The sequence below is a fragment of the Kitasatospora sp. NPDC002551 genome (genome assembly GCF_040296005.1).
Lineage (GTDB): Bacteria > Actinomycetota > Actinomycetes > Streptomycetales > Streptomycetaceae > Kitasatospora.
Map to the genome: position 1 here is coordinate 1 of NZ_JBEOWI010000009.1, position 114,984 is coordinate 114,984.

Annotated in this window: 92 protein-coding genes and 4 pseudogenes; 53 read left to right on the forward strand and 43 right to left on the reverse strand. The window is 75.1% G+C overall.

What is annotated here, in order from left to right; translation table 11 throughout:
• Positions 1–308: 308 nt before the first annotated feature.
• The 4 genes from ABT093_RS11185 to ABT093_RS11200 all read right to left on the reverse strand — a co-directional run bounded on the left by ABT093_RS11185 (position 309) and on the right by ABT093_RS11200 (position 3,713).
• Entirely contained in the window at positions 309–1,073 is a 765-nt protein-coding gene (locus ABT093_RS11185) for an ABC transporter permease (protein WP_350562816.1), read from the reverse strand.
• Between the two features lie 30 nt (positions 1,074–1,103).
• On the reverse strand, positions 1,104–2,069 hold the full coding sequence (locus ABT093_RS11190; protein WP_350562818.1) for an ATP-binding cassette domain-containing protein: 966 nt from the start codon (positions 2,067–2,069) through the stop codon (positions 1,104–1,106).
• Positions 2,070–2,184: 115 nt separating this feature from the next.
• A complete protein-coding gene (locus ABT093_RS11195) occupies positions 2,185–3,417 on the reverse strand; it encodes a nucleotide disphospho-sugar-binding domain-containing protein (protein WP_350562820.1) in 1,233 nt (410 codons plus the stop codon).
• Positions 3,414–3,713, reverse strand: coding sequence for a hypothetical protein (locus ABT093_RS11200; protein ID WP_350562822.1), 300 nt, complete (start codon positions 3,711–3,713; stop codon positions 3,414–3,416). The genes ABT093_RS11195 and ABT093_RS11200 overlap by 4 nt, the downstream gene beginning before the upstream one ends.
• A 145-nt stretch (positions 3,714–3,858) precedes the next feature.
• On the opposite strand from ABT093_RS11200, the gene ABT093_RS11205 reads away from it, so the two are divergent.
• The 10 genes from ABT093_RS11205 to ABT093_RS11250 all read left to right on the forward strand — a co-directional run bounded on the left by ABT093_RS11205 (position 3,859) and on the right by ABT093_RS11250 (position 11,998).
• The gene (locus ABT093_RS11205) at positions 3,859–4,791 is read left to right on the forward strand and encodes a 3-oxoacyl-[acyl-carrier-protein] synthase III C-terminal domain-containing protein (RefSeq protein ID WP_350562824.1); all 933 of its coding nucleotides are present in this window, start codon (positions 3,859–3,861) and stop codon (positions 4,789–4,791) included.
• Between the two features lie 84 nt (positions 4,792–4,875).
• The gene (locus ABT093_RS11210; protein WP_350562826.1) at positions 4,876–5,166 is read left to right on the forward strand and encodes an acyl carrier protein; all 291 of its coding nucleotides are present in this window, start codon (positions 4,876–4,878) and stop codon (positions 5,164–5,166) included.
• Positions 5,167–5,169: 3 nt separating this feature from the next.
• Positions 5,170–5,982 carry a hypothetical protein gene (locus ABT093_RS11215; protein ID WP_350562828.1) on the forward strand — a complete coding sequence of 271 codons (813 nt, stop codon included), beginning with the start codon at positions 5,170–5,172 and terminating at the stop codon, positions 5,980–5,982.
• Positions 5,979–6,728 carry a 4'-phosphopantetheinyl transferase family protein gene (locus tag ABT093_RS11220; RefSeq protein ID WP_350562830.1) on the forward strand — a complete coding sequence of 250 codons (750 nt, stop codon included), beginning with the start codon at positions 5,979–5,981 and terminating at the stop codon, positions 6,726–6,728. The genes ABT093_RS11215 and ABT093_RS11220 overlap by 4 nt, the downstream gene beginning before the upstream one ends.
• 119 nt (positions 6,729–6,847) lie before the next feature.
• Positions 6,848–8,563 carry a condensation domain-containing protein gene (locus tag ABT093_RS11225; RefSeq protein WP_350562832.1) on the forward strand — a complete coding sequence of 572 codons (1,716 nt, stop codon included), beginning with the start codon at positions 6,848–6,850 and terminating at the stop codon, positions 8,561–8,563.
• A gap of 47 nt (positions 8,564–8,610) precedes the next feature.
• Positions 8,611–9,030 (forward strand): hypothetical protein, encoded by a 420-nt coding sequence (locus ABT093_RS11230; RefSeq protein ID WP_350562834.1) that lies wholly within the window; start codon positions 8,611–8,613, stop codon positions 9,028–9,030.
• Positions 9,031–9,104: 74 nt separating this feature from the next.
• Positions 9,105–9,392, forward strand: a complete 288-nt coding sequence (locus tag ABT093_RS11235) for a hypothetical protein (RefSeq protein WP_350562836.1) — start codon at positions 9,105–9,107, stop codon at positions 9,390–9,392.
• An 82-nt stretch (positions 9,393–9,474) separates the two neighbouring features.
• On the forward strand, positions 9,475–10,416 hold the full coding sequence (locus tag ABT093_RS11240) for a hypothetical protein (protein ID WP_350562838.1): 942 nt from the start codon (positions 9,475–9,477) through the stop codon (positions 10,414–10,416).
• Positions 10,417–10,439: 23 nt separating this feature from the next.
• Complete coding sequence (locus ABT093_RS11245) at positions 10,440–11,240, forward strand: SDR family NAD(P)-dependent oxidoreductase (RefSeq protein WP_350562840.1); 801 nt, start codon at positions 10,440–10,442, stop codon at positions 11,238–11,240.
• Positions 11,241–11,272: 32 nt separating this feature from the next.
• Positions 11,273–11,998: a polysaccharide deacetylase family protein gene (locus ABT093_RS11250; protein WP_350562842.1), complete on the forward strand. Its 726-nt coding sequence runs from the start codon at positions 11,273–11,275 to the stop codon at positions 11,996–11,998.
• A gap of 95 nt (positions 11,999–12,093) precedes the next feature.
• Here the strand turns inward: ABT093_RS11250 and ABT093_RS40940 are convergent.
• From ABT093_RS40940 to ABT093_RS11265, 4 genes and pseudogenes are all read right to left on the reverse strand, one after another.
• Positions 12,094–12,259 (reverse strand): annotated as a pseudogene (locus tag ABT093_RS40940) (IS256 family transposase); the annotation flags it as partial.
• Positions 12,260–12,314: 55 nt separating this feature from the next.
• Positions 12,315–13,400, reverse strand: a complete 1,086-nt coding sequence (locus tag ABT093_RS11255; RefSeq protein ID WP_350562844.1) for an MGDG synthase family glycosyltransferase — start codon at positions 13,398–13,400, stop codon at positions 12,315–12,317.
• A gap of 19 nt (positions 13,401–13,419) precedes the next feature.
• On the reverse strand, positions 13,420–14,364 hold the full coding sequence (locus ABT093_RS11260) for an NAD-dependent epimerase/dehydratase family protein (RefSeq protein WP_350562846.1): 945 nt from the start codon (positions 14,362–14,364) through the stop codon (positions 13,420–13,422).
• 67 nt (positions 14,365–14,431) lie between these two features.
• A complete protein-coding gene (locus ABT093_RS11265; protein WP_350562848.1) occupies positions 14,432–15,556 on the reverse strand; it encodes a DegT/DnrJ/EryC1/StrS family aminotransferase in 1,125 nt (374 codons plus the stop codon).
• 503 nt (positions 15,557–16,059) lie between these two features.
• Between ABT093_RS11265 and ABT093_RS11270 the strand changes: the two genes are divergently transcribed.
• From ABT093_RS11270 to ABT093_RS11280, 3 genes are all read left to right on the forward strand, one after another.
• Positions 16,060–18,300, forward strand: a complete 2,241-nt coding sequence (locus ABT093_RS11270; protein ID WP_350562850.1) for an MMPL family transporter — start codon at positions 16,060–16,062, stop codon at positions 18,298–18,300.
• A 239-nt stretch (positions 18,301–18,539) separates the two neighbouring features.
• Positions 18,540–19,733, forward strand: a complete 1,194-nt coding sequence (locus ABT093_RS11275) for a sensor histidine kinase (RefSeq protein ID WP_350562852.1) — start codon at positions 18,540–18,542, stop codon at positions 19,731–19,733.
• Positions 19,730–20,413, forward strand: a complete 684-nt coding sequence (locus tag ABT093_RS11280) for a response regulator transcription factor (RefSeq protein WP_350562854.1) — start codon at positions 19,730–19,732, stop codon at positions 20,411–20,413. Before ABT093_RS11275 ends, ABT093_RS11280 begins: the two co-directional genes overlap by 4 nt.
• A 20-nt stretch (positions 20,414–20,433) precedes the next feature.
• Here the strand turns inward: ABT093_RS11280 and ABT093_RS11285 are convergent, their stop codons facing one another.
• Both ABT093_RS11285 and ABT093_RS11290 read right to left on the reverse strand, forming a co-directional pair.
• Positions 20,434–20,859, reverse strand: a complete 426-nt coding sequence (locus tag ABT093_RS11285) for a hypothetical protein (RefSeq protein WP_350562856.1) — start codon at positions 20,857–20,859, stop codon at positions 20,434–20,436.
• Between the two features lie 111 nt (positions 20,860–20,970).
• On the reverse strand, positions 20,971–26,913 hold the full coding sequence (locus ABT093_RS11290; RefSeq protein WP_350562858.1) for an RHS repeat domain-containing protein: 5,943 nt from the start codon (positions 26,911–26,913) through the stop codon (positions 20,971–20,973).
• 725 nt (positions 26,914–27,638) lie between these two features.
• Here ABT093_RS11290 and ABT093_RS11295 point away from each other — a divergent pair.
• From ABT093_RS11295 to ABT093_RS11325, 8 genes and pseudogenes are all read left to right on the forward strand, one after another.
• A complete protein-coding gene (locus ABT093_RS11295; RefSeq protein WP_350562860.1) occupies positions 27,639–30,065 on the forward strand; it encodes a penicillin acylase family protein in 2,427 nt (808 codons plus the stop codon).
• A gap of 471 nt (positions 30,066–30,536) precedes the next feature.
• Positions 30,537–31,139: a carbonic anhydrase gene (locus ABT093_RS11300; protein WP_350562862.1), complete on the forward strand. Its 603-nt coding sequence runs from the start codon at positions 30,537–30,539 to the stop codon at positions 31,137–31,139.
• 88 nt (positions 31,140–31,227) lie between these two features.
• Complete coding sequence (locus ABT093_RS11305; protein WP_350562864.1) at positions 31,228–32,715, forward strand: SulP family inorganic anion transporter; 1,488 nt, start codon at positions 31,228–31,230, stop codon at positions 32,713–32,715.
• Positions 32,716–32,886: 171 nt separating this feature from the next.
• Positions 32,887–33,582, forward strand: a complete 696-nt coding sequence (locus ABT093_RS11310) for a hypothetical protein (RefSeq protein ID WP_350562865.1) — start codon at positions 32,887–32,889, stop codon at positions 33,580–33,582.
• Between the two features lie 30 nt (positions 33,583–33,612).
• Positions 33,613–34,620 carry an N-acetylglucosamine kinase gene (locus ABT093_RS11315; RefSeq protein WP_350562867.1) on the forward strand — a complete coding sequence of 336 codons (1,008 nt, stop codon included), beginning with the start codon at positions 33,613–33,615 and terminating at the stop codon, positions 34,618–34,620.
• Between the two features lie 282 nt (positions 34,621–34,902).
• Positions 34,903–35,559, forward strand: a pseudogene (locus tag ABT093_RS40945) (hypothetical protein); the annotation flags it as partial.
• A 51-nt stretch (positions 35,560–35,610) separates the two neighbouring features.
• Entirely contained in the window at positions 35,611–36,306 is a 696-nt protein-coding gene (locus ABT093_RS11320) for an outer membrane protein assembly factor BamB family protein (protein ID WP_350562869.1), read from the forward strand.
• 50 nt (positions 36,307–36,356) lie between these two features.
• Positions 36,357–37,175 carry a class I SAM-dependent methyltransferase gene (locus tag ABT093_RS11325; RefSeq protein WP_350562871.1) on the forward strand — a complete coding sequence of 273 codons (819 nt, stop codon included), beginning with the start codon at positions 36,357–36,359 and terminating at the stop codon, positions 37,173–37,175.
• Between the two features lie 165 nt (positions 37,176–37,340).
• Here ABT093_RS11325 and ABT093_RS11330 read toward each other — a convergent pair whose 3' ends face one another.
• Positions 37,341–38,174, reverse strand: a complete 834-nt coding sequence (locus ABT093_RS11330) for an SAM-dependent methyltransferase (RefSeq protein WP_350562873.1) — start codon at positions 38,172–38,174, stop codon at positions 37,341–37,343.
• Positions 38,175–38,467: 293 nt separating this feature from the next.
• On the opposite strand from ABT093_RS11330, the gene ABT093_RS11335 reads away from it, so the two are divergent.
• The 8 genes from ABT093_RS11335 to ABT093_RS11370 all read left to right on the forward strand — a co-directional run bounded on the left by ABT093_RS11335 (position 38,468) and on the right by ABT093_RS11370 (position 46,522).
• Complete coding sequence (locus tag ABT093_RS11335) at positions 38,468–38,854, forward strand: PRC-barrel domain-containing protein (protein ID WP_350562875.1); 387 nt, start codon at positions 38,468–38,470, stop codon at positions 38,852–38,854.
• 145 nt (positions 38,855–38,999) lie between these two features.
• A complete protein-coding gene (locus tag ABT093_RS11340; RefSeq protein ID WP_344329712.1) occupies positions 39,000–39,266 on the forward strand; it encodes a metal-sensitive transcriptional regulator in 267 nt (88 codons plus the stop codon).
• 133 nt (positions 39,267–39,399) lie between these two features.
• The gene (locus tag ABT093_RS11345; protein WP_350562877.1) at positions 39,400–40,314 is read left to right on the forward strand and encodes a phosphotransferase family protein; all 915 of its coding nucleotides are present in this window, start codon (positions 39,400–39,402) and stop codon (positions 40,312–40,314) included.
• A gap of 162 nt (positions 40,315–40,476) precedes the next feature.
• A complete protein-coding gene (locus tag ABT093_RS11350) occupies positions 40,477–41,808 on the forward strand; it encodes a cryptochrome/photolyase family protein (RefSeq protein WP_350562879.1) in 1,332 nt (443 codons plus the stop codon).
• Between the two features lie 238 nt (positions 41,809–42,046).
• Complete coding sequence (locus ABT093_RS11355; RefSeq protein WP_350562881.1) at positions 42,047–43,498, forward strand: endonuclease/exonuclease/phosphatase family protein; 1,452 nt, start codon at positions 42,047–42,049, stop codon at positions 43,496–43,498.
• Positions 43,499–43,512: 14 nt separating this feature from the next.
• Positions 43,513–45,507, forward strand: coding sequence for a phosphocholine-specific phospholipase C (locus ABT093_RS11360; RefSeq protein WP_350562883.1), 1,995 nt, complete (start codon positions 43,513–43,515; stop codon positions 45,505–45,507).
• 87 nt (positions 45,508–45,594) lie between these two features.
• Positions 45,595–46,068, forward strand: a complete 474-nt coding sequence (locus ABT093_RS11365) for a VOC family protein (protein WP_350562885.1) — start codon at positions 45,595–45,597, stop codon at positions 46,066–46,068.
• A 4-nt stretch (positions 46,069–46,072) separates the two neighbouring features.
• On the forward strand, positions 46,073–46,522 hold the full coding sequence (locus tag ABT093_RS11370) for an SRPBCC domain-containing protein (protein WP_350562887.1): 450 nt from the start codon (positions 46,073–46,075) through the stop codon (positions 46,520–46,522).
• A 924-nt stretch (positions 46,523–47,446) separates the two neighbouring features.
• Here ABT093_RS11370 and ABT093_RS40950 read toward each other — a convergent pair.
• From ABT093_RS40950 to ABT093_RS11405, 7 genes and pseudogenes are all read right to left on the reverse strand, one after another.
• A pseudogene (locus ABT093_RS40950) lies at positions 47,447–47,860 on the reverse strand (FUSC family protein); the annotation flags it as partial.
• 14 nt (positions 47,861–47,874) lie between these two features.
• On the reverse strand, positions 47,875–48,618 hold the full coding sequence (locus ABT093_RS11380) for a polyprenol monophosphomannose synthase (RefSeq protein ID WP_350562889.1): 744 nt from the start codon (positions 48,616–48,618) through the stop codon (positions 47,875–47,877).
• Between the two features lie 169 nt (positions 48,619–48,787).
• The gene (locus ABT093_RS11385; RefSeq protein WP_350562891.1) at positions 48,788–49,054 is read right to left on the reverse strand and encodes a GlsB/YeaQ/YmgE family stress response membrane protein; all 267 of its coding nucleotides are present in this window, start codon (positions 49,052–49,054) and stop codon (positions 48,788–48,790) included.
• Positions 49,055–49,196: 142 nt separating this feature from the next.
• Positions 49,197–50,387 carry an ABC transporter ATP-binding protein gene (locus ABT093_RS11390; RefSeq protein ID WP_350562893.1) on the reverse strand — a complete coding sequence of 397 codons (1,191 nt, stop codon included), beginning with the start codon at positions 50,385–50,387 and terminating at the stop codon, positions 49,197–49,199.
• Between the two features lie 9 nt (positions 50,388–50,396).
• The gene (locus ABT093_RS11395; protein ID WP_350562895.1) at positions 50,397–51,230 is read right to left on the reverse strand and encodes a carbohydrate ABC transporter permease; all 834 of its coding nucleotides are present in this window, start codon (positions 51,228–51,230) and stop codon (positions 50,397–50,399) included.
• Positions 51,227–52,153, reverse strand: coding sequence for a carbohydrate ABC transporter permease (locus ABT093_RS11400; RefSeq protein ID WP_350562897.1), 927 nt, complete (start codon positions 52,151–52,153; stop codon positions 51,227–51,229). Before ABT093_RS11400 ends, ABT093_RS11395 begins: the two co-directional genes overlap by 4 nt.
• Entirely contained in the window at positions 52,150–53,421 is a 1,272-nt protein-coding gene (locus ABT093_RS11405; protein ID WP_350562899.1) for an ABC transporter substrate-binding protein, read from the reverse strand. Before ABT093_RS11405 ends, ABT093_RS11400 begins: the two co-directional genes overlap by 4 nt.
• Positions 53,422–53,781: 360 nt before the next feature.
• Between ABT093_RS11405 and ABT093_RS11410 the strand changes: the two genes are divergently transcribed.
• The 3 genes from ABT093_RS11410 to ABT093_RS11420 all read left to right on the forward strand — a co-directional run bounded on the left by ABT093_RS11410 (position 53,782) and on the right by ABT093_RS11420 (position 58,279).
• The gene (locus ABT093_RS11410) at positions 53,782–56,817 is read left to right on the forward strand and encodes an AMP-binding protein (protein WP_350563145.1); all 3,036 of its coding nucleotides are present in this window, start codon (positions 53,782–53,784) and stop codon (positions 56,815–56,817) included.
• 123 nt (positions 56,818–56,940) lie between these two features.
• The gene (locus tag ABT093_RS11415; RefSeq protein WP_350562901.1) at positions 56,941–57,729 is read left to right on the forward strand and encodes a LysR substrate-binding domain-containing protein; all 789 of its coding nucleotides are present in this window, start codon (positions 56,941–56,943) and stop codon (positions 57,727–57,729) included.
• 103 nt (positions 57,730–57,832) lie between these two features.
• On the forward strand, positions 57,833–58,279 hold the full coding sequence (locus ABT093_RS11420; protein WP_350562903.1) for a DUF4259 domain-containing protein: 447 nt from the start codon (positions 57,833–57,835) through the stop codon (positions 58,277–58,279).
• A gap of 20 nt (positions 58,280–58,299) precedes the next feature.
• Here ABT093_RS11420 and ABT093_RS11425 read toward each other — a convergent pair whose 3' ends face one another.
• Positions 58,300–59,232: an NmrA family NAD(P)-binding protein gene (locus ABT093_RS11425; protein ID WP_350562905.1), complete on the reverse strand. Its 933-nt coding sequence runs from the start codon at positions 59,230–59,232 to the stop codon at positions 58,300–58,302.
• 110 nt (positions 59,233–59,342) lie between these two features.
• Between ABT093_RS11425 and ABT093_RS11430 the strand changes: the two genes are divergently transcribed.
• Positions 59,343–60,092 carry a TetR/AcrR family transcriptional regulator gene (locus ABT093_RS11430; RefSeq protein WP_350562907.1) on the forward strand — a complete coding sequence of 250 codons (750 nt, stop codon included), beginning with the start codon at positions 59,343–59,345 and terminating at the stop codon, positions 60,090–60,092.
• Between the two features lie 184 nt (positions 60,093–60,276).
• On the forward strand, positions 60,277–61,539 hold the full coding sequence (locus ABT093_RS11435; protein ID WP_350562909.1) for a GDSL-type esterase/lipase family protein: 1,263 nt from the start codon (positions 60,277–60,279) through the stop codon (positions 61,537–61,539).
• On the opposite strand, the gene ABT093_RS11440 is transcribed toward ABT093_RS11435, so the two are convergent.
• The 4 genes from ABT093_RS11440 to ABT093_RS11455 all read right to left on the reverse strand — a co-directional run bounded on the left by ABT093_RS11440 (position 61,473) and on the right by ABT093_RS11455 (position 65,603).
• On the reverse strand, positions 61,473–62,531 hold the full coding sequence (locus tag ABT093_RS11440; protein WP_350562911.1) for a WD40 repeat domain-containing protein: 1,059 nt from the start codon (positions 62,529–62,531) through the stop codon (positions 61,473–61,475). The two genes, ABT093_RS11435 and ABT093_RS11440, sit on opposite strands and share 67 nt — an antisense overlap.
• Positions 62,528–63,400 carry a hypothetical protein gene (locus tag ABT093_RS11445; RefSeq protein WP_350562913.1) on the reverse strand — a complete coding sequence of 291 codons (873 nt, stop codon included), beginning with the start codon at positions 63,398–63,400 and terminating at the stop codon, positions 62,528–62,530. Before ABT093_RS11445 ends, ABT093_RS11440 begins: the two co-directional genes overlap by 4 nt.
• 138 nt (positions 63,401–63,538) lie before the next feature.
• Positions 63,539–64,861 carry a serine hydrolase domain-containing protein gene (locus tag ABT093_RS11450; RefSeq protein ID WP_350562915.1) on the reverse strand — a complete coding sequence of 441 codons (1,323 nt, stop codon included), beginning with the start codon at positions 64,859–64,861 and terminating at the stop codon, positions 63,539–63,541.
• A 94-nt stretch (positions 64,862–64,955) separates the two neighbouring features.
• Positions 64,956–65,603: a TetR/AcrR family transcriptional regulator gene (locus ABT093_RS11455; RefSeq protein WP_350562917.1), complete on the reverse strand. Its 648-nt coding sequence runs from the start codon at positions 65,601–65,603 to the stop codon at positions 64,956–64,958.
• A gap of 92 nt (positions 65,604–65,695) precedes the next feature.
• On the opposite strand from ABT093_RS11455, the gene ABT093_RS11460 reads away from it, so the two are divergent.
• Positions 65,696–66,319, forward strand: coding sequence for an SRPBCC family protein (locus tag ABT093_RS11460; RefSeq protein WP_350562919.1), 624 nt, complete (start codon positions 65,696–65,698; stop codon positions 66,317–66,319).
• Here the strand turns inward: ABT093_RS11460 and ABT093_RS11465 are convergent, their stop codons facing one another.
• The 3 genes from ABT093_RS11465 to ABT093_RS11475 form a co-directional block, all read right to left on the reverse strand.
• Entirely contained in the window at positions 66,320–69,490 is a 3,171-nt protein-coding gene (locus tag ABT093_RS11465; RefSeq protein WP_350562921.1) for a non-ribosomal peptide synthetase, read from the reverse strand. It lies immediately after the preceding gene.
• Positions 69,487–75,096 carry a non-ribosomal peptide synthetase/MFS transporter gene (locus ABT093_RS11470; protein WP_350562923.1) on the reverse strand — a complete coding sequence of 1,870 codons (5,610 nt, stop codon included), beginning with the start codon at positions 75,094–75,096 and terminating at the stop codon, positions 69,487–69,489. Before ABT093_RS11470 ends, ABT093_RS11465 begins: the two co-directional genes overlap by 4 nt.
• Before the next feature lie 151 nt (positions 75,097–75,247).
• Complete coding sequence (locus ABT093_RS11475) at positions 75,248–78,403, reverse strand: non-ribosomal peptide synthetase (protein WP_350562925.1); 3,156 nt, start codon at positions 78,401–78,403, stop codon at positions 75,248–75,250.
• A 563-nt stretch (positions 78,404–78,966) separates the two neighbouring features.
• On the opposite strand from ABT093_RS11475, the gene ABT093_RS11480 reads away from it, so the two are divergent.
• From ABT093_RS11480 to ABT093_RS11500, 5 genes are all read left to right on the forward strand, one after another.
• The gene (locus ABT093_RS11480; RefSeq protein WP_350562927.1) at positions 78,967–82,089 is read left to right on the forward strand and encodes a phosphocholine-specific phospholipase C; all 3,123 of its coding nucleotides are present in this window, start codon (positions 78,967–78,969) and stop codon (positions 82,087–82,089) included.
• 230 nt (positions 82,090–82,319) lie between these two features.
• Positions 82,320–82,685, forward strand: a complete 366-nt coding sequence (locus ABT093_RS11485) for a hypothetical protein (RefSeq protein ID WP_350562929.1) — start codon at positions 82,320–82,322, stop codon at positions 82,683–82,685.
• A 124-nt stretch (positions 82,686–82,809) separates the two neighbouring features.
• On the forward strand, positions 82,810–83,202 hold the full coding sequence (locus ABT093_RS11490) for a hypothetical protein (RefSeq protein WP_350562931.1): 393 nt from the start codon (positions 82,810–82,812) through the stop codon (positions 83,200–83,202).
• A 61-nt stretch (positions 83,203–83,263) separates the two neighbouring features.
• Complete coding sequence (locus ABT093_RS11495) at positions 83,264–85,423, forward strand: MMPL family transporter (protein ID WP_350562933.1); 2,160 nt, start codon at positions 83,264–83,266, stop codon at positions 85,421–85,423.
• Positions 85,424–85,550: 127 nt separating this feature from the next.
• On the forward strand, positions 85,551–86,051 hold the full coding sequence (locus ABT093_RS11500; protein WP_350562935.1) for a MarR family winged helix-turn-helix transcriptional regulator: 501 nt from the start codon (positions 85,551–85,553) through the stop codon (positions 86,049–86,051).
• On the opposite strand, the gene ABT093_RS11505 is transcribed toward ABT093_RS11500, so the two are convergent.
• Positions 86,043–87,584: an SDR family oxidoreductase gene (locus ABT093_RS11505; protein WP_350562936.1), complete on the reverse strand. Its 1,542-nt coding sequence runs from the start codon at positions 87,582–87,584 to the stop codon at positions 86,043–86,045. The genes ABT093_RS11500 and ABT093_RS11505 overlap by 9 nt on opposite strands.
• A 258-nt stretch (positions 87,585–87,842) precedes the next feature.
• On the opposite strand from ABT093_RS11505, the gene ABT093_RS11510 reads away from it, so the two are divergent.
• The 3 genes from ABT093_RS11510 to ABT093_RS11520 all read left to right on the forward strand — a co-directional run bounded on the left by ABT093_RS11510 (position 87,843) and on the right by ABT093_RS11520 (position 90,677).
• Positions 87,843–88,760: an MBL fold metallo-hydrolase gene (locus tag ABT093_RS11510; protein WP_350562938.1), complete on the forward strand. Its 918-nt coding sequence runs from the start codon at positions 87,843–87,845 to the stop codon at positions 88,758–88,760.
• A 326-nt stretch (positions 88,761–89,086) separates the two neighbouring features.
• Positions 89,087–89,809 carry a CBS domain-containing protein gene (locus ABT093_RS11515; protein ID WP_350562941.1) on the forward strand — a complete coding sequence of 241 codons (723 nt, stop codon included), beginning with the start codon at positions 89,087–89,089 and terminating at the stop codon, positions 89,807–89,809.
• 184 nt (positions 89,810–89,993) lie between these two features.
• Complete coding sequence (locus ABT093_RS11520) at positions 89,994–90,677, forward strand: beta-glucanase (protein WP_350562943.1); 684 nt, start codon at positions 89,994–89,996, stop codon at positions 90,675–90,677.
• A gap of 67 nt (positions 90,678–90,744) precedes the next feature.
• Here ABT093_RS11520 and ABT093_RS11525 read toward each other — a convergent pair whose 3' ends face one another.
• Positions 90,745–91,110, reverse strand: a complete 366-nt coding sequence (locus tag ABT093_RS11525) for a hypothetical protein (protein ID WP_350562945.1) — start codon at positions 91,108–91,110, stop codon at positions 90,745–90,747.
• Between the two features lie 245 nt (positions 91,111–91,355).
• On the opposite strand from ABT093_RS11525, the gene ABT093_RS11530 reads away from it, so the two are divergent.
• The gene (locus ABT093_RS11530; protein WP_350562947.1) at positions 91,356–91,772 is read left to right on the forward strand and encodes an SHOCT domain-containing protein; all 417 of its coding nucleotides are present in this window, start codon (positions 91,356–91,358) and stop codon (positions 91,770–91,772) included.
• A 77-nt stretch (positions 91,773–91,849) separates the two neighbouring features.
• Here ABT093_RS11530 and ABT093_RS11535 read toward each other — a convergent pair whose 3' ends face one another.
• Positions 91,850–92,260: an organic hydroperoxide resistance protein gene (locus tag ABT093_RS11535; protein WP_350562949.1), complete on the reverse strand. Its 411-nt coding sequence runs from the start codon at positions 92,258–92,260 to the stop codon at positions 91,850–91,852.
• 133 nt (positions 92,261–92,393) lie between these two features.
• On the opposite strand from ABT093_RS11535, the gene ABT093_RS11540 reads away from it, so the two are divergent.
• Entirely contained in the window at positions 92,394–92,885 is a 492-nt protein-coding gene (locus ABT093_RS11540) for a MarR family winged helix-turn-helix transcriptional regulator (RefSeq protein ID WP_350562951.1), read from the forward strand.
• 49 nt (positions 92,886–92,934) lie between these two features.
• Here the strand turns inward: ABT093_RS11540 and ABT093_RS11545 are convergent, their stop codons facing one another.
• From ABT093_RS11545 to ABT093_RS11565, 5 genes and pseudogenes are all read right to left on the reverse strand, one after another.
• Positions 92,935–94,974: a DUF8189 domain-containing protein gene (locus ABT093_RS11545; protein WP_350562953.1), complete on the reverse strand. Its 2,040-nt coding sequence runs from the start codon at positions 94,972–94,974 to the stop codon at positions 92,935–92,937.
• A gap of 366 nt (positions 94,975–95,340) precedes the next feature.
• Positions 95,341–95,724 carry a VOC family protein gene (locus ABT093_RS11550; RefSeq protein WP_350562955.1) on the reverse strand — a complete coding sequence of 128 codons (384 nt, stop codon included), beginning with the start codon at positions 95,722–95,724 and terminating at the stop codon, positions 95,341–95,343.
• Between the two features lie 100 nt (positions 95,725–95,824).
• Complete coding sequence (locus tag ABT093_RS11555) at positions 95,825–96,931, reverse strand: methyltransferase (RefSeq protein ID WP_350563147.1); 1,107 nt, start codon at positions 96,929–96,931, stop codon at positions 95,825–95,827.
• Positions 96,932–97,308: 377 nt separating this feature from the next.
• Complete coding sequence (locus tag ABT093_RS11560) at positions 97,309–98,235, reverse strand: MBL fold metallo-hydrolase (protein ID WP_350562957.1); 927 nt, start codon at positions 98,233–98,235, stop codon at positions 97,309–97,311.
• Positions 98,236–98,338: 103 nt separating this feature from the next.
• Positions 98,339–99,268, reverse strand: a pseudogene (locus ABT093_RS11565) (fumarylacetoacetate hydrolase family protein); the annotation flags it as partial.
• A gap of 80 nt (positions 99,269–99,348) precedes the next feature.
• Here ABT093_RS11565 and ABT093_RS11570 point away from each other — a divergent pair.
• Positions 99,349–99,993, forward strand: coding sequence for a TetR/AcrR family transcriptional regulator (locus tag ABT093_RS11570; RefSeq protein ID WP_350562959.1), 645 nt, complete (start codon positions 99,349–99,351; stop codon positions 99,991–99,993).
• 32 nt (positions 99,994–100,025) lie between these two features.
• Here the strand turns inward: ABT093_RS11570 and ABT093_RS11575 are convergent, their stop codons facing one another.
• From ABT093_RS11575 to ABT093_RS11600, 6 genes are all read right to left on the reverse strand, one after another.
• Positions 100,026–101,003 (reverse strand): STM4011 family radical SAM protein, encoded by a 978-nt coding sequence (locus ABT093_RS11575; protein WP_350562961.1) that lies wholly within the window; start codon positions 101,001–101,003, stop codon positions 100,026–100,028.
• The gene (locus tag ABT093_RS11580) at positions 101,000–102,388 is read right to left on the reverse strand and encodes an STM4012 family radical SAM protein (protein WP_350562963.1); all 1,389 of its coding nucleotides are present in this window, start codon (positions 102,386–102,388) and stop codon (positions 101,000–101,002) included. The genes ABT093_RS11575 and ABT093_RS11580 overlap by 4 nt, the downstream gene beginning before the upstream one ends.
• The gene (locus ABT093_RS11585) at positions 102,385–103,227 is read right to left on the reverse strand and encodes an STM4013/SEN3800 family hydrolase (protein WP_350563149.1); all 843 of its coding nucleotides are present in this window, start codon (positions 103,225–103,227) and stop codon (positions 102,385–102,387) included. The genes ABT093_RS11580 and ABT093_RS11585 overlap by 4 nt, the downstream gene beginning before the upstream one ends.
• 77 nt (positions 103,228–103,304) lie before the next feature.
• Positions 103,305–104,510, reverse strand: a complete 1,206-nt coding sequence (locus ABT093_RS11590) for an STM4014 family protein (protein ID WP_350562965.1) — start codon at positions 104,508–104,510, stop codon at positions 103,305–103,307.
• Between the two features lie 10 nt (positions 104,511–104,520).
• A complete protein-coding gene (locus ABT093_RS11595) occupies positions 104,521–105,477 on the reverse strand; it encodes an STM4015 family protein (protein WP_502884196.1) in 957 nt (318 codons plus the stop codon).
• A gap of 69 nt (positions 105,478–105,546) precedes the next feature.
• Complete coding sequence (locus tag ABT093_RS11600) at positions 105,547–106,500, reverse strand: STM4015 family protein (RefSeq protein WP_350562967.1); 954 nt, start codon at positions 106,498–106,500, stop codon at positions 105,547–105,549.
• Between the two features lie 231 nt (positions 106,501–106,731).
• Here ABT093_RS11600 and ABT093_RS11605 point away from each other — a divergent pair, with 231 nt between their 5' ends.
• A complete protein-coding gene (locus ABT093_RS11605) occupies positions 106,732–107,058 on the forward strand; it encodes a DUF8820 family protein (protein ID WP_350562969.1) in 327 nt (108 codons plus the stop codon).
• 107 nt (positions 107,059–107,165) lie between these two features.
• A complete protein-coding gene (locus ABT093_RS11610) occupies positions 107,166–108,317 on the forward strand; it encodes a DUF6745 domain-containing protein (RefSeq protein ID WP_350562971.1) in 1,152 nt (383 codons plus the stop codon).
• A 110-nt stretch (positions 108,318–108,427) separates the two neighbouring features.
• On the opposite strand, the gene ABT093_RS11615 is transcribed toward ABT093_RS11610, so the two are convergent.
• Entirely contained in the window at positions 108,428–108,838 is a 411-nt protein-coding gene (locus ABT093_RS11615; protein ID WP_502884197.1) for a Rossmann-fold NAD(P)-binding domain-containing protein, read from the reverse strand.
• Position 108,839: 1 nt separating this feature from the next.
• On the opposite strand from ABT093_RS11615, the gene ABT093_RS11620 reads away from it, so the two are divergent.
• From ABT093_RS11620 to ABT093_RS11635, 4 genes are all read left to right on the forward strand, one after another.
• On the forward strand, positions 108,840–109,004 hold the full coding sequence (locus tag ABT093_RS11620) for a hypothetical protein (protein WP_502884198.1): 165 nt from the start codon (positions 108,840–108,842) through the stop codon (positions 109,002–109,004).
• Between the two features lie 74 nt (positions 109,005–109,078).
• Positions 109,079–109,879, forward strand: a complete 801-nt coding sequence (locus ABT093_RS11625) for a MerR family transcriptional regulator (protein WP_350562973.1) — start codon at positions 109,079–109,081, stop codon at positions 109,877–109,879.
• A gap of 50 nt (positions 109,880–109,929) precedes the next feature.
• On the forward strand, positions 109,930–111,141 hold the full coding sequence (locus ABT093_RS11630) for a glycosyltransferase (protein WP_350562975.1): 1,212 nt from the start codon (positions 109,930–109,932) through the stop codon (positions 111,139–111,141).
• Positions 111,142–111,164: 23 nt separating this feature from the next.
• Complete coding sequence (locus ABT093_RS11635; RefSeq protein ID WP_350562977.1) at positions 111,165–111,728, forward strand: YciI family protein; 564 nt, start codon at positions 111,165–111,167, stop codon at positions 111,726–111,728.
• Positions 111,729–111,807: 79 nt separating this feature from the next.
• On the opposite strand, the gene ABT093_RS11640 is transcribed toward ABT093_RS11635, so the two are convergent.
• Both ABT093_RS11640 and ABT093_RS11645 read right to left on the reverse strand, forming a co-directional pair.
• Positions 111,808–112,014: a hypothetical protein gene (locus ABT093_RS11640; protein WP_350562979.1), complete on the reverse strand. Its 207-nt coding sequence runs from the start codon at positions 112,012–112,014 to the stop codon at positions 111,808–111,810.
• A gap of 590 nt (positions 112,015–112,604) precedes the next feature.
• On the reverse strand, positions 112,605–114,101 hold the full coding sequence (locus ABT093_RS11645) for a bifunctional phosphatase PAP2/diacylglycerol kinase family protein (RefSeq protein WP_350562981.1): 1,497 nt from the start codon (positions 114,099–114,101) through the stop codon (positions 112,605–112,607).
• Between the two features lie 170 nt (positions 114,102–114,271).
• On the opposite strand from ABT093_RS11645, the gene ABT093_RS11650 reads away from it, so the two are divergent.
• Positions 114,272–114,964 carry a lysophospholipid acyltransferase family protein gene (locus tag ABT093_RS11650; protein ID WP_350562983.1) on the forward strand — a complete coding sequence of 231 codons (693 nt, stop codon included), beginning with the start codon at positions 114,272–114,274 and terminating at the stop codon, positions 114,962–114,964.
• Positions 114,965–114,984 lie beyond the last annotated feature (20 nt).

Below are 114,984 nucleotides of genomic sequence, written 5' to 3' on the forward strand. Positions count from 1 at the left end.
GCGCGGGCCCGCGCCGGCGGCCGGGCCGCCCGCCCCGCGGGCGGGGCCCCCGGGCGGGCCCCCCCCCCCCCCCCCGGGGCGCCCCCCCCCCCCCGCCGCCCGGGCGCCGCCCCCCCCCCCCCGTCCGTACCGGCCGGTGGCGCCGCCGTCAGCGGCCGTCGGCCGCCTGCGGGGCCGCCCCGGCGGCCTTGACGGGCGGCTTGGCCGCGATGGCCCTGGCCGGGGGCCTGGCGGCCACCGCCTTCGCCGGCACGACGACCAACCTCTCACCGCGCCGCCCGCGGTGACGCCGCGTCGGCCGCCCGGGCTCAGCGCACCCGGGTCGAGAACAGCCGGGCCGACCAGTACACCGCCGCCGCCGTCATCAGCACGACCACCAGCAGGCCCTGCCAGACCACGCTGTCCCCGACGTGGCCCGAGAACAGCGCGCGCATGCCCTCCACCGCCCAGTAGAAGGGGTTCCACTTGGCCATCGACTGGAGCCACATCGGCGCCAGCGCCAGCGGCAGCAGCACCCCCGAGAGCAGCGCGATCGGCTGCGCGATGGTGTTCACCACCGGCGCCATCGCCTCGTCGGCCGGGAGCACCAGGGCGATCCCGTAGGAGATCGCCGAGGTCATCATCGCGAGCAGGCCCATCAGCAGGAAGGCCAGCAGCAGGTCCAGCGGGCCGACCCGCAGGCCGAACGGCAGCGCGATGATGGTGATGATCACCGCCTGGACGAGCAGCGCCACCGTCTCGCGCAGCGCCCGGCCGAGCAGCAGGGCGAGCCGGCTGACCGGGGTGACCCGGGCCCGCTCGATGATCCCGGCCCGCAGCTCGCCGAGCAGGCTGAAGCCGGTGTACAGGCCGCCGAAGATGCACAGCACGGCCAGCAGGCCGGGCACGTAGATCTGGTAGGCCTCGGCGTAGCTGTGCGCTCCCATCGGCTCCAGCACCCGCTTGAGCAGCGGTGCGAAGAGCAGCAGGTAGAAGATCGGCTGGATCACCCCGACGGCGATCCAGATCGGTGTCCGCCACATCAGCAGCAACTGGCGCTGGAAGACCAGCCAGGTGTCGTGGGCGAGCTTCATGGGCCCCTCCTCGGGGTTCCGGAGGTGCGGTCAGGACTGCCCGATGGAGCGGCCGGTGCGGGCCAGGAAGACGTCGTCCAGGCTGGGCCGCTGCAGCTGCACGGTGCCGGTGACGACGCCGGCTCCGTCCAGGGCGCGCAGCAGGCGCGGGATTGCGGCGGCGCCGTCGTCCAGGTAGAGCCGCACGCCGTCCTCGCCGCTCAGCTCCAGGCGGTGCAGGACCGGCGGACCGGGCTGCTCGCGCAGCGCCTTGGCGGCCCGTTCGGCCTCGCCAGCGCCGAGGCCGATGAGCACGACGTCGCCGGATATCTCGCGTTTGAGGGTCTCGGGCGTGCCCTCGGCGACGATGCCGCCGTGGTCGACGATGGAGACCCGGTCGCAGAGCGCGTCGGCCTCGTCGAGGTAGTGGGTGGTGACGATGACGGTCATGCCCTCGTCGCGCAGCCGCCGGATCTCGGACCAGACGTGGCCGCGGCTGGCCGGGTCGAGGCCGACCGTGGGCTCGTCGAGGAACAGCACCTTCGGCGAGTGGATGACGCCGAGCGCGATGTCGAGCCGGCGGCGCTGGCCGCCGGAGTAGGTGCGGCACGGCCGGTCGCCGAACTCGGTGAGTTCGAACGCCCCGAGCGCGTCCTCGGCGCGGCTCAGCGCCTCGGCCTTGCTCTTGCCGTGCATCCGCGCCTGCATCACGAGTTCCTCGCGGGCGGTGACGGTGTCGGTGGTGCCGCCGCCCTGGGCGACGTAGCCGATCCTGCGGCGCACCTCGGCCGGGTCGGCGAACAGGTCGGCGCCGGCGATCCGGGCCTCGCCGCCGTCGGGGCGGATCAGGGTCGCGAGCATCCGCAGGGTCGTCGTCTTCCCGGCGCCGTTGGGGCCGAGGAAGCCGAAGATCTCACCGGGCTCGACGTCCAGGTCGATGCCTCGGACGGCGTCCACGGGGGGCTGGCCGCGTTTCTTGGAAGGGTAGGACTTTCTCAGCCCCTTGGTCTCGATCAACCAGAACTCCCGTGCGGGGATGGGTTGCCGGGGCGCCGGGAAGGCGGCGCGCGGGGCACCTGGGAAGTGGTGCTGCGGGCCACCCTAGAGTCTGCGGCGCCCCGGAAACAATGGCCTAGACCAATGGATTGGCCGATGGGACGGCCGGGCGGGCACCCGCCGCGACCAGTGCCTCCACCCGGTCGGCGGCCGTCACGGCCCCGCCGCCGGCGAGCAGTCCGGCCCCGACCCGGGCCGCCGCCGCCCGGTATCCGGGCTCCTCCAGCACGCTGCGCAGCGCCGTGCCGAGGTGATCGGGCGTCACCCGGGCGAACGGCACCCGCAGCCCGGCCCCGGCGGCCGCGACCCGCGCGGCCACGAACGGCTGGTCGTGCCGGATCGGCGCCGTCACCAGCGGCAGCCCGTGCGCCAGCGCCTCGCCGACGGTGTTCATCCCGCCGTGGCACAGCACCGCGTCCAGCGCCCCGCGCCGCATCAGCTCCAGCACCGGCGCCCGGTCCACCGCCACCGCGTCCGCGGGCAGGCCGGAGGGCGCGGGCAGCAGCTCGCCCGGCGCCGCGAACACGGCCTGCACCTTGGGCCCGCACAGCTCCAGCGCCCGCGCCGCCCGGGCCAGGAAGTCGGCGCCCAGCTCGCCGGAGAGGGTGCCCATGGTGACCAGCACCCGCCGGCGGTCCGGCCGCAGCCGCTCCCAGGGGAAGGCCGGATCGGCGGGCCGGTCCGCCAGCACCGGCCCCACCGGGGCGTACCGCGCCGGCAGCGCCCCGGCCCCGGCCGGCTCCGCGTCGGCGGGCGGCGGACCGGTGAGCGCCGGACCGGTGAAGGCGAGCACCAGCGCGGGGGAGAACCGCGGGTCGGTGTACTCCTCCTCGGGCAGCCCGGCCCGCCGCCACAGGCCCCGCAGCAGGTCGGTCATCCACTGCTCCACCAGCGGCAGGGCCCGGAACGGCCGCCCCAGCTCCATCGCGCCCGGCGCCAGGGTGCCCCAGGGCAGCCGGTGCCGGTGCGCCACCAGCGCCCCGGCCGGCGTGTGCTGGTCCACCAGCAGCGCGTCCGGGCGGTACTCGCGCACCGCCGCGTCCAGCGCCTTCACGGTGAACCGCGCGTACGGGACGATGAACCCCTCCCAGAGCGAGCGGACGGCGGCCAGCCCGTGTCCGCCCTGCGCCCGGAACGCCCGGGTGCCGGTGCCGAAGACCCGCGCGTCCGGCCCGAGCAGCGGCCGCAGTGCCGTCTCGGTGCCGGTCCAGGCCACCTCGTGGCCGCGCGCGACCAGCTCCCGGGCCAGGCCCACGGTCGGGTTGACGTGGCCGGTCAGCGGCGGCACCACCATCAGGAAGCGGCTCATCGGGCGTCCTCCGCGGGCAGCAGCCGCTCGACGTCGGCGACGGTCAGCGCCTCCAGCGCGGCCAGGTCGAGCCCGGCCCGCAGCGCGGCCAGGTCCACCGAGGGGCCGAAGGCGTGGCGCAGGCCCTCGTGCAGCGCGGCGAGTTCGGTCTCGTCGAGCAGCAGGTCCCCGTCCAGCCGGGCCCGCGGGGTCACCCGCGCGGCCCAGCCGGGTGGGGCCTGCGCCACGTCGGCCAGCAGGGACACCAGCGCCGGACGGACCGGCGGCACGGCGACGGGAGGTTCACGATCGGTCATCTGGGACTCCACCGGCTCGACGACGCGGGGCGGGAGGGCGGCGGCACGAGACGTGCGCGTTCCGTGGGTGGGATGTGCGGTCGGTGTGCCGCAACCGCCCGAGATCACTTGTGCGGACCCGTCGGGCGTGGGAATACTAGCCCGCGTGACCGCACTGGAGGCAGTGGCCGTTCACCTCCCCCAACAGACCCTGCCCATTGAGGCAGTGGGCGAGCGCATCGGCCTGACCCCACGTCAACTCCGTCTCTTCCGCCGCTTCCACGGCCTGGACCAGCTGCGACTGGATCCGGACGGGAAGCTGCCCGACCTGCTCGAATCCGCCGTCGACGCCCTTCCGGAGCTGCGCGGACGCGAACGGCACGTCCGTTTCGTCGTCCACGCGCGCAGCATGCCGGTGGCGGTGCCCTACCCGCTCAACCCGCTGCACGACCTGCTCCACCGCTACGGCCTAGGCCACGCCCAGGCCTTCACCGTCACCCACCACGCCTGCGCGGTCGGCCTGCTGGCCGTCGACCTGGCCGGCCGCCTGCTCGCCGGAGAACCCGACCGGGAGGCGCTGGCCCTGGTGCTCGCCGGGGAGAAGACCTTCACCAAGGACGCCCAGGTGGTGCCGGAGACCGGCATCTTCGCCGAGGGCGCGGCCGCCTGCCTGGTCAGCGCCGACGGCGAGCGGGACCGCGTGCTGTCCTACGCGGTGCGCCAGCGCCCCGAGTTCGACGGCCGGCTGGCCGAGGACCCGGAGCTGCTCGCCCGCTACCAGCGGGAGTACCCGGCGGTGATGGTGGAGGCGATCGAGGCCGCCCTCCAGCAGGCCGGTCTGGACCTCTCCGACCTCGCGCTGCTGCTTCCGCACAACGTCAACCAGGCCTCCTGGCGGATGATCGCGCGCCGGATCGGCTTCCCGATCGGGAAGGTGGTGCTGGACAACGTGCCTGCGGTGGGGCACAGTTTCGCAGCGGACAGCCTCATCAACCTGCACACCGCCACCACGCGGGGGCTGCTCGGCCGCGGCGAGCGCTACCTGATCGCCGCCGCAGGCATCGGAGCGACCTTCTCCGCCATGGTCGTCGAGCACTGACGATCCGTCAGCCACTCCCTTCCGGGCGCCGGTTCCCCGGCGGCCCGCCCCCACTCCACCACGCACGACGGGACGGTCCCACCCATGTCCGACCAAGTGGTCCAGACCACCGACACCGAGCTGCGCGGCCGGGTCCTGCACAGCCTCGGCGAGCTGCTGCCGCGCGTCCTCAAGCGGGACCTCCCCGAGATCCCCGAGAACGCCTGCCTCTTCGACGACCTCGGCCTCACCTCGGCCGGCACCATCGAACTGATCCTGGAGGTCGAGGAGGCCCTCGACATCCAGGTCGACGTCGAGCAGATCACCGAGGACGACCTGCGCTCGGTCACCAGCCTGGCCGAGTACGTCGCCTCGCACGTCATCGCCGAGGACTGAGCGGTGCCCGTCGCGCCGGGCCTCACCCGGGTGCTGACGCGGTACACCGACGGCCGCTCCGAGCTCTCCCTCGATCCCGACCTGCGGGTCTTCGTCTCCGACCTGGTCCGCCCCTACGGCCTGCCGCTGCGCGAGGACCTGCTGGCCGAGGGTGCCGGACACGCCTACGAGGAGCTGGCCGCCGACCTGCTCACCGAGGCGCTCGGCCCGGACGAACCGGCGGACGTGCTCGTCCAGGCCTTCGACTCGCCCGACGTCCGGCCCGGCGCGCCCACCTCGCTCGCCCTCAGCCGCTCCTGCCCGGGCGCACCCCTCGCGCTCGCGCTCTGCGACCAGGGCACCGCCGGGGCGTTCGCCGCGCTGCGCGCCGCCACCGCGTACCAGCGCACCGGCGTCGCCCACCGCGCGGTCGTCGTCCTCGCCGAGCAGACCGCGCTGCACTACGAGGCGGCCGCGCCGGTCGCCCTGCCCGAGCGGCACTGCGCGGTCGTGCTGGTCTGCGAGCTGGTTCCGGGCGAGGAGCTGACCGTCCGCCAGGGCGGCGGGGCGGACGCCGGGTCCGCCGCCGAACAGGTGCGCCGGGAGGCGAAGGACCTGGGGGAGGGGGCCGCCGTGCTCCTCTCCGCCGCCCTGGAGGTGCCCGGTCTGGACGCCGTCCGCGTCCCCGCCGGCCAGCCGTTCACCGGGCTCTGGTCCGCGCTCGCCGCGCACCTGCCGGCCTGGCGGGCCGAACGGCGGCCGGTGCTGCTCGCCGACCTCGACCCGCGGCTCGGCGTGCTCTCCACCCTGACCCTGCGCGCCGGTCCGAAGCCGTGAGCAACGGCCGCGAGGCCGGGACCGGGGCTAGGGCGGGCGAGGGCGAGGAGGCCGCCGAGGGCGTCGACCGCATCGACGTCTGGCTGATCCCCACCGACCAGCCCGAGCCGGTGGTCCGCGCCCTGCGCGCACTGCTCGACCCGGCCGAACGGGCCCGCGCCGACGGGCCGGACCCGCGCTTCGGGCGGCGGTTCACCGTCGCCCACGGCGCCGTCCGGCTGCTCGCCGGCGCCCGGCTCGGCCGCGACCCGGCCCGGCTCACCTGGCGTCGCGGGCCGCACGGCAAGCCGGAGTTCGACGGGCTCGCCGTGAACCAGTCCGCCTCCGGCACGCTCGCCGCCGTCGCCCTCGCGCGGGGGCGGCCCGTCGGCGTCGACGTCGAGGAGGTCCGCGACGCCCGCAGCGCCCTGCGCCTGGCCCGGCGCTACTTTCCCGCGGCCGAGGCGGCCCTGGTCGCCGCCGACCCGGCGCCCGCCGAGCGCTTCACCGAGCTGTGGTGCCGCCGCGAGGCCTGTGTCAAGGCGTACGGCGGCCGGCTCGTCCAGGGCTTCGGCCTGCCGCTGGCCGGTCCGGCCCCGGTGCTGCTCGCCGACCCCGGCGCCCTCGGACCGGGCCCGTGCCGGGTCGACGACGTGCCCGCCCCCCGGCCGTTCCGTGCCGCCCTGGCGGCGGTCGGCGGCCGCCCGTTCGAGGCCCGCGTCCGCACCTGGACGATGCCCGATGGCCTTGCCATGTCAGATGGTTGACGAAGCGTCAGGTCCCTTTCGGCATCCCGGATTTCTGGTCTGGACCAGTGGCTCGACGCACTGCTAGCGTCCCGACCGCATCCCCGCCGCAAACAGTCGAGCCGAAGGGCACGGACGACGTGACGTACGACGTGGCAGAGCAGGACGGGCGGATCGCCGTCCGGTACGGCGGCGCGAGCAGCGGCTCCGGCCCGCTCACCCTCGGCCAGGACAACATGATCCGCTGCATCCGGCGCGACCGGCCCGAACAGATCAACCAGGCGTCCGCCTGGCCGGTCCCCGACGGCACCACCCAGGCCCACGCCCTGGACGCGCTGCGCGCCCTGGTGGAACGCCACGAGTCGCTGCGCACCGCCTTCCCGCCCGGCGCCGCCGACGGCTTCCCCGAGCGCCAGGAGGTGCTCCCCGAAGGCGAGTTCACCGTCACCGTGATCCCCGCCGGGGGCCGGACGGACGCCGAACTCGACGCCCTGGCCGAGGAGGTCGGGCGCGCCGACGTCGCCCTGCCGATCGACCTGGCCACCGCCCCGCGGCTGCGCTTCACCTTCCTGACCGATGGACGGCTGCTGCGCCGCCTGGTCGTGACGGCCTGCCACGCGGGCGTCGACGGCGCCGCCGTCACCCTGCTCATCCAGGACTGGCTGGCCCTCGCCACCGGCCGGCCGCTGCCGCCCATCACCTCCCGCACCCCGCTCCAGGTGGCCGCCCACGAACAGAGCACCCAGGGCCGGCGCAAGACCGCGGCCGCCCTCAAGCACTGGGAGGCGATCCTCACCACCGGCCCCTCGACCGTCTTCGCCACCGACGCCCTCACCGGACCGCCGGACGGACTCGCCGCGGTGCTGGTCCGCTCGCGCACCGCCGCCGCCGACCTCGCGGCGGTCTGTCGCCGCACCACGGCCAGCCCCTCGGTCGTCCTGCTCGCCGTCTTCGCCGCCCTCACCGCGCACCGCGCCGACCGCGCCGACCTGGTGATCTCGGCGCTGTCCGCCAACCGCCAGCGCGCGGTGCTCGCCGACCACGTCGGCACCCTCGCCCAGGACGCGCTGATCGCCCTCGACACCGCGGCCGGCGACCTCGACGAGCTGATCGGCCGGACCAAGTCCGCCTCCTTCACCGGCTACTGGCACAGCACCCTGAACGCCGACAAGGTCTGGCGGCTCATCGAGGACGTCGCCGAGCGGCGCGGCGCCCGCTTCGCCCGCCAGGTCGTCGTCAACGACCTCAGCCTCGCCGTCCCCGAGGCGATGTCCGACGCCCGCCCCGCGCCCACCGCCGACCCCGAGCTGCGGTGGCTGCCCGACCAGCCGGTGCCGGTGCGGCTGATGCTCAACCTCCTGCGCACCACCGGCAGCCTGGAGTTCGCGCTGCTCGCCTGCCCCCAGGTGCTCGACCGCGCCGACACCGAGCGCTTCGCCCGCGCCGTGCCCGCCGTCCTGGCGGCCGCCGCCGACCGGCCCCTGCCGCTCGCCGGGATCGGCGCCCTCAGCGGGCTGCGCCCGGTCACCCGCAGGGGCGACTGGCACCGCGTCGGCGCCGACTGGATCGACCTCGACGCCGTCCGCGCCCTGCTCACCGACGCCCTCGGCCCCGCCGCCGCGGCCGTCGACCTCATCCGCACCGAGGGCGCCCTCGCCGCCCGCGTCGCCACCCCCGACTCCGGCCTCACCCCCGCCGCGGCCCACCGCGCGGTCATCGCCGCCCTCCGGGGCCGCGAGACCGCCATGGCCCCGCACCACTACACCCTCCACCTCCACCCGGGCGACACCCCGGGCGTCCCGCTCCCCCTTCCCGCCCTCCCCGTCCTCGCCGAGGGCTCCGGCAGGGTCGGCTGACCGCGATTGGGTACGCTCCCTCCGGGGAGAGCCGGGGGGAGCGGGGCATGCACGTCCGGGACGTGGTGAAGGCGACGATCGTGGCCGAGATCGGGACCGCGTTGATCGTCGGCCTGGTCGCCCTGGTGGCGTGGCTGGTGCTGGGGGACCACGACCGGGTCGAGGACATTCCCTGGGTGGTCTGTGCCATGGGCGCCGGTGGAGTCGCCGCCGACTACTTCCGCAAGGGCCCGCCGAACCGCCGCCGCGGGGTGCAGGCCGGCGCGGCCGTGCTCCTCGTGCTGACGGTCGCCGCCATGGCGGCGACCGACCAGTGGCTGCCGGGCGAGCGCGGGGGCGGTATGAGCGCCGCGGTCGTCCTGATGATCGCGCTCCCCGTGGCCAACGGCGTCTTCGCCGCCGTCGCCGGCCCTCCGCCCGCGCGCCGACCCGCCGCCTCCCGCCCGCCCCGTGGTGACCGAGGGTGACCGCAGTTGCCGGGAGCGTCCGCGGGCGGAAGCCTGGACGTACGGGGGCGTTCACGATTGCGGGGTGATCGATCATGGTCAGGTTCACGCCGAAGTACCAGGAGGAGGAGCACGAGGTCGAGATCTGGGACGTCGAGTTCACCGAGGAGGACTGGGCCGAGTTCCACAAGGGGCCGCGAGCGTTCCTGGAGCGCATCAGCAAGGCCGACGGGCAGGAGGTCAACCGCCTCCTCGTCGACGCGCGGCTGCTGGAGGTCGCCCCTGACGGCAGCATCTGCCACGGGCACATCACCAGGATCCACATCAAGTCCGGACCGGAGCGCTCGACGAACGCCTACAGCTGCTCCGGGCTCTGGGAGTAGCCCCCGCTGCGGGACGGCCGCACCCGGCCGACACTGGGGGTGACCCCCGGCTTCCGGGGGCGCCCCCGATGCCGGGAGGGCCATGCTGCTCGGACTCACCACCGCCCTGGTCGCCACCGTCTGCTTCGGCTTCGGCTCGGTGTTCCAGGCGGGCGGCGCGCGCGAGGCCCCGCACGCCGACCGGGTGCGGGTCGGCCTGCTGGCGGCGCTGCTGCGCTCCTGGCGGTTCCTGCTCGGCACCGGCCTGGACATCGCCGGCTTCGCACTGAGCATCGTGGCCCTGCGCACCCTGCCGCTTTTCCTGGTCCAGGCCGTCACCAACGCCAGCCTCGCCGTCACCGCGCTCGCCGCCGCCCGCCTGCTCGGCGCCCGGCTGCACCGCACCGACCTGCTCGGCATCGGTGCCGTGGTGCTCGGCCTCACCCTGCTGGCGTTCGGCTCCGGCGAGGCGGGCCGCGACCACGCGCCGCCCGCGTTCCACTGGGCGCTGCTGGCCGCGACCGTGCTGATGCTGCTGCTCACCCTCCTGCTCGCCCGCCGCACCGGCACCGCGGCGGCCGTCGGCCTCGGTCTGCTGGCGGGCGTCGGCTTCGGCGTCACCAGCCTCGCCGTCCGGGTCTTCGACTTCGCACGCCCGCTCGACGTGTTCACCGATCCGGCGGCCTACGGACTGGCCCTCGGCGGCCTCGGCGGCTACCTCGCGTACGCGCTCGCCCTGCAGCGCGGCACGGTGACGGCCGCGACCGCCGCCGGCACGGTCTCGGAGACCTTCGGCCCGGCGCTGGTCGGGGTGCTCGCGCTCGGCGACGCCGCCCGCCCCGGCTACGCCTGGTGCGCACTGGCCGGCTTCGCGGTGGCGGTCGGCGGCACCTTCGTGCTCTCCCGCTTCGGCGAGGTGGAGGCCGAACTGGGCCCCGTGGCCGGCGCCGCCGGGGTCCACCCACCGCCCCGGTCCGGCCCCACCCCGCTCGCTCGAACGGCCTTGCCGTGCGAAGGTGACTTGCCGGACAAATCGGACGGCTAGGCGCGGACAGAGCGGCAGGTGCCATGACGACGGACGACGACCATCCGCCCTCCCGCCGGGCCCGGCGGCGCCCCGCCGAGGACCCGCCGGTCGCCCTGGTGACCGGTGCCTCCTCGGGCATCGGCGCGGCCACCGCCGACACGCTCGCCTCGGCCGGCTGGCGGCTGCTGCTCTCCGGCACCGACCAGTCCCGGCTCGACGCGGTCGCCGCCCGCACCGGCGGCCGCCCGCTGCCCGCCGACCTCGCCAAGCCCGACGGCGCCCAGCGGCTCGCCGAGGCCGCCCTCGCGGCGGCCGGCCGGGTGGACGCGCTGATCGCCGGCGCCGGTCTCGGCTGGCGCGGCCCCTTCGTCCGGACCCCCGCCGACACCCTGGACCGGATGCTGGAGGTCAACCTCGCCGCCCCGCTGCGGCTCACCCGCCTGCTCCTGCCGGGCATGCTGGAGCGCCGCCGGGGCCGGATCGTCCTGCTCGGCTCGATGGCCGGCCAGGTCGGCGTCCGCGACGAGGCCGCCTACGCGGCGACCAAGGCCGGACTGACGATGTTCGCCGAGAGCCTCTGGTACGAGCTGCGCGGCACCGGCGTCGGCGTCCGGCTGATCCTGCCGGGCGCGGTCCGAACCCCGTTCTTCGCCACCCGCGGCACCGACTACCAGCGCGAACGCCCCCGTCCCGTCTCCGCGCAGGAGGTGGCCGCCATCGTCCACGGCGTGCTCACCACCGACCGCGACCGGGTCTTCGTCCCGCACTGGCTGGGCTACCCGGCCCGCCTCCACGGCGCCGCGCCGGGCCTGTTCCGGCGGATGGCGTCCCGCTTCGGGTGAGGGCAGGCCCGCTCCTCGGCACCGTGGCCGCCGTGGAACTGCTCCACCTCGCCCCGGCCGCCGTCCGCCTGCCGCCCGTCCGCCGTCACCTCGCCCGCCGCACCGCGGGCTACGGCGACCCGGGGCATGTCGCGCTCACCTTCGACGACGGACCCGACCCGCGCGGCACCCCGCCGATCCTGGACGCCCTCGACGCGCTGGGCGTCCGGGCCACCTTCTTCCTGCTCGGCAGCATGCTCGAACGCGCCCCGGACCTCGGCCGCGAACTGGTCGCCCGGGGCCACGAGGTGGCCGTCCACGGCTGGCACCACCGCCGCCAGTACCGTCCGGCCCCCACCCGTGACCTGCGCGAACTCCACCGCACCACCGAAGCCGTCACCGCCCTCACCGGCACCCGCCCGCTCTGGTACCGGCCCCCCTACGGCGTCCTCACCGCCGGCCTCGCCCTGGCCGCCCACCGCCTCCGCCTGCGCCCCGTCCTGTGGACCACCTGGGGCCGCGACTGGCTCCCCACCGCCACCGGCCCCTCCGTCTACGCCGCCGCCCGCCCCACCCTCACCGGCGGCGCCACCCTCCTCCTCCACGACTCCGACTGCACCTCGGCCCCCGACTCCTGGCGCGCCACCCTCGCCGCCCTCCCCCTCATCGCCACCCACTGCCACACCCACAACCTCACCCTCGGCCCCCTCCGCGACCACGGCATCCCCCAAGCACCCCCGCACGGGACCGAGCACCTGAGGAAACCGACGCACCCATAGACCGCAGAACCATCCCCGCCGAGCGCGGGGCCGAGACGTCGCTGGCCGTCGTAGACAGCACGGGCGTGTCAGTGACTTCGTGTAAGCCGTAGGGGCTATCGAATGCTGAGCCGGTCCTCGAAGAACAGTGAGAACTGGTTCAGTGCCTCCTTCCAGTGTGCGGCGACGTGGTTGACGTCGCGTGCTTTCGGGTTGATCTGTTCTCGGACCGCGAGGTAGAGCACCTTCAGCGCGGCCTGCTCGGAGGGGAAGTGGATGGTTGGCCAGGGTTGCCTGCCACGTCACCGGGTGTACGCGGATCGGGGCGATGACGGTCTCAGGCCAGGCCGACGCTCTCCAGGGCCGTCGTGAAGCCGGTGCGCCAGCCTTCCGGGGTGGCGCTGGGGGAGGGGGTGGGGGCGGGGCGGGTGAGGGCGGCGAGGGCGGAGCGGACGACTTCGGCGGGGCGGGCGGAGACGACGTCGGCGTGGCCGAGTTCGAGTTCGTGCTGGAGGTTGTCGCGGCCGTGGCCCTGGACGACGTCCAGGAGCAGCAGGCGGCGGCCGAGGGCGCGGGCCTCGCTGCAGGTGTCGCCGGAGCTGGTCACGACCAGGTCCGCGGCGGCCATCAGGGCGGGGACCCGGTCGGTCCAGCCGTAGGGGTGGAGTCGTGGCCGACGGGTGGCGGCACGTCGGAGGCGGTGTTCCAGTTCGGCGTTGCTGCCCGCCACCGCGAGGACATGCGGGCCGGCGTCGGCGAGTTCGGCGGCGGTCCGGGCGAGCGGGCCGAGGCCCCAGGCACCGGACATCAGCAGCACGCACCGCGCGTCCGCCGGCACACCCAGCTCCGCCCGCGCCTCGGCGCGCGGGGGCGGGCGGTAGAAAGGGGCACGCAGTGGTGCCGGGAGGACGGCCACCGGCGCGTCCGGCCGGTACCGCCGTACGCCGCACGCGGCGACCTCCGAGGTGACCAGGAACAGGTCGGTCTCCTCCTGCACCCAGAGCCGGTGCGGCGTGACGTCCGTGCACAGGACCAGGTGCCGAAAGGGCCGGGACGTGCCCCGCAGGCGGTTGACGGCCGACGTGGCCGTGGCGAACACCGACACCACCAGCTCCGGCCGCTGCCGCACGATCAGCGCCCGCAGCGCCGGCACCAGCCGCCGCCGCGCCGCCGCGTCGGCGAGCAGCGCGATCCGCGCGCCGGGGCGCAGCGCCGAGAAGTGGAAGGCGTCGTAGACGCCGGGCAGGCCGATCAACCGCCGGAACACCGCCTCCCCGGCGGTGCCGGCGCGCTGCCCGAGCAGGGCCATCGCGTCGACCGTGCCGGTCGTCCAGCCGAGGTCCTCCAGGGAGTCCGCGCAGGCCCGGGCCATCACGTCGTGGCCCTGGCCGAGCGAGCCGGAGACCAGCAGCGCGTGCGGCACGGTCGCGCCCCCTCCCGGCTCAGGCGCCCGGCCGGGGGGCGGCCTCCGCCCGGTACCAGTCCGCGTACCGCCGCACGCCCTCGGCGAAGTGGGTCCGCGGCGACCAGCCCAGCAGCCGCTTGGCCTGTGCGGCGGAGATCCGGCGCCCGGCGTAGTCGGCGGTGCGCGCCTCGATGTGCTCGATGGTGACCGGCCCGAGCAGTTCGTCGACGGTGTCGGCGATGTCCCGCACGGAGACGGCGGTGGAGCCCTCCAGGGCGAAGGTCTGGTCCTCGGCGCTGGGGGAGAGGGCCCGCACGTGGGCGTCGGCGAGGTCCTCGACGTAGACGAAGTTGCGGCTCTGCCGGCCGTCGCCCGCGATGGTGATCGGGCGTCCGGCGAGCGCGGCCTGCACGAAGCGGGCGACCACCAGCTCGTCGCGCATCCGCGGCCCGTACGGGATGCCGTACCGCAGGATGGTGAAGTGCCGTCCGTACAGCTGGCGGTAGCTGTGCACGAGCATCTCCGCGGCCAGTTTGGTGGCGACGTACAGGTGCCCGCTGTGCTCCAGCTCGATCGGCACGTGCTCGTCCAGCTCCTGCTCCTCGCCGTCCAGCGAGGCCTCGGTGAGGGCGGCGCCGTACACCCAGACCGTGCTGGCCAGCACGGTACGGCTGAGGTCGTTGCGGCGGGCCGCCTCCAGGACGGTCTCGGTGCCGTCGATGTTGGCCCGCACGGCGCCGACCGGGTCGGCGGCGACCCGTTCGACGTCGGCCTGCGCGGCCAGGTGGAAGACCACCTCGCAACCGTCCAGGGCGCCGGTGAGCGCCGGCAGGTCGAGGATGTCGATCCGGGCGTGGTCGGCGTCGGGGTTGAGGTACTTGTCGGTGGTGTCCACCGCGAGCACCTCGTGCCCGGCGGCGAGCAGCCGGTCGACGACGTGTGAGCCGATGAATCCGCATCCCCCGGTGACCGCTATCCGCACGGTGTCCTCTCCTTCGTCGACGTCGGGTTCTGCCGGCGGGGCGCCGGTGTCCGGTGGCCGCGGGGCGTCACCCCGCGAGCCGGCGGTGGACGGTGGACACCGCCTCGATCACCCGGTCGGTCTCGTCTTCCGTCATGTCGGAGTGGACCGGTAGGCAGATCTGCCGGGCGCAGACGTCCTCGGCGACCGGCAGGGCGCCGCGCCGGTAGGGGGCGAGCACCGGCTGGAGGTGCAGCGGCAGGTCGTAGACCTCGCCGGGGAGCCGCACGTCGTACTCCTCGGCGACCGCCCGCTTGAAAGCGGCCCGGTCCACCCCGCGCGGCAGCAGGGCGACGTACTTGTAGTAGTTGCCGCGGCAGCCGGCCGGCTCGGTGACCGGCTCCAGTCCGTCCAGCGCGCCGAGCGCGGCGTCGTAGCGCTGGGCGACCCGGCGCCTGGTCTCCACGAACTCCTTGAGCCGGCGCAGGTGAACGGTGCCGATGGCGGCGTTCGGCTCGCTCATCCGCCAGGACGCGCCGAGCCGCACGTGGTGGTTGGTGCTGAACGACCCCTTGCCCTGGTCGCGGTAGATGCGGGCCTCGTCGCGCAGTTCGGCGGACCCGGTGAGGATCATGCCGCCCTCGCCGCTGGTGGTGACCTTGGTCGGGTAGAAGGAGAACGCTCCCGCCACGCCGAAGCCGCCGGCCGCCCGCCCCCGGTAGCTGCTGCCGTGGGCGTGCGCGGCGTCCTCGACCAGCGGGACGCCCCGGGCGTCGCAGAGCGCGCGCAGCGCGTCCACCGCGGGGGTGATCAGTCCGCCGATGTGGACCAGCACGACGGCGGCGGTCTCGGGGGTGAGCGCGGCCTCCAGGGTGTCGGGGCCGAGCGCCAGGGTGGCCGGGTCGACGTCGGCGATCACCGGCCGGCCGCCGGCGTGCAGCACGGCGCCGGCGGTCGCGTAGAAGGTGACGGCGGGCACGACGACGTCGCGGCCGCGGACGTCGAGGGAACGCAGGACGATCTCCAGCGCGGCGGTGCCGCTGGCGACGGCGACCGCGTGCGGGGCGCCGTGCTCAGCGGCGAAGGACTGCTCGAACCGCTCGGTCCAGGGACCGAGGGTGAGCGCACCGGTGGCGAGCATCTCGCTCACCGCCTCCGCGACGGTCGCGCGGTCGTTCTCGTCGAACACGATGCGGGCGGCGGGAACGCCCATGGGCCACCTCCGGCTACGGGACGCGCTGTGGACGGGCTGCGTCCCCGGGGGGCGCGAACCACCGGGAACCGTGGTGAACCGTCGGGGGCCATCGGGAACCCGGCAGGGACCACGGGGACGCATCGGTACGGACCGGGACGAATCACCCGGGCCAGGCACATCACGCTACTTCGCCCGCCGGGACGCGGCCCGTCCGCACCTCCGCCCGGGTGACGCGCCGCCGCCGGCGGGCCGGCCGCGAGCGCCCCCGAGCCCCCGGGCCGTGATCGGGGCGGGCCCTCGGCCCCAGGTCGGAGCGCGGCGCCCGGTCTCCGACCCGAGGAGTACTCCGTCCGGGGCCGCGCTGCTGCGTCCGCACTACCCCGGAATGCCTGCACAGAGCCGACGCCGGGGAGACCCCCGCCGACGCAGGATTGGTCATGCTCCGGGCGCCCCGGCCCTCCGGCCGAACGCGCCGCCCGGCCATCCGTTCCTGCCCGCCATCCGAAGGAGTCCGCTCTCCCGTGGCCACTTTCCTCTACCGCCTGGGCCGATGGTCCTTCCTCAGGCGCCGGCTCGTGACCCTGCTCTGGGTCGCCGTGCTGGCCGCCGTCGGGGTGCTGGCCGCCAAGGCGCCGGCCGCCCCGGACGACGGCTTCGCCATGCCCGGTACCGAGGCGCAGAAGGCCTTCGACCTCATGGACGAGCGCTTCCCCGGCGCCATGTCCGACGGTGCCTCGGCCCGGCTGGTCTTCGTCGCCCCGTCCGGCCAGAAGATCACCGCCACCGAGCACCAGCAGGCGGTCGAGAAGACGGTCGCCGAGCTCGCGCACAGCGATCAGGTGGTCGGCGCGACCAGCCCGTTCAAGGCCGGCGCGGTCTCCCAGGACGGCACCACCGCCTACGCGACGGTCAACTACAGCGTCAAGCCGGGCAAGGTCAGCGAGACCGCCACCGAGACGCTGAAGGACTCCGCCCAGCACGCCCGCGACGCCGGTCTCACCGTGGACATCGGCGGCACCGCGCTGATGGAGATGGGCGAGGCGGGCGGTTCCGCCGAGGCGATCGGCATGGCGATATCCGCCGTCGTGCTGGTGATCACCTTCGGCTCGCTGCTGGCCGCCGGACTCCCGCTGCTCACCGCCCTGATCGGCGTCGGCCTCGGCATCGGGCTGATCACCGCGCTCGGCAGCACCCTGGGCCTGTCCACCACCACCAGCACCCTCGCGATGATGCTCGGCCTCGCCGTCGGCATCGACTACGCGCTGTTCATCGTCTCCCGCTACCGCGCCGAGCTCCTCGACGGCCACGAGCCGAAGGAGGCCGCCGGGCGGGCCGTCGGCACCGCCGGCTCGGCCGTGGTGTTCGCCGGACTCACCGTGATCATCGCGCTGGCCGGCCTCTCGGTGGTGGGGATCCCGATCCTCGCCAAGATGGGCATGGCCGCGGCCGGCACCGTGGTGATCGCGGTCGTGGTCGCGCTCACCTTCGTCCCCGCGCTGCTCGGCTTCCTCGGCCGCAGGGCGCTGTCCCGCAAGGACCGCAAGGCGAGCAAGGGCGGCCACGCCGCCGGCGCGGCCGGTGGCGACCGCCCCAACGGCGGCACCCGCTGGGCCCGCTTCGTGCTGCGCCGCCCGGTCGCCGTGCTGGTCCTCGGCGTGGTCGGCCTCGGCGTCCTCGCCCTGCCGGCCCTGGACCTGCGGCTCGGCCTGCCCGGCGACGAGGCCAAGCCCACCTCCACCACGCAGCGCCGCGCCTACGACCACCTCTCCGAGGGCTTCGGCCCCGGCTTCAACGGCCCGCTGACCGTGCTGGTCGACGCCAAGGGCGCGGCCGACCCCAAGGCCGCCGCCCAGAAGGTCGGCGACACCGTGAAGGCGCTGCCCGGCGTGGTCGCCGTCTCGCCCGCGGTCTTCAACCAGGCCGGGGACACCGCGATGGTCACCGCCATGCCGGCCACCGGCCCGAGCGACGCCGCGACCACCGACCTGGTCCACGCCATCCGCGACAAGGCCGACGGCCTGAAGTCCGAAACCGGCGCGACGGTCCTGGTCAGCGGCGCGACGGCGATGAACATCGACGTCTCGCAGAAGCTCAACGACGCCCTGCTGCCCTACCTCGCGGTCGTCGTCGGCCTCGCGGTGCTGCTGCTCCTGGTGGTCTTCCGCTCGATCCTCGTGCCGATCAAGGCCGCCGTCGGCTTCCTGCTCTCGGTGGTCGCCGCGCTCGGCGCCGTCGTCGCGGTCTTCCAGTGGGGCTGGCTCGCCGAGCTGATCGGCGTCGAGCAGACCGGCCCGGTGATGAGCATGATGCCGATCTTCATGATCGGTGTGGTCTTCGGCCTGGCCATGGACTACGAGGTGTTCCTGGTCACCCGGATCCGGGAGGCCTTCGTGCACGGCGAGGAGCCCGGCGAGGCCGTGGTCACCGGCTTCCGGTACAACGCCCGGGTGGTCACCGCCGCCGCGCTCATCATGATCAGCGTCTTCGCCGGCTTCATCGGCATGAGCGAGCCGATGATCAAGATGATGGGTCTCGGCCTGGCCGCCGCCGTCGCCTTCGACGCCTTCGTGGTCCGCATGGCGATCGTCCCGGCCGTGCTCGTCCTGCTCGGCCGCCGCGCCTGGTGGCTGCCGGCCAAGCTGGAGAAGATCATCCCCGACGTCGACGTCGAGGGCGCCAAGCTCCAGACCGCCGCCCCGGCCCCGGTCACCGGGGCCGACGGCCCCGAGGCCGAGTCCCCCCGCCACTCGGTCGGCGTCTGACCCACCCGCCCCTGCCGCGGTTCCCGCCCCACGGGACCGCGGCAGGGGCACGCTCGACCCGTCGGTGCGCCGACCGGTCAAAATGGTACGAACCACATCCGTACTACCGTTCAAGGAGCAGGTATGTACTGCATCTGCCGTATGTCCCGCTCCGTGCAGTACCTCCCCACCCCCCTCGCCGGATCGTCCGGGCCCGGCCGAGGGGCCCGCCAGGGCAGCCCCGGACGGGAGAAGCGAGCATGACCGACACCTGGCTGCGCCGCGTACGCCGCCGCCATCCCCGCCTGCTCGACGCACTGCTCGTGTTCGCCGTGTTCGTGGTCACCGCCGGGACGACCACCATCGACCGCCTCGGCAACCGCATCGAGCCGAACCCGGCCGCGCTGGCCCTGGCCGTCGTCTCCAGCGCCGTGCTCCTGGCCCACCGCAGTCGGCCCCACCTCGTCTTCGGGGTCACCCTCGTCTGCAGCCTGGCCCTGTGCTTCGTCGCCACCCAGCTCAACGCCGGCCTGGTCGCCCCGCTGCTCGCCGCCCTCTACCTCCTCGCGGTGCGCACCGACCGCACCACCGCGCGCGCCGCCACCGCCGTCGCGGCCGTGATGGTGACCGCCGCCACGATCATCAACGAGCCCGACACCTCCTTCAGCGTCAAGGTCGGCGTCGTCGCCTGGGTCCTGCTGCCCGGCGCCTTCGGCGACTCCGTCCGCAGCCGCCGCGCCCACCTCGCCGCCATCGAGGAACGCGCCGAACGCGCCGAGCGCACCCGCGAGGAGGAGGCCCGCCGCCGGGTCGCCGACGAACGCATCCGGATCGCCCGCGACCTGCACGACGTCGTCGCCCACCACATCGCCCTCGCCAACGCCCAGGCCGGCATCGCCGTCCACCTGCTCGACCGCCACCCCGCCCAGGCCCGCGAGATGCTCAGCCACCTCACCGCCGCCACCGGCTCCGCGCTGCGCGAGCTCAAGGCCACCGTCGGCCTGCTGCGCCGCGCCGACGACCCGCAGGCCCCGCTCGAACCGGCCCCCGGCCTCGACCGGCTGCCCGACCTCATCGGCGCCTTCGAACGGGCCGGCCTGCCCGTGCGCCTCTCGGTCGAGGGCGAGCCGCAGCCGCTCTCCCCGGGCGTGGACCTCACGGCGTACCGGATCCTCCAGGAGTCCCTGACCAACGTGGCCAAGCACGCGGCCGGTACCGCCGCCGACGTCACCCTGACGTACTCCGGCAGCCGCGTCCTGCTCAGCGTCGCCAACGACCGCCCGGCCGCCGTCGTCGCCGTGCCCGCCGCCGGAGGAGGCTTCGGCCTGATCGGCATGCGCGAGCGCGCCTCCGCCGTCGGCGGGCGGCTCACCGCCGACCGCCGGCCCGGCGGCGGCTTCCTGGTCTCCGCCGAACTGCCCCTGCGCACCGCCGCCCGAGAGGAACACCCGTGACCATCCGAGTACTGCTGGCCGACGACCAGGCGCTGCTGCGCGGGGCCTTCCGCGTCCTCATCGACGCCGAGGACGACATGGAGGTGGTCGGCGAGGCCGCCGACGGCCGCGAGGCCGTTGAGTTGGCCAAGGCCACCCGCCCGGACGTGGTGCTCATGGACATCCGGATGCCCGGCGTCGACGGGCTCTCCGCGACCGCCGCCATCTGCGGCGACCCCGAGCTCGCCGGCACCCGGGTGCTGATCCTCACCACCTTCGAGATCGACGAGTACGTCGCCCAGGCCCTGCGCGCCGGCGCCGGCGGCTTCCTCGGCAAGGACGCCGAACCGACCGAACTGCTCGCCGCCCTGCGCCGCGTCGCCGCCGGGGACCCCCTGCTGTCGGCCGCCGCCACCCGCGCCGTCATCGATCAGCTGCTCGCCCACCCCGAACCGGACCGGGGCCCCGCCGCCGCCCCCGAACGCCTCGCCGCCCTGACCGCCCGCGAGCGCGAGGTGATGGCGATGGCGGCCACCGGCCTCGGCAACGAGGAGATCGCCGCCCGGATGTTCGTCAGCCCCTTCACCATCCGCACCCACATCCACCGGGCGATGGCCAAGCTCGACGCCCGCGACCGCGCCCAACTCGTCGCCCTCGCCTACCAGACCGGCCTCGTCCCGGCCCCGCGCCCCACGACGTAGGACCCGGTGCCGGCCGTGCCTCAGCGGCGGGCGCCGCGCACGGCCCAGAGGAAGCCGCCCGCGACGACGGCCGCGGTGGCCGCCGCACAGGCCGCGACGCCCGGGTGGAGGAAGGCCCGCCGATCGTCGAGGGCGACGCCGATGACGGCGTACTGCCCGGCGCAGGCGAGGACCGCGCCGGTCAGCGGCGCCGTCCAGGGGCTCAGGGCGGCACGGTCGGGAAGGACGGCCAGCAGGGCGGCCGTCACCAGGGCGATGGCGGTGGCGAAGGCGGCGCCCACCGGGATGCCGAGCACGACGGTGCCGACGTCGTAGCCGATGACGGCGGCCACGGCGCCCCAGCCGCCTCCGCCGACCAGGCCCGCGGCGATCAGCCGTCCCCAGATCCGCAGCCGCCAGACGGTGTCCGTCGGAGCGTCCTGGCGCGGCGCGAGGGAAGCGGTCATCTGTGAAGTCTCCGGGATCTCATGGGTGTGGGGATGCCCGCCGGGTCGCCGTGCGGCGTTCCCGGCGGGCATCGCCGTCGAACGGGTGTCGTCCGCCGTGGTGGCGGAATGCTATTCCAGGTCGCTCTTGCGGCCGAAGGCGCCGGAGGCGAGGTACTCGCGGGCGCCGCGCTTGATGAGCAGGACGGTCAGGGCCTGGTTGCCGTTGGCCTCGCGGGCCGCGCGTTCACCGAGCGCCTGGCCGAACTCGTTGTTCAGCAGGTCGATCCGGTGGTCGCTCTCCTCCTCCGCCGGGTAGTAGGCCTCGTGGGCGGCCGCCCACCTGTCCGCCTTCTCCCGCCCGAGCCGCGCGGTGAGGCTGGCCTGCCACAGCACGTGGCGGTAGGCGTTCGCCCGCTCCCCGCTCAGGGCGTGCTCCTCCTCAAGGGTCTGTTCGATCGCCCACGCGCTCTCGACCTTGTAGATGCGGCACTCGGCCTTGTTCTCCTCGCAGACCGCGTCCTCCGCCTCGCTGAGGGTGAAGTCGGTCGAGCGGTCCAGTTCCTTGCGCTGCTGCTCCGTGACCGCCGGGTACCGGGCCTTCTTCCGGTCCTGCTCGGCGAGGTGGTTGGACCGCGCCCTGCGCTCGTCCTTCGACAGCCCGCCGTTCGCGTTGCTGCGCGGGGTCGGAGCCGGCGGGGAGCAGTCGTGGGTGGCGCAGTACTCGGGGGCGGGGGTGCCGCCCTCGTTGCGGGTGATGTTGAGGTAGTTGCTGCCGTATCCGGTGGGCCGGGTGCCCCTGTTGTCGCAGGTGTACTGGCCGGAGTAGCACTCGGGCAGTGCCTCGCCGGACGGGTCGCTGGTGGCCAGGGGGTTGTTGTTGGCGTAGGTGTAGGCGCCCATCTCCTGGGAGGCGGTGGTGTCCATCTTCGGGTCGACGCTGATGAACCGGCCCGTGTTGGCGTCGTACTCGCGGGCGCCGAGGTGGGTCAGGCCGGTGTCGCCGTCCCGGGTGCCGCCGAGGAAGCCCCGGTCGCCGGTCCAGCCGGAGCCGGGGGCGGTGCCGCGTTCGGCGCCGAAAAGGGTCGTCCTGCGCCGGGTGACGGCCTGGGTGGCCGCGTCGACGTGGACGGTCGCGGTGCCGTGCCGGTCGGAGAGGACGAAGGCCAGCTTGCCCGCGGTGCGCACGGCGGCGGTGGTGCCGCCGTGGGTGTAGTAGCGGGTGCCGACCGGCGTGGTGGCGCCGGGCGCGAGCTTCAGCTCGTTGCCGCCGGGCAGGTAGAGCGTGGTGCCGGTGGAGTCCTTGCGGACCAGGCGGTTGCCGTCGGCGTCGTAGACGTACGTGTTGTCCGTCCCGGTGCCGGTGAGCTTGGCCAGGCGGCCCTGCTGGTCCCACTCCAGGGTCTGGGCGGGGGCGGAGCCGATCGTGCGGCCGGTGGTGTTGCCGGTGGCGTCGTAGGAGTAGGTCTCCTTCACCGTGCCGCCGGGGCCGCTCTGGGTGACCTCGGCGAGGGCGTTGGGCTTGCCCGGGACCGGGGTGTAGGTGCGCACGGTGTCCGCCGCGCCGCCGGTGCCGTGGCGGGTCTCGCTCCTGCGGTTGCCGACGCCGTCGTAGCCGAAGCTGGTCCAGTAGGCGTCGGGGCCGCCGACCGTGCTCGCCGAGGGTGCGGCGGCGCAGTTGTCGGTCGCGGTCCAGGCCTCGGTGATCCGGCGCAGCGCGTCGGTGATGACGCACTGGGTGTCGGTGACGGCGGCGGTGTCCTGGCCGGAGCGGGTCGAGGTGCTGGTGACGTTGCCGACCGCGTCGTAGGTGTAGCGGGTGTCGTCGACGCGCTGCGGGGCCGTCTCGCGGTCGGTCACGGCGCGCAGCAGGCTGCCGGTGTGCTCGTCGTACTCGTAGGAGGCCCACAGGTGCGAGCCGAACGCGCCGTACTCGTCCCGCAGGATGCGGCCGTAGTGGTCGTACGTGCCGGCCGAGACGATCGGGTCGGCGCCGGCGTACGTGGTGGCGGGCAGTCCGGTGGTCGGGGTGTAGGAGGTGGTGACGCGTTCCTGCGGCAGTCCGCCGATCGCGGGCTGCTGGGTCCACATCGGCTGGCCGGTGTTGGCGTTGTAGGACGTCGTCCACTTGTAGGTGTCGGCGAGCGCGCCCGCGGCGGCCGGGACGGTCAGCTGGGTGTTGACCGGCTGGTACAGGCTGTTGTACGTGGTCACCGCCGAGACGTAGGCGGCGCCGTCCACGTAGCGGGTGCTGGTGGCGGGCTTGCCCTTGGCGTTGGCGACGGTGTCGTACGTCCACTCGGCCAGCGTGGTGGCGCCCTGCTTGACGGCGGTGGTGCGGCCGAGCGCGTCGTAGTCGGTGTGCAGCACGATGCCGCGGCCGTCCTTGACGTCGGTGACACGGCCGCCGGCGTCGACGGTCAGCTCGGAGGTCCCCTTGTCCGGGTCCTCGACCTTGACCTGCCGGCCGCGGGCGTCGTAGGTGTAGCGCCACTCGTTGCCGGCCGGGTCGTTCATCCGGACGACGTTGCCGCGGCTGTCGTACTGGTAGGTCACCGACTGGCCCGCGGTGCGCGCCTCGTCGGTGTACTCCTTCATCTCGACCACGTTGCCGCGCGCGTCCGCCCAGCTCGTCTTGGCCGTGCCGCCCTCGGGCGGAACGACGGTGACGGCGTCGCCGTGATAGGTGGTCGTGGTGCGCTTGGTCTCGTCGCCGAACCGCTTGCCGATGACGGCGGTCGCGCGCGCCGCGCCGTCGTACAGGGTGTCGGTGGAGGCGGGGTACTTCAGCTCCTGGCCGGTCACCAGGACGCCCTCGGCGGCGCCGTCGGCGTAGTACGAGCCGGAGTCGCGCCAGGCCAGGCCGCGGCTGTCGTAGAACTGCTCGGTGACCAGGCGCCCCGAGCGGTCCGGCGAGGTGCGCTGGGTCTGACGCGAGCGCAGCAGGCCGTCGAAGAAGGAGTAGGAGGTCTCGTAGGTGGAGTCGTGCCGCAGGGTGCGCGTGGTCACCACGATCGGGCCGTTGTTGCGCACCTGGTAGTCGAAGCCGTAGTTCGGCGAGTCCGGGTAGGTGGCGGCCGAGCGGGTGGGCAGCCACACCTTGGTGATCCGGCCGAGCGCGTCGAACTGGCTGGTGGTGACCTTGTTGTTGGCGTCGGAGATCGTCAGCGCCTGGCCCCGCAGCGGCTCGTAGCCGGTGGTGGTCGTGTGGCCGAGCGGGTTGGTGACCACGGAGGAGACCGCGACCTCCCCGGTGGCCGGGGTGTAGGCGGTCGTGGTGGTCCTGCCGTAGGCGTCGGTGGCCGTCAGCGGGCGGCCGTAGCCGTCGTGGCCGGTGCGCGAGAGCGTGTCGTAGCCGGTACCGGCCCCGTTGACCGCCCGGGTCTCGGTGACCAGGCCCTTGGTGGGCGCGGCGCCGACGGCGGTGGTGTCGTCGTAGAGGGTCTGGGTGTCGGAGACGATGTCCGCCGGCCGGTTGACCGGGGAGCCGCAGGCCGCGCCGACGACCTCCACCCGGCTCGGGCTGCTCAGGATCCACGCGCCGGTGTTGCGGGCGTACTCGGTGGTGGTGCACCGCTCGTCACCGCTCCTGGACTCGTCGCCGAGCTCGCTGAGGGAGGTGACGAGGCCGTAGCCGTCGAAGGTGCGCGACAGCGAGGTGCGGCGCTCCCCGCCGGTGACCGCGGTGCGGGTCTGCTCCTTCTGGACGCCGGTGAGGTGGGCGCCGAGCGCCGGCAGTCCGGCGCGGGCGCGGGTGGCGGTGGCGGTGGAGCTCCACGGCGTGTAGGAGGTCGCCGACACCAGGGCGCCACCGTCCCCGTTGTAGACCGCCCGCTCGCGCAGCTGGCCCGCGAACTCGGGGCGGTCCGTGACGGTCTCGCCGGCCGAGTTCCCGACCTGCGCCCCGTCGAGGCCGCGGAAGTAGCGGGTCTCGGTCAGGGTGCGGGCGTCGTAGCCGGCGCCGGTGCGGGTCTGGACCCGCCCGTAGCCCCGGCCGACCGAGAAGGTGCGCTCGTCGGCCTTGGTGAGCTCGTCCTCGTTCATCGCCCAGGCGGCGCCGTCGAGGTAGGCGTACTCGGTGACCTTGTCCGGGGTCTCGGCGAGGTTGTCGCCCTCGACGACCTTCTCGACGACGTAGCTGTTGAACCAGTCGTCCTTGACGGTGCTGCCCTCGCGGCGCTTGACCGGGTAGCAGCGGCTGGTGTTGGCGGCGCTGACGGGCGGGAGGCTCGTCACCGAGCAGCCGGGGGCCGAGTAGTAGGCGCCGATGGTGCCGCCGGTCTCGGTGGTGATCTGGGACAGCCGCAGCCGGACGAACGGGGCCAGGCCGTCACCGGTCCTGTCGACGCGGTTGGCCAGCTGCTCGCCGGCGAAGGTGACCGGGGGCAGTTCCAGCTTGCCGTTGGTCCAGCCGGTGCGGGTGATGGCGGACAGCCACATCGGGGTGGAGATGCCGTCACCGGAGGGCGGGAAGCTCTGCGTCAGGCTCCAGCTGTCGACGTTCTTGTGCGTGCCGCCGGTCAGGGCCCTGGTGGTGACGGTGACCAGTCGCTTGCGGGACCAGAAGGTCGGCGAGGCGTTGGTCCTGCAGTCCGCGCCGTCGGCGCAGTACAGGTCGAACGGGACGTCCGGCCAGTTCTTGGCGTTGGTGTCGTCGAAGGTGCCGCAGGTGGCCAGGCACCGCTCGTCGACGTCGAACTTGACGACGCCGGTCGGCTTCGCGCTGTACACGGTGTCCGAGCGCAGGCCGTACTCGACGCGGTCGAGCCAGCCGCCGCGCACGTACGGCGTCGTGGTGCCCTTGCCGGTGGTGGTGCTCCAGTTGCGGGCGTAGTTGTTGGACTCGGTGTTCCAGTAGTACGCCATCGCGTTGCCGCGCGGGTCGACCACGTAGTCCAGCTGCCAGCGCCAGGCCTGCTGGCACCAGGCGCCGGCGAACGAGGAGTTGTAGCACGGCTCGCCGGACTGGTTGCCGAACACCGGCACCGTCCACGCCGACTTCGTCTCGGCCGAGCCGGACTGGTGGCCGGGCAGGCGGTTCAGGCCGAAGAAGTACTGGGTGCCGTCGGTGGTGGTGATCTTCCAGTGCTCGCCGTCGTTGTCACCGTTGGCGGCGCCGGTCAGCTTCTCGACCTTCTCGCCCGAGTCGCTCGCCGGGTGCCAGCCCTTGCCGGCCTCGTGGACCAGCTCGGTGTGCTTGCCGCCGAGGGAGAGCACGGCGTTGTCGTTGTACCAGCACAGGTCGCCGACCTTGGCGGTGTTGGTCCCGCCGGACTGGTCGTCGTCGCACGGCTTGTAGCGCCGCTCGATGAAGCCGGGTTCGTAGGACCAGCCGTCACCCAGCCAGCCGGCCTGGTTGTTGGAGGCGCTGCTGCGGCCGTCCACGGCCTGCGAGGAGTAGCCGAGCGAGACGGCGGGCCGCAGACCGCCGGGCACCGCGGGCACCGACAGGGGGTAGGACCAGGTGAACGCGCCGGTGGAGCCCCCGCCCGACCAGGAGTCGGACGCCTGGAGCGAGGTCGCCTTGTAGTCGCCGGTGGGTCCGGCGGCGTCGGCGAGCGCCGCGAGGACCGTCGCCCCGGCGGCCGGGGCGGACGCGGCGGTGAGCGAGAAGCCCTTCGCCTCCGCCGGCCGCGCGGGCGCGTCCAGGCTCGCCGAAACGGCGGACCTGGCGGGCTCGTTCACCGACTCCAGCGGCACCGCCGTACGGCACTCCGGGCGGTCCGGGGTGGTCAGGACGCAGTCGGGAAGCCGGACCAGACGCAGCCGTGACGCCCAGTCACCGCCGTAGGCCTTCGCGAAGGCCGAGTAGTCGAGCGTGACCTTGACCTTGCCGTCCTGCGGTGTCCGGTCGGCGGACGTGAGCGAGAACAGCACGCCGTCTATTCCGGCGGCACGGGTCTGCTGCCGGTCGGCGACGGTGACCCCGATGCCCTCGGGCTGCTCCGAGGAAGGTGCCTTCGTCAGCGAATTAACGTGCTTTTCAAGCGACTTGGCCGATCCGGCCGACGGTGAAGTTTCGACGGAAATGGCGCCCGGGCCGGGCCATACCGCGTCGACGGCCTTTTCCGTCACGGTCGATGCCAGGCCGGGTCGCTTCTGCCCGCCGATCGGCACCGTCTTCACCGGTACCGGCCGGGTCTGCTGGAGGGCCGGCAGGTCGGGCCTCCCGCCGCTCCCCTCCGCGGCTGACGCTGCACCTGGCAGCGCGGATGTCAATGCCGTGGCCGCGACGGCGGTCGCCAGCCAGCGGGCAGCGAAATGCCTCACTCGTCCCCTCCGATGATTGTGAATGAGCCGACGAAGGCTAACAAGGTCGGAGGGGGATTTCTTTGCCCCACCTGCCCGAACGCCGGGCGTAATGTCCCGTGTGCGATCATTCGTCAGGATCGGCGGCAATCGACCTCATCGATCCGTCAGCGAGACGAATTGTGAGGGAAGTTGACGGTCGATCACGGGAATCGAGATCGATGAAATTGCCCCGATGAGTGCCCTGCGGCGGGTATGGAGGCCTACCGCTTTTCGGAAAAGCACTCATCGTGAAGGAAGCGGTGTGGCGGCTGTGGCCGGCCGGCTGGATCACCCTCCGGATCGCGGACGTCAACGGCGACCGTCCCGCCGGTAGGGGCGGGCGCGGGCGGTGAGCGCCCCTCCGGGAGGCGTACGCGGGTAGGCCCGACGGGCGAGGGCCGGGTCGTCCCGAGGGGCGATGACCGGGCGGCGCCCGGGGCGGCAGCGTGGGAGCCATGACGGAGAAGACGAAAGTGAGTACACGTCAGTCCAGCTCACCGTTGCGGCGATTGGCGTCGGGAACGCTCGCCCTCGGGCTGGCCGCGGGGCTGCTGACGGCGCTGGTCCCCGCCTCGGCGCAGGCCGCCGACGCCGACCTCGCGACCGGCCAGGGGGCCGACCGGGGCGGCTGGACCGCCAAGATCCGCCGGACCGAGTTCGGCGTCCCGCACGTCCTCGCCCAGGACTTCGGCGGCCTCGGCTACGGCTACGGGTACGCCTTCGCGCAGGACAACCTCTGCCAGCTCGCCGACCAGGTGGTCACCGTGCGCGGCGAGCGCTCACGCTGGTACGGGCCGGACGGCCGGTCCGTCGACCGGCTCCCGAACCTGGAGAGCGACACCTACCAGCAGGGCGTGCTGCGTTCCGGGACGGTGCGGCGGCTGCTGGCCCGGCCGGCGCCGCTCGGTCCGACCGGCGAGGTGCGGCAGCTGGTCGACGGGTACGTCGCGGGGTACAACCGCTATCTGCGGGAGACCGGCGTCGACCGGCTCCCGGACCCGTCCTGCCGGGGGAAGGAGTGGGTCGGGCCGATCACCGCCGACGACCTCTGGAACATCCTCTACGAGGCCAACACCCTGGCGGGCACGGCGAAGCACTCGGTCGCCACCGCCGTCCCGGGCGCCGGCGGCCTCCCCGATTCCGATTCCGCCTCCGCTCCCGGTGCCGGGGCCGCCGCGCGGCGTGCCCAGGAGGGCCCCGCCGACGCGCCGCCCGGACCCCCCTGGGCGCGCCGCGCGGCCGACACCCCCGACACGGGCAGCAACGCCTGGGCGATCGGCCGGGACGCCGCCCGCGACGGCAACGGCCTGCTGCTGGCCAACCCGCACCTGCAGTGGGTCGGCGCGGAGCGGTTCTACCAGGCCCAGCTGACCATCCCCGGCGTCCTGGACGTCGCCGGCGCCGGGCTCTACGGCGTCCCGTTCCTGCAGATCGGCCACACCCGGGGCCTCGCCTGGAGCCACACCACCACCTACGCCGACCACTTCGCCGCCTACCGGCTCTCGCTGGTGCCCGGCGACCCGACCGCGTACGTGGTGGACGGCAAGGTCGAGCGGATGGCCGCGGAGACCGTCCCGGTCACCGTCCGGGCCGCCGACGGCACGCTCTCCACCGTCGACCGGACGGTCTACCGCTCCCGCCACGGCTACGTCATGGCCGAGGGCTGGACCGCCGAGTACGCCTACACGCTGCGCGACACCAACGCCGAGAACCTCCGCTCCCTCAACGAGTGGGTGGCGATGGGCCGGGCCCAGAACCTCGACCAGCTGCGGCAGGCCCAGCGCACCTACCAGGGCGCCCCGTGGGTGTACACCACGGCGGTCGACTCCAGCGGGACGACCTACTTCACCGACTCCTCCGCCGTCCCGCACATCACCGACGCGCTGCGGGCGCGCTGCCTGGTGCCCAACCCCCTCACCGACGGCGTGCTCGACGGGTCGACCACCTCCTGCGACCCGGGCAGCGACCCGGACGCCCTGGTCCCCGGCGTGTTCGGCCCCGCCAACCACCCGGAGCTGACGCGCGCCGACTACGTGGCCAACGCCAACAACGGCCCCTACCTGACCAACGCGCAGGCGCCGATCACCGGGCTGCCCGCCGTCTACAACGGCGGTGCGGAGCTCGCCTCGCGGCCGCAGCTGAGCCTGCGGATGATCGCCGACCGCCGGGCCGGCACCGACGGCCTGGGCGCGCCCGGCTTCACCCTCGCCTCCCTCCAGGCGGCCATGTTCGGCAACCGCGTGCAGAGCGCCGAACTGGACCGCGACGACGCCGTCGCGCTGTGCCGGGCGCACCCGGCGATCACGGCCTCCGACGGCACGCTGGTCGACGTGCGCGCCGCGTGCGACGTGCTGGCGGCCTGGAACACCCGCGCCGACGCCGACAGCCGGGGCACCGTGCTCTGGCAGGAGTACACCGGCGCGCTGGCGCGGACCGGGACGACCGCCTGGAGGACGGTCCCGTACGACCCGGCCCAGCCGCTGACCACCCCGCGCGGCATCGCCGCCGGCGACGCCGACGCGCAGCGCGCGTTCGCCGACGCGGTGCGCGGCCTGGCGGCCCGCGGCGTGCCGGTGGACGCCCCGATCGGACGCGTCCAGCGCTGGGCGGGCATCCCGCTGCACGGCTGCTCCGGCCTGCTGGGCTGCTTCAACGTCGTCACGGCCGCGCCGGAATCGGGCGCCGGCGGCGGCACGTACCCGGCGGACCTGCTGAGCGTCCCGCACGGCTCCAGCTTCCTGATGGCCACCGAGCTGACCGACCGGGGCCCGCGCACCCGGACGCTGCTCGCCTACGGGCAGTCGGCCGACCCGACCTCGCCCCACTTCACCGACCAGACCCGCCGCTACGCCCGCAAGCAGTGGGTGACCGAGCGCTTCACCGAGGCCGAGATCCGCTCCGCCCCGGGCCTGACCGTCACCACCCTGCGCCGCTGACGCTCCGTCAATTCGGCCACCGGGCCGCCGCCGTTCCCCGAACGGCGGCGGCCCGCGTGTGTGTGCCCGTTGTGTGGGCCTGCAGGTGTGCGTAGGGGGCGTGCCGGGCTCGCGAGGGGCGCGCGTGAAGGGCCGTGCACCAACTCCCCGGTCGGCTCTTGGGTTCCTCCGGTGCGCGAATGCCAAGGCGGAAGGCCGTGTACCGGTCCCGGCAACAGGATGTTAACCAGATCGGCACATTCTGCGCCCTGGACCCGCTTTTGCCGACCCGATACCCGTGTTTTACTTCCTCTTGACGCGTCATCAGGTCACCGGGGGGATACCGAGGGTCACTGGCGCGGCCCTGTGGCCTGTCCTCCGACGGCCGCGGCCGCAGCCCCTCGCCGGGGATATCTGGTTCCGACGTGCCTGCCCGTCCACCGCCCCTCCCGGCCGTCGCCGCGAGGGTCACCGAAGGAGGCATCCACCCTCATGGAACCGCTCATCGACCGGGCCCGGGCGTTCCCGCAGCGCGCGGGCGACACCGGCCGGGAACTCACCGGACTCGCCGCCGGGCAGACCCCGCAGGCCCTGTTCATCACCTGCTCCGACTCCCGCGTGGTGCCCGCCCTGATCACCGGCGCCGACCCCGGGGACCTCTTCGAGCTCCGCACCGCGGGCAACATCGTCCCCGCCTACCGGGCCGACGGCTCCTCGGGCGAGACCGCCACCATCGAGTACGCCGTCGAGGTGCTCGGCGTCCGCGACCTGGTGGTCTGCGGGCACTCGCACTGCGGCGCCGTCGGCGCCGTGGTCCGCGACGAGGACCTCAGCGTGGTGCCCGCCGTCCGCGCCTGGCTGCGCCACGCCGACCGCGCCGTGCTGCGCGCCGACGAGGCCGACGTCTTCGACCCGACGGTCGCCGGCCCGGTGCAGCGCCACGTCCTCACCCAGCTCGACCGGCTGCGCGGCTACCCCGCCGTCGCCCGCCGGCTGCGCGAGGGGCGGATCCGGCTGCACGGCTGGTTCTACGAGATCCACACCGGACTGGTGCTCGCCCACCAGCCCGACGCCGGCCTCTTCCTCCCGCTGTGATCCCGCCGTACCGTCGCGCACCGCGCCCGCACCGTCATGCACCGCCGTCCACCGTCCACCGCACCGTCCACACTCTCCCGAGGACCCGATGACTCGTCGTCCCGCCCTTCGGCTGAGCACTCTGCGCTCCGACCTTCCCGCCTCCCTCGTCGTCTTCCTGGTCGCCCTCCCGCTCTGCGTGGGCGTCGCCGTCGCCTCCGGGGTCCCGGCCGAACTCGGCCTGGTCACCGGCATCGTTGGCGGTCTGGTGACCGGCCTGCTGCCCGGCAGCAGCCTCCAGGTGTCCGGCCCCGCCGCCGGACTGACCGTGCTGGTCTTCGCCGCCGTCCAGGAACACGGCCTCGCCACCCTCGGCGTCATCACCGCCGCCGCCGGCCTGCTGCAACTCGCGATGGGCGCCGCCCGGCTCGGCCGGCTGTTCCGGGCGATCTCCGTCTCGGTCGTCCAGGGCATGCTCGCCGGCATCGGCCTGGTGCTGATCGCCGGTCAGCTCTACGCGCTCGCCGACGCCAAGGGCCCGGCCGGCGGGCCCGCCAAACTCGCCGGGCTCCCGGGCCTGGCCGCCGACGTCGCCGGGGACGGGCAGGCGCTCGCCGCTGCCGCCATCGGCGCCGGGACGGTGGCGGTCCTGCTGTTCTGGCCCCGTCTGCCCGCCCGGATCCGGGTGGTCCCCGCGCCGCTCGCCGCCGTCGCCGCAGCGACGGCCGTCACCGCCCTGTTCGACCTGCCCGTCGCCCGTGTCGAGGTGGCCGGACTCGCCGGTGTCATCGACCTGCCCGGCACCTCCGACCTCGCGGCGCTCGGCAGCCTCGGCGTCCTCGGCACGGCCGTCGCCTTCGCGCTGATCGCCTCCGCGGAGAGCCTGTTCAGCGCGGCCGCCGTCGACCGCCTGCACGACGGCCCGCGCACCGACTACGACCGCGAACTGCTCGCCCAGGGCGTCGGCAACACCGTCTGCGGCCTGCTCGGCGCCCTGCCGATGACGGCGGTCATCGTCCGCAGCGCCGCCAACGTGCAGGCCGGTGCCCGTACCAAGGCCTCCCGGGTCCTGCACGGCCTGTGGCTGCTGCTCTTCGCGGCGCTCATCCCGGCCGCCCTCTCCGCCATCCCGCTTGCCGCCCTGGCCGGCGTCCTGGTCCACGCCGGGGCCAAGCTCGTCCCGGTCCGCACCCTGCGGCCGCTGTGGCGGGCCGACCGCGGCGAGGCGGTGATCCTGGCCGTCACGGCGATCGCCATCGTGGTGACCAACCTCCTCGAAGGGGTGCTGCTCGGGCTGCTCCTCGCGGTGCTCAAGAGCGCCTGGGACACCTCCCACCTCCAGGTCACGATCACCGACCTGCCCGACGGCGCCGTGCGGGTGACCCTCCACGGCAACGCCACGTTCCTCCGCCTGCCCCGTCTCCTGGAGACGCTCGAATCCCTGGAGGACCTGCCCGCCGACCGCCCGGTACGCCTCGACCTCTCCGGCGTGCGCCACCTCGACCACGCCTGCCGCAGTGCCCTGGAACTCTGGCAGGAGAGGCACGACCGCAACGGCTCCGCCGAACTCCTCGGCCTCCCCGCCGCGGCCGCCTGACCCCCTCCGGGCCCCGCCGGGCCGTGGCCGCGGGAAGACCGCCGGCCACGGCCCGGCCGGGCGGGTGCGGTCCTCACAGGCTGAGCCCGCCCGCTCTCCTCCCTCCTCACCCCGGCCGGCGACCACGAACAGGACTGCGTTTTTCACGCCGGACCCCCGACCATGGAGGCCATGACGTCCACACCTGCGGACCGCCTCACCGACCCCTCCGTCACCGCCCCCTCCCTCGCCGAACGGCTGGCCCACGTGCGCTGGATCGCCGGTGGCCCGGCCGCCGGCAAGAGCACGCTGACCCGGCTGCTCGCCGATCGCCACGACGCCGCCGTCCTCGACGGCGACCGCGCCGAGCACCGCTGGCTCGACCGGTGCGACCCCGGGCGTCACCCGCGGCTCGCCGCCCTGCGGAACCGGCCGCCCGGGGACCAGTGGCGCGGCCGGACCGCGCGGCAGGTGTTCCGGGCCATGCCGAGCCTGCACGGCGAGATGACCGGGTTCCTCGTCGAGGACCTCCTCGCCCTGCCCGCCGACCGCACCGTCCTGGTCGACTACTTCGGGATCCTCCCGCGCGACCTCGCGCCGCTGCTCCGCCACAGCGGGCAGGCCGTCTTCCTGCTGCCCACCCCGGCCTTCCGGAAGGAGGCCCTCACCGCCCGGTACGCGGACCCAGCCCGTGCCCGGGCCACCTGGGGCGACCGGGATCCGGAGTCCGCCCTCGCCGACCGCCTCGCCCGCGACGCGCTCTGGGACGATGAGGTGCGCCGCCAGGCCCCGCTCCACGCCGCCGCCGTCCTCACGGTCGACGGCACCACGCCCGCCGCCGACCTGGCGGAACGCGTCGCCGCGCGGTTCGGTCTGCCCCGGCGGTAGCCGGGCCCCGACACACCCTGGAGGGACACCGTGGAACGGACGGCGGGGGAGTGCTGGATCGCCGGGGCCGATGTCGGCGGGTCCGGGATCCGGGTGGCACTGGCGCCCGACCGGTGGCCGGAGGGACTCGCGGGGGCGCGGACGGCCGAGCTGGCCGCACCCGCGCGGGTGTCGGCCCCGGCCGGAGGGCTGGACGCCCGGGCGCTGCTCGACCGGCTGCTCCCCGCCCTCCAGGGCCTGGCCGCCGGGCTGCCGGACGGCGCGCGGATCGGGGCCGTCGCGGTCGGCGCCACCGGGATGGCCCTGCTCGGCCGTGACCTCGCCGCCCGTCTGCCCGGCCCGCTCGCCCGCGCCACCGGGGCCCGGCACCTGGTGCTCGCCGGGGACGCGATCACCGCCCACGTGGGTGCGCTGGGTACGGACGCCGGGGTGACCGTGGCCGGCGGGACGGGGCTGGTCGCGATCGGCTACCGCCCGGGCGCCGGCTGGCGGCGGGCCGACGGCTGGGGCCAGCTGCTCGGCGACTGCGGCAGCGGCGGGTGGCTCGGCCGGTCCGGGCTGGAGGCCGCGCTGCGCGCGTACGACGGCCGCCCCGGCGGCTCGCCCCTGCTCCTCGCCGCCGCCGAACGCCGCTACGGCCCGGTGACCGGCCTCCCGGCAGCCCTCCAGCCGCGCCCCGACCGGGCCGCCCTGCTCGCCGCCTTCGCCCCGGACGTCGCCACGGCGGCCGGGGAGGGCTGCCCGGTCGCCGCCGGTCTGCTGCGCCGCGCGGGCGAGGAGATCGCCGCCACCGCGACCGCCGCCGCGAGCTCGGCGGGCCTCCCCGCCCCGGACCTCGCCCTGACCGGCGGCCTCTTCCGTCTCACCTCCCTGCACCGCGCCGCCCTCGCGGCCCTGGCCACCCACCTCCCCACCGCCCGCCTCCGCACCCCCGACGGCCCGCCCCTCCTCGGCGCCCTCCGCCTGGCCGCCACCGCCCCCCGCCTCCCATGGCCCCTCCACCCTCCCCTCCTCGGCCTCCTCACCACCGACCCCTGAAGTGATGGCGGGCACGGACCTCGACGACGGATGACGGTGGCGCTCGCGGCTCGGACGGCCATACGGAGGGCGAGGTGGCGTTCGAACTTCGAAGGGGCGGCGCAGATGGGTGCTCCATCCGTTCCGACCTGCGGTTCCGCCGTGGGGTTGCCGGTCGGCCGGGATTCCGTGGGAAGCGCCGGGGCGGTGGAGGAGCCGGTGGATTTCCGGATACCCGGGAGCGTCGGGTAGTCCTCTGGGGGCGGTCGTCCCGCGGTGCCGGACCCGAGGGAGGTGGTGTCGATGGCGGCTTCGGGGACGAGCCGGCGTTCGAGCGTGGTCAGGAACCTGGTGGCCGGCGACGTGACCGTGCACGGCTCCGTGATCCAGGGCAAGAACGTGAACGTCACACTGGTCGCCGCTCTCCCGGGCCCCGATGCGCCGACCGGGTTCCCCGGACCGACACCGGAGTGCCGCGAGGAGCGTGACGACCCGCCGCCACCGCCGCCCGCCGGAACGGACCCGGGAGGACAGGGGGCGATCAGTGGCAGGCGCAGGGGGCGCCGACTTCCCGCGCAGGTGTGGGGGCCGGTTCCGATTGCCCCCCGACAGGTCCGGGGCGGGCAGGGGCGCAAGCGCCGGGTCGAGCAGCCGCTGTACATCGACGGCTCCCTCGTCGTGAGGGAGGGATGCGAACTCCACGTCCTCGGAGCCCGGGACGGTGGCCACCGGCGACACGTCGCGGCCGGGAACGACGCCCGGCCCTTCGTCGACGCGGGGCAGGTCCACTTCCAGGGCTTGAACGGCAGGGTCAACACGCTTGATCTGCGAGCCGACAGACTGCATCGATGGGACCCGGGATTCCACCTCTACGAGGGCAGGACGAGCCTGTCCCGTGGTTCGGCCTTCACGGTCGACCCCAACGGCGTCGTCACCTCGCTGGACCTTCGCCGGAGGCGCCGACGCTGGACCATGGCGGAGGTCGCCTGTGCCGTCGTCTCCGCACCTCGGGTGTCGGGTCATGACGTCCTCGGCCTCGGGGTGATGTCCGGCGGGGCGGAGCGAGAGCCGGACTGCGTGGCGGCGATCCACGAGGAGGACGGGACGGGGCGGTGGCTCTACCCGGCAACGGCGCCGCTGTTCCCGGTGTGGCGCGTTGCCGACCGCGCCGTCTACGCGATCGAGATGCGTCCGCCGGACGCCCGCCTCATCGCCATCGACACGGCGACCGGCGACACCCGGTGCCGTTCCGGCTGGTTCACCGGCACTCCGGCGGACCTCGTCGTCACGGACGCAGCAGCCTTCCTCCGCACCACCGACCACCACCTGTACGCGGTCGACCCGGGCGACGGTCGGGTCCTTTGGGACAGACCCGGCATCACCCGCTCGCCGACCGTGGCGAACGGGCGGGTCTTCCTGGTCGAGAACGCGCGCCGGCTCGCGGTGGTGGAACCGGCGAGCGGCGAGGACCGGTGGCCGGGCAAGCCGGGCAAGGGAGTCCTGCTCGCCGGGCCGTTCGTGACGGATCGAACGGTCTGCACCGTCGGGCACGACGGGCTGACCGCGCGGAACGCGGAGACGGGGCGGGTGATCGCACGACACGCGATGAGCCTGAACCCGGACTGTCGGGGCGTGCCGGCCCTGGTGGACGGGGTTCTCTACTTCACCAACGGCCGCCGTGAGGTGGAGGCCATCGCCCTGGGGTGAGGGCGGAAAACGGTTTGATCAAGGCCTGGGGCGTGCCTAGCGTGGCGGGTATGAACAAGACCCCGACGCCCGAGGACTGGCTCGCGGCGAACCGTGCCAACTGGGACAGCCGTGTCCCCGTTCACGTGGCCAGCGCCTTCTACGACGTGGACGGCTTCGTCGCGGGGCGGGAGCCCTTGCGGGACTTCGAGCTCGCCGAGGTCGGTGACGTGGACGGGAAGTCCCTGCTGCACCTCCAGTGCCACTTCGGGCAGGACACCCTCTCGTGGGCCCGGCACGGGGCGACCGTCACCGGGCTGGACTTCTCCGCGCCCGCGGTGGAGGCCGCCACCGAGCTGGCCGGGCGGATCGGCGCGGACGGCGCCCGCTTCGTCGTCTCCGACGTGTACGACGCCGTGACCGCGCTCGACGGGCAGCGCTTCGACGTCGTCTACACCGGCCTGGGCGCGCTGTGCTGGCTCCCGGACGTCACCCGCTGGGCGCGGACGGTGGCGGCCCTGCTCGCCCCGGGCGGCTTCCTCTACCTCGCGGAGTTCCACCCCTTCGCCGACACCCTGGCGGAGGACGGCCGCACGGTCGAGTACGACTACTTCCACAACGAGGCGACGGTCTGGGACGAGGCCAGCACCTACACCGACGGCGAGCTGTCGCCCACGGCCGCCACCGTGACCGTCGAGTGGCAGCACGGGGTCGGTGAGGTCGTGAGCGCCCTGGCGGCCGAGGGGCTGCGGATCGAGTTCCTCCACGAGCACGACTTCACCGTGTTCGCCCGCTTCCCGGTGCTGGAGCACGACCGGGTGTTCCGCTTCCCCGAGGGCCAGCCGGGCGTCCCGCTGATGTACTCCCTCCGCGCGAGCAAGCCGGCGTAGCCCCGACCGCACCGGCGCCCCGCCCTTAGCGCCCGCCCCGGCTCCCGCCGTTAGCGCCCGCCCCGCCCGTAGCGTCCGCCCCGCCCATTGCGTCCGCCCCGCCCATTGCGTCCGCCCCGCCCATTGCGTCCGCCCCGCCCATTGCGTCCGCCCCGCCCCGCCGGGTCAGGGCTTGCGGGCCACCGCTCCGTACATGCTGACGCGGTCGGCGCCCGCGGGCAGGGCGCCGTCGGGGCGCCAGAGGGGGACGGTGACGACCCCGGGGTCGAGCACCTCCAGGCCGTCGAGGAAGGCCCGCACCTGCTCCCGGGTGCGGCCGACCAGGGGAGCGGTGGCCTTGCTGTAGACGCCCGTCACCCGGTCGCGGACCTCGGAGGGGAGGAAGTCCGCGGTGCCGTGCGACAGGATCAGGTGGCTGCCGGGGGCGAGGGCGTCCAGCAGCGTGCGCACCACCTCGTAGGGGCCCTCGTCGTCCCGCACGAAGTGCAGGACGGCGGCGAGGACGAGGGCCGTCGGGCGGTCGAGGTCGAGCAGCTTCTCGGCCGCGGCGTCGGCGAGGAGCTCGGCGGGCCGGCGCAGGTCGGCCTGGATGACGGTGGTCCGGCCGACGGCGGTGCCGCCCATCAGGGCGCGGGCATGGGCGAGCACGATCGGGTCGTTGTCGACGTAGAGGACCCGGGCGCCGGGATCGACCGCCTGGGCGATCTCATGGGTATTGCCGGCCGTGGGGATGCCGGTTCCGATGTCAAGGAACTGGGTGATGCCGAGGTCGGCCACACACCGCACCGCCCGGGTGAGGAAGGCCCGGTTGGCGCGCGCGGTGGAACGGAATTCGGGGTTGGCCGCCAGGGCGCGCTCGGCGGCCTCGCGGTCGGAGGGAAAGTTGTCCTTGCCTCCCAGGTAGTAGTCGTACATCCGGGCGGGGTGCGGGACGTCCGGACGGAGGTCGGCGGGGATGCCCGGCTCGCCCTGCTCCCACATGCTCTCGTAACTCTCCACCACTGCCGCGCCTCCGCCCTGGGGACCTGATGCTCCGTCGGCGGACAGCGTAGGTGTTCGAGTGGACTCCTGTGCGTGGTTGGTCGGTTCACCCCCGGTTGTGCGAAATGGGCCCCTTGCCACCCCTTACGACGGAGCCGCACCCCACCCGGGAGGGCCGCACCCCCTCACGTTCACCCGATCGGGGGAGAACCGGCCCGGCGGGCGCTCCCCGCCCGATCGGCGCAGGATGGGAGGGTCCGGGGCACTGCCCAACCGAGGTGCCGCCGAGGGGCGGCTAGCGGGAGGTCGCCATGGCCGTCGCGGAGATCGTTCCGGCCGACATCAGGGAGTGGCGGGGTCAGGCCGTCGTGGACGAGAAGGGGCACAAGATCGGCAAGCTGGAGTCCGTCTACGTGGAGACCGCCAGCGACGAGCCGTACTTCGTGACCGTCACGGTCGGCCCGGCCGTCTCGGTCGGGCTGAACGTCAACACCCGGCTGGTCTTCGTCCCGCTGGACGGAGCCGTGCTGGGCCCGGGCTACCTCAAGGTGGCGTTCCCGAGGGCGCTGGTCAAGCAGGCGCCGTCGATCGGCGTCGACGACGTCCTGCCCGCCGAGAGCGAGCCCGAGGTGTTCGCGCACTACGGCCTCGCGTACGCCACCGGCGCGGGCGGCGAGCGCAGGCTCGCCCGGCGCTGAGCGGGGCACCCGGCCGACCGCCGGACCGGGCCGCCCCCGCCGCCGGCCACCGATCACGGGCCCTTCCGCCGCCGACCACCGGGGCTCCGATACCCCACGGGGTACACTGGAGAGCCGGTAGTCGACAGTGGAAGGCGGTCCTGAGATGCAGGTGGACGAGGAGGCCGTCGGCGCGGTCCTGAACCGGCTCCGGCGCGCCCAGGGGCAGCTGGCCGGCGTGATCGCCATGATCGAGGCCGGCCGGGACTGCAAGGACGTGGTGACTCAGCTGGCCGCCGTCTCCCGCGCCCTCGACCGGGCCGGCTTCAAGATCGTGGCGAGCGGCATGCGCCAGTGCATGGCGGGCGCCGACGCCGACACCCCGCCGATGAGCGAGGCCGAGCTGGAGAAGCTCTTCCTGGCCCTGGCCTGAGCACCCGGCCCGGAGGGCCGTTGTTGTCGCGGACCCCGTTGTCGCGGACCCCGGTGTCCCGGGAAGCTTGTCCCGGAAGCCTCCCGGACCCGTCGGCCCCGCGCCGGCACCGTCGAACGGCCAAGGAATGCTCATGCCCCTCGACCCCGACGCGACGCGCGAAGCCGTCGCGTCGAGCCTGCGCGACCTGCGGTTCCCGTGGAGCGGGGATCCGGTCGAGACCGTAGGCTGGGGCTTTTCGAACGTCGTGCTCTGGGCCGGCGCGGACGTCCTCGTCAGGGTGCCGCGCACGCCCGAGGCCAGGGACGGCAGCGAGCGCACCGCCGAGGTGCTGCGGCGGCTGCCGCCCCTGCCGCTGGCCGTCCCTGAGGTGCTCGGAACGCTCCCGGCCGGGCCGCGGCTGCCGTTCGGCGCCGTGCTGCTCAGGAGGCTGCCGGGCGCGGTCGTGGACGACGACGTCGCCCGCGCGGACCGTGCGGCGTTCACCGGCGACCTGGCCGCTTTCGTCTCGGCGCTGCACGCCCGCGGCGACGGACCGCTGCTGGGCGCCCTCGGGGCGCACGGGGCCGGAGGGGCGGTCCACCCCGACGACGCCCTCGACGCCGGGACGGCCGCGGCCACCGCGGGGCGGCTGGCCGGTCGCGAGCGGCGGGTGTTCGAACGCTGGGCCACGGCCTATCGGCGGTGGCTCGCGGGCGCCGAGACCGTGCCGGTCCACGGCGACCTCTGGCCCGGCAACCTCCTGCACGCCGGCGGGAGGCTGTCCGGCGTCCTGGACTGGGACGAGGCGAGAATCGGCCCGCGGGCGGTCGACCTGTGCGGTGTCCGGTACCTGGGCCGCGACGTCGCCGAGGAGCTGATGCGCGCCTACGCGGCCCGGAACTCCCGCGACTACGAAGTCCTGCGCGAGGAGACCGGGCTCGCCGCAGTCCGGCGTGAACTGCGGGGCGTCACCTGGTCCCTGCGCCACGACGACCCCGGGGAACTCCAGGAGTCCCTGGACAAGGTGCGGCGGTCCCTGCACGAGTTCCTGCGCCCGCCCGCCTGACCCGGCCGTCGCCCGCCCGCCTGACCCGGCCGTCGCCCGCGCGGCCACGGCGGCACCGGGCTCGCGGACCCCCGGCGGGGGCGTGCGCCACCACGGCGCGCGCCCTCGCCGCTCGCGTGGCGCACCCCGCGCCACCCCCGGCCGTGCGAGGCTCGTCCCCCCATGAGCCTCGCCATCGCCCTGCTCACCCAGGACCTCCGCCTGCACGACAACCCCGTGCTGCACGCCGCCCGCGCCGCCGCCGACGAGGTCGTCCCGCTGTTCGTCCTGGACCCCGACATCGCCGCCGCCGGCTTCGCCGCGCCCAACCGCGCCGCCTTCCTCGCCGACTGCCTCGCCGACCTGGACGCCTCGCTGCGCCCGCTCGGCGGCCGCCTCGTGCTGCGCCGCGGCCCCGCCGCCCCCGCCACCGCCCGGCTGGCCGCCGAGCTGGACGCCGCCTCGGTGCACGTCGCCGCCGGTGTGAGCGCCTTCGCCCACCGCCGTGAGCAGGCGCTGCGCGCCGCGCTCGGCGACCGCCTGCACGTCCACGACGGCTCGCTCACCGCCGTCGTCCCCGGATCGGTGACGCCCGCGGGCAAGGACCACTACGCCGTCTTCACCCCGTACTTCCGCGCCTGGTCGCAGGCGCCCCGCCGGACGATCCACCGCCCGCCGAAGACCCTGCGCACACCGGAGGGCATCGCGAGCGAGCCCCTGCCCACCGCGGAGCCGGAGTCGCCCGCGCTCCCGCCGGGCGGCGAGCGGGCGGCCCGGCGGCTCTGGCGCCGCCACGACCTGGACCGCTACGCCGAGCTGCACGACGACCTGGCCGCCGACGGCACCTCGCGCCTGTCGCCGTACCTGCACTTCGGCTGCCTCTCCGCCGCCGAGCTGACGGCCGGGGCGCTGCGGCACGGCGGCGACGGCGCCGAGGCGTTCGTCCGGCAGCTGGCCTGGCGCGACTTCCACCACCAGGTGCTCGCCGCCCGCCCGCAGGCCGCCCGGCAGGCCTACCGCGACCGGGGCGACCACTGGCTGCCCGAGGACGACGAGGAGTGCGCGGCCTGGCGCGCCGGGCGCACCGGCTTCCCGCTGGTCGACGCGGGCATGCGCCAGCTCGCCCACGAGGGCTGGATGCACAACCGGGCCCGGCTGGTCACCGCCTCCTTCCTCGCCAAGACCCTCTACCGGGACTGGCGGATCGGCGCGCGCCACTTCCTGCGGCTGCTGGTGGACGGGGACCTCGCGAACAACCAGCTCAACTGGCAGTGGGTGGCCGGCACCGGGACGGACACCCGGCCGAACCGGGTGCTCAACCCGCTGGCGCAGGCCGACCGGCTCGACCCGGACGGCGCCTACGTCCGGCGCTGGGTCCCGGAGCTGGCGCACGTTCCCGGGCGGGCGGTGCACCGCCCGTGGCTGCTGGCCGAGCGCCCGGCGGGCTACCCGGACCCGCTGGTCGACCCGGCCGCGCTCTCCGAGCGCCTGCGCGGCGCCCGCGGCCTGGACTGATCCACCGCCACACCCCACACCCCCACACCCCCCGTTCCACAGTTCCCGAACCGCCCGACATTGCGTCACGTTTCGTTCACGTCCCGGTCGCTGACCTTCGGATGAATGGGCCCGGCCCCACAGTTGTACAGCCAACTGGCAACGGGGCCGCTCCCCCCAGCTTCCGTCAGCAGCCGCGGACGGCCCCGGTCCGGCATCCCTGCGGCGGCCCGGCGCCCGAGCGGCGGACAGGACCTCCGTGGCCACCGGCAGCACCCTGACTCCCACCGCCTCGACCAGCCCCCTGGAGGGCGACCGCCTCACCTTCCACTGGACCACCGACGCCCCCGACCCGAAGAACTGGGTCGGCGTCTACGACGGCGACCGCCTGCCGGGCAACGGCAGCTCGCTGCTCTGGAAGTACACGCCGGGCACCGCGGGCGACGTCCAGCTCGACACCTCCGCGCTCACCGGCGGCCCGTACACCGCCTACCTGCTGGCCAAGGACGGCTACGGCATCCTCGCCAGGACCGAGCCCTTCACCTTCCGCCCCAAGCCCGCCGTGGTCCGCCCGCACGCCGTCGTGGACGCCCTCACCGCCACCCCGGTGGCCCCCGGCGCGGCCGTCACCGTCGAGCTCGGCGGCCTCTGGGCCCGCCCCGAGGGGAACCCGGCCGGCAGCGCCGCCTTCCGGAAGGTCTCCGGCCCGGCGTGGCTGGCGGTCGCCGCCGACGGCACCGTCACCGGCACCGCGCCGACCGGCAGGCCGCCGCGCAGCCCGGAGGTGCTGGTCGTCGGGGTCAAGGACAGCGCCGGCGCCGCCGACACCGTCACCGTGCTGCTCCCGGTCGCCGACCCGGCCGCCGCGCCGCGTCTCAAGGTGGCGAGCTGGAACCTCGCCGACGCCGGCGCCGCGTTCACCGACGCGGTCGAGAAGCAGCTGCGCGTGGTGCTCGCCCAGGGTCTGGACGTGCTGGCGCTCCAGGAGACGGCCGGCACGGCCGCCCGGACGCTGGCCGACGCGCTCGGCTGGTACGCCTACCAGAGCGAGGGCAGCGTCGGCATCCTCAGCCGCTACCCGCTGAGCGCCGTCACCGCGCCGACCACCGCCCTGCCCGCCGCCGGGGCGACCGTCCAGCTGCCCGGGGGCCGCGCCGTCCGCGTCTGGAGCGCGCACCTCGACGAGGCGGACTACGGCCCGTACGCGGCCCAGGACGGGCGGAGCGCCGCGCAGATCGCCGCCGCCGAGACCGCCTCCACCCGCCTCCGGCAGGCCGAGGCGCTGGCCGCCGCCGTCCAGGCCGACGCCGCCGCGGGGGTCCCGGTGGTGCTCGGTGGCGGGCTGTCCTCGCCCTCGCACCTGGACTGGACGCCCGCCACCGCCGCCGCGCACGGCGGCGTCGGCGCGCTCGCCTGGCCCGTCACCACGGTGCTCCAGGCCGCCGGGCTCACCGACGCCTTCCGCGAGGAGAACCGGGACCCGGTCACGGTGCCGGGCATCACCTGGTCGCCGGTGCGCAAGCAGCGCGCCACCGGCAAGGCCGAGCCGCAGGACCGCGTCGACTACGTGCTCTACCGGGGCCGGCTGAAGCTGGTCGAGGCGCACACCCTGGTCGCCGACTGGCCCGCCACCGACGCCGATCCGGCCGCCCTCGCGGCCAACCAGTGGCCGTCCGACACCGCTGCCGCGGTCGCCACCTTCCAGCTCTGAAAGGCCAGTTCGCGATGTCCGACCTTTCCCGCCGCACCTTCGTCGGCGCCACCGCGGCCGCCGGCGCCGCCGCCCTGACCGGCCTGCCGGGCACCCCGGCGCAGGCCGCCCCCGCACCGGGGCGGCTGACCGGCACCATCAAGGACGTCAAGCACGTCGTGGTGCTGATGCAGGAGAACCGCAGCTTCGACCACTATTTCGGCGCCCTCGGCGGCGTGCGCGGCTTCGGCGACAAGCAGGCGCTGCGGTTCCCCGACGGCACCGACGTGTTCCACCAGCCCGACCCGCGCCGCAGCGACGGCAACGTGATGCTGCCGTACCGGATGGACACCTCGAAGTACAACGCGCAGAACGCCGGTGGCCTGCCGCACGACTGGGCGACCGGTCACCAGGCCATCAACAACGGCGCGATGAACAAGTGGATCGCCGCCAAGGGCGAGCGCACCATGGGCTACTTCACCCGCGAGGACATCCCCTACCAGTACGCCCTCGCCGACGCCTTCACCATCTGCGACGCCTACTTCACCTCGCTCGCGGGCCCGACCGACCCCAACCGGCTCTACCTGTGGACCGGCACCGCCGGCCCCGGCCGCGACGGAACCACCGGCCCCTGGATCGACAACACCCCGGTCACCGACAACCCCGTCGCCGACTGGACGACGTACGCCGAGCGCCTCGAACAGGCCGGGGTGAGCTGGCGGGTCTACCACAACCCCAGCAAGGACGACCGCACCGGCGACTACGACGACAACGCCCTCTCGTACTTCAGACAGTTCCACGACTTCCCGAAGGACGACCCGCGTTACGTCAACGCGATGACCAGGTTCGACCCGGCGGCCTTCGACGCGCACTGCAAGGACGGCACCCTGCCGACCGTCTCCTGGCTGGTCGCCCCGTACCTGTTCTCCGAGCACCCGGAGGCCGGCCCGGCGTACGGCGCGCACTGGGTCGACCAGGCCCTGCAGTCGCTGATGTCCAACCCGGACGTGTGGCGGCACACCGTCTTCCTGGTGATGTACGACGAGAACGACGGCTACTTCGACCACGTGGTGCCGCCGACCCCCGAGCCCGGCACCCCCGAGGAGTTCACCCAGGGCCGCGCCATCGGCCTCGGCAACCGGGTGCCGCTGTGGGTCCTCTCGCCCTGGTCGCGCGGCGGCTGGGTCAACTCCCAGGTCTTCGACCACACCTCGGTGCTGCGCTTCATGGAGCGGGTCACCGGAGTCGCCGAGCCCAACATCTCCGCCTGGCGCCGCGCCGTCTGCGGCGACCTCACCAGCTGCTTCGACTTCGCGGCGCCCGACCACTCGATCCCGCGACTGCCCGACACCAACGCCCTGATGGCCATGGCCGACGCCGGGACCAGGCTCCCCGGCGTCCAACTCCCCGCCGCCGGAGCCCAGTCCATGCCCGTCCAGGAGCGCGGCGACCGTCCGCACCGCCATCTGCCCTACCAGCCCTGGGCCGAGGCCGAGGTGGACCGGCGCACCGGCCGGGTCACCTGCACGATGAGCAACGACGGCGGCGTCGCCTTCCCGTACACCGTCTACCCGAACATCGCGCGGCCCTTCGCCGGCACGCCGTTCACGGTGGCGCCGGGCGCCTCGGCGACGTACCTCTGGGAGGCCGCGGCGACCAACGGCCGCTACGACTTCACCGTGCACGGCCCCGACGGCTTCGTCCGGCGCTTCGCCGGCACCGTGATCCGCGACGGCGCCGGGCGCGCGGACGTCCCGGAGGGCCAGAACGACATCGGCATCCCGATCGTCACCGCCGACCTCTCCGGCTCCGGCCGGCTCACCCTCCAGCTCGTCAACGACGGCATGACCGACGTCTGCTTCTCCGTCGCGCCGAACGACTTCGCGGGCACCGCGCAGACCGTCTGGGTGAAGCCCGGCAAGCAGAACAACCTCGCCTGGCCGCTGGACAAGCAGGGCCGCTACGACGTGGTGGTCACCGCCGCCACCGGCCAGCGCTTCACCCGCCGCTACGCGGGCTGGGTGCACTGAGCCGGGCCGCGGCCGGGGGGCGCCGAACCGGTGACCCCCGGCCGTGGCGCCCCCGCCCGGCCCGGACCCGCCGCTACCGTCGGCTCCATGCAGCAGATCACCCCATGCCTCTGGTTCGACGACCAGGCCGAGGAGGCCGTCCGCCACTACACCTCGGTCATCCCGAACTCGCGGATCACCGAGGTCACCCGCTACACCGAGGCGGGCCCCGGCACGCCCGGCACCGTGCTGACCGTCGCCTTCGAACTCGACGGCCGCCCGTTCGTCGCCCTCAACGGCGGCCCGCTCTTCCCGTTCACCGAGGCCGTCTCGCTCCAGGTGCAGTGCGACGACCAGGCGGAGGTGGACCGGCTCTGGGCGGCGCTGCTGGAGGGCGGCGGCCAGGAGAGCCAGTGCGGCTGGCTCAAGGACCGCTGGGGCTTCTCCTGGCAGATCACCCCCCGGGTGCTGATCGACCTGGTCTCCGACCCGGACCGCGCGAAGGCCGCCCGGGTGACTCGGGCGATGCTCACCATGCGCCGGATCGACATCCGGCAGCTGCTCGACGCGGCCGAGGGGTGAGCGCGTGGCCGTCCCCGCCTACCGCCACATCTCCTACCTGCACGCCGCCCCGCAGCGGGTCTGGCACGCGCTGACCAACCCGGACGAGGCCGCTCTCTACTGGGGCCACCGCAACGTCTCCACCTGGCAGGTGGGCGCCCGCTGGGAGCACCAGCGCGCGGACGGCTCCGGCGTCGCCGACGCGTTCGGCACGGTGGAGGCCGCCGACCGGCCGAACCTCCTGGTCACCACCTGGTCCGGCCCCGGGGAGGAACGGCCTGCCGGGCCGTCCCGGGTGACCTTCGAGCTGTACGCCCACCAGGACCTCACCCGGCTGACCGTCACCCACGAGAACCTGGCCGACGAGGCCGAGCGCGCGGACGCCGAGGCGGGCTGGTCGGCCGTGCTGTCCAATCTGAAGACCTACCTGGAGACCGGCCACCCGCTCCCGCAGGACCCCTGGACGGTGCCGTGACCCCGGCGGCCCCCTGAACCGGACGCCGGACGCCGGACGCCGGACGCCGGTCGCCGGTCGCCCGGTCCTCGCTCAGGCCCGGCGGGCGCGCCTGCGCTGCCTGCGCCGCCGGCGCACCCGGCCGAACCCCGGCCGGTCGCCGCGCATCCACCGGCGCAGCCGGCCGAGCCGGGAGAACCGCTCCCGGCTCGCCACCGACGCCCGGTCCAGCTCCTCCATCAGCCGCCGCGAGCGGTGCTCCAGGTCCAGCTCGTCGAGGATCCGGTCGACCTCGGTCAGCAGCGAGCCGAGCAGGTGCCAGGCGTCCGGGTGCGCCCGCACCTGCTCCAGCAGCAGCCGGGCGACGTTCTCCCGGCTCGCCCAGGCGGCGGCCAGCTCGGCGGTGAGCCGCTCCTCGGCCTCCTCGGCGTTCCGGCTGACCTGGGTGGTCACCAGCACGGCGAAGCTCACCAGCGCGCCGCCGACGTGCGCGAGCAGCTCCTCCAGTGCCACCGCCAGCCCCGGCGCGACCAGCGGCTCGCCGGGCGCGCGCCGTTTGGCGAGGTCGGTCAGCGAGCGCGAGATGACCCGGATCACCACCACGCAGATCTCCAGGGTGTCCAGCCCGGTGCGCAGCACCAGCCGGGACAGCAGCCCCTCGCTGATCCGCGGGTTGAACCGCAGGCTGTCCTCGGCCTGCCGCAGCGCCGCGTCGACGTCGGCGATCGCCTGGTCGAGCCGGCGGGCCTCGTGCAGCCGTTCGGCGGCGTCCGCGACCGGGGTCGGCCGGCCCAGCTGGTCGGAGAGGTCGAGCAGCAGGTGCCGGGCCCGGCGGGAGAGGTCCTCGATCGACTCGCCCGCGGTGTCCACCCAGAGCGGCGGGGCGAAGACGAGGTTGAACAGCAGGCCGACGGTCGCGCCGATCAGCGTCTCCAGCACCCGGTCCCAGGCCTGGGAGGTCACCTGCGTGACGCCGAGGATCAGCATCGCGCTGATCGCGACCTCCTGGACGAACTCGTCCACCCGGACGAACCGGCCGATCACCAGCGAGGCCAGGATGATCAGTCCGAGGCTCCACCAGGAGAGCCCGACCACCGAGCTGAAGCCGATCGCGATCAGCACGCCGACCACCACCGAGTTCACCCGGCGGATGCTGGTGGTGAGCGTGGAGTAGACGGTGACCTGGACGACCAGCAGCGCGGTGAGCGGGGCGGTCAGCGGGGCGGGTTCGCTACTGAGCCAGGTCGCCACCACGTAGGAGAGCGTGGCGGCGACGGTCGCCCGGGCGGTCTGCACGGCGAAGGGCTCACGGGCGGCACGCCGCACCAGGGCGACGGCCCGGTCGGGGGCCAGGGCCACGCGGACCTCCTACGCTACGGCTTGCCGCGGCGCCCCTCGCGCAGCAGCTTCCACGGTGCGAGCGCCGACTCCATCTGCACCGCGAGGCTCATCTTCGACGCGCCCTCGACCCGCTCCTCGAAGCGGATCGGGACCTCCTTGATGGTGAGTCCGAGCCGCACCACCCGGTGGTTCAGCTCGACCTGGAAGGAGTACCCGTTGCTCCGGACCGACGGCAGGTCGATCGCCCGCAGGGACTCGGCGCGCCAGGCCTTGAAGCCGGCGGTGGCGTCCCGCACACCCAGGCCGAGGATGGTGTTCACGTAGAGGTTGGCCCAGGCGGAGAGCGCCTTGCGGTGCCACGGCCACTCCGCGGCGGTCGACCCGCCCGGCACGTACCGGGAGCCGAGCACCACCGCCGTGTCGTCGGCCAGCAGGGTCGCCACCATCTGCGGCAGGACGGAGGCGGGGTGGGAGAGGTCGGCGTCCATCTGCACGACCACGTCCGCGCCGTCCTCCAGGGCCCGGGTCATGCCGGCGACGTAGGCCCGGCCGAGGCCGTCCTTCTCGGTGCGGTGCAGCACCCGGACCCGGCCTTCGGACTCGGCGGCCAGCTTGTCGGCGATCTCGCCGGTGCCGTCGGGCGAGTTGTCGTCGACGACCAGCAGATGGAGGTTCGGCAGGTCGAGGCCGGCCAGCATTCCGGCGAGGACCGGAAGGTTCTCCCGCTCGTTGTAGGTGGGCACGACCACAACGACCTTCGGGGAGGCCTCGACCATCTTCTGTTCCCTCGCGATTTCGGCGTCCGCAGGCCGGCGCGGTCATCGGCATCCGCGCCGGGGTCGGACGGTCGTCCAGTGCTCCGGCCGTCGTCGTGGACCACGGCCGGTCCGTAGTACGGCCGTGCGAGTCTAGCCGCGCCGCCGCGGACGCCGTCGCGCCGTACCGTCATCTGGTCCGGCGGGAACTCCAGGCGGGGGCGACCACGGCGATCAGGGCGATGGCGAAGCCGAGCTGGAGCAGATGGCGGATCCAGTCGATCCCGGAGGTGTTCCGGACGCCGATCCAGCCGGAGACCGCGTTGCCGAGCCAGGCCCCGGCCGCGCCGAGCAGCATGGTCAGCCACCACGGGATCGCCTGCGGGCCGCGCAGGATCAGTTTGGCGATCACGCCGAGCACGAAGCCGATGAGCAGAATCCACAGGAGCTGGAACATCGCATTCCACCTTTCGAGGCGCGTTCCCCCATGATCGCCCGAACCGTCCGGTGCGGCACGTCCAGCGGGGGAGCGGGGACGGTCGCGCCCCCGCCTGCCCCGTTCCGGGCGTCCCAACCCCGCGTGATCCGGGAGGGCGGGCCTACCCGTCGGTGACCCGCTCCTCGCCGCTGAGCGCGGCCCCGGTGGCCGGATCGAAGACGTGCAGCCGCTCGGTGTCGATCCACAGCTCCAGCGGGGCGCCCTCGGCCGCCCGGGTGGAGGTGCCGATCCGGGCGACCACCTCGCGGCCGGGCGCCCCGGCGCCCGCCTCCTCCTGGCGCGCGCCGACCTCCTCCAGGCCGCCGCCGGAAACCGCGTCGCCCTCCACGGTGAAGTGCGCGAAGACGTCCGAGCCGACCGACTCCAGCACCTCGATCCCCACGGTGACGGTCGCACCGCCCACCGGGTGCTCCAGCAGCGCGGCGTCCTCGAAGTGCTCGGGGCGGATGCCGACCACCACCTCGCGCGGCGCGTTCGCCGCCGTGAGCCGCCGGCGCAGCCGGTCGCCCAGCGGCAGGTCGCCGAGCGCGGTGCGCAGCGCGCCCTCCTCCAGCCGGCCGTGCAGCAGGTTCATGCCGGGCGAGCCGATGAACCCGGCGACGAACAGGTTGGCCGGCTCGTCGTACAGCCGCTGCGGCGGGCCGACCTGCTGGACCAGGCCCGAGCGGAGCACCACCACCCGGTCGCCCAGCGTCATCGCCTCGACCTGGTCGTGGGTCACGTAGACGGTGGTGGTGCCCAGGCGCCGCTGCAGCCGGGAGATCTGGGTGCGCATCTGCACCCGCAGCTTGGCGTCCAGGTTGGACAGCGGCTCGTCCATCAGGAACGCCTTGGGATCGCGGACGATCGCCCGGCCCATCGCCACGCGCTGGCGCTGCCCGCCGGAGAGGTTGGCGGGCCGGCGGTCCAGGTGCTCGGTGAGGTCGAGGATCCGGGCGGCCTCCTCCACCTTGGCGGCGATCACCGCCTTGTCGGTCCGGGCCAGCCGCAGGGCGAAGCCCATGTTCTGGCGCACCGTCATGTGTGGGTAGAGCGCGTAGCTCTGGAACACCATCGCGATGTCCCGGTCCTTGGGGGCCCGGTCGTTGACCACCTGCCCGCCGATCCGCAGGGTGCCGCCGGTGATGTCCTCCAGGCCCGCGATCATGTTCAGGGTGGTGGACTTCCCGCAGCCCGAGGGGCCGACCAGGATGACGAACTCGCCGTCGGCGACCGTCAGATCGAGGTCGTGGACGGCCACCGAGCCGTCGGGGTAGCGCTTGGTGATGCCCTCCAGGACGATCTCCGCCATCGGTCCGCGTCATCCCTTCACTGCGCCGGCGGTCAGGCCGGCCACGATGCGGCGCTGGAAGAACAGCACGAACAGCACGATCGGCACCGTGATCACCACGGCCGCGGCGGCGATCGAGCCGGTCGGCTGCTGGAACTGGGAACTGCCGGTGAAGAAGGCGATCGCGGCGGGCACGGTGCGCGCGGCGTCCGTGGAGGTGAGCGAGATCGCGAACAGGAAGTCGTTCCAGCAGAAGATGAAGACCAGGATGCCGGTGGTGAACACGCCCGGCGCCGCCAGCGGGGCGATCACCAGCCGGAACGCCTGGGCGGGGGTGGCGCCGTCCACCTTGGCGGCCTTCTCCAGTTCCCAGGGGATCTCCCGGAAGAACGCCGAGAGGGTGTAGATCGCCAGCGGCAGGGAGAAGGTCATGTACGGGATGATCAGGCCCGGCCAGGTGTCGAAGATCCCCAGCGCCCGCTCGATCTCGAAGAGCGGGGAGACCAGCGAGATCGGCGGGAACATCGCGATCAGCAGCGACATCCCGATCAGCAGCCGCTTGCCGGGGAAGCGCAGCCGGGCCACCGCGTAGGCCGCCATGGTGGCGAGCACGACGGCGATCGTGGTGGAGATCACCGCGATGCCGATGGAGTTGACCAGTGCCCGGGTGAACTCGGTCGTGCGGAAGATGCCGCGGTAGTTCTCCAGCGTCCAGCTGCGCGGCACGAAGTTGCCGTCGGTGAGGGTGGCCGGGTCCTTGAAGGAGAGCGCGGCGATCCACCAGACCGGGAACAGCGCGTAGAGCACCACCACCAGGTTGACCACGCCCCAGCCCGTCGCCGAGCGGGCCTGCCGGGCGGTCACCGGTGCTCCGCCGAGCCGCCGGGCGCGGCCGCGCCGAAGACCTTGACGAAGACCAGCGCGATCGCCGCCACGCAGAGGAACACCAGCACCGAGATCGCCGAGCCGATGCCCAGGTTGAGCGCGGTGAAGAGGTTGTCGTAGCCGAGGATCGACACCGAGCCGGTGTCGTTGGCGCCGCCGGTCAGCACGTAGATGTTGTCGAAGATCCGGAACGCGTCCAGGGTCCGGAACAGCAGGGCCACCAGGATGGCCGGTTTCATCAGCGGCAGGACCACCAGCCGCAGCCGCTGCCCGAAACCGGCGCCGTCGACCATCGCGGCCCGCACCGTCTCGGCCGGCACCAGCGCCAGGCCCGCCAGCAGGAGCAGGGCCATGAACGGGGTGGTCTTCCAGACCTCGGCCAGCACGATCAGGCCGATCGCCGGCCAGTGCTCGGTGAGCGGCGCGCTGCCCTCCGGCAGCAGCGCCGCCAGGTACCCGGTGCCGGGCGTCCAGGCGTACTGCCAGGAGTACGCCGCCACCACGGTGACGATGCCGTACGGCACGAGCACCGCCGTGCGGACCAGCCCCCGTCCGACCACCGCCCGGTGCATCACCAGCGCCAGTGCCAGGCCCAGCACCAGCTCGGCCGCCACCGAGACGACGGTGATCAGCGCCGTCACCCACAGCGCCTGCCACCAGTACGGGGAGGACAGCACGGCGCCGTAGTTGGCGAGGCCGACGAACTCGGAGCGGTCCGGGAAGCGCAGGTCGTAGCGCTGGAAGGAGAGGTAGACGGCGTAGCCGACCGGATAGGCCGTCACGAGCAGCATCACCAGCACGGCGGGCGCGCACAGCAGCCAGCCGAGCCGGCGCTCCTGCCGGGATCCCTCCGAGAGCCGGCCGCCGGCCTTCGCGGCGGTCCCGGTTCTGGTCGCGGTCACGGAATCAACCCCTTCGAGCCGAGCGCGTCCCTGATCTGCCCGGCGAGGTCGGCCACGGTGCGCTCCGGGTCCACCTCCGACGGCGGGGAGAGGGCGTGCGCGACGGCGATCGAGACGTTCTGGTACGCGGGCGTCTGCGGCCGCACCGAGGCGGAGTCGAGGGCCCGCAGCACGTCCGCCGCGAACGGGTAGCTCTGCGTGAGCTCGGCGGCGGTGTAGAGGCTGCGCAGCGACGGCGGCAGGCCGCCCTTGAGCGCGTTGGTCAGCTGGTTCTCCCGGTTGCGCAGGCACAGCACGGCCTCCTGGGCCGCGTCCGGGTGCCGCGAGTAGGCGCCGACGGCGAGGTCGATGCCGCCGATGGTCACCGTGGCGGGCCGCCCGGGGACGACCGAGGGGTAGGGCGCCCAGCGGAAGTGCGCGAACAGCTCGGGCTTGTTCTCCTTCATCGACGGATAGACGAAGGGGTAGTTGAGCTCGAAGGCGGCGGTGCCGGACTCCATCGCGAGCCGGTTCTCGTCCTCCATCTGGTTGGAGAGCGAGGGGTCGGCGGCGGGGGAGCGGGCGAGGTCCCGGATCACCCGGGCGGCGGTGACGGCCGGTTCGCCGAGCGAGGGCGCCGTCGCGTCGGGGGTGAGGATCGAGCCGCCGGCGCTGGTGACCAGGGTGTTGAACCAGACCGTCAGGCCCTCGTACTGCGCGCCCTGCACCTCGATGAAGTGCGGCTTGTCCTGCTCCGCCAGGCGTTCCGCCGCCTCCAGCATCTCGTCCCAGGTGGCGGGGGCGGCGGGCACCAGGTCGTCGCGGTACCAGAGCAGTTGGGTGTTGGAGTTGTACGGGACGGCGTACAGCCGGTCCTTCCAGGTGGCGGTCTGCAGCGCGGCGGCCAGGGTGTCCTCGCTCGCCCGTTCGCGCAGCGGGCCGGTCCACTCGCGGACCCAGCCGGCCTCGGCGAACTCGGGCGTCCAGGTGACGTCCAGCCCCATGATGTCCACGCCGGTGTCGTGCGCGGCGAGCCGGCGCACCAGCTGCTGGCGCTGGCCGTCGGCGGTGCGCGGCAGCTTGTTGTAGCGGATGGACCAGCGCCCGCCGGAGTCGCGGCCGCAGTTGTCCGCGGCCTGCTGGAGCGCGCCGGAGTCGTCGGGGAAGTTGTACCAGTCGAGGACGACCGGGCCGCCGCCCCCGGAGCCCCCGCCGCTGCCGCAGGCGGCCAGCGCCCACGCGAGCAGGAGCACCAGGGCGACGGCGGCCGGGTGCTTCTCTCTGGGCATCGCTACTCCCTCCGGTGGACCGGCCCGCGGCTGGCCCACGGTAGGCCGGGAGGCCGCCGGCCGCGCCCGACCGGCCGGTGCGACACCCCTCGGACCGCCCGGGCGGGCTAGCCGCGTTGCGCTCGGCGTGGACCTCGACGGTGCCGAGCGGCCGGGCGGTGGTCGGCGCGAAGCCCGAATCCGGCCCTGACCCCGGCGCCGGCGTGGGACGGCTCTGGCGGGTGACGGCGCCGAACCGCTACGGTCTGGACCAGCCACCCGTCCTGGCCTCTACCGGGAGTCGTCATCAGCACCCGATCCACCGTCAGCGCCGCGCCCGCCACCGCCGTTTCGGCGCTCGACGCGCTCACCCTGCCCGACCTGCTCGACGACCGGGCGCGGCGGCACCCCGACCGGCCCGCGCTGCTCGTCCCCGGCCGCCCGGCGCTCGGCTACCGGGCCTGGCGCGAGCGGGCGGTGCGCGCCGCCCACGGGCTCGCCCGGGCCGGGGTGCGGCCGGGGGAGCGGGTGCTGCTGCTCTTCCCCAACCGGGCCTGGGACGACTACGCGGTGGCCTTCCTGGCCGCGCACTACGCGGGCGCGGCGGGCGTCGTCGTCCGCGAGGACCTGAGCGCCGAGGACACCGCGCGCCTCGCGGGCGACAGCACGGCGGCCCTGGCGCTCGCCCCCGACGCCGACGCCCGGGCGGCCGCGGCCGGCCTGCGCTGCCTGCGGCTCGCCGACCTGGAGGCGGACGGCGCGGGCGAGGACCGGCCGCCGCACCGTCCCGGCCCCGGCGACCTCGCCCAGGTCATCGGCACCTCCGGCACCACCGGCGCGCCCAAGGGCGTGCAGGCCGCCCACGCCAGCCTCACCGCCGGCCAGCGGCTCGATCCGCGCCCGCGCCCCTACGCCCACTCCGCGCACGCGGTGCACGCCTTCCCGATCGGCACCAACGCCGCCCAGGTGGTCCTGGTCAACGCCCTGGTCGCCGCGCCCGCGACGATCTGCCTGCCGCGCTTCGACGCCGAGGAGTTCGGCCGCACCGTCGCCGAACACCGGGTCGGCACCGTCTTCCTGGTGCCGTCGATGGCCGTCGAACTGCTCAACACGGGTGTCGCCGAGCGCCACGACCTCGGCAGCGTCCTGCTGGTGAGCTGCTCCGCCGCCGCGCTGCCCGCTCCCGTGGCCACCGCCCTGCGCGAGGCCCTGCCGACCGCGACCCTCGTCAACACCTACACCTCCGCCGAGGCGTCCCCCGCCCAGATATCCGCCGTCGTCGACGCCCGCCGCCCCGGCTCGGTCGGCCGCCCCGCCAACCCGGCCGACCTGCGGCTGCTGGGCGAGGACGGCGAGCCCGTCGAACCGGGCGAGGTCGGCGAGGTCTGGCTGCGCCAGCCCGGCCCGCCGCGCGGCTACACGGCCGGCGCCGCCGCCTCGGCCGCCGTCTTCCGGGACGGCTGGGTGCGGATGGGCGACCTCGGCCGGCTCGACGCCGACGGTTACCTCCACCTGGTCGACCGGGAGAGCGACGTCATCAAGTCCGGCGCCCTCAAGGTCTCCACGCTGCGCATCGAGGACGTCCTGCACGCCCACCCGAGGGTCGCCGACGCCGCCGCGCTCGGCCTGCCGCACCCCGTCATGGGCGCCGTGCCGGTGGCCGCCGTGGTGCCGGCCGCCGACGGCCTGGACCTCGACGAGCTGCGGCTCTTCCTCGCCGCCCGGCTCGGGCGGGCCGAACTGCCGGTGCGGATCCTGGTCACCGACCGGCTGCCGCGCAACCCCAGCGGCAAGGTCGTCAAGCACGAACTGCGCGCCCGCTTCGAGGCGCCCGCCGAGGAGCCGGCCGGCACCCCGCCCACGACCGAGCACGAACGCGCCCTGGCCGCCGTCTGGCGACGGATCCTCGGCCGGCCCGCCACCGCCGTGGAGGACGAGTTCTTCGCCCTCGGCGGGGACTCCTTCCGCGCCGTCCAGCTCGCCGCCGCCGTCTCCGCCGAGTTCGGCGTCACCGCCGCCACCGCCCTCGTCTTCGAACGCCCCTCGCTGCGCGCCCAGGCCGCCTGGCTCGCCGACGCCCCGCGGAACGCCGGCGGCCTCCTCCCGGTGGACGACGCCGACCTCTCGCCCTTCCTGCGCGAACTGCGCGCCCAGCCGCACGACATCCCGCTCACCTCCCAGCAGGAGAACTTCCTGCGCTGGATGGCCGAGGCCGAGGGGCGCAACGTCGGCTCGGTCGCCGTCATGTTCCGCGTCACCGAGGCGCTCGACCCCCGGCTGCTGACCGAGGCCCTGTACGAGGCGGTCCGCCGCCACCCGGCGCTGCGCACCCGGTTCGTGCCGGTGCCCGGCGCCGCACCGGGGATCCGGCGCGCCGTCGTCGACCCCGAGGCGGAGGTCGAGGCCGTGCTGGTCGACGCCCCGGGCGAGAGCGACGACGAGGTGTCGGCCCGTCTCATCGCCGTCCGGGACCGGCTCACCGACGTCGGCGAGGGACCGATGACGGGCCTGGCGGTGGTCAGCCGCGGACCCGACGACCACGCCGTCCTGCTCGCCGTCCACCACATCGTCGGCGACGGCTGGTCGGTCGGCGTGCTGCTGCGCGACCTCGGCGTGATCTACTCGGCGCTGCGCCGCGGCCGCCCGGCGCCCCCGCCCCGGCCGATGCCGACGCTCGGCGAGCTGGTCACCCGCGCCAACGCCCAGTGGCCGCTCTCCCGCGCCCACTTCGCCCGCACCCTCGCCGGTGCGCCGGAGGCCGTGCACCCGTTCCCCGGGCGCGCCGACACCGAGACGGTGCTCAGCGCCGCCCACCGCCTCACCGTCCCGGCCGCCCGGGCCACCGCGCTGCGGGAACGGGCCGCCGAGGCCGGGGCGACCCCGTTCCAGGCGCTCGCCACCGTCTGGCTCGGCCTGCTGGCGGAGCGCAGCGGGCAGGACGACCTGGTCCTGATGACGCCCGTCCCCGGCCGCACCACCCCCGAGGCCGAACAGGCCGTCGGCTGCTTCGTGCAGTCCCTGCTGCTGCGGGTGGACGCCTCCGGCGCCCCCGGATTCGCCGAACTCCTCGCCCGGGTCCGGGACACCGCCACCGCGGCGCTGGACCGGCAGCTGTACCCGTTCGCGGAGTTCAGCCCGCTGGTGCCGTTCGCCGCCTGGATCCGTTACGAGAGCTGGAACGCGCCCGCCCAGCTCCCGGGCCTGGCCTGCACGGCGTGGGAGGTCCCGCGCAGCGCCACCGTGCCCTACCCGCTGCCCGGCGGCGACCGTCACGTCCCCGAACTCGCCGCCACCGAACAGCCGGACGGCTCCCTGGTCTGCTGGCTGCGCTACAACGAGCACGCCTTCACCACGGCGGCCGTCGAGTCGCTGGCCGCCGCCCTTCAGGCGCGCATCGCGGACGCCGCCGGCGGCTGACGCCGCGGGGTCCCGGTGCGGGGCGATGGGTCGTCAGGAGAGCACGGCGGGCCCGAGGACCCGGGCGCACCACTGCTCGAAGCTGGTTGCCGACGTCGCAGCAGGCCGGCGGCCGCGGCGGCGATGTCGGCGACGGCCACCATCGGCGCCCCTGCGGCCGGCCTCCAGGACGTCGGTGAAGACCCCGCGCTCGCGGATCGAGTCCACCTCCTCCAGGAGGTTCTCGAAGAAGGACGGATTGGCCAGGGCGCGGTAGGCGACCCCGCCGCGCTGCGCACCACCTTCACCCTCCAGGCCGCCGACCTGGTCGGGGCCGCGCTGGCCCCCGGCCTGCTGCGGCTGGTGCGGCGCGAGGCGCCCGGGATCGCGCTGCGCTTCCGCACGGAGGAGGGCGAGGGCGGACCGGCGCTGCGGGACGGCCGCGTCGACCTGGAGATCGGCTCCATCGACCACCCCGACCCGGAGACCCGGGTCGAGGACCTGGTCACCCTGCGGATGACGGCGGCCGTGCGCCGCGGCCACCCGCTCACCGAGGGCCCGCTGACCCCCGCCCGGTTCGCGGCGGCCGAGCACGTCTCGGTCAGCCGGCGGGGCGTCTTCACCGGCCCCGTCGACACCGCCCTCGCCGCACTCGGCCTCAGCCGTCGTGTGTCCGTCGCCCTGCCCGACCACCTCGCGGCCATGACCCTCGCCGCGCTCGGCGACGTCGTCTGCCTCGTCCCGGCCGCCCTGCCCGGTGCCGCTCCCTCCCCCTTCACGGACGCCGCCACCGCCCCCGGCCTGCAGCTGCTCGACATCCCGCTGCCCCTGCCGCCGGTCACCGTCGGGATGGCCTGGCACCCGCGCCACGCCGCCGACGGCGCCCACCACTGGTTGCGCGACGCCGTCCGCCGGACGGCCGGCGGGCTCTGACGGACGGGTCGGGCATGACGCCGGCTCAGGGCGGGGCGGGGGCAGCGGCTCGATTGTCGGAGGGCGGTGCGAGGATGCGGGCACAGCAACCGAGGAGAGCACCATGGGTACCTGGGACACCGGCCACTTCGACAACGACACCGCCGCGGACTTCGCGGGCGCCCTGGACGAGGCGGCCCCGGAGGAGCGGGAGGCCCTGATCCGCCGCGTCCTGACGGTCGCCGCCGACACCGGGGCCGAGGACTACCAGGACGCCTGGGACGGGGAGAAGGCGGTGGCCGCCGCGGCCCTCGTCGCCGCGCAGTGCCCGAACGGCGAGCCGGTCACCACCGCCTACGGCCCGGACGAACCCCTCCCGGTCCTCTCCGCCGACCTGCGCCAGCTGGCCGTGCAAGCCCTCGACCGGGTGGTCGCGGAGGAGTCCGAGCTCGCCGAGCTCTGGGACGAGACCGAGGAGGGGCCGGCGTGGCGCCGGTCCGTCAAGGACCTCCGGGCCGTGCTCGCCCCCGAGCCGGAGCCCGCCCCGGAGGCGCTGTCCGAGCTCGGGTGAGCACGGCCGGCCGTGCGCCGTCAGACCGTCCGCGGCGCGGGCTGCTCGCCGAGGAGCCGGGCCCGCAGCGCGGCGGCGCCGGACTCGGCGAGCCAGTCGGCGAAGGTGCGCAGGCCGGGGTGGATGACCCGCAGCGCCTCGATGTCCGCGTGCCAGCGGTGGCCGGCGTCCCACTGCTGCCGGACTTCGGCGAACTCCGGGTTCAAGGCGGCCGCCTCGTCGTGGGTGACCTGCTCGTAGCGCACCGCGATTCCGGTCGCGGCGCTGATCGCGGCGGCGGCCTCGACCGGGGTCGGGGCGTCACCGGCCAGCTCCAGCGTGCGTCCGGCGAACCGGTCGGGCTGCTCGAAGGCGAGGGCCGCGAACTCGGCGATGTCCTCCAGCGCGATGATCTGGAGCGGCGCGTCCGGCGTGAACAGGTGCCGGTGGACCCCGTCGACGAGTCCGTCGAGGCCCACGCCGGTCACCCCGAGGTAGTTCGTCATGAACCGCACCGGGCGCAGCACGGTCACGAGCGGGATGCGCTCGTGCAGGTACTGCTCGATGCGCCGCTTACCCGGCGCCGCGAACGCCGCGCCCGAGGTCGAGGCGACGCCGGTGAACACCACCTGGCGGACCTCCGCGAAGGTCGCCGCGTCGACCAGGGCCCGGCCCCGGGCGAACTCCGACTCCGGGTCGCTGCCCGCCGGTCCGTAGGCGACCGGCGGTACGGCGAAGAGCGCGGTGACGCCGGCCAGCGCCGGTCCCAGGCTCGACGGTTCGTCGAAGTCCGCGACGGCCAGCTCCGCTCCCGCGGCCCGCAGCGCCGAGGCGGCGGGGGTGGACTCGTCCCGGACCAGCGCGCGGACCCGCCGGCCCCCGGCCAGCAGGCGGCGTGCCGTCGCGCCGCCCTGCTTGCCGGTGGCGCCGGTCACGGCGATGGTGGCCCAGGCGGAGTCGTGGTCGGTGGTCATGTCGTTCCTCCTCCGTCTCCCGGGACCGATGGCTCCGCACTGATGCGGTCGGCCCGGGGTATCTGGAACACTGCAACCCGTTTGGTCCGGTGGACAAGGGGTTTCGTGACATGACGACAGTGATCGGCGGGGACCGCGCGGACGCCCGCCGCAACCGGGCCAGGGTGCTGGCCGCCGCCGTCGAGGCGATGGCGGAGCTGGGGCTCGACGTCCCGCTCGGCGAGATCGCCCGACGGGCGGGTGTCGGCGCCGGCACCGTCTACCGGCACTTCCCGAGCAAACAGGCCCTCCTGGAGGCGGTGTTCACCCAGCACCTGGACGACCTGGTCGCCTCCGGCGAACGCCAGGCCGCCCGCTGCGCGCCCACCGAGGCGTTCTTCGGATTCCTGCTGGACGTCGTCGAACTGTCCAGCAGACGCGGGCACATCTGCGATGTGGTGACCGGTGACCGGACCTGGCCGCGCCCGCTGCTCACGGCCGCCCTGCTGCGCTTCCGCCAGGTCCTGGCCGCGCTGCTGCACGCGGCCCAGCGGGCCGGCGGCGTCCGCGCCGACCTCACCCCCGGGGACGTCGTGGCGCTCACCGTCGGATGCGTCTCGACGCTCACCGCCCGCCGCGACCGCTCGGCCGGGCTCAAGCTCGTCCGGCTGACCCTGGACGGGCTGCGGTCCACCACTTCCGTCACGAAACATCCGCCCTTCCGTGACGGGTGCGGCGAGACCGTGACGACCTGCGGCGAGTCCGTGACGACCTGCGAGGAGTGCGGGGCCGCCCTCACCGCCCGCACCACCGGCCGCCCGGGCCGCTACTGCGGTGCCACCTGCCGCCAGCGGGCCCGCCGCAGACGCCTCGCCGGCTGACGGACGTGGCGAGCGGGATTGACCTCCTGCTCCGTACCCGTGAAGTTCTCCTGGTGTTCAGCCGGGTGCGACCCGTTGGCGGATAGCATCCGCGGCAGTCAGGCATCTAGACGTCTAGATGCCTGGCCGGAGCGGCAGGGGAGCTGCACCGCCACCACCCGACCCCGACGGGCAGGACGAGACCATGGACCACCAGGACGATCCGCGCGGCTGGATCACCGCACCCGTCACCGCGGACCTGCTGCGCGGGGCCCTCGACGTGGAGCGGACCGAGCGCGGCCTGCTGCCGCACCGGCTGCCCGCCTGGGCCCGCGCCCAGTGCGCGGACCCCCAGTTGGCCAGGGCGCAGTCCCAGCCGTCCGGTGTACGGCTGGTCTTCCGCACCCGGGCGACCGCTCTCGAACTGGACACCGTCCCCACCAAGACCGTCTACGCGGGCGCCCCGGCACGCCCCGACGGCGTCTACGACCTGCTCGTCGACGGCCGCCTCGCCGGCCGGGCGAGCGTGGCCGGCGGCGACACGCTGACCGTCGACATCGCCACCAGGACCGCCGAGCGCCGCCCCGGCCCCGTCGGCACCCTCCGCTTCGCCGGCCTGCCCGACCGGCTCAAGGACGTCGAGATCTGGCTGCCGTACAACGAGACCACCGAACTGGTCGCGCTGCGGACCGACGCCCCCGTCGAGCCCGTGCCGGACCGGGGCCGCACGGTCTGGCTGCACCACGGGAGTTCCATCAGCCACGGCTCCGACGCCGCGAGCCCCACCACCACCTGGCCCGCCCTGGCCGCCGCCGCCGGCGGCGTGGAACTGATCAACCTGGGCCTGGGCGGCAGCGCCCTGCTCGACCCCTTCACCGCCCGCACCCTGCGGGACACCCCCGCCGACCTGATCAGCATCAAGATCGGCATCAATCTGGTCAACCACGACCTGATGCGCCTGCGCGCCTTCGTCCCCGCCGTCCACGGCTTCCTCGACACCATCCGCGACGGTCACCCCGGCACCCCGCTGCTGGTCGTCTCGCCCATCCTGTGCCCCATCGTCGAGGACACCCCCGGCCCCAGCACCCTCGACCTGGCCGCCCTGCGTGCCGGACGCGTCCTGGTCCGCGCGACGGGCGACCCCGCCGAGCGCGCGAGCGGAAAGCTGACACTCGGCGTCATCCGCGAGGAGCTGGCCCGCATCGTCGGACAGCGGGCCGCCGCCGACCCGAACCTCCACTACCTCGACGGTCGCGAGCTCTACGGCGAGGCCGACGCCACCGCCCTCCCGCTGCCCGACCGGCTCCACCCGGACGCCGCCACCCACCACCACATCGCCCGGCGCTTCGCGACCCTGGCGTTCACCGCCCCGGGCCCCTTCGCCCCTCCCGTTGCCGAGGGTCATCCGGCGGCGGGGGAGGCGAGCCACAGCCTGGAGCCGACCGCATCTCCCGAATCGCCGTCCTGAACGGTCCGGATGAACAGCGCCGTGCTGTGGGGGACGGCGCCGACCTGCTCCACGTGGTGGCCGGGGAAGGCGTGCTCCCAGACGACGCGCCGGCCCTCGACGTCCCAGACCACCACACCGGAGGGCGTTCCGGCCGCCGCGCGACGGCCGTCGCCGAGGACCGCGGCGGTCCAGATGATGGTGAAGTCGCCGACGGCGACGGTCTTGTCGGAGCGCACCCGGCCCGTCGTGAGGTCGACGACGACGGTGTGGCCGTCGGCGGTGCCGAAGGTCGCGAGGCTGCCGTCGCCGTTGAACCGCACGCTCCGGGAGGCGCACCCGCACCCGATCGTCTCGCCGACGCGGTCCGGATCGGCGGGGTCCCAGGTCTCCACGCCCTCCAGGCCGGCCGCGCGGACCAGCCCGTCGCCGGTGACCGCCCAGTCCTCGTAGGCCGTGCGGCCCCCGTCCGGGACCGGCTTCTCCGGCAGGGTGCTCGTCCTCCCGGTGGTCACGTCCACCACGGTGGGCTCGAAGCTGCCGTAGACGAAGAGCCCGCCGTCCGGGGACAGGCCGCCCGGTCCCTCGAGCGGGTCGATGGTGAAGTCGGTCGGGGTGGTGCGGGAGAGGTTCATCACCCGCACCGCGCCGTCCTCGCTCAGCACGGCGGCCGTCCCGCCGTCCGCCGAGACCCGGATGCTCCGTACGGGGGCGGGTGTGGGGGTCATCAGCCTGGTCGCGCCGTTGGCGGGATCGACGTAGTAGACGCGCCCGTTCGACGTGCCCACGAGCAGGAGGCCGTTGCCGAGCGCGGCGCTCGCGGTCGCCCGCCCCGCGTCGCCGCCGGGGAGCGGTACCTCCGTGAGCGTGTACGGGGCACGTGCCGGCGTCTGGTCGTCGGCGCCGTCGGCGGCCGGGGCGTCCGACTGCCACCGGCCCACCCCGATCCCGGCGCCGACCGCCGCGAGGCAGACGAGGACCAGCGCGAGCACCCGCGCCCGGACGCCGCTCATGGCGCGTCCTTCGCACCGGGCGACGGCGGGACGAGGGGCTCACCGACGGCAATGGTCCGGCCGGAGGTGGTGGACGTCCAGGTGCTCTTGTAGTCCCACGCCCAGCCGGGCGCGGCCGGCAGGGGCGCCGTGCGGAAGCTCTTCCCGCCGTCGTCGACCCGCACCGTCGTGCGCTTGGTCCCCGAGACCAGGTCGAATTCCAGGTACCAGTGGTAGAGCGCCTGTTGGGCCGTCGCGGAGATCAGGAACGTCTCGATCTCGCCGGACTCGACCGTGAAGCCGAACGGCGCGCCGTCCTCGGACGTGTACGTGGCGCGGGGCTGCGGGCTGTCCAGGTCGATGGTGAGGAACCGGAGGTTGGCCTGGCCGGCGGTGGGGCAGCTGACACCCACCGAGGCCGGCGGCTCCTCCCGGGAGGCGACCACCACGCGGACGTTGGAGATCTGCACCTGCCGTTCGGCGTTGCCCTGGACCGTTACCTGGAGCCTGCTCGCGCCGGCGTCCGTCCCGGCGTTCTTGATCAGCCAGTCGTGGAACCCGGTGCACCCGGTCCCCGGTCCCGTGGTGGGCGCGGCGCCCGCGGGCAGCACGCCCTGAATGCCCGTGTCCTCGAACGCGCCGACCTTCTTCGGGTTGGTCTCGACGGAGACCGTGGCGAGCGGGCCCGTGGTCCGGGCGAGCGAATTCGCCCCGTCCGTGAGCCGTGTGACGCCCCACGAGACGACCCCCACCACCGCCGTCGTGACGATCAGAGCGGGCAGCGACAGGAACAGCTCCCGCCGCCTGCGCCTGCCGTCCTGTCGTCCGGTCTCGCCGGGCTCCGGTCCCCGCCCGTCCCCTGATGTCTCCGCCGGGCCGCCCTCCGCCATGCCCGCCCCCTTCCCGCCCAGTCCTGATGCCCGGAAAACGGAAAGATCACCCGAGTTGTCCCCCGGCAGTCCACTCGGCGACCTGTCGCCCGTGCTGTGCCGGCGTCCGTGGGACGTCAGCGGGACGTCAGCGGGACGTCAGCGGGACGTCAGGGCGCAGGGGTGGACCAGGTAGGGGCCGAGCCAGCCGCTGTGGTCGCCGTCCTTGAAGGCGGTGGCCCGGCCGGCCAGGCGGCACGGTTCGATGCGGAGGTCGAGGGCGAGGCTGGGGCTGTTCAGGAGGGCGTCGGGGGTGGGGAGTTGTAGTGGGGCGATCGTGCGCAGGTCCCAGCGCTGGGAGGCGGTGGCCGGGGTGGTGAGCGGTGGGTGGTCGGCCAGGCGGATTTCGACCTGATCGCCGGTCAGGATCGTGAGCCGCAGGGGGATGTCCGCTCCCGCCGCGCGGATCTCTCCGGTCCACTCGCCCTGCGGCAGTTTCACCGGGCGGGGCTGCTCGGTGGTCGGGTTGAGGTGGTCGGCCGAGAAGCCGGGGGCCAGGGCGGCCATGAGGTGGGCGACGATCGCGTCGCGGGCCGCCTTGTCGGTGGAGTTGGTGAGGACGGCGACCGAGAGCTCGCGCTCGGGGACGTCGATCATCATCGTGGCGATGCCGCCCATGCCGCCGCCGTGGCTGTGGACCACCGGTCCGGCGCCGCGCGAGACGACCCGGCCGAACCCGTAGCCGAGGTGCTCGTTGAACGGCACGGCCTCGTGCATGGCGGCGACCGTGGCGGGTTCGAGCAGGCGGGAGGCGGTCCGGGCGAAGAGCGCGACGTCGCCGGCGGTGGCCCAGCCGGCGCCCGCGGCGGGGTGACCGGTGAAGCAGGTGGGGTACGCGCGGCCGTCGGCGGAGTAGCGCCGGGCGACGGGCGCCGGCCCGGGGTAGGCCGCGCCGAACCCGAAGCCGCTCAGGCCGAGCGGGTCGGCGATCCGCTCGCGCAGGTAGTCGCCCAGGTCCTGGCCGGTCACGGCCTCCAGCAGGCTGCCCAGCTCGTGGTAGCCGATGTTGGAGTACTCGAAGTCGGTCCCCGGTTCGCGGACGAGCGTGCGGTAGCGGTCGATGTCGACGGGCAGCGGGCCGGGGCCGTAGTGGAAGTTGTAGAACGCCGGGAACCCGCCGCGGTGCCGGAGCAGTTGGCGCGGTGTCGGCGCGGTCCACGGGAAGCTGCCGGGGACCGGGGTGTCGAGGTCCAGCAGGCCCTCGTCGGCGGCCAGGCAGACGGCCGTGGCGGTGAAGGCCTTGGTGATGGAGGCCAGCCCGTAGACCGTCTCCGGAGTGGCCGGCCGCCGGTCGGCGACGCTCGCCCGGCCGTAGGCCCGGGTGAGCACGAGTTCGTCGCCCGAGGCCACGGCGACGGAGGTGGACGCGCAGCCGTGTTCCGCCAGGGCCCGGGCGCAGAACTCGTCCAACTCGTCCAGCATGCGGTCGACCTCCCGATCGGGTGCTCCGTCGGTCGAACGATACTGGTGCGCCGTCGAACGGTCCTCGCCGGGCCGGACCCGAGCCGACGCCGCGTCAGGCGAGCAGGGCGGCGAGTTCGGACTCGAAGAGGACCTCGGGGTCGAACCGCATGCCGGTGAAGTGGCCGGCGAGTTCGAGGGACAGGACGCCGTGGAGGCGGGTCCAGAGGGTGAGGAAGAGGGCGAGGGCCTCGGGTGGGGCGGGGTGGTCGGTGGCCCAGGCGCGGTGGTCGGCGAGGTGGGTGCCGAGAGGGGACGCGGGGGAGGCCGGGGGGAGGGCGGCGGCGCAGGCGTCGAGCAGGGTGGTGGCGATCTCCCGGGAGATCGCGGTGGTGTCCTCGGGCGCCTGGTAGCCGGGGATCGGGGTGCCGTAGACCAGCAGGTAGCGCTGGGGGTCGGTGAGGGCCCAGCTGCGCAGGGCGCGGGCGAGGGCGGGCAGGTCCGCGCCGGTGGCGGCGGCCGCGGCGAGGGTGTCGGCGAGGCTGCGGTAGGCCTCGCGGACGAGTTCGGTGATCAGCTCGTCGCGGTTGGCGAAGTAGCGGTAGAGGGCGGGGCCGCTCATGCCCATCCGTTTGGCGATGGCGTTGAGGGAGAGCGCGGAGGCGCCGGCGGTGGCGATCTGCTCCCAGGCGCGTTCCATGACCTCGGCGCGCACCTGGGTGCGGTAGCGCTCGCGGGGGGTGGTGGACTCCGTCTTCGCCATGGTTAGAAGGTATCACGGAAGCTATTGACTGTCGGAACGGTGAGGAGTTAGAACTTCTAACGAGAGGGATGGCCTCTAGGGAAGGAAATGCCATGTCCGGAATCCGGGCCGCCGTGATCACGGTTCCGCTGGTCGTCGGGATCCTCGGTGGGGCCGCCGTGCCCGCTGGGGCACAGCCCGCCAAGGGGCTCACCTGCCGGGGCGCGGGCGTCGACCCCGCCGCGCAGGTGCGGTACCGGACGGAGGCGGTGATCGACGCGCCGCCGGCCGTCATCTGGAGGCTGCAGACGGACGTCGACCGCTGGCCGTCCTGGCAGCGGCCCGTCACGAGCGCGGAGCGGCTGGACCACGGCCGCTTCCGGGCCGGGTCGGCGTTCCACTGGACGACGCCCGTACCGCCGGGGACCGGGATCCCGGCCACCGGCCTGGACATCACCTCGACCGTGCGTCAGGTCGAGCGGGGCTCCTGCATCCGCTGGACCGGTCCGGCGGTCGGGGAGGGGGTGCACATCGACGGGGTGCACGTCTGGAACTTCAGCAGGGTCGAGGGCGGGGTGAAGGTGAGCACCGAGGAGACCCACACCGGGCCGCAGGTCGACGCCGACGTGCCGATGGCGACGGAGATCCTCAAGGCGGGTCTGGAGGGGTGGCTGGCCGATCTCAAGGCCGCCGCCGGGGCGCGGGCATCCCGGTGGACGCCCGCGCCCCGGTCGTGATCAGCCGGACAGGCGCTCCGCCGCCTCGTCCTCGCTGAGCGCCTCGATCTCCGCGATCAGCAGTTCCTCGACGCGCGCGGCGAGCGCGGCGGCCGTGGAGAGCTCGAAGGCGTCGCGGATCGGGACGTCCAGCCCGACGCCCGCGCGGATCCGGGCGACCACCCGGGTGACCAGCAGCGAGTCCCCGCCGAGTTCGAAGAAGTCGTCGAGGGCGCCGACCCGGGGCACACCCAGGACCTCCTGCCACAGCTGGGTGACCAACTGCTCGGCGTCGGTGCGCGGCGCCACGTACCGGCTCGCGGCGGCCGGGGCCGGTTCGGGCAGGGCGGCGGTGTCGAGCTTGCCGTTGAGGGTCAGCGGGAGGGCGTCGAGGAGGACGACGGTCTCGGGGACCAGGTACGCGGGCAGCCGTACGGCCAGGTGCTCGCGCAGCGCGGCGGGGTCGGGCCCGGCGGCACCGGGGGCCGGGACGGCGTACGCCACCAGGCGGCGGCCGCCGAGCACCACGGCGGCGGCGCGCAGCACGTCCGGACGGCCGGTCAGGGCGGACTCGATCTCGGCCGGTTCGATCCGGTAGCCGCGCAGCTTGACCTGCTCGTCGGTGCGGCCGAGGTAGTCGAGGGTGCCGTCGGTGCGCCAGCGGGCCCGGTCGCCGGTGCGGTACATCGCACCGCCGCCGAACGGGTCGTCGACGAACGCGGCGGCCGTGAGGTCCGGGCGGCCCAGGTAGCCACGGGCCAGGCCGGCGCCGCCGATGTACAGCTCGCCCTCCGAGCCGCGCGGCAGCAGGGCGCCGCGCTCGTCGAGCACGTACAGCCGCACCCCCGGCAGCGGGCGGCCGAGCGGCGGGCGGCGCCCGGCGTCCGGGGCGCCGAGGTCGGCGGCGGTGACGATGACGGTGGCCTCGGTCGGGCCGTAGGTGTTGACCAGCCGGACGGCGTCGCCGTGCCGCTCGCGCCAGCGGGCGACGGCGTCGGCGCGGGCCTCGGAGCCGCCGAGCACCACCAGCCGCAGGGCGGCCGGCCACGCGGTGCGCTCGTCGTGCGAGACCAGCTCCTCCCAGTAGGCGGTCGGCAGGTCGAGCACGGTGACGGACGGGCCGTGCGGGCCGCGCAGCAGCTCGGGCAGGGTGCGCCCGCCGCCGGGGAGCAGGACGACGCGGGCGCCGGTGGCGAGCGCGGGCCACAGCTCCTCGGCGTGGGTGTCGAAGCCGATCGAGGCGAACTGGACGATCCGGTCCTCCGGCGTCAGGCGGTAGCCGTCCGGGCCGGCCATCCAGTCGACGCGGGCGGCCAGCGCGGCGTGGTCGACGGCCACGGCCTTGGGGGTGCCGGTGGAGCCCGAGGTGTAGAGGACGTAGGCGAGACCGGCGCGCCCGTCGGCCGTCACCGGGTCGGCGCCGGGCCGGATGCGCGGGCCCTCGCCGTCCTCGTCCGTCAGCAGCAGGACGGCACCCGACTCGCGCAGCATCAGCTGCCGCCGCTCCTGCGGGTGGGCCGGGTCGAGCGGCAGGTAGCCCGCGCCGGCCTTCCAGATCGCCAGCAGGGCGGTCACGAGGTCGAACGAGGGCGCCAGCCGGACGGCCACCAGCTGCCCGGCGACCGGGCCGAGCCGCTCGGCCAGCCCGGTGGAGCGGCGGTCGAGTTCGCCGTAGGAGAGGACCTCGCCGTCGCACTCCAGCGCCGGGGCGTCCGGTGCGGCGGCGGCCCGTTCGGCGAAGCGGGCGAGGACGGGGCGGACCGTGGACGCCGGGGCGGGACCGGTGCCCAGGGCGAGCAGCTCGGCGCGCTCCTGCGCCCCGATCAGCCAGTCGCCGTGCAGCGGCACCGCGGCGTCCTCGACGGCGGCGGCCAGCAGGGCGCGGCAGCGGGTGCCGAGCGCGGTCACCGTCGCCGGGTCGAGGACCTCCCGGTCGAAGCAGAAGGAGAGCGTCAGGCCGCCGTCCGGGGTGCGCCAGCTGTCCAGCAGCAGATCGGTCTTGGCGCGCTCGAAGCCCGAGTCCATGGAGGCCGTGCGCACCCCGGCGGGCAGCGCCGCGCCGCCGTCCTCGCCGGCCGCCAGGTCGTACTGGCTCTGGTGGACGAACACCGCCTGGTAGAGCGGCGCCGCACCGGCCTCGGCGGGCAGGTCCAGATGGGCGGCGAGCCGCTCCAGCGGGACGTCCTGGTGGCTCAGCGCGCCCAGGGTGGCGGTGCGGACGCGGTGCAGCACGGTGCGGAAGCCGGGCTCGCCGGTGAGATCGGCGCGCAGCACGCCGGTGCGGGCGAAGTAGCCGACCAGCTCCTCCTGCGCCGCCTCGGTGCGGCCCGCGAGCGGGGTGCCGACCACGAAGTCGGTGCTGCCGGTCCAGCGGGCGAGCACGCACTGGTAGGCGGCCAGCAGCACCATGAACGGGGTGCAGCGCTCGCGCCGGGCCAGCGCGTCCAGGGCCGCCGTCAGCTCCGGGTCCAGGGCGACGGTGGCGAAGCCCGCCGGGTGGAGCGGCTCGGCGGGCCGCGGGTGGTCCAGCGGCAGCCGCAGCCGGCCGGTGCCGGCGAGCTTCTCGGCCCAGTAGCGGAACGCCGCCTCGGCGCCGCCCGCGGCCGCGCGCTCCTGCTCGGCGCGCGCGACGTCGCCGTACCGCAGGGCGAGCGGCGCGAGCGCGGCCGGCGCCTCGCCGAGCGCCTCCCGGTACAGCGCGAGCAGTTCGCGCCACAGGATCCGGAACGACCAGCCGTCCGAGACGATGTGGTGGACGACCAGGGCGAGCGCGTGCTCGTCCGGCCCGGCGGAGACCAGGACGGCGCGCAGCGGCGGGCGCCCGGCGAGCTCGAACGGCGCGTTGACGGCGGGGCGGCAGGCGTCGGTGAAGTCCTGCTCGGTGGCGCCGGGCGCGAGCGCGACCAGGTCGAGCGGGACGGGCGCGGGCGGTTCGACCAGCTGGACGGGCGCCTCGCCGTCCAGGGCGAAGCGGGTGCGCAGCGGTTCGTGGCGGGCCGTCAGCCGCTCCAGCGCGGTGCGCAGCGCGGCGACGTCCAGCGGGCCGCTCCACCGGCGGCACAGGTACATGTTGAACCCGGCGTCGGCGGGGTGGAGCTGCTGGAGGAACCAGAGCCGGCGCTGTTCCTCGGTGAGCGGGTGGACGGCCTCGGCGGGGCGGGCGGCGCCGGGGGTCCGGTCGGTGGTGGTCATCGGATGGTGGCCTCGGTTCGGGTACGGCGCGCGGCGGCGGGTTCCGCGGGGGCGGCGGGGAGGGCTTCGGACGGGGACGCGGCCTCGGCGCGGGCCGAGAGGGTGGCCAGGCCGACCAGGTCGTCCGGCTCGGCGTCGGGGACGTCGCGGTCGAAGTGACGCAGCGCCGGGACGGCGAGGCAGACGAGCACCAGCAGCGCCATCGCGAGCCCGAACAGCAGGTAGAGCAGGCCGATGCCACGGCCGTCGCCGGTGCCGATCAGCCGGCCGACGGTGCCGGCCAGCGCGCCGTCCTCGTCGACCCACGGCTGGACCAGGCGCGGCCCGAGCGGTGCGACGACGGCGAAACCGACCGGCAGGGTGGACCAGGCCACCATGGTGTTGACGGCGATCACCCGGCCGTGGAAGCGCAGCGGCACCTTGGTCTGCACGATCGTCGCGTAGACGCCGTTGACCAGCCCGAGCCCGTACGCCATGCCGAAGGCGCCGAGCGCCACGGGCCAGATGCTGGGGCGCAGGCCGGTCACCAGGCAGGCGGCGGCGAGGCCGAGGGTGGCGAACAGGACGCCGCGCAGCCGCAGCCGGCGCGGCCCGCCCCAGACCAGCAGGGTCAGCCCGCCGAGCACCGCGCCGAGTCCGGCCGCGACCGAGACCCAGCCGGCGGCCGCGAGCGGGGCGAAGGAGAGCACCAGCGGGGTGGTGAGCAGGAACAGCGGCGACAGGAAGATGTTGAGCACCGCGAAGAACAGCAGCATCGCCCGGAAGTGCCGGCTGCCGAGCGCCCGCCGGAAGCCGGCCCGGATCTCGGCGGCGACGCTCTCGCGCCGGCGTGCGGCCATCACGTCGGGGAAGCGCACGGCCAGGGTGACACCGGTGGCGACCACGTAGCTGGCGACGTCCATCACGAGGATGCCGCCGAGGCCGAGGGCCGACAGCAGACCGACCGCGAACAGCGGGACCAGGAACTGGGCGAGGCCGAAGGCCATCTGGACGACGCCGTTGGCGCGGCCGAGGAAACGTTTCGGTACGAGCTGCGGAACCGCCGAGTTCCAGGCCAGCCGCTGGAAGGTCAGCGCCGTCGACAGCATCGCGATCAGCACGTAGGCGTGCCAGACCTGCAACGCGTCGGTCAGGTACAGCAGCAGCATCACCGCCTGGGTGAGGCCCGCCGCGACGTCGCCGTAGAGCATGATCCGGCGCCGGTCGCCGCGGTCCACCAGCGCCCCGGCCAGCGGCGCGGTGAGGATGCCGGGCACCAGACCGCAGGCGGCCAGCAGGCCGAACTGGGCGAGCGAGCCGGTGGTCAGGTAGATCCACACCGGCAGGGCGAACTCGGTGAGCGCCGAGCCGATCATCGAGATCTGCTGGCCGGCGGCGACGCCGAGGAAGCGGCGCATGGTCGGCCGCACCGCCGCGGCCGAGCGCTCGGGGGCCTGCGCGGCGTCCCGGGACAGCCCGGCCAGCCACCAGGTGGCGCCCTCGGTGCGCCGGTGCCGGTCCTCCTCGCCGTCCGCCACCGAGCGGTGCACGGTGGTGAGGATCTCCGCGAGCTCGGCGGCCCGGTACTTGAGGTAGAAGTGGCCGGCCTCGTCGAGCACCACCACGCCGGTGGTGCCGCTGAGCCGGTGCCACTCGCGGTAGCGCTCCTCGTAGAACTCGGTGGCCGGGTCCCGGTCGCCGCAGACCGCGTACACCGGGGCGGCGATCCGGACGTCCTCGCCCCCGCCCTCCTCGATGCCCTCGAACAGCCGGGTGAAGTACTGCTCGGCCTCCCGGGTGCCGATCCGCCGGTTCGCCACCATCAGGCGCAGCTGCTCGGTGCCGACCTCGTCGGTGTCCAGGCCCGCCGCCGCCAGGGCGTTGATCATGCCCTGGTCGCTGCGCAGCCGGTCCGCGGTGCGGGCCCACCACTCGCCGACGGCGGCGCCGCGACCGCGCGGCCGGGCGAACGGGAAGATGCCGCCGAGGTGGATGGCGTCGATCTCGCGCCCGGCGGCCTCCACCCGCCGGGCGATCTCGACGGCCAGCCGGACGCCGACGCCGCAGTGGCCGTACAGCACGATCCGGCCCTCGACGGTGTCCAGGATCTCCTGGGCGCAGCCGGCCGCCACCTCGTCGACGTCCATCGCCTCCTCGCCCAGCTCGTGGCCGGGGACGGCCAGCGAGTGCAGGGCCCAGTCGGCGGGCAGGGCGTCGGCGAGCGGCTTGTAGATGAGCGCGCTGCCGCCGCCGTACGGCGTGCAGACCAGGCTCGCGGTGACCTTGCGGCCGGCCGGGGTGAGCAGGTGCAGCAGGCTGCGCGGGCCCCGGTCGGCGTGCGGGTCGCTGACCAGGGCGGCCAGCCGGCGCACGGTGGGGTACTTGAAGAGGTCCATCACCCCGACCGGGGTGGGGAGTTCGGGGTAGGCGCGGCGCAGCTTGGCGACCACCTGGGTGGCCAGCAGGGAGTGCCCGCCGAGTTCGAAGAAGTCGTCCAGCGCGCCGACCCGGGGCACCCCGAGCAGCTCGGCCCACATGGCGGCCAGGAACTCCTCGGCCTCGCCCTCCGGTTCGACGAACTCGCCGCTCGCGGCGGGCTCCTCGGGCTCGGGCAGGTTCCGTCGGTCGACCTTGCCGTGGGCCAGCAGCGGCAGCCGCTCCAGCACCACGAAGCGGGCCGGGACCATGTAGTCGGGCAGCACCTCGGCGAGGGTGTCGCGCAGTTCGGCCGGGGTCGGGGCCGGGCTGTCGCCCGGGTGCTCCAGGTAGCCGACCAGGGTCTGCCGCAGCCCCTCGCCGCGGGCCAGCACGACGGCCTGGGTGATGCCGGGCAGGGCGGTGAGGGCGGCCTCGACCTCGCCGGGCTCGACCCGGTAGCCGCGCACCTTGATCTGGTCGTCGGCCCGGCCCAGGTAGTCCAGGGTGCCGTCGGTGCGCCAGCGGGCCAGGTCGCCGGTGCGGTAGAGGCGGTCGCCGGGCGCGCCGAACGGGTCGTCGACGAAGCGCTCGGCGGTCAGGTCGGGGCGGCCCAGGTAGCCGCGGGCCAGCCGGTCGCCGCCCAGGTACAGCTCACCCGTGACGCCCGGCGGCACCGGCTGCCCGGCGGTGTCGAGGACGTGGCAGCGGGCGCCGGCCAGCGGGGTGCCGATGGGGGTGCTGCCCGGGCCGGCGGCCTCGGCGGTCACCTCGTGGACGGTCACGCCGACGGTGGCCTCGGTCGGGCCGTAGTGGTTGAAGACGGCGCACCGGCCGAGCGCGGCGAGTTCGGCGGCCCACGGCCAGGCCGAGGCCTCGCCGCCGAGCACCAGGGCCCGGCGCGGCAGCAGGCGCTCCATCGGGGCGTCGGCACCGAGCGCGGCCAGGTGGGAGGGCGTCATCTTGAGGTAGTCGAGGCGCAAGGCCTCGACGCGCTCGGCGAGTTCGGCTCCGGCGATCCGGCGGGGCAGCAGGTGGACCCGGCCGCCGGTGCTCAACGCGAGGTAGAGCATGGTGATGCTGAAGTCGAAGGAGAGCGACTGCAGCAGCCCGTAGCCGGCGCCCGGTTCGATCCGCAGCCGCTCCCGGACCCCGGCCAGGTAGTTGAGGATCTGACGGTGCTGGACGGCGACACCCTTGGGGGTGCCGGTGGAGCCGGAGGTGTAGATGACGTAGGCCAGGTGGTCCGCGCCCGAGAGCTCCTCCAGCGGCTGCGGGTCGTGCGGCGCGGGGTCGGTGTCCAGCAGCAGCGCGGCGCCGTCGTAGCCGGGGAAGCGCTCGCGCAGCGCCGCGTCGGTGAGCAGCACCCGCACCCCGGCGTCGGCGGCCAGGTGGGCGAGGCGGGCGGGCGGCTGCTCCGGGTCCAGCGGCAGGTAGGCGCCGCCGGCTTTGAGCACGCCGACCAGGGCGACCGCCAGCTCGGGCGACTGCTCCAGGCAGACCGCGACCCGGTCGTCCGGTCCGACGCCGAGCGCCCGCAGCCGCCGGGCGAGGCCGTTGGCGCGCTCGTCCAGCTCCCGGTAGTCGACGGTGCGGCCCTCGAACTCCAGGGCCGGGCGGTCGGGGTGGGCGCGCGCGGTGGCGGCGAGCAGGCCGGTGAGCGTGCGGGGGCCGTCGGCGGGGTCGGGCAGCGCGGGCCCGGCCGCCCACCGCTCCAGGACGTCGCGCCGCTCGCCGGGGGTGAGCAGCGGCAGCCGGGAGACCGGCCGGTCCGGGTCGGCGACCGCCGCCGCGACCAGCAGTTCGAAGCGCTCGACCAGGTGCCGCACGGTGGCGGCGTCGAACAGGTCGGTGCGGTAGGTGAGCAGCCCGTACAGGCCGCCGTCGGACTTCTCCCGCAGGTAGAAGGCGAGGTCGGTGCGGGTGGTGGCGGCCTCGTGCCCGAAGCTCTCGGCGGCCGGCGCGCCGGCGGGGCCGGTGGCGGGGGAGGCGCTGCGGTCGCCGTAGTTCTGGAAGGCGAAGCTGACCTGGAAGACGGCGGAGCGGCTGACGTCGCGCTCGATGTCGAGGTCGGCCACCATCTGCTCGAACGGCACCTCCTGGTGGGTGTACGCGTCGAGGGTGGTCGCGCGCACCCGCCGGAGCAGCTCGGTGAAGGCGGGGTCGCCCTCCAGTCGGGCCCGGATCGGCAGCATGTTGACGAACAGGCCGACCACGCCCTCCAGTTCGCGGTGGAGGCGGCCGGCGACCGCCGAGCCGATCGCGAAGTCCCGCTGCCCGGCGTGCCGGCCGAGCAGCGTCTGCAGTGCGGCCATCAGCACCATGTACCCGGAGGCGTTCGCGGAGCGAGCCAACGCGGCGATGCCGCGGCCGAGTTCGGGGCTCCAGTGGAACTCGGTGGCGGCGCCCTCGAAGGTCAGCACCGGCGGGCGGGGCCGGTCGGTGGGCAGCTCCAGGGCCGGGACCTCGCGCAGCTCCTCGCGCCAGTACGCCCGGGAGGCGGCCAGCGCCTCGCCGCCCAGGCGCTCCCGCTGCCACACCGCGTAGTCGCCGAACTGGACGGGCAGCGCTGACAGTTGGTCGGGTGTGCCGTGGGCGTGCCGGGCGTAGAGCGCGTCGAGTTCGCGGTGCAGGAGGTCGAGCGACCAGCCGTCGCTGACGATGTGGTGCATGACCAGGGCGAGCACGTGCTCGTCCGGGGCCGTGCGCACCAGCAGGGCCCGCAGCAGCGGGCCTTCGGCCAGGTCGAACGGCCGCGCCACCCGCTCGCCGAGTTCCCGGGCGGCGCGGCCGGCCGGGTCCGGGTCGTCGGTGGCGTCGACGAACTCGGCCGCGCACGGGCCGGGTTCGGAGATCCTGACCAGTGCGGTGCCCTCGGGGGTGGCGGGGAAGGCCATCCGCAGCGCCTCGTGCCGGGCCAGCAGGTCGGTGAGGGCGGCGTCCAGCGCGGTGCGGTCGAGCGGGCCGCGCAGCCGGCGGGCCGGGGCGAGGGTCCAGGCGGTGGAGCCGGGGGCGAACTGGTCCATGAACCAGAGCCGTTCCTGGCCGCTGGAGAGCGGTACCTCGGCGCCCGGGGGCCGGGCGGGCACGGTGCTCGCGGGGGTGGGCCCGGTGGCGTCCGCGGAGCCGGCCGCGGCGGCGCGCAACCGCTGGGCGAGCAGGGCGCGCTTGGTCGCGGACAACCCGGGGGCGGGGTCCTGGAGGTCGGTCATCGGTGTTCCATTCGGCGCACGTCGGGGCGGTCGGCCGCGTGCCGTCGGGCGGGGTCGCCACGAGGCCGGGCCGCCGCGGGGTGAGGAGGCGAGGGCGCAGGGAGGGAGACGCGGGAGCGGGTGCGGGAGGCCCGGGCGGGCCTCCCGCGGGTCAGCGCAGGTCGCGGACGGCCGCGGCGATGCCGAGCGGGGTCGGGGTGGCGAAGAAGACGTCGAAGTCCAGCTCGACGCCGAGCAGGTCACGGATCCTGGCGGTGATCTGGATGATCGTCAGGGAGTGCCCGCCGAGTTCGAAGAGGTCGTCCTCGGGGCCGAGACCGGGCAGGCGCAGCACCTCGGACCAGATCCCGAGCACCGCGGTGAGCACCTCGTCCCGTTCCCGCCCGACGGGCGGCGCGCCGGCCGCCTCGACCGGTGCCGGCGGGACGGGCAGTGCGCGCCGGTCCAGCTTGCCGTTGGGCGTCAGCGGCAGCCGGTCGAGCACCAGGAAGCGCTGCGGGACGGCGGCGCCGGGCAGCGAGCGCTGGAGGAAGGCGCGCAGCTCGGCGGGGGCGGGGGCGGCGCTCCCGGCGGCCGGCACCAGGTACCCGGCGACGAACGGCTCCTCGCCGTCCTCCTCCCGGTGCACCGCGGCGGCGGCCTCGGCGAGCGCCGGGTGGGCGAGCAGCGCCGACTCGATCTCGCCCAGCTCGATCCGGTGGCCGCGGATCTTGACCTGGTCGTCCAGCCGGCCGAGGAACTCCAGTTCGCCCCCGGGGCTCCAGGCGACCAGGTCGCCGGTGCGGTAGAGGCGCTCGCCGGGCGCGCCGAACGGGTCGTCGACGAAGCGCTCGGCGGTCAGCCCGGGCCGCCCCAGGTAGCCCTCGGCGAGGCCGTCGCCGCCCAGGTACAGCTCGCCCGGCACGCCGATCGGCAGTGGCCGGCGCCGGCGGTCCAGGACGTAGGCGCGGGTGTTGGCGATCGGGGTGCCGATCGGGACGGCCTCCGGCGCCCGGGGGAGTTCGGCGCAGGTGGACCAGACGGTGGTCTCGGTCGGCCCGTAGACGTTGAGCAGCCGGTCGGTGCCGGCCCGCAGCTCCCGGGCCAGCGGCAGCGGCAGCGCCTCGCCGCCGACCAGGCCGGTCAGCCCGGCGGGCAGCGGTCCGGCGCCGAGCAGCACCCGCCAGCCCGAGGGGGTGGCCTGGACGTGGGTGACGCCCTCGCGCTCGACCAGGGCGCGCAGCCCCGGCCCGTCCACCGCCAGGCCGTCCGGGGCCAGCACCAGCCGTCCGCCGGTGGTCAGCGGCAGCAGCAGTTCGAGGGCGGAGATGTCGAAGGACAGCGAGGTGAGGCCGAGCCAGACGTGCTGCGGGCCGGAGTCCAGCAGGTCGGAGAAGGCGGCGAGCAGGTTGGTCAGCGCCCGGTGGCCGATCTCCACGCCCTTGGGGCGGCCGGTGGAGCCGGAGGTGTAGAGCACGTAGGCGAGCCGGCCCGGGGCGGTGTCGGTCGGCGCGGCGGCGTCCGTGTCCGTGGCCCCGGCCAGCCGGAGCACCGCCGGGGCGGCGGCGGCCACCTCGGGCGCCGGCTCGCGGTCGGCCAGCAGCAGGGCGGCGCCGGAGTCGGCGAGCACGAAGGCGAGCCGCTCGGCCGGGTAGCCCGGGTCCAGCGGCAGGTAGCCGGCGCCGACGGCGTGCACGGCGAGCAGCGCGGCCGGCAGGTCGGCGGTGCGGGCGAGGTGCAGGCCGACCAGGTCGCCCCGGCCGATGCCGGCCGCGCTCAGCGCGCCGGCCAGCCGCTCGGCGCGCTCCAGCAGGTCGCGGTAGCCGAGCCGCTGCTCGCCGGCCACCACGGCGAGGGCGTCCGGGGTGGCGGCGGCCCGCGCGCGGACCAGGTCGAGCACGGTCCGGTCGGCCGGGTGGTCGCGGTGGGTGGCGTTCCAGGCGGTGGTGACGAGGCGCCGCTCGGCCGCGTCGAGCAGTGGCAGGTCGCCGAGCGGGGTCGCCGGGTCGGCGGTGGCGGCGGCCAGCAGGGTGGCGAGGTGGCCGGCGATCCGCCGGGCGGCGGCGGGGGCGAGCACGGCCGGGTCGTACTGGAGGGAGAAGTCGATCGCCTCCGGGGCCTCGACGGCCTGCAGGTGCAGGGTGTTGCGGGCCGCGTGGTGGAAGACCGTCCAGTCGACCCGGGTGGTGCTGCCGGGGAAGACCGGCTCGGTGGTGGTGCGCCGGCGGTAGCCGAAGGAGACCGGGGCGAGCCCGGCCCGGGGGGTGAGCCCGGGCACGGCGGCGCCGAACGGCACGGTGCGGTGCGCCGAGACCAGCCGGACCTCGGCGCGCACGGCGCGGGCGTAGTCCGCGAACGGGGCGTCCTCGTCGGCGTCGGCCGGGGCGTACACCGGCAGCTCGTTGACGAACAGGCCGATCGCCTCGTGCCGGCCGGGGCGGCGGGTGGAGAACGGCACGGCGACGGGGACGGCCTCGCCGCCGTAGCGGCGCAGCAGGCCGTGCAGGGCGGCGAGCAGGAACTCGAAGACGGTGACCCCGGCCTGCGCGGCGGCGTCGGCGAGCGCGGCCCGGCCGGCGTCGTCGAGCCGCCAGGTGACGGCCTCGCCGGGGCCGGCGTCGGTGGTGGCCCGCGGGCCACCGGGCAGCACCGGGTCGGTGGCGGCGGCCCACCGGGGGCCGTGGTACGCGGCGGCCCGTTCGACCTCGTCGGCGGAGGAGGCGGAGGCGGAGGCGGAGGAAACGCTGGAAGCGGCGGCGGTGACGGCCCCGGCGCCGACGGCTCCGGCGGGCGCCTCACCCGCGAGGGCGGCGGCGTACGCGGCGGCCAGGTCGGCGGCGAGCACGTCCTTCGAGGTGCCGTCGAAGACCGCGTGGTGGGCGACCACCAGCAGCTCGGCGCCGCCGTCCGCCCGCTGGTGCAGCGTGAACCGGGCGAGCGGCCCGGCGGCCAGGTCGAAGGGGAGGGCGAGCTCCTCGGCGAGCCGCTTGGCGAGGGCCTCGCCGCTGTCGGCGGCGGTGTCGAGGACGGTGAGCGCGGGCGCGTGCCCGGCGGGGACCAGGCGGACCACGCCGTCCCGCTCCACCAGGGCGGCGCCGAGCGCCGGGTGCCGGGCGGCGGTCGCGGCGACCGCGCGGGCCAGGGCGTCGGCGTCGATCCGGTCGAAGTCCAGGCGCAGCGCGAGGTGGAAGACCTCGGGGACGTGGGTGAGCCTGCTGGTGAGCCAGATCCCGTGCTGGGCGGGGGAGGCGAGCCCGGTGGCGTCCGTCGCTCTCGCCGGGTCCCCGGCGGCTGAGGCGGGGTCGGGCCGGTTGGGGGAGTCGGACATGCTGTGCTCGATTCGGGAGTCGGAGACGGAGCTGCGGGGCACCCGTCCGAGCGGTGGCCGTGGCGGCGCGGACGCGGCACGGCGCGGTCGGACGGCGCGGCTGCCGAAGGGTGGCCGGCCCGCCCCGCGGACCGGTCGGCAGGCGCCGAGGCACGGCCGGACCCGACTCCCAGGATTCCCCCCTGATGCGTCGGACGATCCGATCCTCTCCCCCGTTCGAAGATCATTGGCCTGGACCTGCCGAGAGATTTCCACACACCACATGCCTCGTCAAGGGTTGTCCACGACCTGGCCGGTGGTTGCCGACGGTTCGTCAACTACCTTCCTTTTCCGGGATTCCCGGGCATTTGAAGGGGTGCCGTCAAGAATGCCGTGACGGCTGGGGCGGCCGGTGCCGACAAGAACGGCCGATCCGGCGCAAGTTGTCTGTACAGCTCCGGGTTCACTGTCGGTCATCGAAGCGCCATCGAACCCGCCGGTCCCGTCCATCTGGGGCCCGTACACATAACGGGTCTGGACCAAAGCGTCCGACCACCCCCGCTCTGTACGAGGAGTCACCCCCGATGAGTCCGAAGCCCGAACTGTCGCGCCGCACCCTGCTCGGCGGCGCGGCGGCGGCCGCCGTGCTGTCCGCCCTCCCGCTCAGCGTGCGCGAGGCGCTCGCCGCGCCGGCCCGCCCCGGCCGCCTGGCGGACATCCAGCACGTCGTGGTGTTCATGCAGGAGAACCGCGCCTTCGACCACTACTTCGGCACCCTGGCCGGCGTCCGCGGCTTCGGCGACCGCACGGCGGTGCGCGGAGTCAACGGCCGCTCGGTCTTCCACCAGCCGGACCCCGGCCGCAAGGAGGGCTACCTGCTGCCCTTCGCGATGAACGCCGCCCACACCAACGCCTACCAGCAGGGCGCCCCCGCGTTCGGCTTCGTCGACTCGATGAAGGCCTGGAACGACGGCCTCGCCGACGGCTCGGTCACCCGCCGCTCCGGCGGCTGGCTCGGCCAGGGCTACTACGAGAGCGCCGACATGCCCTTCTACCACGCGCTCGCCTCGGTGTTCACCACCTGTGACGCCTACTACGCGTCGGTGCAGTGCAACACCAACACCAACCGCGACCACTTCATGACGGGCACCAGCGGCGGCACCGTCCGGGACACCCCGGTCACCGACAACACCGAGATCCCCGGCGGCTACGAGTGGACCACTTACGCCGAGCGCCTGGAGAAGGCCGGCGTCAGCTGGAGGACCTACCAGGCGCTGGACAACTTCGACGACAACGCGCTCGCCTGGTTCGCCCCCTTCGTCAAGGCCAAGCCCGGTGAGCCCCTCTACGAGCGCGGCATGCGCGCCGTCGGCGACCCGGCCAAGAAGAACGACCCCTTCGCGATGGGCGACGCCCTGGTCGAGGCCTTCGCCGCCGACGTCCGGGCCGACACCCTCCCGCAGGTCTCCTGGATCGTCGCCCCCGCCGCGCTCTCCGAGCACGCCAACTACGCGCCGCCGAACGGCGAGCACCTCACCGCCCGGCTGCTGGCGGCCCTCGCGGCCAGGCCCGAGGTGTGGCAGAAGACCGTCTTCATCCTCAACTACGACGAGCACGGCGGGTTCACGGACCACCACCTGCCGCCCGTCCCGCCGCTGGCCGCCGGGCGCGGCAAGTCCACCGTGCCGGTCGACGGCGAGGTGGTCGTCCGGGTGAGCAAGGGCGGCTCCACCTACCACCGGGTGGTGAGCCAGGACGGCACGTACCGGGTCAGGGCCGCCGACGGCTCGCTCACCTGGTCCGCCACCCTGCCCGCCGGCGAGACCCTGGTCTCCGGCCCCTACCCGATGGGCCTGGGCGTGCGGGTGCCGATGATCGTCGTCTCGCCGTGGACCCGCGGCGGCGTCGTCGACTCCACCGTCTACGACCACACCTCGGTGCTGCGCTTCCTGGAGCAGCGGTTCGGCATCCAGGAGCCCAACATCAGCCCCTGGCGGCGCTCGGTCTGCGGTGACCTCACCAACGTCTTCGACTTCTCCGGCCGCGACCCGCGCTGGCCCGAGCTACCGGACACCAGCGGCAACCGCCAGAAGGTCACCGACACCGGCAAGCTGCCCGCGCCCACCGTGCCCGACCCGCAGGTCTTCCCGAAGCAGCAGCGCGGCACCCGGGCCGCCCGCCCCGCCCCGTACGACCTGATCGTCAAGCCGCGCCTCAAGGGCGACCAGCTGACCGTCGACTTCGTCAACCAGGGCAAGCAGGGCGCCGTCTTCGCGGTCCACCCGGAGCCCGGCACCCCGCCGCGCCACTACACCGTCGGCGCCAAGTCCCGGCTCTCCGACGTCTGGACGGTCGGCCAGGACGGCTACGACCTGCGCGTGCACGGCCCCAACGGCGCGCTGTGGCACCTGCGCGGCACCGTCGACGCGCCCTACGAGATCTCGCTCTCCGAGGAGAAGAACGGCAAGGTGCTGGAGGTGGACGTGATCAACCGCTCGCGCACCGCCCAGACCTTCCTGGTCGGCGACCTCGCCTACGGCGACGGCCTGCGCGAGGTGCGGGTCGCGGCTGGCGACGACAGGACGGTCAACGTCAAGGTCGGCCCCGAGGGCTGGTACGACGTCGCCGTCGGCGTCCGCGGCGAGCTGGGCTTCCGCCGCCGGATCGCCGGCCGCTTCCCCTGGGACGGCGAGCACCTGCTGACCGACCCGGCGATGGGCCTGCCCGACCCGCTGGCCGTGGACGTCGCGCTCAAGGCCGCCTCGACCACCATCGACGAGGCGATCCTGCTGCCCGGCCGCCCGGCCCGGGTCACCGCCCGCTTCACCGCCACCACCGCGCTGAGCGCGCTGGAGGCGCAGCCGGTCGTCCCGGCCGGGTGGACGGTCGCCGCCGTCACCGCGCCGCCCGCCGCGCTCGCCGCCGGGGCCACCGCCACCGCCGAGTGGGACGTCACCCCGCCCGGCCGGCTGCCCGACGGCGCCACCCACCGCGTCCTGGTCACCGCCCGGGCGCTGGCCGACGGCCGCTTCGCCGTCGCCGACGGCGAGATCGCCGCCCGCACCGCGCCGGTGATGGCCGGCCACCTGCTCGGCGAGGACTTCGAGTCGCTGGCCGGCGCGCTCCAGCCGGTCGGCGGGGTGCTCGGCTGGACGGCGCAGGCGCCGCAGGGCTGGTCGGTGGTCAACGCCCCGGGCATGCCGCAGGGCACCACCCGCCTGCAGGGCTGGACCTTCCACACCAAGCGCGAGTGGTCGAGCCCGGCCGGCCAGGACCGCGGCAACTTCACCCGGGGCCTGGGCGTCCTGGCCGTCGCCGACCCGGACGACTGGGACGACACCGGCTCGCCGTCCAAGAAGGGCGTCTTCGACTCGACCCTGGTCTCGCCCGCCGTGCCCGTCCCGGCCGGCGCCACCACCCTGTACGTGGGCTTCGACTCGCACTACCGGCAGGAGGCCCCGCAGAAGGCCGCGGTCACCGCCGTCTTCGACAACGGCACCGAGACCCGCCTGGTGTTCTACAGCTCCGACACCACCGGCAACGACAACGCCGGCAAGGACGTCCAGAACGCCTTTGTGAGCAAGCAGTTCGCCGTTCCGGCGGGCGCCCGCAGCGTGACGCTGAGGTTCCGGATGTACGACGCCGGCAACAACTGGTTCTGGGCCGTCGACCACGTCCGCTTGGACGTCAAGCCGATCACCGGCTGACGCCCCGCCGCCCCGCCGCCCCGTCCGGCCCGTCCGCGCCCCCGGCTCCGGGGGCGCGGACGGGCCGGACGCATATGCCGGAAACAAGTGCGCCGGCGCACTGTCAACAAGCGCGAACGCGACGCCCGATCCGGCGCTCCGGACCGGAAAGCCACTGTCCCTGTCATGTTCCCGCCGGTAGGAATGGGTGGCCGGCGCGGAACGCCCGCGCCGTGGAGAGGAGCCGCTCCGTGTCCCGTCTTCGTGCCGCCGCCCTGGCCGTCGGCTGCGCCGCCGCCGCGCTGACCCTGACCGCGACCACCGCGCACGCCGCCCCCGGCGACACCCAGAACGTGTGCAGCAGCCAGCTCACCCCCACCGGCTGGGTGGACGTCCAGTGGTGGAACGACATCAGCTGCTCGTCGACCTTCAGCCCCAACAAGAAGCAGATCAAGCAGGCCGCCGGCCTGCCGATCGGCACCACGCTGAACGTCTGTTCCTCGACGCTCCCGCCGGCCGGCTGGGTGCAGCTCTCCGCGTTCTACAACAGCAGCTGCCAGTACTCCGCCGTCCCCAGCTTCAACAACAACTCCTGGCAGATCAAGCGCGTCTCCTGACGCCCCCGCGGACAGCGCGCCGACGGCCCACCGGTCCCGCACCGGCGGGCCGTCGGCGCGTCGCGGCCCCGGCGGGCGGCAGACTGGGCCCACCTGTCCGCCGCCCGCCCGGGAGACCACCGCCATGCACCAGCGCCTGCTGCGCCTCACCGGCGCCGCCACCGCCGTCTACGGAATCGCCGTCGCCCGCCGGCCCGCCCTGCTCGCCCGCCCCTCCGGCCTCACCGCCCCGGACGGCACGGTGCCCGCGCCGGTCGCCGCCTGCCTGCGCCCGCTCGCCCTGCGCGACGCCGCCTGCGGCCTCGCCATGGTCCTCGCCCCGAACGACGCCGCGCTGCGCACCGCGACCGCCGTGCGGATCGCCTCCGACCTCGGCGACGCCGCCCTGCTCGCGACCGCCCTCCCGGCCCGGCGGCACCGGGTGATGGCGGTCGCCGTCTCCGTCGGCTGGGGCGCGCTCTCGGTGGCCGGACTCCTGGCGCGGCCCCGGGGTCTCTCCGCGGGTCAAGTCTCTTGACCGTCGAGAGATATGATCCGGGCTGTCCGCCACCCAGCCCACGTCCGGAGGGCGCCCCGCCATGCCCGCTGACCGTCCCGCCCCCGCCGCCCCGGCCGCCCGGCCGCGCCGCGCCCGGCTGCTCGTCCCGCTCGCCCTGCTGATCGTCTGGCTCGGTCTCGGCGGCGCCTTCGGCTCCTACGCGGGCCGGCTCGGCGAGGTCGCCACCAACGACCGGGCCGCCTTCCTGCCCCGCAGCGCCGAGTCCACCGAGGTCGCCCGGCTCGGCGCGGACTTCCGGGCCGGGGACGCCCTGCCGGTCGTCGTCGTCTGGGAGAGCCGCACCGGCCCCCTCGACGACGCCCGGCGCGCCGTCGCCGAACAGGCCCTGCACGACGCCGCCGCGCTGCCCGGCGCCACCGGACGCGTCTCGCCCGCCCTCCCCGCCGCCGACGGGCGCGCGGTGCAGGGCGTCGTCCAGCTGCGCGCCGACCTCGGCCGCGAGACCGGCGACACCGTGCGCGCCGTCCGCGCGCTCGCCGAACGCGTCCCCGACACCACCGTCGGCCTGGCCGGACCCGCCGCCATCCTCGCCGACCTGGGCGGCGCCTTCGCCGGCATCGACGGACTGCTGCTCGGCGTCGCGCTCGGCGTCGTCCTGCTGATCCTGCTCGCCGTCTACCGCGCCGTGCTGCTGCCGCTGCTGGTCATCCTCGGCGCCGTCTTCGCCCTCGGCATCGCCTGCGCCCTGGTCTACCTGCTCGCCGACCACGGCCTGGTCACCGTCGACGGCCAGGTCCAGGGGCTGCTGTCGATCCTCGTCATCGGCGCCGCCACCGACTACGGCCTGCTGCTCTCCGCCCGCTTCCGCGAGGAACTCCACCTGCACGGCGACCGGTTCGCCGCGATGCGCACCGCCTGGCGGCAGTCCGTCGAGCCGATCACCGCCTCCGGCGCCACCGTCGCCCTCGGCCTGCTGGTGCTGCTGCTCTCCGGCCTGACCAACAACCGGGCGCTCGGCCCGGTCGGCGCCATCGGCATCGGCTGCGCCGTGCTCTCCGCGCTCACCTTCCTGCCCGCCGCCCTGGTGCTGGCCGGGCGCGCCGCCTACTGGCCGGCCCGGCCCGCCGCCGACGGCCGGGCCCCGGTGCACGCCGTCTGGGCCCGGGTCGCGGCGCTGGTCGCCCGCCGACCGCGCGCCCTGTGGGCGGCGAGCCTGGCCGTGCTGGCGGCGCTGGCCGCCCTCGCCCCCACCCTGGACGCCGGCGGGGTGCCGCAGAGCGAGCTCTTCGTCAAGGCCCAGCCCTCGGTGGCCGGCCAGCGGATGCTCTCCGCGCACTTCCCCGGCGGCAGCGGCAACCCCGCCGTGGTGATCGCCGCCGCCGACCGGGCCGAGGCCGTCACCGCGGCGACCGCCGCCGTCCCGGGCGTGGCCGGCGTACGTGCCACCGCCGCCGGGGCACCGGGCGGCGCGCCGCTGGTCGTCGACGGCCGGGTCCGGCTGGAGGCGACGCTCACCGACCCGGCCGACAGCGACGCGGCGATCGCCACCGTCCACCGGCTGCGGCAGGCCGTGCACGCCGTCCCGGACGCGCGGGCGCTGGTCGGCGGCTACACCGCCCAGCAGGACGACACCCGGACCACCGCCGCGCACGACCGCCGCCTCATCACCCCGGTGGTGCTGCTCTGCGTGCTCGCCGTCCTCGTCCTGCTGCTGCGCTCGCTGGTCGCACCGGTGCTGCTGGCCGCCACCGTCGCGCTCTCCTACCTGGCGACGCTCGGCGTGAGCGCGGTGGTCTTCCCGCACGTGTTCGGGTTCTCCGCGGTGGACCCCTCGGTGCCGCTGTACGGGTACGTGTTCCTGGTCGCGCTCGGGGTCGACTACAACATCTTCCTGATGACCCGGGTGCGTGAGGAGGCGCTGCGCTCCGGCACCCGGGAGGGGGTGCTGCGCGGGCTCACCGCCACCGGCGGGGTGATCACCTCGGCGGGCGTGGTGCTGGCCGCGACCTTCGCCGCGCTCGGCGTGATCCCGCTGGCCTTCCTGGCCCAGATCGCCTTCATCGTGGCCTTCGGCGTGCTGCTGGACACCCTGCTGGTGCGCTCGCTGCTGGTGCCCGCCCTGGTGCGCGACCTCGGCGACCGGGTCTGGTGGCCGGCCCGCACCGGCCGAGCGGCGGCCGTGCGCCCGGTGCCGGCGGTCGCGGAGCCCGCCGGTGAGCGCGTGGGCCCGGGGATCTGAGCGCGGGCGGCGGGCTGAAGGCGGCCGGCGGACGGTAGGCGGTGGGCAGTGGCCGACGGAGGGCGGCCGGCGGCACCGTTAGGCTGAACGGGTCAGCCCGACGTCGTACGCAACCGGAGAACACGCCTTGGCGGAGCAGGAGGACCAGCAGGGGTCGCACGGCACGCCGGAGCTCGGCCGCCTGCTCCAGGACCTCGCCTCCGAGATGAACCTGCTCGGCCACGGCTTCGCCGCCGCCAGCGGCCTGCACACCACCGACGTCCAGGCCCTGCTCGCGATCATGCGCGCCGGAAGCGGCGCCTCCGCCGGGGACCCGGCCGCGTCCCCGGGGATCACCCCCGGGCGGCTCGGCGAGGAACTCGGTCTCTCCTCGGGCGCCGTCACCGCCATGCTGGACCGCCTGGAGCGGGCCGGGCACATCCGCCGCACCCGGGACGCGGCGGACCGGCGGCTGGTCCTGGTGCACTACCTCCCCGGCGCCGGCCGGATGGCGGCCGAGTGGTTCGCGCCGGTCGCCCGCCGCACCGAGACGGTGCGCGCCGAGTTCACACCCGCCGAGCTCGCCGCCGTCGCCCGCTTCCTCGGCCGGATGACCGGCGAACTGGAAGGCCTGCGCCACTCACGCTGAGCCGCCCGGCGGACCGTCCCGGCGGTCCCGGGGTTCACGCGCGGCCCGCTCGGTGATCCGCCGCGCCATCCCGCCGAAGACCACGGCGTGGAACGGCGCCACCGCCCACCAGTACGCGTGCCCGGCCAGCCCGCGCGGGTGGAAGAGCGCCCGCTGCCGGTAACGGCTGCCGCCCCCGCCGTCCGGGGCGACCGTGAGCTCCAGCCAGGCCGGGCCGGGCAGCCGCATCTCCGCGCGGAGCCGCAGTAGCCGCCCCGGTTCGATCTCCTCCACCCGCCAGAAGTCGAGCGACTCGCCGACCCGCAGCCGCGCCGGGTCCCGCCGCCCGCGGCGCAGCCCCACGCCGCCGACCAGCCGGTCGACCCAGCCGCGCACGGCCCAGCCGAGCGGGAAGGAGTACCAGCCGTTCTCGCCGCCGATCCCCTCCACCACCCGCCACAGTGCCGCCGGATCGGCGTCCACCCGCAGCTCCCGGACGTCCTGGTAGAGGCTGCCGCCGGCCCAGTCCGGGTCGGTCGGCAGCGGGTCGCTCGGGGCGCCGGGGAGCGAGGCCGAGGACCACCGGGTGGCGACGTCCGCGTCCTGGATCCGCCGCAGCGCGAGCGCGACCGCCGCGTCGAAGCCGACGCCGCCGTCCGGCGGCGGGGGCAGGTACCGGTCGAGGTCGTGCTCGCCGCGGACCACCTCGTACCGCAGCGACTCCACCAGCGGGCGCGCGATCGATCCCGGGACCGGCGTCACCAGGCCGACCCAGAGGCTGGAGAGCCGCGGGGTGAGAACGGGGACGGCGAGGATCAGCCGGCGCGGCAGTCCGGCCACCGCCGCGTAGCGCTCCATCATCCGCCGGTAGGTCAGCACCTCCGGCCCGCCGATGTCGAAGGCGCGGTTCACCCCGGGCGGCAGCGTGGCGGCCCCGACCAGCAGCCGCAGCACGTCCCGCACGGCGATCGGCTGGATCCGGGTGTCCACCCAGCGTGGGGTCACCATCACCGGCAGGCGCTCGGTGAGGTGGCGGAGCATCTCGAAGGAGGCCGAGCCCGAGCCGATGATCACCGCCGCCCGCAGCTCGGCGGTCGGCACGCCGCTGGCGCGCAGCACCCGGCCGACCTCGACCCGCGAGCGCAGGTGCGGGGAGAGCCGCCCGGCCGGCACCCCGGCGGGGGCCAGCCCGCCCAGGTAGACGATCCGGCGCACCCCGGCCGCCGCCGCGGCCCGGCCGAAGGCCGCGGCGGCGGCCCGGTCGGTGGCCTCGAAGCCGGGGCCGGTGCCGAGCGCGTGCACCAGGTAGTAGGCCACGTCGACGCCGTCGAAGGCGCCGGTCAGGCTCTCCGGGCGGGTGACGTCCCCGGCGGCGGCCTCGACCCGGTCGCGCCACGGGTGGTCCCGCAGCCGGTCCGGGTCGCGGACCAGGCACCGCACGGCGTGGCCGGCGTCCAGCAGCTCCGGCACCAGCCGGCCGCCGATGTAGCCGGTGGCCCCGGTGACCAGGCAGCGCGGCGGGCCGGGCGGAACGGGGTCGGTGGCATCGGTCACGGCGGCTCCCGGGAGACGGTCGGCGGTCGCCACGATGATCTCCGCCGCGGACCGCACCCGCACCGGGGCGGCCGCGCTGCCGCCCGTCCGGCGCAACGGTGCGGCCCGGCCGGCCGCCACCGGGGGCGACGGAGGAGGCGACGGAGGAGGGCGGCTGTCACACATCCGGCCGCTGTCCGGTCCTTAGGGATGACCGAGCGGCGTGGTCCGTGACGCCGCCGAGGTCTCTTGATCGGCTCTCTACAGGAGGAGAACATCATGAGTCGGGTCCACAGCACCACACACCCCCGCGCGACGGGGCACGACGAACTGGTCCCGTCGCGCTACGCGCTGAAGGTCGGCGACATCGACGTCCTGGTGATCAGCGACGGCGTGCTGCCGATCTCCCCCGCGACACTGGCCACCAACGCCGCCGAGGCCGAGCTGTCGGCCTGGCTCAGCGACATGTTCCTGCCGCAGGCCCTGATCGACTGGCCGCTGAACGTGGCCGTGGTGCGCAGCGGCGGCCGGACCGTCCTCGTCGACTCCGGGCTGGGGACGGAGTTTCCGGGCTTCCCGCGGGCCGGGCAGCTGGCCATGCGGCTGGAGGCCGCCGGGGTCGATCCCGCGTCCGTGACCGACGTGGTGCTCACCCACCTGCACATGGACCACATCGGGGGGCTGCTCGTCGACGGGCTGCGGGGCCGGCTGCGGGCGGACCTGCGGGTCCACCTGGCGGCGGCCGAGGCGGAGTTCTGGGCGGCGCCCGACTTCTCCCGCACCGCCATGCCGGCGCCGGTTCCGGAGGTGCTCCGGACGACCGCCGCGCGCTTCCTGGACGTGTACCGCGGCCAGTTGCGGCCGTTCGAGAAGGAGTACGAGGTGGCGCCGGGCGTGCTGATCCGCCGCACCGGCGGTCACACGCCCGGCCACAGCATCGTCCGCCTGGAGTCCGGCGGCGAGCGGCTGACGTTCGCCGGTGACGCCGTCTTCCAGTGCGGGTTCGACAAGCCCGAGTGGCACAACGGCTTCGACCACGATCCGGAGGAGTCGGCCCGCGTCCGGACCCGTCTCCTGGAGGAGCTGGCGGCGAGCGGCGACCAGCTGGTGGCCACCCACCTGCCCTTCCCGTCCCTCTGCAGGGTGGCGGCCGCGGGCAACGCCTTCCGTTTCGTGCCGATCGTCTGGGAGCACTGACCGCCGCCCCCGGCGATCAGTCGCGGGGCCGGACACCACCGGCGGTGTCCGGCCCCGCCTCCTGCGGCCGGTGTTCCCTCGCCCGAACGGCGCAACGGGAGCGGCCCGGGCCGGCGGTCCGGGCCGCAGGGCCCGGGGCCGTCCGCGTCGGAACGGCGTAGGGCGGAAGGGGCCCTTGGTCCCGCCGGTTCAGCCCCTTGGCCCCTGGCGGATCGCCCGGCCGGGGGAGATGCTCCTGGTACAGCCGATCGGACGACAGGGGTCCGGTCGGACCGCGCCTTCGGACGAGGTGAACCGGCGTGCGGCATGCCACCGTCGAATCAGTGATGACCAGTCCTGTGGTCCGGGTCGCTCCCGAGACCGGCTTCCGGGAGATCGTCGCGCTGCTGACCGAGTACGACATCACCGGTGTGCCGGTGGTGGACGGCGAGGGCCGGCCGCTCGGCATCGTCTCGGAGGCGGACCTGCTGCTCACCCTGGCCGCCCAGGAGGACCAGGGGAGCCTGCTGCCACCGCCGGACCTCTCCCGGACCGGTCCGGGCGGCGCGGTCACCGCCGCCGACCTGATGACCGGACCGGCGGTCTGCGTCACCCCGGAGACCAGCGTGGTCGCGGCGGCCCGGCTGATGAGCCGGCACGGCGTGAAGCGGCTCCCGGTGCTGGACGAGGAGGGCCGGGTGTTCGCCATGGTCAGCCGGGGCGACCTGCTGCGGGTCTTCCTGCGCGAGGACCGGGTGATCCGCCGGGAGATCGTCGAGGAGGTGCTCGGCCGGATCGAGGGCGTGAGCCCCGCCCAGGTGGGCGTCGAGGTCGACCAGGGGCGGGTGGTGCTCAGCGGCACCGTGCCCGAGCCGCACCTCGTCCCGATCGTGCTGAACCTCTGCCGCTCGGTCGACGGCGTCGTGTCGGTGACCGACCGGCTGAGCGCCGACACCTTCGGCGGCGAGGGCCCGGGAGAGGGGCCCCCGGCCGGACCGGAGGACGCGCGCGACGGTGACGCGCGCGACGGTGACGCACGTGGGAGCGACGCGCCGGCGCCCATCGGCTGACCCCGCACGCCGGCACGCCCGCGCACCCGCACGCCCGCGCACCGGTCCGCTTCCGCGCCGTCCGACCGGGGCCGGCGCTGGACCCGGAGCGTCCGGTTCGAATATCGCGGTACGTACCGGGTATCTCACCCAGGGTGTGCGGTGGTAGCGGGCCGCCGCGCCGCCGGGGACCGGGGAGGCAGCCGTGGCCGTCGTGTTCGACGCGGACTTCACATCGACCAGCCAGTGGGTCGCGGGGCGCAGCAGCGCCTATCCCCGGATGGGGCCGACCAACCGGGGTGACCACAAGCTCGACTTCCTCAGCCGCGCCTACTGCCCGGACGGCCTGTTCACCGCGACCCGGCGGCTCGGCGGCGACCTGTGGACGTGCAACCTCTTGACCACCGAGGGCAGCCCGGAGGGCTTCCAGGCCCGCACCGGTGACACCCTGAGCGCACGGGTCACCCTGCCCCTGGAGCTGGGCGCCTGGCCGGCGATCTGGACGTGGCGCGACGGCGGCAACGAGATCGACGTGTTCGAGTACCACCCCGACAACCCGGACCTGCTGGAGATCTCCAACCACGTCCGGGGCGGCTACCGGTACTGGCACGGGGCCGAGGCCGGCATAGCCCCCGGCGCCACCTTCGACCTGCGGACCGTCTTCGGCGCCCACTCGGTGGACTGGTTCGTCGGCGACACCCTCGTCCACGCCGACCACCGCGGTGTCGGGCCCGACTGGCACGCCTACCTGATCGTCAACCTCTCGGTCGCGGACGGCACGTACCACACCCGTCCGCCGGTCTACGGGCCCGACCGGCTCGGCTGGACCTGCCACAGCCTCCGGGTCGAGCGCGGCGCGCCGGACCCGGAATCTCCGCGGCACCCGTGAACGGGGGCGCGTGGGCGGTGGCGCGCCTTGGCCGCGGTGCCCGTGCGCGGTGCCGACGGGCGGCGCCCTACGGCGGGAACGTCGCGGTGATCATCCGGCGCGGTCCCGAGCGCTGGAACCAGACCACCCGGCGGTACGGGCCGATGTACGCGGGGTGCGTCACATAGAGGTCGTCGCGCGGCGCGGCCTCGTTGCCGGGCGCGAGCGCGGCGTCGACCGCGTCGGCGGCGATGGAGCGCAGCAGTGCGTGCGCGGTCGCCGCGGCGGCTTCCGGGGCGATGGCCAGCGCGGTGAGTTCGAACCAGAGCGCCGTCGAGACGTAGCCGATGGGGGAGTAGCCGAGGGCGGGATGGGGGCGGCGGTCCTGGTAGCGGAGCAGCACCCCGGCCGCGACGAGGCGCTCACGGTCGTCGGCCGGCGGGTGGTGGTTCATGGGGCGAACGCTACCGGGCCCGGCGCGGGCGGGGCCGGGCCCCGGGGGTTTCCCGGTCCGCCGGGGGCCGTCGGCGTATGCTCGCCGGCGCCTCGCGCGTGGGCCCGGCGCCGCCCTGGCGCGGCCCGCTTCCTCACGCCGCTCCGACGGGCGCCGGCGCACGATGGTGGTGAGGCGCCGATCGCCCAGGTGCGGGCCGGCCGTCACGGCCGCCGCCCGTCGGCCGGGGCGGTGAGGAGGTCGTGATGACGCACTGGAACGGCCACGGCTACGGGCACGGGCTCGGGGGCTGGGGCCTGGGTCTGATGGCGTTGGGGCTGCTGCTGGTCGTGCTGGCGCTGGTGGCCGTCGCGGTGGTCCTGGCCCGGCAGTCGCGCTCGGCCGGGCCGCCGTCCAAGGGGCCGTGGGCCGCCGGTCCGGCGGGGCCGGCGGGCGGGGCGCCGCCGCTGCCGTTGCCCGAGCAGGTGCTCGCGGAGCGGTTCGCGCGCGGCGAGATCGACGCCGAGGAGTACCGGCACCGCCTGGCCGTCCTGCGCTCGGCGGGTGGTGGAGCGGGCGGTGGACCGGGGGGCGGGGCCGGTGCGGGGCCCGGTGCCGGGCCGCCCGGGTCTCCGCCCGTCCCGCCGTCGCCCCCGCGTCCGCCCGAGGGGCCGGCCGGCTGACGCCGGGCCCCTCGGGCCGTGGACCGTCGACCGCCGATGTGCCGACCGGTCGACCACTGGACTGCTGGACTGCTGGACTACTCGACGACGAGCTCGACCGGGATGTTGCCCCGGGTGGCGCGGGAGTAGGGGCACACCTCGTGCGCCTTCTTGACCAGCAGCTCGCCGGTCTCGCCCGCGAGCGCCTCGGGCAGCTCGACCCGCAGCACCACCGAGAGGCCGAAACCCTCGCCGTCCCGGCCGATGGACACCTCGGCGGTCACCGAGACGTCGCCGGTGTCCACCTTCGAATGCCGGCCGACCAGGCCCAGCGCGCTGGCGAAACAGGCGGCGTAGCCGGCCGCGAACAGCTGCTCCGGGTTGGTGCCCTGCCCGCTGCCGCCGAGGCCGGGCGGCATCGCCAGGGCGAGGTCGAGCTGACCGTCGGAGCTGACCGCGCGGCCCTCCCGGCCGTTGGCGGTGGCGGCTGCGGTGTAGAGCGCGTCCATGTCCGTTCCTTCCGTCCTGCGGTACGAGGTCTCGGTCCGGCGGTCCGGGCGGGCCGCCTGCCGGAAACAAGTAGAGCACGCAATTCAATTGTGCACAACTCAATAGCGTGTGCGGCATCGCTACCATGGACCCATGACCGCGCTGCCCGACGTGCCCGACGTGCCCGACGACACCGATCTGCTGCGCCTGGACCGGCAGATCTGCTTCTCGCTGAACGCCGCCTCCCGCGCCTTCGGGGGCGTCTACCGGGTGCTGCTCAAGGACCTCGGCCTGACCTATCCGCAGTACCTGGTCATGCTCGTCCTGTGGGAGCACGGGGACCTGCCGGTCAAGCGGATCGGTGAGTACCTGCGGCTCGACTCGGGCACCCTCTCCCCGCTCCTCAAGCGGCTGGAGGCGGCCGGTCTGGTGCGCCGCGAGCGCAGCCCCGAGGACGAGCGCTCGGTCACCGTCAGCCTCACCGGTGAGGGTGCCGCGCTGCGCGAGCGCGCCGGCCGGGTGCCGCGCCGCCTGCTCGCCGCCACCGGGCTGCCCGTCGAGGAGCTCTCCGCCCTGCGCGCGCTGCTGGACCAGGTCACCCTCGCCCTCGACACCGCCGTCCCGGGGCTTGCCGCGGACGAGTGAGCCGACCGGTCGGCGGTGGGGCGGAGGGTGGCCGGCCTCGGGGGCGGCCTCAGCGCCCGGCCGCCCTCCAGGCGCCGAACGGGCTGTCGGCCCCCGGTTCGCTCTGCCGCGCGGTGCGCAGGACGGCGTCCGGTCCGAGCGCCAGGACGACCCGGCGGCCGGTGGCGTCGAGGGCCACGGCCGGCGCGCCGACGATCAGTCGGCCGAGGTCGGACCACCGCGCGGCGAAGCCCCGGTCGGGCGCCGACCGCGAGGCCAGGCTGATCCCGCCCGCGCCGTTGCGGATGGCCACCGTCGTGCGGCCGTCGGTTCCGGTCACCGCGGCGACGCCCTCCAGCCCGGCCGGGCCGCCCAGCGACTCGGGGGTGGTGGTCCAGGAGCCGCTCGCCCGCTCGTGCCGGGTGACGACCTGTCCGGTGCCGGCCTGGTGGAAGAACAGCTCCAGCCGGCCGTCGGCGGTGCGGCCCACGGTGACCGGTCCGGCCGGGGGCGGGCCGAGGAAGGCGGCGTCCCGGACGAAGGAACCGCCGGGCTCCGACTGCCGCCAGTGCCCGATGCCGTCCCCGGTCGGCGCGAACAGCTCGATCCGTCCGTCGGCGGCGAGCGTGGCGGCCAGACCGTCCCGCACCCGGGTGCCGCCGAGGTCGGCCCACTGCGCCGGCCAGCCGCCGTCCGGCAGTTCGCCGAGCGCGCTGACGCCGCCGCCGGCGTTGCGGACGAAGACGGTCAGCCGGCCGTCGCCGCCGAGGACCGGGACGGGGCTACCGATGAGCTCCGGGGTGGCGGGGTCGGGATTGCCGAGTACCGTCCACTCGCCCCAGGTGCCCGGAGCGGTCTGGGCGACGGTGACGATCGCGTCGTCGCTCAGCCGGATGCCGAACAGGTGGAGCAGTCCGGCGGCGTCGCGCGCCACCCCGAGCGCGGCCGTGAGGCCCTCGCTGCCGGGGACCGGCACCGGCCCGCCCCACTCGCCGCCCGGCTCGGACTCGCGCCAGGCCTGCACCTGGTTGTCGAGCACGGCGAAGGCGTTCAGCGCGCCGGTGGCGTCCTGGGCCGCCCAGGCGGTGCCGTTCGACCACCGCGGATACTGCCGGGACGGGAAGTCCGCGTAGAAATTCGGCTCCTCCGGATTCGGCTTCGGGTCGTACTTCCCGGAATACCCGCCGCCGGTCGGTGGACGCTTCGGCCCGAGATAGGCGAGAAAGGTCTTCTTCTTCTCCTTCGCGGTACTCGCGGGCAGATTCGGCGGGTCCATCCGGACGTTGTAGTCGCGGTAGTTACGGAGGATCAGCCGACCGTTCCCGTCCGGCCCGTGATAACCGCGTGCGGCCTTTCCGGCGAATCGCGCGGCGGAGATGTGGTCGGCGTGGTCGGCGGGATTGAGCGGATTGCGGTCGTAGTCGTACGGCACGCGCGGGTCCTGGGCGAGCAGCACGGTCGGGCGGAACCGTTCCATCAGCTCGGTCAGTGCGGCGACGATGTCGTCGTGGGTGTAGTCCTGGTCCGCGTACGCGGGGTCGCACTGCCCGTCGGCGGGCAGGCTGCCGAGCGTGGCCTGGTGGGAGGGGCCGCCGGGGCCCTCGGTGGTCAGGCCGAAGAGGGTGGTCCGGCCCTCGCTGAGGGGGTAGGTCCCATTGCCGCCGTCGTGCAGCCTGAGGAACACCAGCTTGATCTGCGGAGCCTGGTCCAGGGTGTCGATCTGGACGGTCTTTCCGCTGGTCAGCCGGACTGCGGCGGTGTTCCAGCTGGGCTCCGCCACGCCGGCCAGGCGGGCGTGCGCGGCCCGTGCGCCGGCGTCCCGGCTGGCCGAATAGGCACACGGGTCGGCGAACCGGGGGTCCGTCCCCTCGCCGCCGGTCAGGTAGACGGTGACGGAGGGCGCGGCGTACTGCCGGTTCAGGTCCGGGTTCATGAAGAGGATGTCGTCGTCCTGGTGCGCGACGATCTGCATGAACGATTCTTCGCCCGGTGCGGCGGGGGCGACGGCCGCGGCCGGCTCGACCGGTTCCGCCGGGGCGGCGCCCGCCGGTGCCTGGGGCGTGCTCAGTGCGGCAGCCAGCAGCGTGCCCATGGCCTTCGGAAATCGCATCGCACCCCCGGTCTCCTCGCCCCCGAGCAGGAGATCGGTGGTATCGCCCGGTCGGCCCGGAACGGACTATCCCCAAGGTGATCGGCCGGCGTCAAATTCCGGTCGGCGAACCCCGCCGATCGTCGGGGGACGGGTCGGGCGTCAGCCCATGAATCACCCTTCGTCGACGAATCAAGGCGTACTGGTCATTGCATGAAATAGCGGGGCAAATCAGACAGTCGGCGAATGGGTCGTGAATCCCGGAGAGCCGTGTGCGGATGACACCGGCCGGGCGGCCGGGGTGGTGGCGGGCGCGCCGACGCCCGGCCGGGTCGGGCCCGGCCGGGCGCTCAGGTGTCGGAGCCGGTGATCGTCGGCCGGTGTTCGTCAGCCGGTGGTCCGCTCGTTCAGGCAGAGGATGTTGCCCTCGCTGTCCTTGAACCAGGCGGCGCGCATGCCCTCGGCCTCCACGACGCCGTCGACGGTCTTCAGGCCGGGCAGGTCGTACTCCTCGAACACGACGCCCTTGCCGCGCAGGGCGGCCATCTCCGAGTCCAGGTCGGGGACCTTGAAACTGGCCAGGGTGTGAGCGGCCTGGCCGCCGCTGGGTGTCTCGTAGATGCCGAACTCGGTGCCGCCGCACTCGAAGGTCAGGTCGCCCTCCGGGCCGGCGTCGGTGAGCTTGAGGCCGAGGGTGTCGGTGTAGAAGGACTTCGCCCGGGCCAGGTCGGTGGCAGGGATGATCGCCACCAGGGGTGCGTCTCCAAGCATGCTGATCGCCTCCTCGTCCTTCCAGCGTAGGTACGTCGGCCCACCGCGGGCCACGCCGGACGCCCGGAATGTCCCGGTGTGTCCGGCGGGCGACGGGGCGTCACGCCGGGGCGAGGCGCCAGAGCGACGTCACCTCGGCGGCGCGGGCGGCGGACTCGGCCGCGCGGCGGTGCCGGGGGCGGGTGTCCAGCCTCCCGGCGACGCGCAGACCGGCGGCCGCGAAGGCGGCGAGCAGATCGTCCCGGGAGCGCAGGCCCAGGTGTTCGGCGAGGTCGGAGAGGACCAGCCAGCCCTCGCCGCCGGGCGCGAGCCGCTCGGTCAGCCCGCCGAGGAAGCCCTCCAGCATCCGGCCGCCGGGGTCGTACACGCCCTGCTCCAGGGCGGAGGTGGGCTCGGCCGGCAGCCACGGCGGATTGCAGACCGCCAGGGCGGCCCGCTCCCCGCCGGGCGGATAGAGCCCGGTGCCGGCCGGCCGGATGCGGTCGGCCAGCCCCAGCCGGCGCGCGTTGTCGCTGGCGCAGGCCAGGGCGCGCGGATTGGCGTCGGTGACCAGCACCCGGCCGGCCCCGCGCCGGGCCAGGACGGCGGCCAGCACTCCGGTGCCGGTGCCGAGGTCGAACGCGGTGCCGCCGCCCGTTGCGGCGGCGGGCAGCGGCGCCCGGGCCACCAGGTCGACGTACTCGCCGCGGACCGGGGAGAACACGCCGTAGTGCGGGTGGACGCGCGCGCCGAGGGCGGGCACGTCCACGCCCCTCTCGCGCCACTGCCGCGCGCCGAGGACGCCGAGCAGCTCCCGCAGGGCGACCACCCGGGGCCCGTCGGGCGGGCCGTACGCCTCCCGGCAGGCCTGCCGGACGTCGGGTGCGCGGCGCAGCCGCAGGGCGTGGTCGGCCTCCAGCCGGACCACGAGGCGGCCGAGCAGCCGGGCGGTCCGGGCACGCTCCCGCCGCTGCTCGCGGAACTCCTCGCCAGGGGTGGCCGCGCCCGTGGCGCGCGGTCGGTGCGCGGCGCGTGCGGCCCGCCGGGTCAGGGCGGTGAGCAGGTGCCGGGCACCGTGGTAGTCGCCCTGCCAGAGGACGGCGACGCCGTCGGAGGCCAGGCGGTGGGCGGTGCCGGCCGGCATCCGGTCGTCGGCGAGGACGACACGCCCGGGCGGCGGCGTGCCGTTCTCGCTGTGCCACCGGGTGGCCAGAGCGGTGAACGGGATGACGGTCGTGACGGCGGTGGCGGTGGTGCTGACGGTGGTGTGCGCGTCGGTGCGGGTGGTTCCGGACACCGGGACTCCTCGTGGTCGAACGTGCGGGTGGGCACGAAGAACACGCCGACGAGGAGGGGAACGACGATGGGTCAGACGAGAGGTGGCTCCCCGGTCGGCGTGCGGACCGACAAGTCGCCGAGCACCAGGCCCGGTTCGGCGCAGCCTGTCATGAGCAGCCCTTTCGCTGGGATCACCCTCTGCGGGATCACGGCCACGCTGTCACGCGGAGTGGTCGCCCCGCAACCGGTTTTCGTCCGAGGCGCCGTCATCGGGCGCGCCCCGCCGGGTGTTCACGAGGCGGGGCGGCCCGCTGCCCGGTTCGGTGTTCACCACGGTCCGTTGCGGGTGGCGTTCCATTCGGCCTGCAGGGTCTGCAGTTCCAGGATCCCGAGGGCGGGGGTGGCGGGGTCCAGCTCGCGGTAGCGCCGGTGGAGGTTGGCCACGACGCGGTCGGCGTCCAGCCAGGTGGCGTACTCGGCCAGGTCGATCGTGGCGGCCGCTTCGGCGAGGCTCAGGCCCCGGGCGTGGGCGGCATCGGCCTGCTCGATCAGGTGGGTGAAGTAGCCCCGGACCGCTCGGATCCCGTCGGGGCCGGTGACGGGGCCGTGCCCGGGCACGACCGTGGGCGCGTCCAGGGCGAGCATGGTGTCGCAGGCGGCGATCCAGTTGGCGATGGGTCCGCGCCAGACGATCGGGGTGCAGCCGACGAAGAGCAGGTCGCCGGTGAACAGCACGCCCGCGTCGGGGACGTGCACCACCGAGTCGGCGCCGGTGTGCGCCGGGCCCAGGTTCAGCACCCGGACCTGCCGGCCGCCGATGTCGAGGGTCAGCTCGTCGTCGAAGGTGTCGTCGGGCATCCGCGGCCGGATCCCGCTGAAGTCGAAGGCGGCGAACCGTTCCTTCAGATAGGGGCTCAGGACCGGTCCGAGGTCGGCGACCTGGACGGCGGTCAGCATGTCCGGGGTCATCTCCTGGCGCATTTCCGCGGCGGTCTCCCCGGCCGCGACGATCCGCACGTGGTCGCCGAGCAGCTGGTTGCCGTGGGTGTGGTCGCCGTTGGCGTGGGAGAGGACCGCGTGCGTCAGGGGGTTCCGGTCGGTGATCGGCCGCATCGCGCTCAGCATCTCGCGGGTCAGGGGCAGGTCGAAGAGGGTGTCCACCAGCAGCGAGGCCCCCGATCCGGCGACCAGGCCGGCGTTGCTCCAGCCGTAGCCGCCGTCGGGCAGCAGCCAGGCCCACACGTCCTTGCCCACCTCGTGCAGTCCCCGGGTGTACGGCAGTGCCGACGGCGCCCGGTTCACCCGGGTCCGGGCGGCCCTGCGGTCGGCGCCGGGGGCGGGGCGGGGCGCGGGTCTCGCCCAGCCCCTCGACGCGCAGGGAGACGACGTCTCCCGGCTTCAGCCAGCCCCGGAAACCGGACAGGTCGCCCAGGTCGAGGTGCTCGATGAGGCAGCAGGTCGGCACGGTGCCCGATCCGAACACCTCACCCGGCCCGAGGGTGACCCCGCGGGAGGCGTAGGAGACGACTTCGCCGAAGCTCCAGTCCATCGCGTCGGTACGGCCGCTGCCGACCGGTTCGCCGTTGACCAGGGCGCTCGCCCGAAGGGCGATCCTCCCGTCCGGCGTCCGGTAGGGATCCAGCTCGTCGGGGGTCACCAGGTACGGGCCGAGCGTGGTGGCGCAGTCCTTCCCCTTGGCCTGCCCGATCCCCATCGGGGACTCCCGCAGCTGGAGGTCGCGGGCGGACCAGTCGGCGTAGATCGTGTAGCCGGCGATGGCCCGCTCGGCCTGCTGGGGCGTCAGGTCCCGGCCGCCCGCGCCGATTACGGCGGCGATCTCGAGTTCGAAGTCGAACCAGGCGCAGCCGGGAGCCATCGGCACGTCGTCGTAGGGGCCGATGACCGTGGTGGGGCAGGCGAAGTAGAACGCCGGGATCTCGTACCAGGAGTCCTTGAGGGCCCGGGACGCTCCCATCACCTGCTGACAGTTGCGCATGTGGTCGAGGAAGCAGAGGCAGTCGCGCAGCACGGGCGGCCTCGGGACCGGCGCGCGCAGCTTCGCCGCGGCCAGCGGGAGCATGTCGGCGGGCTTGCGAAGCGCCTCCTCGCCCGCCTCCCGCAGGCCGTCGGCTCCTCGTCCGAGCAGCTCGACGAGGTCGGTCCCCGGTGGCAGTGCGTGAATGCTGTCGTCTTCGACGACCCCGACCCTGTCCCCGTGCTCGGTCTTGAACGTGACCCACCGCATGGCTCGTCCTCCGTGGCTGTGCCGGTCTGTGCTGGCCAACATAGACTGTTCTGGCTGACTGGTAAATGGCTGGCTGGCCAATCGCCTACCCTGGGCGGGGAACAGGAACCAGACGGGGGATCATGGCGACGCGACGCACGGACACGACCCAGGAGAGCCGGCGGCTGCTCATGACGGCCGCGGCCGAGCTCTTCGCCGAACGCGGGTACCGGGGGACGACCTTCGCCGACATCGCCGAGCGGTCCGGGATCAGCCGCGGCTCCATTCCCTGGCACTTCGGCAACAAGGAGGGCCTGCTCGCCGCGGTCATCGAGCACCTGCTGGACACCGTCCGGGCCGGCTTCGGCACCCCCGAGCCCGGACCGGGCGCGCTCGACCGGGCGCTGCGGGAGGCCCTGACGTTCACCAGACAGCCCACGACCATGCTGTTCGTGACACTGCTGGCCGAGGCCGTCGACACCGCCTCACCCCTGCACCGGTGGTACGGCGACCTCCATCAGGCACTGCGCGAGCGGCTGCGGGCGTGCATCGACCCCGCCGAGCTCCCCGAGGGGGCCACCCAGGAGGACGTCGGCACGGTCATGCTCGCCATCGTCATGGGCCTGAACCAGCAGTGGCGCATCGCCCCCGAGGCCGTCGACCTCGACCACGCGTACGCCACGGTGGGGGCCCTGTTCCAGGCGGCCCTGGCGGCGCCGGCGGCCGGGGGCTTCCACGGCACACCGGGCGACGGTCCGTCAGCGCGCCCGGGCGGGCCGGCCGCGTAGGCGCGCTCGCCGCGCGCAGCGGGCGGGCCGCGTCACCAGGTGTGCGGGATCCGTTCCAGGACGCCGCCCGCGAAGACGTCGTACAGCGGCAGGGTCTCCAGGTGGACATAGCCGATGTGGCAGTCGCAGACCGGCAGCGGGCAGGGGCGCGGGGCGAGCCGGGCGCGGTAGGAGCCGTCGTAGAGGTTGCCGAGCTCCTCGCGGACGAAGTGGCAGCGGCGGACCGTGCCGTCGCCGTCGACCGACAGCACGGACTCGCCGGTGCGGCACGGGCGGCCGGCACTGGGGTGGGCGTTCCGGCTGAAGCCGAAGTGCGGGTCGAGGGCGGTCCAGTCGGCGGCCTCGGCGTCGGTGTAGGTGTACCCCTCGGCGGCGTTCACCCAGAGGTAGACCGCCGGCGACAGCTCGGCGCGCAGCCGTCGGGCCGCCGCCAGGTGCTCCGGCTGCCCGACCACCCCGATGCTGTACCGCGCACCGAGGGCGTCGAGTTCGCGGCACTTGGCGAGGAAGCGGTCCCGGTCGACCTGGCCGGGGTGGTAGGTGACCCAGAGCGCGAGGGTGGAGAGGTCCGCCTCGGCCAGCCAGGCGGTGCGGCAGCTGAGGTTGGTCTGGACGGCGACCCGCCGGACGTGCGGCAGCCGGCTCAACTCGACCATGGCGCGCCGGTACCAGGACCGCACCAGCCCCTCGCCCCAGGGGGTGAACAGCACCGCGACGGTGTCGCCGGTGCCGGCGCGTCCGGCCACCCAGCCGGTGAACCGCTCCAGCGCGGCCCGGTCGGCACGCAGTTGCCCGGGCGTGTCGCGCCGCTTGGCGAACGGGCAGTACGGGCAGTCGTAGTCGCAGGAGGCCAGCGGGCCCCGGTAGAGGATGCCGAGGTCGAGGGGGCGCCCCGCCGGGCCGTCGGCGGGCGGGCCTTCAGCGGGACCCGGAAGGCCGGTGGCCGGGCGACCGGTGGCCGGGAGGCCGTTGACGGCCGGGCCGGGGGCGGGCATGCCGAGGAAGGTCACTTGGCCTCGTATTCGGCCATCAGCGCGCGCACCTCGGGCGAGAACAGCGTCGGCCCGACGGCGTCCGAGTGCGCGAGGCCCTCGGGGGACAGCCGAAGGGCGTCACCGGTGCCCTCCGCGAGCCAGCCGCGGGCCGCGAACTCCGCCAGTTCGGCGGGGAAGTCCTCGGCCGGGGTGCTGCCGAAGCGGGCCCGGTACTCGGCGGGCGCCAGCCCCTCCGCCTGGAGCAGCGACTGCACGAGGTGCCGGCGCCGCGCCTCGGCCGGGGTCATCGCCCGGCCGACCACGGCGCGGTCGAAGGTCTCGGTGGCCACGTAGTCGTCGATGATGCGGCGCACCTCGGTGGCGTCCACCGCGTAGTCGAAGGAGTATTGCAGCCGCGAGGTGTAGGACCGGGCGCCGCAGCCGAGGCCGACCATGCCGTCGGTCTGGCAGGCGTACTCGCTCACCCCGGCCTGCGGCGCGGCCGCCCGGCGGAACATCCGCATCGACACCTGCTGGTAGCCGTGGGCGAGCAGGTGGTCGCGGCCGGCCCGGTAGAGCGCGAGCCGGCGGGCGTCCCACTGGGCCGGGCTCTCCGCCTCCCCGCGCCGGGCCAGTCCGGTCAGCGGGCGCACGTAGAGCGGGTAGAGGTACAGCTCCTCGGGCTGCCAGGCCAGCGCGGCGTCCAGCGAGTGGAGCCAACTGGCCTCGGTCTGGCCGTCGATGCCGTAGATGAGGTCGATGTTGAGGACCGGGATTCCGGCGTCGCGGATCCGGCCCAGCGCGGCCTCGACGTCGGCGCGCTTCTGCGGGCGGACCGCGGAGCGGGCCTCCGCGTCCACGAAGGACTGCACGCCCAGGCTCAGCCGGGTGGTGCCCCGCTCGGCGAGCACCGCGAGGCGGTCGGCCGTCGCGGTCGCGGGGGAGGCCTCCACCGACAGCGGGACCGCCCGCAGGTCGGCGCCCATCCGGTGCTCGGCGATGTCGCAGAGCCGCTCCAGCTCGGCGGCGTTCAGATAGGTGGGGGTGCCGCCGCCGAAGGCGGCGAGCGCGAACCGGGCGTCCTCGTCCAGCGCCGCGCGCACGGCGACCGCCTGCCGGTCGAGGGCGTCCAGGTAGGCGGTGGTCAGGCCGTCCGGACCGCCGATCCGGGTGAACAGGTTGCAGAAGCCGCAGCGCACCTCGCAGAACGGGATGTGCAGGTAGAGGGAGAGCGCGTGCTGCGGCTCGCCCGCCCACAGCTCGCGCAGCGGCGGTCGGTCGGGCAGCTCGCGGTAGGCCGTCTTGTGGGGGTAGGCGTAGACGTACGACTGGTACGGGGGCGCGTACGGCAGCTCGGTCACCGGGCCGGGCACGGCCGCGGGGGACGTGCCGGGCGCCGGCCGGGCGGGGGCGGTGGTCATGCGGACTCCTCGGCGGGCGTGGCGGACGGCGGCGTGCTCGCGGGGAGCGTGAAGTGGGCGTACGGCACCGTCCAGACCACCTCGTGGCCGATCCGGTGGCCGGTGTAGCCGTCCTCCCCGTAGGCCGTGCCGTGGTCCGAGCAGACGATCGCGAAGCACGGACGGCGGGCGCTCATCGCCGTGAACAGCCGGCCGATGTGGGCGTCCACGTACTCCAGGGCGGCGGCGTGGCTGGCCCGGCTGTCCCCGTGCTCGCGCGTCGCGCCGGGCAGGTGGAACCAGTTCGGCTGGTGCAGCGCCGGGACGTTGACGAAGAGGAAGAGCGGCTGCCCGGCGGGCTGCTCGGCGGCGACCCGCTCCGCGCAGGCGACCTGCTCCTCGAAGGAGGTGGGCGAGGGGACGCCCATCCGCGGTGACCAGTGGCTCTCCTGGAAGAGGCCGGGCAGCACCGAGCCGAGCGGGCCCTGCTTGTTGAAGAAGCCGACGCCGCCGATGCACACCGTGCGGTAGCCGGCGGCGGCGAGCGCGCCCGGCAGGTCCGGGGCGTCGAACACCCAGGTGCGCGGTGCGGTGCTCTCCGAACCGGCGAACCGGGCGGCGAACAGACGCGGGTGCGGTCCGTCGGGCGAGGCCGGGGTCGGCAGGAAGCCGGCCAGGATCGCCTGGTGGGCGGCGTAGGTGAAGCTGCCGGGGGAGTGCCGGCGCTCCCAGCGTCCGCCGGGGAGGTGGGCGGCCAGGTGGGGGATCCGGCCGGCGGCGGCCAGCTCCTCGGCGACGTCGAAGCGCAGGGTGTCGAGGGTGACGAGCAGCAGGTCGTGGCTGCCCACCACGGCGTTCATGTCGGGGGACTCGTCCGCGGGGGCCGTCCCGGCGGAGCCGGTGGGGTCCGCAGAGGTGTGGGCGTCGGGCTGGTGGTTCATCGGGGCTGTTCCGTACGTGGGTGGGTCGTCGGTTCCGGGGTGGCGGCGGCGGCGGTGGCGCCGAGCGCGGCGAGCTGGGCGGCGTAGGTGTCGAGGCCCTCGGCGGGCCCGCCGGGCAGGCCGGTGAGGCCGGGCAGCAGGTCGCCGAAGGCGTTGACCTCGCCGACCACCGCCCGCCGCCAGGCGGCGGTCGGCAGCACGTCGACGCCGACCATCGGGGAGTTCGGGAAGCAGGCGGCCGCCCGCTCCGCCGTCTCCAGCACGTCCGGCCAGGCCGCTCCGGCGGCCTCCCGGGCCAGCTCCAGGCTGCCCCGGGCGCCGCCGAGGTGGAGGTTGGTCATCGGCTGGGCGCTGGTGCGGACCACCGCGTGGGTGGCCCGTCCGGCGACCACGACGACCCGCAGGTCGGCCGAGCGGCCCGCCTGGGAGGCCTTCGGCACCCACTGCTCGACGTGCAGGCCGTCCGGGGCGAGCCGGTCGACCAGGTCCGCGACCAGCCGCTCCTCCTGGTAGCGCCGGACCCGCAGCGAGTTGTACAGCCGGCCGTCGGCGAGCTCCACCGAGGTGGTGGCGCGCATTTGGCCGCGCGGCCCGAACTCCAGTGCCACCACGCCCGACGCGGAGGAGCCGTGCGGCGGTTTGAGGAAGACCCGGCGCATCCCGGCGGCGTCCAGCCGGGCGCGGAGGTCCTCCCAGCCCGCGACCGAGGCCCCGCCGAGGGCGCGCGGCACCGGTACACCAGCGCGTGAAAGCAGCGCGTGCGCCTGCCGCTTGTCGAACATCACGGCGATCTCCTCCGGGTCTCCGAGCAGCCGCGTCCCGGGGGCCCGGGCCAGCGCGCGCAGCGCGGCCGTCACCCCGGCGTACCAGGCGGCTCCGCCCTCGACCCTGGTCGGCGCGTACCGCGCGCCGAGCGCCGGTCCGCGCAGCAGCGCGTCCACGGCCTCCTCCTCGCCGGGCGACTCGATCCGCAGCACGGTGCCCCCGGGCAGCCGGTACGTGCCGCGCAGCAGGTCGAGCCAGGGCAGGACGGCGGGCTCGGGCAGCCCGGCGGCCCGGGCGGCGGCCGCGAACAGCGTCACCCGGCGGTGGCCGGGGTTGCCGAGCACGGTCAGCCGCCCGTCCGGCGGGAGCCGGTGCTCCGGCCGGGCCGGACGGGGTGCCCGGGCCCGGTCGGAGCTCTGGGGGGTCGTCGTCAGCATCGGTGTCCGCCTACTCGGCCACCGCGACGTAGCGCCACTCGTCCTCGTCGTCCTCCTCGGCATCGGAGAGGTCGACGTCCACGCCCGGCAGCGCCTGGCGCACCCGCTCCTGCATGGCGTCGGTGAGGTAGTGGTGGTGCAGGTCGAGGGACTTGAGGTGGGTGAGCGGCTGGCCGTCCAGCAGTGCGGCCGCGCCCTCGTCACTCAGCACACCCATCGCCAGGCTCAGCGACTCCAGCCGCGGCACCACCGGGGCGTGCGCCACGGCGGCGGCGATCTCGTCCTGGAACTCGCTGTTCTCCAGCCCGAGGTGGCGCAGCGACGGCAGCCGGGTGCCGGCCAGGATCGGCGCGATGTCGTCGATGGTCGCGTCGCCGCCGTACTCGTCGACGCCGAACCACAGCTCCAGGCGCTCCAGCGCGGGCAGTTCGCTCGCCGCGACCGCCCGCACCACGTCGTCCGGAAGGCCACCGGACTCGAACCGCAGGGTGGTCAGCCGCCCGTGCTGCACCGGGTTGAGCACGAGCCCGTTGCCGCCGCGCACCACCAGGTCGGTGAGCTGCGGGAACGCCTTCAGCACCGGGGTGACGTCCGACATCTCCAGCCAGGAGATCTCGCAGTCCTCGGAGGTCACGTCGGCGATGTACAGCGCCTCCAGGGCGGGGAAGCGGTCGGCGTCGGCGACGATCCGGTCGAGCGTCTCGCGCACCGGCACGTAGTCCCGCACCCACCAGGGGCCGATCAGCAGGGCGCGGACGGCGGCGGGGTCGACCGCGGCGAGGAAGGCCGACCACAGCTCGTCGAAGCCCTGCTTCGAACCGTAGCCGACGGACAGCCGCCAGGCGGCGGTGTCCGCCGCCGGCAGTTCGTCGGTCAGCCCGCGCCGATCGTGCAGACCGGGCTCGCGGAGCGAGAGGTTGACGACCGGCAGGTGGAGGAAGTGGTCGCCGAGCTTGGTGATGAACACGGGTGCCCCTTGGCTGGCATGGCTGGCTGGTACTGGAGCGGGTGGTGGACGAGCGGGCCGACGCGTGGGCTACTCGGCCACGGCGACGTACTGCCACTGGTCGTCGGGCTTGCCGGGCTCGGAGAGGTCGATCGCCACCCCGGGCAGGGACTCGCGCAGCCGCTGCTGCACGGCATCGGTGAGGTAGTGGTGGTGCAGGTCGAGGGACTTGAGGTGGGTGAGCGGCTGTCCCTCCAGCAGCGCCGTCGCGCCCTGGTCGGTGAAGACGCCCATCGACAGGTTCAGCGACTCCAGCCGCGGCACCACCGGGGCGTGCGCGAGGGCGGCGGCGATCTCGTCCTGGAACTCGCTGTTCTGCAGACCGAGGTGGCGCAGCGCGGGGAAGCGCGCGCCGTCCAGGAAGGGCTCCAGGTCGGCCAGGACGGTGGTGCCGCCGTAGTTCTCCACCCCGAGCCAGAACTCCAGCCGCTCCAGCGCGGGCAGCTCGCTCGCCGCGACGGCCCGCGGCACCGCGCCGGGCAGGCCGCCCGACTCGAACCGCAGCGCCCGCAGGTGCTCGTGCCGCACCGGCTGGAGCATGGTGGTCCCGCCCTCCTCCGGTTCGTCGCAGCCGCCGCGCACGACCAGCTCGGTGAGCTGCGGGAAGGCCGTCAGCACCGGCGTCACGTCGGTCATGTCGATCCAGGAGATCTCGTTCTCCTCGTACGTGATGTCGCCGATGAACAGGCCGCGCAGGGCGGGCAGCCGCCCGGCCGCGCCGAGGATCGCGGCCAGCGGCTCGGCGAAGCTCTCCGGGCCGTCCTGCGACCACTCGCCGACCACCACGGCGGTCACCCGGGAGACGTCCACGCGGTCCAGGAACTGCTGCCAGCGCGTGATCCAGTTCTGATCGGCCTCGAACTCGACGGCGATCTTCCAGGCCGCGGCGGCCGGCTCGGGCAGCTCGGCGCCCTCGTCGACGGCCGTGACGAAGTCGAAGACGGGAAGGCCGTGGAACGCCTCGATGTGGTTGTTGACCGTCATGCGCTGCTCCTCGGAGGGGTCGGTGCGGGCCGAACAAGTGTCTACCAGCCCGGACCGACAATCCGGTGCCCGGGGCGTCGCCCGGGCGCGTTGCACGCGTCTCCCGGCCCGCCTCACCGGACCCGACCGGCGCGGCCGCCGCCCGGGGCACCGGGCACCGTTGTCAGACCCCTGTCCTATGGTCCGGGGCGTGGGAATCCGATGCGTCGTCGAGTCGGCGAGGGAGAACTGATGTTCCGTCAGGGAGATGTGCTGATGGTGCCGGTGGAGGAGTCCGCGGTGCCGGTGCGGGTGGGGTCGCTGGCCGCGCAGCCCAGGGACGCGCGGGGCCGGCTGGTGCTGGCGCTGGGCGAGGTCACCGGCCACGCGCACGCGGTGGTCGGTCCGGGGGAGCTGCGGCGCGAGTCCGGCCCGTTCGGCACCGCCTGGCTGCACCTGCCGGAGGGCGGCCGGGTGGTGCACGAGGAGCACGCGGCGATCCCGCTGCCCAAGGGCTGGTACCAGGTGGTCCGCCAGCGCGAGTACGTGCCGGGCGCGGTGCGCGTGGTCGCGGACTGACGGACGGCGGCGCGCCGGAGCGCGCGGACCGTGAACGGGGATCGGGGCGGGCGCGCGGCGCCCGCGGCACGGCCGGGCGGGGTGCCCGGGCGGGAACGGAGAGTGTGATGGTGACTGGACAGACGGCACCGGCCCCCGCGGCGGGCGGGCCCGCCGAGGCGACCGCCCGCTGGCGGGCGGCGGCGGCCGCGACCGGCCCGGCCGACCGGGCCGGCGTCGAGCGGGCGGTGCGGGCCGCGTACCGCGCGGTGGGCCTGGCCGAACCGGCCGAGGTCCGGTGGTTCGGCTCGCCGCTGGCGGCCGCGGAGGCGGCGCTGGAGCTGCGCGCGGCGGGCGCCGTGACGGTGCGCGAGGCGGTCCGGACGCTGCCGTGGGACGCGGTCCGCCGACAGGCGGTCGAGCGGACCGGCGCGGCGGGCTGGGCGCCGCTCTGGGCGCTGACCGGCGGCGAGCTCGGCCCGGTGACCAACACGCTCGCCGACCGGATCCGCGGCGCCGTCCTCGACCGGCTGGCGCCGGAGCCGGACACCGAGAACGACGAGGACGACGTGGTGGAGGCCGCCCGGGAGCGCCGGGTCGTCACCCGCCTCGCGCTGCTCGACGCCGTCCGCGGCCAGTTCGACGCGCCCTGGTTCGCCGCCTTCGAGGCGGCCGGGGTGCTGGGGGCGGCGCCGGACGTGCCGGACGCGCAGGCCGTGTCCGGCGGGCCCGAGGGTGCGGCGATCGCCGCGCTGGCGCAGGTCGCGCGCGGCGCCGGCTGGTGGTGGCCGTACGCGGACGTGGTGCTGGTCAGCGAGCGCCCGGTGGCGCTGCACCGCGACGAGGCGGGCCGGCTCGACCGCGCCGACGGCCCGGCCCTGGCCTACTCCGACGGCTTCGCCCTGCACGCCTGGCGGGGCATGCCGGTGCCTGCCGACTTCCTCGCCGGGCTCGGCGCCGTGACCGTCGAGCGGATCCGTACCGAGGAGAACGCCGAGCTGCGCCGCGTCCTGCTGGAGCACTACGGCTACGAGCGGTACCTGGCCGACTCCGGCGCCGTCCCGGTGCACCAGGACGAGACGGGTGTGCTCTGGCGGATCGAGTTGCCCCTTGACGAGCCGGTGGTGATGGTCGAGGTGGTCAACTCGACCGCCGAGCCCGACGGCACCTTCCGCACCTACTGGCTGCGGGTGCCGCCCAGCACCCTCACCGCCCGCGCGGGGGTGGCCTGGACCTTCGGCATAACCGAGGCGGAGTACCACCCGCAGCGCGAGACCTGAGCGGGTGGTGCTCCGCCGGACGGCCGGTCCCGGGCGGCGGCGCGGCCCGGGAGGCGTCGGGCCGGACGCGCCGGACCGTGTCGGGCCGTGCCGTGCCGTTGCCGGGCCGGTCACCGGAAGGCGGCGGCGTTCCGGCGGGCCCACGCGGCGAACGGCGTGGCCGCTCGGCCCAGCAGGTGCTCGATGTCCGGGCTGACCTGCCGTTCGGCGGCGGTCGGTTCGCCCAGGATGTCGAGCGTGCCGTCCGCGACGCTCTCCGGCATGACCGTCAGCAGGTGGCCGCGGGCCGCCTCGCGGCTCAGCTCGACGAAGCCCACCGGTTCGCCGAGCGCGGCCCCGAGCGCCTCGGCCTGCTCGCGCGGCGACACCGGCGCCGGTCCGGTCAGCACGTACGTCCGGCCGGCGTGCGCGGAGGCCCGCGGCCCGGCGGCCGCGCCACCGCGCAGGACGGCGGCGGCCACCTCGGCGAGGTCCTGCGGGTCCACCGTCGGCAGGGCGACGTCGCCGAACGGCGCGGCCACCGTGCGCCGGGAGCGCACCGGCTCGGCCCAGGCGAAGGCGTTCGAGTGGAAGCCGCTCGGCCGCAGCCTCGCCCCGCTGTTCGCCGGGCTGGCCGAGTGGTCCGCCGCCAACCTGGAACGCGTCGAGCGGGCCCGCCGGGCGTACGACGGCACCACCGCCCCTTGACCCTCACCCCGCGTCAGGGCGCACCGTGGAGGGCGTACACGGAACGCTGACGGACGGTACGGGGTGGGGGCGGCATGAGCTGGTCGGTCGGGCAGGTCTCGGGATTCGCCGGGGTCACCGTGCGGACACTGCACCACTACGACCGTACGGGCCTGCTCTCGCCCAGCGAGCGCAGCCCGGCCGGCTACCGCCTCTACGGCGAGGGCGACCTGGCCCGGCTCCAGCAGATCCTCTTCTACCGGGAGCTGGGCTTCACCCTCGATGAGATCGCCAGCATCCTGGCCGATCCGCAGGCCGACGCGCTCGACCGGCTGCGGGCCCGCCGCCAGGCGCTCACCGAGCAGATCGCCCGGCTGCAGAAGCTCGTCGAGGTGGCCGAGCGGGCGATCGAGGTCCGGCGCACCGGCGTCGAGCTGACCCCGCAGGAGCGGTTCGAGGTCTTCGGTGACGTGGTCTTCGACCTCAGCTACGCCACCGACGCCCACCTCAAGTGGGGCGACCGGGAGAGCCACCGGCAGGCGCTCGCCCGGGCCGCGGCCCACACCAAGGAGGACTGGCGGCGGCTGATGGCCGAGGCCGCCGACTGGCGCGCCCGGCTGCTCGCCGCCTTCGACGCCGGCGCGGCCCCCGACAGCGGGCCCGTCCTCGACCTGGCCGAGGAGCACCGCCGGCACATCGGCCGCTGGTTCACGCCCTGCCCGCCCGAGATGCACCGCAGGATCGCCGACGACTACGAGGCGGACGCCCGCGCCTTCGCCCTGGTGGTCCCGCCGGGCGAGCAGCGCCCCGGCCTGGCCCCGTACCTGCGGGCCGCCATCGCGGCCAACGCCCGACGCCTCCGCGCCCCGGGCCGGCCCGACGCACCCGGGGCCTGAGCCGCCCGCGCCCCGTGTCGCGCACCCGTACCCCCTGCCAAGGACACCCCATGGACATCCTGCTCACCGCCGCCGGTTCGTACGGCGACGTCGCCCCCTACACCGGCCTGGGCGCCCGGCTCCGCGCCGAGGGACACGCCGTGGCGCTGGCCGCGCCGGAGTCCTTCGGTCCGCTGGTCACCGCCGCCGGCCTGGAGTTCCGCCCGCTGCCCGTCGACCCGCGCGCGCCCGCCGGCGGGCGCTCCTCGCTGCTCGCCAAGGCCGCCGCCTTCGTCGACCGGCTCGGCGACGGCCTCGCCGACGCCGCCGCCCCCGGCGCCGACCTGCTGCTGTTCTCCGCCACCACCGCCCCGCTCGGCCGGCACCTCGCCGAGGCGATGGGCGTCCCCGGCCTGGACGTCCCCCTGCAACCGGTCGCCCCCACCCGGGAGTTCCCGCCGGTCGTGGGTGGCGTACGGTCGCTCGGCGGCTGGGGCAACCGGGCGGCCGGCGCCCTCGCCCGGCACGCCGTGGACCGGCTGCACGCGGACGCGGCTCGCCGCCTGCGGGCCCGTCTCGGGCTGCCCGCGCGCCCCCGGCGCGCCCAGCGGCGGCTCCGCGAGCGAGCGGGCGCGCCCGCCCTGCACGGCTTCAGCCCCGTCCTGCTGCCCCGCCCGGCCGACTGGCCCGAGGAGCTTGCGGTGGTCGGCAACTGGTGGCCCCACGAACCGGCCGGGGGCGGCCTGCCCGCCGCGGTGGAGGACTTCCTCCAGGCCGGCCCGCCGCCGGTGTTCGTCGGCTTCGGCAGCATGGCCGCGGGGGAGGGCGAGCGGCTGGGCGACCTGGTCGCACGCGCCCTGCGCCGGGCCGGCGTCCGGGGCGTGCTGCAGTCCGGCTGGGCCGGCCTCACCGCCGGAGGCGACGACCTCCTGACCGTCGGTGAGCTCCCGCACGCCCTGCTCCTGCCGCGCACCGCCGCCGTGGTCCACCACAGCGGCGCGGGCACGGCGGCCGCCGGCCTGCGCGCGGGCGTGCCGGCGGTCCCCGTCCCGGTCCTCGCGGACCAGCCGTTCTGGGCCGCCCGCCTGGCACGCACCGGCGCCGCCACCGCCCCCGTCCCGTTCGCCGAACTCTCCGCCGACCGCCTGGCCGGCGCGCTCCGCGAGGTCCTGCGGGAACCGGCGTACCGGGCCCGTGCCCGCGCCGCGGCCGGGGCGATGGCGCGCGAGGACGGCGCGGCCCGGGTCGCCGAGGCCGTCGCGGAATTCGGGTCGACGTGCTGACCCCCGGGCGGCACCCTGCCGGGATGGAGTTCTTCACCTACCACCGGGACCGTGCGCACTCCGAGGCGCTGCGCCGCGAGCTGCGGGAGGAGCACTGGTCCTACATGGACGGGTTCGCCGCGGAGATGATCGCCCGCGGCCCCACCCTCGCCGACGCCGACGGCACCCGCACCGATGGCACGCCCACCGGCAGCGTCCACATCCTCGACCTTCCCGACCCCGAGGCCGCCCGGGCCTTCGCCTTCGACGAGCCCTGCTACCAGGCGGGCGTCTACCGGGACGTCCTGCTGCGGCGCTGGCGCAACCTCCTGGGCCGCACCATGGCCGAGTTCCCCGGCGGACGCACCGGCGGCCACCGCTACCTGGTGCTCGGCCTCGGCACCGGCAGCCCCGCCGACCTGACACCCCCGCCCGAGCGCGAGGAGCTGATCGCCTACGGCCCGCTCCTCTCCGACGACGGCAGCGCCTGGCTGGGCACCGCCGCCCTGCTCCGCGCCCCCGGCCCGGACGCCGCCCGCGCCGTCCTCACCGCGGACCGCTACGCCGCCGTCGAGATCCACCGCCGGCAGTTCGGCGGACGCGGGTAGCCCCGCCCCTTTCCGGAACGCGGCATCGCCCGCGCCTGGGACGGGCGCGGGCGATGCGGATTCGACGGGGCGGGTGGGGTCAGTGGACGTCGATGCCGTCGAACGAGCCGATGATGGCGTCGCCGCCCACGTTGGTGATCTCGCCGCCGGCGAGCTGGTTGCCGGTGCCGATAACGGTGATGGTCGTGGTGTTGACCGTCACCTCGTCGGCGAAGGCCTGGGTGGGCAGGGAAACGGCGCCGACGGCGGCGATGAGGACGGCGAACGTGCGGACGGTGCGGTACATGATGGTTATCCCTTCGTGGACCAACAGTGCTTCGAACTCTAGGGACCGACACTGCGTCAGGCATAGGAATGTCACCCGAACGGGTTGATGCACGTGTCGCCCGGCTCGATCGTTCGTTGGACGTCAGATGGGCTCCCGTTCTCCCGCCCACCACCGGGCCCGGGTCCCCAGTCCTCGCCGCCCCCGTCCGTCGACACCCGTGGCGGCGCCGCCGTCGGCCTGCTGCGCCGACGTTCGTCGTACGGGCGGGTGGGGAGCAGCAGCAGGCCACCGGGCTGAGATCGGTACCCGTGACCCGGTGGCCGCGCGCGGCGAGCCCGATCCCCTGGGTGCCGATGCCGCAGGCACGGTCGAGGACCTCCGTCGGCGCGTCGCCGAGCCGGTCCCGCAGGAGCGCGCCGAGAGCCGAGCCCTGCCGGGCCACGCTCGCCTCCCAGCCGGCCCGCACCGGGTGCTAATCGGCGGCCAGTCGGTCGGAGAAGCGGCCGACACCGCGGGCCGACACCACGGGCCGGTCGGGTCGGTGGGCTCGTCGATGCGGTCACGCCACCGAGGCCGGTCGCGCCCGTCCCGGGAGCTTCCGGGGCCGTTCAGGCCGGCTCGGGCCGGTAGACGGTCAGTGCTCGCGGCGCCTTGGCGAGGCGGAGCGCGCCGGAGGCGGGCACCGACTCGCCGTCGACGGCGATCCGTTCGGCGTCGCCGAGGGCTTCCAGGTCGAGGGCCCGGAGCCGGGCGGAGTGGTAGACCCGGGAGCGGGCGAGCGTGCCGGACAGGAACGCGGCGGCGAGCCGGGTCCGGGCGAGCGGCTGCCCGCCGTCGACCACCCGGACGTCCAGCAGGCCGTCGGCGAGCCCGGTCCGGTGGGTCGGGGCGAAGCCGGGAGGGTCGTAGGCGCCGTTGCCCGCGAACAGCAGCCAGAGCCGGCGGTCGCGCCCGCCCACCCGGACGGTGACGGGTTCGGCGGTCGCCAGCATCCGGGCGGTGGCCACCGCCAGCGCCGGCCACTTGCCGAGCCGGTTCTCGAACGCCTCGCGCATCCGGACCAGTTCGGGGTAGACGCCCAGGCTGAAGGTGTTCAGGAAGACCCGGCGCTCGGTGTCGTCGGCGGCCACCCCGAGGTCCACCCCGCACGCCCGGCCGGCCGTCACGGCCTCCGCCGTCGACTCCATTCCGTGGATGCCGAGGTCGAGCGCGAAGTGGTTGAGGGTGCCACCGGGGAAGACCGCGAGCGGCAGGTTCCGCTCGACGGCCAGGCCGGCGGCCAGGTTGACGCTGCCGTCGCCCCCGCAGACCCCGAGCGCGCCGCCGGCCGCCGCGGCCCGGTCGGCGGCCTCGGTGAGCAGGGCCTGCAGGTCGTCCTCGGGCCCGCAGAGCCGGACGTCCGCCCGGGGGAGCAGGGCGCGCAGCGCGTCGGCCGTGTCCTCGGGGCCGTCGGAGGTCAGCGCGCCGCTGCCGGACCCGGAGTTGACCACCACCGACAGGCCCGCCCCCTCGGGAAGCGCCGGGGCGGGGCGGCGCGGCGGCCCGGCGGCCGGCCGCAGGTGGGAGGCGCGGGGCCACCAGCGGAGCGTGAGCACCGCGAGTGCCGAGCCCAGTGCGAAGCCCGCCAGGACGTCGCCCGGGTGGTGCGCGCCCGTGTACACCCGCGAGACGCCGACGGCCAGCGCGGCCGGTGCCACCAGGGCCGCCGCGGCCGGGGACTCGATGGCCACGGCGGTGGCGAAGGCGGCGGCCGAGGCGGAGTGGCCGGAGGGGAAGGAGGTGGTGACCGGCTGGCGCAGCAACCTCCGGACCTGCGGCACCGGGCCCAGCGGCGGGCGCGGACGACGGGTGAGCTGCTTGGCCGCGATGTTGGCGGCCGAGGAGGCGAGGAGCAGCGAACTCACCCCGCGCAGCGCCGCCCGCCGCCCGGGCCGTCCGCCGACGGCGCCGAGAACGGCGGCCGTGCCGAGCCAGAGCATCCCGTGGTCGGCCGCGTGACTCAGCCGGCGCAGCCAGCGGCCGGTCAGCGATCCCGTGCCGAAGGGACGGTGGGCCGCCGCGATCTGATGGAACAGCGCCCGGTCGATGACATCCAATCGCCTCATTCGTACGAGCCTAGACGCCGCCGGCGCGCGGCGCGCGGTGAGCGGCCGGCGGGACCGGGGCCCTCCCCAGGAACGGCTGAGTACGGGTACTCAGGCGCCACCGGCCGGGCTCCGCGCAGACTGGCGGACAGGACCCGCTCCCGCCGTCACCGAGGATCCACTTCACCGCCATGCTGAGCCGCGCCTCCGCCCTCCTGCTGCCCGCCGTCGGCCGCCTGCGCATCACCGCCGACGCATCCGACACCGCCGACACCACTGACACCGCCGCCGCCGGCTGCCCCGCGCCGGGCAGCATCGTCGCGGCCAACCACACCTCGCTCGCCGACCCCGCCGTCGTGCTCGCCGCCCTGCACCGGCTCGGCGCCCGGCCGGTCGTCCTGGCCGCCGCCGGGCTGTGGCGGATCCCGGTGCTCGGAACGGTGCTGCGCCGGGAGGGGCACATCGCCGTCCGCCGGGGCACCGCGCGGGCGGCGGAGTCGCTGGACGCGGCGGCCGCGGCACTGGCGGCCGGGCGGATCGTGCTGATCTACGGCGAGGGCGGGCTGCCGCGCCGCCGCGACTCCGGGGAACTGCCGCCCGGACCGTTCCGCAGCGGCCTGGCCCGCCTGGCGCGGGCCACCGGCGCACCGGTCGTCCCGCTCGGCCAGGCCGGGTCCCGCCGGCTCAGCTCCGGCGGCCCGCTCAAGCAGCTCGCCGGCCTGGCCACCGCCCCCGTCCGCCGCCCCACCCTGCACGTCCACCTCGGCACCCCGCTGCACCTCCCCACCGACACCGCCGAGGCCACCGCCCGCGCCCACCACGCCGTCACCGCCGCCTGGACGGTCGCCGCCCACCGCGCCGACCGGGACCTCCGGCCGACCTGAAACGGCTCGCCGGCCACCCG

Excerpts from the sequence above, each read along its gene's own strand:
- ABT093_RS11185 (WP_350562816.1), bottom strand. The coding sequence starts at position 1,073 with ATGAAGCTCGCCCACGACACCTGGCTGGTCTTCCAGCGCCAGTTGCTG.
- ABT093_RS11195 (WP_350562820.1), bottom strand. The coding sequence starts at position 3,417 with ATGAGCCGCTTCCTGATGGTGGTGCCGCCGCTGACCGGCCACGTCAAC.
- ABT093_RS11200 (WP_350562822.1), bottom strand. The coding sequence starts at position 3,713 with ATGACCGATCGTGAACCTCCCGTCGCCGTGCCGCCGGTCCGTCCGGCG.
- ABT093_RS11210 (WP_350562826.1), top strand. The coding sequence starts at position 4,876 with ATGTCCGACCAAGTGGTCCAGACCACCGACACCGAGCTGCGCGGCCGG.
- ABT093_RS11230 (WP_350562834.1), top strand. The coding sequence starts at position 8,611 with ATGCACGTCCGGGACGTGGTGAAGGCGACGATCGTGGCCGAGATCGGG.
- ABT093_RS11235 (WP_350562836.1), top strand. The coding sequence starts at position 9,105 with ATGGTCAGGTTCACGCCGAAGTACCAGGAGGAGGAGCACGAGGTCGAG.
- ABT093_RS11240 (WP_350562838.1), top strand. The coding sequence starts at position 9,475 with ATGCTGCTCGGACTCACCACCGCCCTGGTCGCCACCGTCTGCTTCGGC.
- ABT093_RS11245 (WP_350562840.1), top strand. The coding sequence starts at position 10,440 with ATGACGACGGACGACGACCATCCGCCCTCCCGCCGGGCCCGGCGGCGC.
- ABT093_RS11265 (WP_350562848.1), bottom strand. The coding sequence starts at position 15,556 with ATGGGCGTTCCCGCCGCCCGCATCGTGTTCGACGAGAACGACCGCGCG.
- ABT093_RS11275 (WP_350562852.1), top strand. The coding sequence starts at position 18,540 with ATGACCGACACCTGGCTGCGCCGCGTACGCCGCCGCCATCCCCGCCTG.
- ABT093_RS11285 (WP_350562856.1), bottom strand. The coding sequence starts at position 20,859 with ATGACCGCTTCCCTCGCGCCGCGCCAGGACGCTCCGACGGACACCGTC.
- ABT093_RS11300 (WP_350562862.1), top strand. The coding sequence starts at position 30,537 with ATGGAACCGCTCATCGACCGGGCCCGGGCGTTCCCGCAGCGCGCGGGC.
- ABT093_RS11305 (WP_350562864.1), top strand. The coding sequence starts at position 31,228 with ATGACTCGTCGTCCCGCCCTTCGGCTGAGCACTCTGCGCTCCGACCTT.
- ABT093_RS11310 (WP_350562865.1), top strand. The coding sequence starts at position 32,887 with ATGACGTCCACACCTGCGGACCGCCTCACCGACCCCTCCGTCACCGCC.
- ABT093_RS11325 (WP_350562871.1), top strand. The coding sequence starts at position 36,357 with ATGAACAAGACCCCGACGCCCGAGGACTGGCTCGCGGCGAACCGTGCC.
- ABT093_RS11335 (WP_350562875.1), top strand. The coding sequence starts at position 38,468 with ATGGCCGTCGCGGAGATCGTTCCGGCCGACATCAGGGAGTGGCGGGGT.
- ABT093_RS11340 (WP_344329712.1), top strand. The coding sequence starts at position 39,000 with ATGCAGGTGGACGAGGAGGCCGTCGGCGCGGTCCTGAACCGGCTCCGG.
- ABT093_RS11345 (WP_350562877.1), top strand. The coding sequence starts at position 39,400 with ATGCCCCTCGACCCCGACGCGACGCGCGAAGCCGTCGCGTCGAGCCTG.
- ABT093_RS11350 (WP_350562879.1), top strand. The coding sequence starts at position 40,477 with ATGAGCCTCGCCATCGCCCTGCTCACCCAGGACCTCCGCCTGCACGAC.
- ABT093_RS11360 (WP_350562883.1), top strand. The coding sequence starts at position 43,513 with ATGTCCGACCTTTCCCGCCGCACCTTCGTCGGCGCCACCGCGGCCGCC.
- ABT093_RS11365 (WP_350562885.1), top strand. The coding sequence starts at position 45,595 with ATGCAGCAGATCACCCCATGCCTCTGGTTCGACGACCAGGCCGAGGAG.
- ABT093_RS11380 (WP_350562889.1), bottom strand. The coding sequence starts at position 48,618 with ATGGTCGAGGCCTCCCCGAAGGTCGTTGTGGTCGTGCCCACCTACAAC.
- ABT093_RS11385 (WP_350562891.1), bottom strand. The coding sequence starts at position 49,054 with ATGTTCCAGCTCCTGTGGATTCTGCTCATCGGCTTCGTGCTCGGCGTG.
- ABT093_RS11390 (WP_350562893.1), bottom strand. The coding sequence starts at position 50,387 with ATGGCGGAGATCGTCCTGGAGGGCATCACCAAGCGCTACCCCGACGGC.
- ABT093_RS11405 (WP_350562899.1), bottom strand. The coding sequence starts at position 53,421 with ATGCCCAGAGAGAAGCACCCGGCCGCCGTCGCCCTGGTGCTCCTGCTC.
- ABT093_RS11415 (WP_350562901.1), top strand. The coding sequence starts at position 56,941 with ATGTCGGCGACGGCCACCATCGGCGCCCCTGCGGCCGGCCTCCAGGAC.
- ABT093_RS11420 (WP_350562903.1), top strand. The coding sequence starts at position 57,833 with ATGGGTACCTGGGACACCGGCCACTTCGACAACGACACCGCCGCGGAC.
- ABT093_RS11425 (WP_350562905.1), bottom strand. The coding sequence starts at position 59,232 with ATGACCACCGACCACGACTCCGCCTGGGCCACCATCGCCGTGACCGGC.
- ABT093_RS11430 (WP_350562907.1), top strand. The coding sequence starts at position 59,343 with ATGACGACAGTGATCGGCGGGGACCGCGCGGACGCCCGCCGCAACCGG.
- ABT093_RS11435 (WP_350562909.1), top strand. The coding sequence starts at position 60,277 with ATGGACCACCAGGACGATCCGCGCGGCTGGATCACCGCACCCGTCACC.
- ABT093_RS11440 (WP_350562911.1), bottom strand. The coding sequence starts at position 62,531 with ATGAGCGGCGTCCGGGCGCGGGTGCTCGCGCTGGTCCTCGTCTGCCTC.
- ABT093_RS11445 (WP_350562913.1), bottom strand. The coding sequence starts at position 63,400 with ATGGCGGAGGGCGGCCCGGCGGAGACATCAGGGGACGGGCGGGGACCG.
- ABT093_RS11450 (WP_350562915.1), bottom strand. The coding sequence starts at position 64,861 with ATGCTGGACGAGTTGGACGAGTTCTGCGCCCGGGCCCTGGCGGAACAC.
- ABT093_RS11455 (WP_350562917.1), bottom strand. The coding sequence starts at position 65,603 with ATGGCGAAGACGGAGTCCACCACCCCCCGCGAGCGCTACCGCACCCAG.
- ABT093_RS11460 (WP_350562919.1), top strand. The coding sequence starts at position 65,696 with ATGTCCGGAATCCGGGCCGCCGTGATCACGGTTCCGCTGGTCGTCGGG.
- ABT093_RS11465 (WP_350562921.1), bottom strand. The coding sequence starts at position 69,490 with ATGACCACCACCGACCGGACCCCCGGCGCCGCCCGCCCCGCCGAGGCC.
- ABT093_RS11470 (WP_350562923.1), bottom strand. The coding sequence starts at position 75,096 with ATGACCGACCTCCAGGACCCCGCCCCCGGGTTGTCCGCGACCAAGCGC.
- ABT093_RS11475 (WP_350562925.1), bottom strand. The coding sequence starts at position 78,403 with ATGTCCGACTCCCCCAACCGGCCCGACCCCGCCTCAGCCGCCGGGGAC.
- ABT093_RS11480 (WP_350562927.1), top strand. The coding sequence starts at position 78,967 with ATGAGTCCGAAGCCCGAACTGTCGCGCCGCACCCTGCTCGGCGGCGCG.
- ABT093_RS11490 (WP_350562931.1), top strand. The coding sequence starts at position 82,810 with ATGCACCAGCGCCTGCTGCGCCTCACCGGCGCCGCCACCGCCGTCTAC.
- ABT093_RS11495 (WP_350562933.1), top strand. The coding sequence starts at position 83,264 with ATGCCCGCTGACCGTCCCGCCCCCGCCGCCCCGGCCGCCCGGCCGCGC.
- ABT093_RS11510 (WP_350562938.1), top strand. The coding sequence starts at position 87,843 with ATGAGTCGGGTCCACAGCACCACACACCCCCGCGCGACGGGGCACGAC.
- ABT093_RS11515 (WP_350562941.1), top strand. The coding sequence starts at position 89,087 with ATGACCAGTCCTGTGGTCCGGGTCGCTCCCGAGACCGGCTTCCGGGAG.
- ABT093_RS11525 (WP_350562945.1), bottom strand. The coding sequence starts at position 91,110 with ATGAACCACCACCCGCCGGCCGACGACCGTGAGCGCCTCGTCGCGGCC.
- ABT093_RS11530 (WP_350562947.1), top strand. The coding sequence starts at position 91,356 with ATGACGCACTGGAACGGCCACGGCTACGGGCACGGGCTCGGGGGCTGG.
- ABT093_RS11535 (WP_350562949.1), bottom strand. The coding sequence starts at position 92,260 with ATGGACGCGCTCTACACCGCAGCCGCCACCGCCAACGGCCGGGAGGGC.
- ABT093_RS11540 (WP_350562951.1), top strand. The coding sequence starts at position 92,394 with ATGACCGCGCTGCCCGACGTGCCCGACGTGCCCGACGACACCGATCTG.
- ABT093_RS11545 (WP_350562953.1), bottom strand. The coding sequence starts at position 94,974 with ATGCGATTTCCGAAGGCCATGGGCACGCTGCTGGCTGCCGCACTGAGC.
- ABT093_RS11550 (WP_350562955.1), bottom strand. The coding sequence starts at position 95,724 with ATGCTTGGAGACGCACCCCTGGTGGCGATCATCCCTGCCACCGACCTG.
- ABT093_RS11570 (WP_350562959.1), top strand. The coding sequence starts at position 99,349 with ATGGCGACGCGACGCACGGACACGACCCAGGAGAGCCGGCGGCTGCTC.
- ABT093_RS11580 (WP_350562963.1), bottom strand. The coding sequence starts at position 102,388 with ATGACCACCGCCCCCGCCCGGCCGGCGCCCGGCACGTCCCCCGCGGCC.
- ABT093_RS11585 (WP_350563149.1), bottom strand. The coding sequence starts at position 103,227 with ATGAACGCCGTGGTGGGCAGCCACGACCTGCTGCTCGTCACCCTCGAC.
- ABT093_RS11590 (WP_350562965.1), bottom strand. The coding sequence starts at position 104,510 with ATGCTGACGACGACCCCCCAGAGCTCCGACCGGGCCCGGGCACCCCGT.
- ABT093_RS11600 (WP_350562967.1), bottom strand. The coding sequence starts at position 106,500 with ATGACGGTCAACAACCACATCGAGGCGTTCCACGGCCTTCCCGTCTTC.
- ABT093_RS11605 (WP_350562969.1), top strand. The coding sequence starts at position 106,732 with ATGTTCCGTCAGGGAGATGTGCTGATGGTGCCGGTGGAGGAGTCCGCG.
- ABT093_RS11610 (WP_350562971.1), top strand. The coding sequence starts at position 107,166 with ATGGTGACTGGACAGACGGCACCGGCCCCCGCGGCGGGCGGGCCCGCC.
- ABT093_RS11625 (WP_350562973.1), top strand. The coding sequence starts at position 109,079 with ATGAGCTGGTCGGTCGGGCAGGTCTCGGGATTCGCCGGGGTCACCGTG.
- ABT093_RS11630 (WP_350562975.1), top strand. The coding sequence starts at position 109,930 with ATGGACATCCTGCTCACCGCCGCCGGTTCGTACGGCGACGTCGCCCCC.
- ABT093_RS11635 (WP_350562977.1), top strand. The coding sequence starts at position 111,165 with ATGGAGTTCTTCACCTACCACCGGGACCGTGCGCACTCCGAGGCGCTG.
- ABT093_RS11640 (WP_350562979.1), bottom strand. The coding sequence starts at position 112,014 with ATGTACCGCACCGTCCGCACGTTCGCCGTCCTCATCGCCGCCGTCGGC.
- ABT093_RS11645 (WP_350562981.1), bottom strand. The coding sequence starts at position 114,101 with ATGAGGCGATTGGATGTCATCGACCGGGCGCTGTTCCATCAGATCGCG.
- ABT093_RS11650 (WP_350562983.1), top strand. The coding sequence starts at position 114,272 with ATGCTGAGCCGCGCCTCCGCCCTCCTGCTGCCCGCCGTCGGCCGCCTG.